The 115,343-nt window shown below is 58.1% G+C and carries 102 protein-coding genes and 2 tRNA genes (2 of these 104 cut by a window edge); 58 read left to right on the top strand and 46 right to left on the bottom strand.

Going from position 1 to position 115,343, the window contains the following annotated elements:
* Both livH and FHR87_RS03290 read right to left on the bottom strand, forming a co-directional pair.
* On the bottom strand, positions 1 to 747 hold the 5' portion of the coding sequence (livH, locus tag FHR87_RS03295) for a high-affinity branched-chain amino acid ABC transporter permease LivH (protein WP_183165296.1). It extends 177 nt beyond the left edge of the window; 747 of the gene's 924 nt are visible here — the first part of the coding sequence; it begins with the start codon at positions 745 to 747; its stop codon lies off the left edge, out of view.
* A gap of 86 nt (positions 748 to 833) precedes the next feature.
* Entirely contained in the window at positions 834 to 1,949 is a 1,116-nt protein-coding gene (locus FHR87_RS03290) for a branched-chain amino acid ABC transporter substrate-binding protein (protein ID WP_183165295.1), read from the bottom strand.
* Positions 1,950 to 2,191: 242 nt separating this feature from the next.
* Here FHR87_RS03290 and FHR87_RS03285 point away from each other — a divergent pair, with 242 nt between their 5' ends.
* From FHR87_RS03285 to FHR87_RS03275, 3 genes are all read left to right on the top strand, one after another.
* Entirely contained in the window at positions 2,192 to 2,518 is a 327-nt protein-coding gene (locus FHR87_RS03285; protein WP_183165294.1) for a DUF2288 domain-containing protein, read from the top strand.
* Positions 2,519 to 2,775: 257 nt separating this feature from the next.
* Positions 2,776 to 3,159, top strand: a complete 384-nt coding sequence (locus FHR87_RS03280; protein WP_183165293.1) for a DUF5064 family protein — start codon at positions 2,776 to 2,778, stop codon at positions 3,157 to 3,159.
* Positions 3,160 to 3,185: 26 nt separating this feature from the next.
* Positions 3,186 to 3,968 (top strand): hydroxypyruvate isomerase family protein, encoded by a 783-nt coding sequence (locus FHR87_RS03275; protein ID WP_183165292.1) that lies wholly within the window; start codon positions 3,186 to 3,188, stop codon positions 3,966 to 3,968.
* Between the two features lie 22 nt (positions 3,969 to 3,990).
* Here the strand turns inward: FHR87_RS03275 and FHR87_RS03270 are convergent, their stop codons facing one another.
* Both FHR87_RS03270 and rapA read right to left on the bottom strand, forming a co-directional pair.
* A complete protein-coding gene (locus FHR87_RS03270) occupies positions 3,991 to 4,839 on the bottom strand; it encodes a ribonuclease T2 family protein (protein WP_183165291.1) in 849 nt (282 codons plus the stop codon).
* Between the two features lie 70 nt (positions 4,840 to 4,909).
* On the bottom strand, positions 4,910 to 7,744 hold the full coding sequence (gene rapA, locus FHR87_RS03265) for an RNA polymerase-associated protein RapA (protein WP_183165290.1): 2,835 nt from the start codon (positions 7,742 to 7,744) through the stop codon (positions 4,910 to 4,912).
* Positions 7,745 to 7,885: 141 nt separating this feature from the next.
* Between rapA and FHR87_RS03260 the strand changes: the two genes are divergently transcribed.
* The 3 genes from FHR87_RS03260 to FHR87_RS03250 are packed head-to-tail and all read left to right on the top strand — an operon-like array spanning position 7,886 to position 8,980.
* Positions 7,886 to 8,167, top strand: a complete 282-nt coding sequence (locus FHR87_RS03260; RefSeq protein WP_183165289.1) for an aspartate-semialdehyde dehydrogenase — start codon at positions 7,886 to 7,888, stop codon at positions 8,165 to 8,167.
* A gap of 34 nt (positions 8,168 to 8,201) precedes the next feature.
* A complete protein-coding gene (locus FHR87_RS03255) occupies positions 8,202 to 8,813 on the top strand; it encodes an alpha-ketoglutarate-dependent dioxygenase AlkB family protein (RefSeq protein WP_183165288.1) in 612 nt (203 codons plus the stop codon).
* On the top strand, positions 8,810 to 8,980 hold the full coding sequence (locus FHR87_RS03250) for a hypothetical protein (protein ID WP_183165287.1): 171 nt from the start codon (positions 8,810 to 8,812) through the stop codon (positions 8,978 to 8,980). The genes FHR87_RS03255 and FHR87_RS03250 overlap by 4 nt, the downstream gene beginning before the upstream one ends.
* Positions 8,981 to 9,733: 753 nt before the next feature.
* Here the strand turns inward: FHR87_RS03250 and FHR87_RS03245 are convergent.
* The 4 genes from FHR87_RS03245 to FHR87_RS03230 all read right to left on the bottom strand — a co-directional run bounded on the left by FHR87_RS03245 (position 9,734) and on the right by FHR87_RS03230 (position 12,423).
* Positions 9,734 to 10,201 (bottom strand): hypothetical protein, encoded by a 468-nt coding sequence (locus FHR87_RS03245; RefSeq protein WP_183165286.1) that lies wholly within the window; start codon positions 10,199 to 10,201, stop codon positions 9,734 to 9,736.
* A gap of 502 nt (positions 10,202 to 10,703) precedes the next feature.
* Positions 10,704 to 11,174 carry a MaoC family dehydratase gene (locus FHR87_RS03240; protein ID WP_183165285.1) on the bottom strand — a complete coding sequence of 157 codons (471 nt, stop codon included), beginning with the start codon at positions 11,172 to 11,174 and terminating at the stop codon, positions 10,704 to 10,706.
* Positions 11,175 to 11,354: 180 nt separating this feature from the next.
* The gene (locus FHR87_RS03235) at positions 11,355 to 11,696 is read right to left on the bottom strand and encodes a zinc ribbon domain-containing protein YjdM (RefSeq protein WP_183165284.1); all 342 of its coding nucleotides are present in this window, start codon (positions 11,694 to 11,696) and stop codon (positions 11,355 to 11,357) included.
* 277 nt (positions 11,697 to 11,973) lie between these two features.
* The gene (locus FHR87_RS03230) at positions 11,974 to 12,423 is read right to left on the bottom strand and encodes a ferritin-like domain-containing protein (protein WP_183165283.1); all 450 of its coding nucleotides are present in this window, start codon (positions 12,421 to 12,423) and stop codon (positions 11,974 to 11,976) included.
* Between the two features lie 663 nt (positions 12,424 to 13,086).
* On the opposite strand from FHR87_RS03230, the gene FHR87_RS03225 reads away from it, so the two are divergent.
* On the top strand, positions 13,087 to 13,614 hold the full coding sequence (locus FHR87_RS03225; RefSeq protein ID WP_183165282.1) for a DUF4142 domain-containing protein: 528 nt from the start codon (positions 13,087 to 13,089) through the stop codon (positions 13,612 to 13,614).
* A gap of 174 nt (positions 13,615 to 13,788) precedes the next feature.
* Here FHR87_RS03225 and FHR87_RS03220 read toward each other — a convergent pair whose 3' ends face one another.
* Positions 13,789 to 14,643, bottom strand: a complete 855-nt coding sequence (locus FHR87_RS03220) for an aldo/keto reductase (protein ID WP_183165429.1) — start codon at positions 14,641 to 14,643, stop codon at positions 13,789 to 13,791.
* Between the two features lie 322 nt (positions 14,644 to 14,965).
* Here FHR87_RS03220 and FHR87_RS03215 point away from each other — a divergent pair, with 322 nt between their 5' ends.
* Positions 14,966 to 15,529 (top strand): type 1 glutamine amidotransferase domain-containing protein, encoded by a 564-nt coding sequence (locus FHR87_RS03215; RefSeq protein ID WP_183165281.1) that lies wholly within the window; start codon positions 14,966 to 14,968, stop codon positions 15,527 to 15,529.
* A 305-nt stretch (positions 15,530 to 15,834) separates the two neighbouring features.
* Here the strand turns inward: FHR87_RS03215 and FHR87_RS03210 are convergent.
* Positions 15,835 to 15,911, bottom strand: a tRNA-Pro gene (locus FHR87_RS03210).
* A gap of 183 nt (positions 15,912 to 16,094) precedes the next feature.
* Positions 16,095 to 16,586: an asparaginase domain-containing protein gene (locus FHR87_RS03205; protein WP_183165280.1), complete on the bottom strand. Its 492-nt coding sequence runs from the start codon at positions 16,584 to 16,586 to the stop codon at positions 16,095 to 16,097.
* 77 nt (positions 16,587 to 16,663) lie between these two features.
* Between FHR87_RS03205 and FHR87_RS03200 the strand changes: the two genes are divergently transcribed.
* The 11 genes from FHR87_RS03200 to FHR87_RS03150 all read left to right on the top strand — a co-directional run bounded on the left by FHR87_RS03200 (position 16,664) and on the right by FHR87_RS03150 (position 26,299).
* The gene (locus FHR87_RS03200; protein WP_183165279.1) at positions 16,664 to 16,993 is read left to right on the top strand and encodes a GIY-YIG nuclease family protein; all 330 of its coding nucleotides are present in this window, start codon (positions 16,664 to 16,666) and stop codon (positions 16,991 to 16,993) included.
* A gap of 6 nt (positions 16,994 to 16,999) precedes the next feature.
* The gene (locus FHR87_RS03195) at positions 17,000 to 18,145 is read left to right on the top strand and encodes a serine hydrolase domain-containing protein (protein ID WP_183165278.1); all 1,146 of its coding nucleotides are present in this window, start codon (positions 17,000 to 17,002) and stop codon (positions 18,143 to 18,145) included.
* Between the two features lie 137 nt (positions 18,146 to 18,282).
* Positions 18,283 to 19,008, top strand: a complete 726-nt coding sequence (locus FHR87_RS03190; RefSeq protein WP_183165277.1) for an OmpA family protein — start codon at positions 18,283 to 18,285, stop codon at positions 19,006 to 19,008.
* A 114-nt stretch (positions 19,009 to 19,122) separates the two neighbouring features.
* Positions 19,123 to 19,770, top strand: a complete 648-nt coding sequence (gene pdxH / locus FHR87_RS03185) for a pyridoxamine 5'-phosphate oxidase (RefSeq protein ID WP_183165276.1) — start codon at positions 19,123 to 19,125, stop codon at positions 19,768 to 19,770.
* 89 nt (positions 19,771 to 19,859) lie between these two features.
* Entirely contained in the window at positions 19,860 to 20,327 is a 468-nt protein-coding gene (locus FHR87_RS03180; RefSeq protein ID WP_183165275.1) for an outer membrane lipoprotein, read from the top strand.
* 260 nt (positions 20,328 to 20,587) lie between these two features.
* A complete protein-coding gene (locus FHR87_RS03175) occupies positions 20,588 to 23,374 on the top strand; it encodes a monovalent cation/H+ antiporter subunit A (RefSeq protein WP_183165274.1) in 2,787 nt (928 codons plus the stop codon).
* Positions 23,374 to 23,703, top strand: a complete 330-nt coding sequence (locus FHR87_RS03170; RefSeq protein WP_183165273.1) for a Na+/H+ antiporter subunit C — start codon at positions 23,374 to 23,376, stop codon at positions 23,701 to 23,703. Before FHR87_RS03175 ends, FHR87_RS03170 begins: the two co-directional genes overlap by 1 nt.
* On the top strand, positions 23,700 to 25,214 hold the full coding sequence (locus tag FHR87_RS03165) for a monovalent cation/H+ antiporter subunit D (RefSeq protein ID WP_183165272.1): 1,515 nt from the start codon (positions 23,700 to 23,702) through the stop codon (positions 25,212 to 25,214). The genes FHR87_RS03170 and FHR87_RS03165 overlap by 4 nt, the downstream gene beginning before the upstream one ends.
* Complete coding sequence (locus FHR87_RS03160) at positions 25,211 to 25,705, top strand: Na+/H+ antiporter subunit E (RefSeq protein WP_183165271.1); 495 nt, start codon at positions 25,211 to 25,213, stop codon at positions 25,703 to 25,705. The genes FHR87_RS03165 and FHR87_RS03160 overlap by 4 nt, the downstream gene beginning before the upstream one ends.
* The gene (locus tag FHR87_RS03155) at positions 25,690 to 25,959 is read left to right on the top strand and encodes a K+/H+ antiporter subunit F (RefSeq protein ID WP_183165270.1); all 270 of its coding nucleotides are present in this window, start codon (positions 25,690 to 25,692) and stop codon (positions 25,957 to 25,959) included. The genes FHR87_RS03160 and FHR87_RS03155 overlap by 16 nt, the downstream gene beginning before the upstream one ends.
* A gap of 10 nt (positions 25,960 to 25,969) precedes the next feature.
* On the top strand, positions 25,970 to 26,299 hold the full coding sequence (locus tag FHR87_RS03150) for a Na+/H+ antiporter subunit G (RefSeq protein WP_183165269.1): 330 nt from the start codon (positions 25,970 to 25,972) through the stop codon (positions 26,297 to 26,299).
* Positions 26,300 to 26,338: 39 nt separating this feature from the next.
* Here the strand turns inward: FHR87_RS03150 and FHR87_RS03145 are convergent, their stop codons facing one another.
* From FHR87_RS03145 to purM, 4 genes are read right to left on the bottom strand one after another with little or no spacing between them, the layout of a single operon-like run.
* Positions 26,339 to 26,998, bottom strand: a complete 660-nt coding sequence (locus FHR87_RS03145) for a hypothetical protein (RefSeq protein WP_183165268.1) — start codon at positions 26,996 to 26,998, stop codon at positions 26,339 to 26,341.
* A gap of 56 nt (positions 26,999 to 27,054) precedes the next feature.
* A complete protein-coding gene (locus FHR87_RS03140) occupies positions 27,055 to 27,765 on the bottom strand; it encodes a DUF3108 domain-containing protein (RefSeq protein ID WP_183165267.1) in 711 nt (236 codons plus the stop codon).
* Between the two features lie 9 nt (positions 27,766 to 27,774).
* Positions 27,775 to 28,437: a phosphoribosylglycinamide formyltransferase gene (gene purN, locus FHR87_RS03135; RefSeq protein WP_183165266.1), complete on the bottom strand. Its 663-nt coding sequence runs from the start codon at positions 28,435 to 28,437 to the stop codon at positions 27,775 to 27,777.
* 2 nt (positions 28,438 to 28,439) lie between these two features.
* On the bottom strand, positions 28,440 to 29,495 hold the full coding sequence (gene purM, locus FHR87_RS03130) for a phosphoribosylformylglycinamidine cyclo-ligase (RefSeq protein WP_183165265.1): 1,056 nt from the start codon (positions 29,493 to 29,495) through the stop codon (positions 28,440 to 28,442).
* A 226-nt stretch (positions 29,496 to 29,721) separates the two neighbouring features.
* Here purM and FHR87_RS03125 point away from each other — a divergent pair, with 226 nt between their 5' ends.
* Genes FHR87_RS03125 through hda form a run of 3 tightly spaced genes read left to right on the top strand, consistent with a single transcriptional unit; the run spans position 29,722 to position 32,645 of the window.
* Positions 29,722 to 30,789 (top strand): DUF2066 domain-containing protein, encoded by a 1,068-nt coding sequence (locus tag FHR87_RS03125; protein ID WP_183165264.1) that lies wholly within the window; start codon positions 29,722 to 29,724, stop codon positions 30,787 to 30,789.
* Between the two features lie 60 nt (positions 30,790 to 30,849).
* Positions 30,850 to 31,944, top strand: coding sequence for an AI-2E family transporter (locus FHR87_RS03120; protein WP_183165263.1), 1,095 nt, complete (start codon positions 30,850 to 30,852; stop codon positions 31,942 to 31,944).
* The gene (hda, locus tag FHR87_RS03115) at positions 31,941 to 32,645 is read left to right on the top strand and encodes a DnaA regulatory inactivator Hda (RefSeq protein WP_183165262.1); all 705 of its coding nucleotides are present in this window, start codon (positions 31,941 to 31,943) and stop codon (positions 32,643 to 32,645) included. The genes FHR87_RS03120 and hda overlap by 4 nt, the downstream gene beginning before the upstream one ends.
* Positions 32,646 to 32,664: 19 nt before the next feature.
* On the opposite strand, the gene arsC is transcribed toward hda, so the two are convergent.
* Positions 32,665 to 33,018, bottom strand: a complete 354-nt coding sequence (gene arsC / locus FHR87_RS03110; RefSeq protein ID WP_183165261.1) for an arsenate reductase (glutaredoxin) — start codon at positions 33,016 to 33,018, stop codon at positions 32,665 to 32,667.
* 223 nt (positions 33,019 to 33,241) lie between these two features.
* Here arsC and FHR87_RS03105 point away from each other — a divergent pair, with 223 nt between their 5' ends.
* The gene (locus FHR87_RS03105) at positions 33,242 to 34,462 is read left to right on the top strand and encodes a YihY family inner membrane protein (protein ID WP_183165260.1); all 1,221 of its coding nucleotides are present in this window, start codon (positions 33,242 to 33,244) and stop codon (positions 34,460 to 34,462) included.
* On the top strand, positions 34,459 to 34,914 hold the full coding sequence (locus tag FHR87_RS03100; protein WP_183165259.1) for a TlpA family protein disulfide reductase: 456 nt from the start codon (positions 34,459 to 34,461) through the stop codon (positions 34,912 to 34,914). The genes FHR87_RS03105 and FHR87_RS03100 overlap by 4 nt, the downstream gene beginning before the upstream one ends.
* Before the next feature lie 6 nt (positions 34,915 to 34,920).
* On the opposite strand, the gene FHR87_RS03095 is transcribed toward FHR87_RS03100, so the two are convergent.
* The 10 genes from FHR87_RS03095 to FHR87_RS03040 form a co-directional block, all read right to left on the bottom strand.
* A complete protein-coding gene (locus FHR87_RS03095; protein ID WP_183165258.1) occupies positions 34,921 to 35,493 on the bottom strand; it encodes a lytic transglycosylase domain-containing protein in 573 nt (190 codons plus the stop codon).
* Positions 35,494 to 35,499: 6 nt separating this feature from the next.
* Positions 35,500 to 36,447 (bottom strand): hypothetical protein, encoded by a 948-nt coding sequence (locus tag FHR87_RS03090; RefSeq protein WP_183165257.1) that lies wholly within the window; start codon positions 36,445 to 36,447, stop codon positions 35,500 to 35,502.
* A gap of 9 nt (positions 36,448 to 36,456) precedes the next feature.
* Entirely contained in the window at positions 36,457 to 38,172 is a 1,716-nt protein-coding gene (locus tag FHR87_RS03085; protein ID WP_183165256.1) for a proline--tRNA ligase, read from the bottom strand.
* Positions 38,173 to 38,342: 170 nt separating this feature from the next.
* Positions 38,343 to 40,730, bottom strand: coding sequence for a patatin-like phospholipase family protein (locus FHR87_RS03080; protein ID WP_183165255.1), 2,388 nt, complete (start codon positions 40,728 to 40,730; stop codon positions 38,343 to 38,345).
* A gap of 228 nt (positions 40,731 to 40,958) precedes the next feature.
* Positions 40,959 to 43,055, bottom strand: coding sequence for a site-2 protease family protein (locus tag FHR87_RS03075; protein ID WP_183165254.1), 2,097 nt, complete (start codon positions 43,053 to 43,055; stop codon positions 40,959 to 40,961).
* Entirely contained in the window at positions 43,052 to 44,398 is a 1,347-nt protein-coding gene (locus FHR87_RS03070) for an efflux RND transporter periplasmic adaptor subunit (RefSeq protein WP_183165253.1), read from the bottom strand. Before FHR87_RS03070 ends, FHR87_RS03075 begins: the two co-directional genes overlap by 4 nt.
* A gap of 120 nt (positions 44,399 to 44,518) precedes the next feature.
* On the bottom strand, positions 44,519 to 45,259 hold the full coding sequence (locus tag FHR87_RS03065) for an efflux RND transporter periplasmic adaptor subunit (RefSeq protein WP_246335767.1): 741 nt from the start codon (positions 45,257 to 45,259) through the stop codon (positions 44,519 to 44,521).
* 5 nt (positions 45,260 to 45,264) lie between these two features.
* On the bottom strand, positions 45,265 to 46,824 hold the full coding sequence (locus FHR87_RS03060; protein ID WP_183165251.1) for a TolC family protein: 1,560 nt from the start codon (positions 46,822 to 46,824) through the stop codon (positions 45,265 to 45,267).
* A 16-nt stretch (positions 46,825 to 46,840) separates the two neighbouring features.
* Entirely contained in the window at positions 46,841 to 53,521 is a 6,681-nt protein-coding gene (locus FHR87_RS19105; RefSeq protein ID WP_246335774.1) for a beta strand repeat-containing protein, read from the bottom strand.
* A gap of 1,912 nt (positions 53,522 to 55,433) precedes the next feature.
* Positions 55,434 to 57,077 carry a DUF4347 domain-containing protein gene (locus FHR87_RS03040; protein WP_183165250.1) on the bottom strand — a complete coding sequence of 548 codons (1,644 nt, stop codon included), beginning with the start codon at positions 57,075 to 57,077 and terminating at the stop codon, positions 55,434 to 55,436.
* 334 nt (positions 57,078 to 57,411) lie between these two features.
* Here FHR87_RS03040 and FHR87_RS03035 point away from each other — a divergent pair, with 334 nt between their 5' ends.
* From FHR87_RS03035 to nadA, 20 genes are all read left to right on the top strand, one after another.
* Positions 57,412 to 57,852 (top strand): HIT domain-containing protein, encoded by a 441-nt coding sequence (locus FHR87_RS03035; RefSeq protein WP_183165249.1) that lies wholly within the window; start codon positions 57,412 to 57,414, stop codon positions 57,850 to 57,852.
* Entirely contained in the window at positions 57,836 to 58,045 is a 210-nt protein-coding gene (locus FHR87_RS03030; RefSeq protein ID WP_183165248.1) for a SlyX family protein, read from the top strand. Before FHR87_RS03035 ends, FHR87_RS03030 begins: the two co-directional genes overlap by 17 nt.
* A gap of 175 nt (positions 58,046 to 58,220) precedes the next feature.
* Positions 58,221 to 58,487, top strand: a complete 267-nt coding sequence (locus FHR87_RS03025; RefSeq protein ID WP_183165247.1) for an FmdB family zinc ribbon protein — start codon at positions 58,221 to 58,223, stop codon at positions 58,485 to 58,487.
* Between the two features lie 43 nt (positions 58,488 to 58,530).
* Positions 58,531 to 60,306, top strand: coding sequence for an aspartate--tRNA ligase (aspS, locus tag FHR87_RS03020; RefSeq protein ID WP_183165246.1), 1,776 nt, complete (start codon positions 58,531 to 58,533; stop codon positions 60,304 to 60,306).
* 167 nt (positions 60,307 to 60,473) lie between these two features.
* On the top strand, positions 60,474 to 61,220 hold the full coding sequence (locus FHR87_RS03015; RefSeq protein ID WP_183165245.1) for a YebC/PmpR family DNA-binding transcriptional regulator: 747 nt from the start codon (positions 60,474 to 60,476) through the stop codon (positions 61,218 to 61,220).
* A gap of 88 nt (positions 61,221 to 61,308) precedes the next feature.
* Positions 61,309 to 61,833, top strand: coding sequence for a crossover junction endodeoxyribonuclease RuvC (gene ruvC, locus FHR87_RS03010; RefSeq protein WP_183165244.1), 525 nt, complete (start codon positions 61,309 to 61,311; stop codon positions 61,831 to 61,833).
* A 94-nt stretch (positions 61,834 to 61,927) separates the two neighbouring features.
* A complete protein-coding gene (gene ruvA / locus FHR87_RS03005) occupies positions 61,928 to 62,533 on the top strand; it encodes a Holliday junction branch migration protein RuvA (protein WP_183165243.1) in 606 nt (201 codons plus the stop codon).
* Positions 62,533 to 63,585, top strand: coding sequence for a Holliday junction branch migration DNA helicase RuvB (gene ruvB / locus FHR87_RS03000; protein ID WP_183165242.1), 1,053 nt, complete (start codon positions 62,533 to 62,535; stop codon positions 63,583 to 63,585). Before ruvA ends, ruvB begins: the two co-directional genes overlap by 1 nt.
* Positions 63,586 to 63,634: 49 nt before the next feature.
* Complete coding sequence (gene ybgC, locus FHR87_RS02995; protein ID WP_183165241.1) at positions 63,635 to 64,078, top strand: tol-pal system-associated acyl-CoA thioesterase; 444 nt, start codon at positions 63,635 to 63,637, stop codon at positions 64,076 to 64,078.
* 2 nt (positions 64,079 to 64,080) lie between these two features.
* A complete protein-coding gene (gene tolQ, locus FHR87_RS02990) occupies positions 64,081 to 64,773 on the top strand; it encodes a protein TolQ (protein ID WP_183165240.1) in 693 nt (230 codons plus the stop codon).
* 10 nt (positions 64,774 to 64,783) lie between these two features.
* Positions 64,784 to 65,236 carry a protein TolR gene (gene tolR, locus FHR87_RS02985; RefSeq protein WP_183165239.1) on the top strand — a complete coding sequence of 151 codons (453 nt, stop codon included), beginning with the start codon at positions 64,784 to 64,786 and terminating at the stop codon, positions 65,234 to 65,236.
* The gene (gene tolA / locus FHR87_RS02980) at positions 65,233 to 66,534 is read left to right on the top strand and encodes a cell envelope integrity protein TolA (protein WP_183165238.1); all 1,302 of its coding nucleotides are present in this window, start codon (positions 65,233 to 65,235) and stop codon (positions 66,532 to 66,534) included. Before tolR ends, tolA begins: the two co-directional genes overlap by 4 nt.
* The gene (gene tolB, locus FHR87_RS02975) at positions 66,531 to 67,832 is read left to right on the top strand and encodes a Tol-Pal system beta propeller repeat protein TolB (protein ID WP_183165237.1); all 1,302 of its coding nucleotides are present in this window, start codon (positions 66,531 to 66,533) and stop codon (positions 67,830 to 67,832) included. Before tolA ends, tolB begins: the two co-directional genes overlap by 4 nt.
* Positions 67,833 to 67,889: 57 nt before the next feature.
* A complete protein-coding gene (gene pal / locus FHR87_RS02970) occupies positions 67,890 to 68,432 on the top strand; it encodes a peptidoglycan-associated lipoprotein Pal (RefSeq protein WP_183165236.1) in 543 nt (180 codons plus the stop codon).
* A gap of 6 nt (positions 68,433 to 68,438) precedes the next feature.
* Positions 68,439 to 69,248, top strand: a complete 810-nt coding sequence (gene ybgF, locus FHR87_RS02965; protein WP_183165235.1) for a tol-pal system protein YbgF — start codon at positions 68,439 to 68,441, stop codon at positions 69,246 to 69,248.
* Positions 69,249 to 69,351: 103 nt separating this feature from the next.
* Positions 69,352 to 69,999: a 7-carboxy-7-deazaguanine synthase QueE gene (gene queE, locus FHR87_RS02960; protein ID WP_183165234.1), complete on the top strand. Its 648-nt coding sequence runs from the start codon at positions 69,352 to 69,354 to the stop codon at positions 69,997 to 69,999.
* A gap of 42 nt (positions 70,000 to 70,041) precedes the next feature.
* Entirely contained in the window at positions 70,042 to 70,716 is a 675-nt protein-coding gene (queC, locus tag FHR87_RS02955; protein ID WP_183165233.1) for a 7-cyano-7-deazaguanine synthase QueC, read from the top strand.
* 58 nt (positions 70,717 to 70,774) lie between these two features.
* Positions 70,775 to 70,850: transfer RNA gene (locus FHR87_RS02950), tRNA-Lys, on the top strand.
* 217 nt (positions 70,851 to 71,067) lie between these two features.
* A complete protein-coding gene (locus tag FHR87_RS02945) occupies positions 71,068 to 72,561 on the top strand; it encodes an acetyl-CoA hydrolase/transferase family protein (RefSeq protein WP_183165232.1) in 1,494 nt (497 codons plus the stop codon).
* 210 nt (positions 72,562 to 72,771) lie between these two features.
* On the top strand, positions 72,772 to 73,830 hold the full coding sequence (nadA, locus tag FHR87_RS02940; RefSeq protein ID WP_183165231.1) for a quinolinate synthase NadA: 1,059 nt from the start codon (positions 72,772 to 72,774) through the stop codon (positions 73,828 to 73,830).
* A gap of 149 nt (positions 73,831 to 73,979) precedes the next feature.
* Here nadA and FHR87_RS02935 read toward each other — a convergent pair whose 3' ends face one another.
* A complete protein-coding gene (locus tag FHR87_RS02935) occupies positions 73,980 to 74,843 on the bottom strand; it encodes a DUF6279 family lipoprotein (protein ID WP_183165230.1) in 864 nt (287 codons plus the stop codon).
* A 216-nt stretch (positions 74,844 to 75,059) separates the two neighbouring features.
* Between FHR87_RS02935 and putP the strand changes: the two genes are divergently transcribed.
* Positions 75,060 to 76,544: a sodium/proline symporter PutP gene (gene putP, locus FHR87_RS02930; protein ID WP_183165229.1), complete on the top strand. Its 1,485-nt coding sequence runs from the start codon at positions 75,060 to 75,062 to the stop codon at positions 76,542 to 76,544.
* Between the two features lies 1 nt (position 76,545).
* Here putP and FHR87_RS02925 read toward each other — a convergent pair whose 3' ends face one another.
* The 3 genes from FHR87_RS02925 to metR all read right to left on the bottom strand — a co-directional run bounded on the left by FHR87_RS02925 (position 76,546) and on the right by metR (position 81,509).
* Positions 76,546 to 78,813 (bottom strand): ATP-dependent DNA helicase, encoded by a 2,268-nt coding sequence (locus FHR87_RS02925; RefSeq protein WP_183165228.1) that lies wholly within the window; start codon positions 78,811 to 78,813, stop codon positions 76,546 to 76,548.
* Complete coding sequence (locus FHR87_RS02920; RefSeq protein WP_183165227.1) at positions 78,810 to 80,468, bottom strand: VRR-NUC domain-containing protein; 1,659 nt, start codon at positions 80,466 to 80,468, stop codon at positions 78,810 to 78,812. The genes FHR87_RS02925 and FHR87_RS02920 overlap by 4 nt, the downstream gene beginning before the upstream one ends.
* Positions 80,469 to 80,585: 117 nt before the next feature.
* On the bottom strand, positions 80,586 to 81,509 hold the full coding sequence (metR, locus tag FHR87_RS02915; RefSeq protein WP_183165226.1) for a transcriptional regulator MetR: 924 nt from the start codon (positions 81,507 to 81,509) through the stop codon (positions 80,586 to 80,588).
* A 206-nt stretch (positions 81,510 to 81,715) separates the two neighbouring features.
* Here metR and metE point away from each other — a divergent pair, with 206 nt between their 5' ends.
* A complete protein-coding gene (metE, locus tag FHR87_RS02910; RefSeq protein ID WP_183165225.1) occupies positions 81,716 to 84,010 on the top strand; it encodes a 5-methyltetrahydropteroyltriglutamate--homocysteine S-methyltransferase in 2,295 nt (764 codons plus the stop codon).
* Between the two features lie 53 nt (positions 84,011 to 84,063).
* Complete coding sequence (ybaK, locus tag FHR87_RS02905; RefSeq protein WP_183165427.1) at positions 84,064 to 84,534, top strand: Cys-tRNA(Pro) deacylase; 471 nt, start codon at positions 84,064 to 84,066, stop codon at positions 84,532 to 84,534.
* A 69-nt stretch (positions 84,535 to 84,603) separates the two neighbouring features.
* Here ybaK and mltF read toward each other — a convergent pair whose 3' ends face one another.
* Positions 84,604 to 86,073: a membrane-bound lytic murein transglycosylase MltF gene (gene mltF, locus FHR87_RS02900; RefSeq protein WP_183165224.1), complete on the bottom strand. Its 1,470-nt coding sequence runs from the start codon at positions 86,071 to 86,073 to the stop codon at positions 84,604 to 84,606.
* A gap of 412 nt (positions 86,074 to 86,485) precedes the next feature.
* Between mltF and FHR87_RS02895 the strand changes: the two genes are divergently transcribed.
* Together FHR87_RS02895 and FHR87_RS02890 are read left to right on the top strand one after the other, a co-directional pair.
* Positions 86,486 to 86,929, top strand: a complete 444-nt coding sequence (locus FHR87_RS02895) for a hypothetical protein (protein ID WP_183165223.1) — start codon at positions 86,486 to 86,488, stop codon at positions 86,927 to 86,929.
* A 244-nt stretch (positions 86,930 to 87,173) separates the two neighbouring features.
* A complete protein-coding gene (locus tag FHR87_RS02890; RefSeq protein WP_183165222.1) occupies positions 87,174 to 88,190 on the top strand; it encodes a transporter in 1,017 nt (338 codons plus the stop codon).
* Positions 88,191 to 88,393: 203 nt separating this feature from the next.
* On the opposite strand, the gene FHR87_RS02885 is transcribed toward FHR87_RS02890, so the two are convergent.
* The 4 genes from FHR87_RS02885 to FHR87_RS02870 form a co-directional block, all read right to left on the bottom strand.
* Positions 88,394 to 89,599, bottom strand: coding sequence for an MFS transporter (locus tag FHR87_RS02885; RefSeq protein ID WP_183165221.1), 1,206 nt, complete (start codon positions 89,597 to 89,599; stop codon positions 88,394 to 88,396).
* Positions 89,596 to 90,741 carry an alkene reductase gene (locus FHR87_RS02880; protein WP_183165220.1) on the bottom strand — a complete coding sequence of 382 codons (1,146 nt, stop codon included), beginning with the start codon at positions 90,739 to 90,741 and terminating at the stop codon, positions 89,596 to 89,598. Before FHR87_RS02880 ends, FHR87_RS02885 begins: the two co-directional genes overlap by 4 nt.
* Before the next feature lie 112 nt (positions 90,742 to 90,853).
* On the bottom strand, positions 90,854 to 91,747 hold the full coding sequence (locus tag FHR87_RS02875) for a LysR family transcriptional regulator (RefSeq protein WP_183165219.1): 894 nt from the start codon (positions 91,745 to 91,747) through the stop codon (positions 90,854 to 90,856).
* 51 nt (positions 91,748 to 91,798) lie between these two features.
* Positions 91,799 to 93,289: a carbohydrate porin gene (locus FHR87_RS02870; RefSeq protein WP_221189712.1), complete on the bottom strand. Its 1,491-nt coding sequence runs from the start codon at positions 93,287 to 93,289 to the stop codon at positions 91,799 to 91,801.
* A gap of 100 nt (positions 93,290 to 93,389) precedes the next feature.
* Between FHR87_RS02870 and FHR87_RS02865 the strand changes: the two genes are divergently transcribed.
* Both FHR87_RS02865 and FHR87_RS02860 read left to right on the top strand, forming a co-directional pair.
* The gene (locus FHR87_RS02865) at positions 93,390 to 93,548 is read left to right on the top strand and encodes a hypothetical protein (protein ID WP_183165217.1); all 159 of its coding nucleotides are present in this window, start codon (positions 93,390 to 93,392) and stop codon (positions 93,546 to 93,548) included.
* 455 nt (positions 93,549 to 94,003) lie between these two features.
* Positions 94,004 to 94,348, top strand: a complete 345-nt coding sequence (locus tag FHR87_RS02860) for a hypothetical protein (RefSeq protein WP_183165438.1) — start codon at positions 94,004 to 94,006, stop codon at positions 94,346 to 94,348.
* A gap of 73 nt (positions 94,349 to 94,421) precedes the next feature.
* On the opposite strand, the gene FHR87_RS02855 is transcribed toward FHR87_RS02860, so the two are convergent.
* Together FHR87_RS02855 and FHR87_RS02850 are read right to left on the bottom strand one after the other, a co-directional pair.
* Positions 94,422 to 95,633, bottom strand: coding sequence for a YbfB/YjiJ family MFS transporter (locus FHR87_RS02855; protein ID WP_183165216.1), 1,212 nt, complete (start codon positions 95,631 to 95,633; stop codon positions 94,422 to 94,424).
* 226 nt (positions 95,634 to 95,859) lie between these two features.
* Positions 95,860 to 96,285 carry an organic hydroperoxide resistance protein gene (locus FHR87_RS02850; protein ID WP_183165215.1) on the bottom strand — a complete coding sequence of 142 codons (426 nt, stop codon included), beginning with the start codon at positions 96,283 to 96,285 and terminating at the stop codon, positions 95,860 to 95,862.
* Between the two features lie 468 nt (positions 96,286 to 96,753).
* Between FHR87_RS02850 and ppk2 the strand changes: the two genes are divergently transcribed.
* A complete protein-coding gene (gene ppk2 / locus FHR87_RS02845) occupies positions 96,754 to 97,647 on the top strand; it encodes a polyphosphate kinase 2 (RefSeq protein ID WP_246335766.1) in 894 nt (297 codons plus the stop codon).
* Between the two features lie 98 nt (positions 97,648 to 97,745).
* Entirely contained in the window at positions 97,746 to 99,362 is a 1,617-nt protein-coding gene (locus FHR87_RS02840; protein ID WP_183165213.1) for an inorganic phosphate transporter, read from the top strand.
* A 60-nt stretch (positions 99,363 to 99,422) separates the two neighbouring features.
* On the opposite strand, the gene FHR87_RS02835 is transcribed toward FHR87_RS02840, so the two are convergent.
* From FHR87_RS02835 to oscA, 5 genes are all read right to left on the bottom strand, one after another.
* Positions 99,423 to 100,409, bottom strand: coding sequence for a sulfate/molybdate ABC transporter ATP-binding protein (locus FHR87_RS02835; RefSeq protein ID WP_183165212.1), 987 nt, complete (start codon positions 100,407 to 100,409; stop codon positions 99,423 to 99,425).
* 4 nt (positions 100,410 to 100,413) lie between these two features.
* Entirely contained in the window at positions 100,414 to 101,286 is an 873-nt protein-coding gene (gene cysW, locus FHR87_RS02830) for a sulfate ABC transporter permease subunit CysW (protein ID WP_183165211.1), read from the bottom strand.
* 10 nt (positions 101,287 to 101,296) lie between these two features.
* Positions 101,297 to 102,118 (bottom strand): sulfate ABC transporter permease subunit CysT, encoded by an 822-nt coding sequence (cysT, locus tag FHR87_RS02825; protein WP_183165210.1) that lies wholly within the window; start codon positions 102,116 to 102,118, stop codon positions 101,297 to 101,299.
* Positions 102,119 to 102,262: 144 nt separating this feature from the next.
* A complete protein-coding gene (locus FHR87_RS02820; RefSeq protein ID WP_183165209.1) occupies positions 102,263 to 103,273 on the bottom strand; it encodes a sulfate ABC transporter substrate-binding protein in 1,011 nt (336 codons plus the stop codon).
* Positions 103,274 to 103,429: 156 nt separating this feature from the next.
* A complete protein-coding gene (gene oscA / locus FHR87_RS02815; RefSeq protein WP_183165208.1) occupies positions 103,430 to 103,612 on the bottom strand; it encodes a sulfur starvation response protein OscA in 183 nt (60 codons plus the stop codon).
* Between the two features lie 220 nt (positions 103,613 to 103,832).
* On the opposite strand from oscA, the gene FHR87_RS02810 reads away from it, so the two are divergent.
* The 5 genes from FHR87_RS02810 (at position 103,833) to FHR87_RS02790 (ending at position 109,527) form a co-directional block, all read left to right on the top strand.
* Positions 103,833 to 104,414, top strand: a complete 582-nt coding sequence (locus FHR87_RS02810; protein ID WP_183165207.1) for an RBBP9/YdeN family alpha/beta hydrolase — start codon at positions 103,833 to 103,835, stop codon at positions 104,412 to 104,414.
* 34 nt (positions 104,415 to 104,448) lie between these two features.
* Positions 104,449 to 105,270, top strand: a complete 822-nt coding sequence (locus FHR87_RS02805; RefSeq protein ID WP_183165206.1) for a sigma 54-interacting transcriptional regulator — start codon at positions 104,449 to 104,451, stop codon at positions 105,268 to 105,270.
* A 44-nt stretch (positions 105,271 to 105,314) separates the two neighbouring features.
* On the top strand, positions 105,315 to 106,310 hold the full coding sequence (locus FHR87_RS02800) for a sulfate ABC transporter substrate-binding protein (RefSeq protein WP_183165205.1): 996 nt from the start codon (positions 105,315 to 105,317) through the stop codon (positions 106,308 to 106,310).
* Between the two features lie 296 nt (positions 106,311 to 106,606).
* A complete protein-coding gene (locus FHR87_RS02795; RefSeq protein ID WP_183165204.1) occupies positions 106,607 to 107,647 on the top strand; it encodes an ABC transporter substrate-binding protein in 1,041 nt (346 codons plus the stop codon).
* A gap of 506 nt (positions 107,648 to 108,153) precedes the next feature.
* Positions 108,154 to 109,527, top strand: coding sequence for an OprD family outer membrane porin (locus FHR87_RS02790; RefSeq protein WP_183165203.1), 1,374 nt, complete (start codon positions 108,154 to 108,156; stop codon positions 109,525 to 109,527).
* A gap of 204 nt (positions 109,528 to 109,731) precedes the next feature.
* On the opposite strand, the gene FHR87_RS02785 is transcribed toward FHR87_RS02790, so the two are convergent.
* The 4 genes from FHR87_RS02785 to FHR87_RS02770 all read right to left on the bottom strand — a co-directional run.
* A complete protein-coding gene (locus FHR87_RS02785; protein WP_183165202.1) occupies positions 109,732 to 110,925 on the bottom strand; it encodes an acyl-CoA dehydrogenase family protein in 1,194 nt (397 codons plus the stop codon).
* Complete coding sequence (locus FHR87_RS02780) at positions 110,915 to 111,892, bottom strand: aliphatic sulfonate ABC transporter substrate-binding protein (protein ID WP_183165201.1); 978 nt, start codon at positions 111,890 to 111,892, stop codon at positions 110,915 to 110,917. The genes FHR87_RS02785 and FHR87_RS02780 overlap by 11 nt, the downstream gene beginning before the upstream one ends.
* 401 nt (positions 111,893 to 112,293) lie before the next feature.
* Positions 112,294 to 114,759, bottom strand: coding sequence for a TonB-dependent siderophore receptor (locus FHR87_RS02775; protein WP_183165200.1), 2,466 nt, complete (start codon positions 114,757 to 114,759; stop codon positions 112,294 to 112,296).
* A gap of 57 nt (positions 114,760 to 114,816) precedes the next feature.
* On the bottom strand, positions 114,817 to 115,343 hold the 3' portion of the coding sequence (locus tag FHR87_RS02770) for a FecR domain-containing protein (protein ID WP_183165199.1). 466 nt of this gene lie beyond the right edge of the window; only the last 527 of its 993 coding nucleotides appear in the window; its start codon lies beyond the right edge, outside the window; the stop codon is at positions 114,817 to 114,819.

Here is a 115,343-nt window from a genome sequence, read left to right as displayed (position 1 = left end):
ACCGCCGAGCACTGCTGCGGTGAAGGCTTTGATTCCGGCGAGAAAACCGATATTGGGGGTGATTACGCCGTACTGCATGCCGATCAATACGGCTGCCACGGCAGCCAGAGCGGCGCCGATGACGAAGGTCAGGGAAATGATCGCGTTGGTATCGATGCCCAGCAGATTGGCCATCTTCAAATCTTCCGCGCAGGCACGACAGGCGCGGCCCAGGCGCGAACGGGAAATGAACAGGGTCAGGCCGAGCATGGCAAGGAAGGTCACGCTGAAGATCACTATCTGGATATAGGAGACGATGACGCCGTTCATGGCGCTGTCGCCGATCACAAATTCGCCAGGGATGGGATTGGGAATGGCCTTGCTTCCCGAACCTTGGGCCAGCATCACATAGTTCTGCAGGAAGATGGACATGCCGATCGCCGAGATCAACGGAATCAATCGGTTGCTGTTGCGCAACGGGCGGTAGGCAATGCGCTCGATGCTGTAGCCGTAGGCACTGGTAACCACGATGCTGGCGATCAGCGCACCGGCCATCAGGATTGGCAAGGCATCCAGCCCCAGCATCGAGAGCCCGACAATGGCGATAAAGGCCACGTAGGAGCCGACCATATACACATCGCCATGGGCAAAATTGATCATGCCGATAATGCCGTAGACCATCGTGTAACCGATGGCGATCAGGGCATAGGTGCTACCCACGGTCAGGCCATTGATCAGTTGTTGGAAGAAGTGGTAGATCTCGGACATCGAATCCTTCCTGAAGAAATGCCGACGAATCTAAAGCAAAGCCCACTGGTAAGTAGTGGGCTCGTTTCGGACAAGCTTGCTTCAGCTTATTTGATTTCGGTCTTGCTACCGTCCTGATGCCAGGTGTAGACCACGAATTTGAAGTCTTTCGGGTCGCCTTTCGCATCGAAGGCCAGTTTGCCGATCGGCGTATCGAAGCTGTTCTGGTGCAAGTATTCGGCTACTTCTTCGGGATCTTCGCCGACTTTGCCTATGGCTTGCGCCAAAGCCTGAACGGCAGCATAGGCAGTGAACACGAACGGGCCGCTTGGATCTCGATTGGCAGCCTTGAAGGCATCGGCCAGAGTCTTGTTCCTCGGGTCCTGGTCGTAGGGCGGCGGCAGGGTCACGTACAGCCCTTCCGAAGCGGCGCCGGCGATGGCCGACAGGGCCGTATTGCCGGTTCCTTCAGGCCCCATGAACTGTACGTTCAGGCCGCGTTCGCGGGATTGGCGCAGCAGCAGGCCCAGTTCCGGGTGATAGCCGCCGAAATACACGATGTCCGGGTTTTCCTTTTTCAACTGGGCGATCAGCGAGGAGAAATCCTTGTCGCCCGGATTGATGGCAGTGAACATCCCGACCTTGACACCACGTTTTTCCAGCGTTTGCTTGACGGCAGTGGCCAGTCCTTCGCCGTACTGTTGCTTGTCGTGAATGATGGCGACGTTTTTGGGCTTGACGTGGTCGGCGATAAAATTGGCGGCAGTCGGGCCTTGATCGCTGTCCAGGCCGATGGTACGGAAGACCAGCTTGTAGCCACGCTCGGTAATCGCTGGGTTGGTCGAGGAGGGCGTGATCATCAGGATACCCTCGTCATTGTAGACATCCGCGGCCGGTTGGGTGGCACTGGAACAGAAATGGCCGATCACGAACTTGATTTCGTTGTTGACGACCTTGTTGGCCACTGCCACAGCCTGCTTTGGATCGCAGGCGTCGTCGTAGACAATGCCTTCCAGTTGCTTGCCGTCAACCCCGCCGGCCTTGTTGATCTGCTCGACGGCCATCTTCGAGCCGTTGAACTGCATATCGCCATACTGGGTCAACGGCCCCGTGGCCGGGCCAGCGAAAGCGATCTTGATGGTGTCGGCAGCCAGACTGAAACTGGTGGCGCCACTCAGCGCCAAGGCGACGAACAGCCTGGACAGGTGCTTTTTGTTCTTCATGAATGCTCCGTTTTCTTATCGTTCAGAAAAAGGTTCGAACGTTGCGCTTCTTGTGCAGAGGCTGCCTCGAATCGTTCTGTCGACAGTTTAAAGCGCTATGGCCGGATTGCTACAACCGAAGCAGCGATTGGCTGAACCCGGCAGGAAATAACCTGTGTACAGGCCAGTTTCACCAGACTGATATGCCAAAATGCAAAATTACCCTTTGAAGATTCAATTTATTGTTTGAATAGGAGTTCTCCATGCCTGAGGCGCCAAGCGATCTCTACCTGAAGCTGCTGGGGGAAACGGCTCGCATCAGCTGGCACGAGCTGCAACCTTTTTTTGCGCGCGGTGCCTTGCTGCGAGTTGCCGCGGGGCTCGATCTGATCGAAGTGGCGGCGGCGTTTGCCGCTAACGATCAGGCGCGGGTCGCTGTCTGGCTGGAAAACGATGGATTAGCCAAATTGCCGCCCGATCAGGCACAGCAATGGCATGAGCAGGAGCCCCAGCTCTGGGCTGTAGTGGTTGCGCCCTGGGTGTTGGCGCAGGAGCATAACGTTGGCGAGTCGAGTAATAGTTACACTTAGATTGGTATATTTTTTACTCTGTCCTATGTTGATCAACCGCAGAAGCATGGGCTGGATTAAGCTGAGAATGCTTCGGGCTACACGCGAAAGCGGCGGTCATCAGGCGATGAGATGGCAGTTGAAAGCCGCTTGGATTGCTCGTTTATGTTTGTAAACCGCGCCTGTGCGACATTTTGACTTTTAGTGCTACCGGCCAGGCTGCTGTCTTATCTGGAGCGAGCACCTGGCGAATAGACTGTGCAAGGAAACTCATCATTATGTTCAAGCCTGGTCACCTGAATCGAATTCTATTCGGGTCGTCTGGTCAGCCAGAAGCCCGGATCGATTTGCGCTACAAGGTGCGTGACGATCCGAACGAGGGGCTGATGCTATGTTTTCATATGCGTGGCGACATGAAAGGAAAAAGCTTCGAGGAAGACTTCGAGCTGCACCGGGATACCGCGTTCAACTTCGCCAGTGTCGCCAGTTATATTGCTGCCCGACACGGCTTTCCGGTCAATCGCAGCCCGATCATGCGTGACCGAGCCGATTACGAGCAGATGTTCGACGATATTCGCTGCAAGCTGGGGTTGCGCTGTGGCGAACCGGTGAACTTCGATCATGTCGACAAGGATTTCTATCGGCCAAGCTCTTGGTTGTGATGCGTCGCTCAGGAGAATAATGCCCCATGAAAATATCCGCCAATCTGTCGCTGCTGTTCACCGAGCTCCCGTTGGCGGAACGCGTGCTGGCCGCGCGTCTGGCCGGTTTCGACGGTGTGGAAATCCAGTTTCCCTACGAGCTTGCGGCGATTCGACTGAAAGAAACGTTGGAGCGAGCGGATGCGCCGTTGGTGCTGATCAATGTGCCGGCTGGCGATCTGGGCAACGGTGGTCCGGGGCTTGCCGCCGTGCCGCAGCGGCAAGCCGAATTCGACGACGCCCTGCAGCAAGCCTTGACCTATGCGGCTATGGTGCGTCCGGCCTGTGTCAATGTATTGCCCGGGCGCCTGGCCGAGGGCGTCACACGGGACGAGGCGCTGGCCACGCTGGCCGACAATCTGCGTCGGACCGCCCAGGAGTTCGCCACCCTGAACATCCAGGTGCTCTGCGAAGCGGTCAATCCGCTGGATGTGCCTGGTTTTCTCATCAACACGCCGGAGCACCTGCTCAAGCTTCTAAAACAGGTTGATCATGAAAACTGTCTGGCGCAGCTCGATCTCTATCATATGGCGCGACAGGGCCTGCAGATTCCTGATTGCATCCGGCAGTTGCAGGGGCTGATCGGTCATGTTCAATTCGCCGACTGTCCGGGACGCGGCGCACCGGGTAGCGGCTCGGTGGACTTCAAGGCGGCGCTGGCGGCCTTGGCCGAGGTGCAGTATTCGGGCTGGCTGGGTGCGGAATACCGGCCGGACGAGAAAGGCACCGAGACCGGCCTGGGCTGGCTGGAGCGCTGGAGAGCACCATAAGGCCAAGGCTTTCAGGCTTGGCTCAAGGGGCTTCCAACCAGCCTGCAGCTCTTGCAGTTTCTGCACTGGAGAAGCATTTCTCGCCCTTGTCCCGGGAAATTCTCACGGCTGCATAGTTGGCATGGGCCGAGGTGAAGTAATACTTTTTCCCTGAGCTCGAAATATTTCCTTTCACCGGGCAGTCGTCGGCTTGGCCGATGTTCGCTGGTCGTGCATTGGCAGGGCAGGTCATGGAGGTGAAGGTATTGTCGTAGCAGAACTGCCATTCCTTGCTGTTGGTGGAATACTGCACCGAACCCTGCTTGAACTGAGGATTGTTATCCATGAACCACTGGATGCTGGCTGTGTCGCCGGGTAGTTCCCGATCCGGCAATTTCAGTGTGTTGTGCAGTTCCAGGGCCTTGTCGAAATAGGCCCTGGGCTCTTCCAGGGTTTCGTCATGCATGCAGGTACCGTGGTACTCGTATTCATGCTGCAGCAGCCAGACACTCGGAGTCATGCACAGGTAGTTCTCCAGCAGCTTGCGGTCGATTTTCTGTTGGTCGCCTTCGCAGGCGCGGGGATAATTACCAGAGGCTTTTATTCTCCCCTGTGGCCAGAATCCGTGGAGTACATAGCCGAACTGTTTGCCGCTACCGCATTGCAGATAGTCCTTCGATCCCGGTTTAGTCTGATCCTTGCCGAGCTTGGCGCAATAACGAGGCGTCCAGGTATACGACAGGACGTAGTACTCGGATTTCACGTCGTTTATCTGTTTTCGAGGGATCTGGTTGTCGTAATTGCCATAGGTATCCAACGGGCTGGCGCATTCGCCAGCGGCGAATACGTCGAGCACGATGGAGCAGAAGAAAAGAGGTAGAAGACGCTTCATCTTGTGTTTACCGGACAGCCGTCATGCCTGGCCTGATAGCCGTGGCGAATGACGGTTGAGCCACATCCATTCAACCCGCTACGAGAACCCGGATTGCCTCCAGGCGCAGTGCCGCTTTTTCCAGCATGGCCAGACCCTCGGTGCGTTGCTGGCGCAGGGCTTCGATTTCGCTGTCGCGAACGTTGGGGTTGACTGCTTGCAGGGCAGTCAGTCGAGCCAGCTCCTCATCCAGGTGCGCAGTCAGTCGCTGCTCTGCCTCGGCGACACGTTCGGTATGGCGCGGCGCGACCTTGGCTTCACCGCCGGCGATCAGCTTGGCCAGTACATCGCGCTGGGCCTGGACGAACTTGTTGGCATTACTGCGCGGTACGCTTTCCAGTTGGTCGTTGAGTTTCTCGAAAGCGACTTTTGCTGCCAAGTCGTTACCGTTGCCATCGAGCAGACAGCGGATTGCCATCGGCGGCAGGAAACGGTCGAGCTGCAAGGCGCGCGGTGCGACCACTTCGCTGACGAATAGCAATTCAAGCAGCATGGTGCCAGGCTTGAGGGCCTTGTTCTTGATGAGTGCGACGGCGGTGTTGCCCATGGAACCGGCCAGCACCAGGTCCATGCCGCCCTGGACCATGGGGTGTTCCCAGGTGAGAAACTGCATATCCTCGCGTGACAGGGCCTGGTTGCGATCGTAAGTGATGGTGACCGCCTCGTCGTCGCCAAGGGGAAAGCTGGCGTCCAGCATTTTTTCACTGGGGCGCAGTATCAGGGCGTTTTCCGAGTGATCTTCGCTGTCGATGCCGAAGGCGTCGAACAGTTTTTCCATGTAGATCGGCAGCAGGTAGCGATCATCCTGTTCGAGAATTGCCTCGACCAGTTTCCGACCCTTGTCGCCGCCGGCGGAGTTGAGCTCCAGCAGGCGATCACGCCCTTTGTGCAGGTCGGTTTCCAGATGCTCGCGCTCCGTCCGGGCCTCGTCGAGCAACGCCGTGAATGCCTGCTCGTCATGGCTTTCCAGCAACGTTTGCAGGCGTTGGCCGAAGCGCTGCTGCAAGGCGCTTCCAGCCGGGCAAGTAGCGAGAAACGCATTCAGTGCCTGGTGATACCACTGGAACAGATGCTGCTGCGGGCTGTTTTCCAGGTAAGGCACATGCAGTTGGATGCGGTGCTTCTGGCCGATTCGGTCGAGCCTGCCGATGCGTTGCTCAAGCAGATCCGGATTGGACGGCAGATCGAACAGTACCAAGTGATGGGCGAACTGGAAGTTGCGGCCCTCGCTGCCGATTTCCGAACAAATCAATACCTGGGCACCGAATTCTTCGTCGGCAAAATAGGCGGCGGCTCGGTCGCGTTCGACGATGCTCATGCCTTCGTGGAATACCGTGGCAGGAATACCGGAGCGCACGCGCAAGGCATCTTCCAGGTCCAGGGCGGTTTCGAAATGGGCGCAGATCACCAGGATCTTGAACTTGCGCAGGCTTTTCAGTGTGTCGATCAGCCATTCGACCCGTGGATCGAACTGCCACCAGCGGTTTTCCTCGCCGCTGTCAGGCTGGTTCTGAAGCAGGCTTTCGGGGTACAGCCCGGTGGCTTCAGCATACTGCTCGGGGCAGGGGAGTGGGTAGGGATGCAGGTCGCGCTCAGGGAAGCCCTTGACTGCCGCGCGCGTGTTACGGAACAGCAGACGCCCGGTGCCGTGGCGATCCAGCAGTTCGCGAATCAGCCGCGCATTGGCTTGCGTATCACCGGTCGCTACGGCGGCCAGCAGGGCTTCGCCTTCCTGCCCGAGGAATTCATGGATGGTCCGCTGTGCTTGCGGCGACAGCTTGCCTTCGTCGAGCAGTTCCTGCACCGCTTCGGCTACCGGCTGGTAGTTGGCGCTCTCGGCGCGGAAGGCGGCGAGGTCATGAAAACGATCCGGGTCGAGCAGGCGCAAACGGGCGAAATGGCTTTCCTGACCAAGCTGTTCTGGTGTGGCGGTGAGTAGCAGCACGCCGGGAATCACTTCCGCCAACTGTTCGACCAGGCTGTAGGCCGGGCTGGCACCTTCCGGACGCCAGACCAGATGGTGTGCTTCGTCCACCACCAGCAGATCCCAGCCAGCGGCAAAGGCAGCATCCTGGGCGCGCTCGTCTTCCTTCAGCCAATCCAGAGCGACCAGAGCCAACTGAGCTTCTTCGAACGGATTGCTACCGGGATCGCTCGCGGCAAAGCGCTCGGCATCGAACAGCGCAACCTGCAGGTTGAAGCGGCGGCGCATTTCCACCAGCCACTGGTGCTGGAGTGTTTCGGGAACCAGGATCAGAATGCGCCGGGCACGCCCGGAAAGCAGCTGGCGGTGGATGACCAGGCCGGCTTCGATAGTCTTGCCCAGGCCCACTTCGTCCGCCAACAGCACACGCGGTGCAATGCGATCGGCCACTTCACGGGCAATATGCAACTGATGCGCAATGGGTTGCACGCGCGCGCCCGACAAGCCCCAGAGTGGCGACTGCAATTCACGACTCTGGTGTTCGAGGGTGTGGTAACGCAGGCTGAACCAGTTGAGCGGGTCGATCTGCCCGGCGAACAGACGGTCGCTGGCCAGGCGGAACTGGATGAAATTCGATAGCTGGGTTTCCGGTAATGTACGCGCTTCATTCTGTGCGGTAAGGCCGTGGTAGATCAGCAGACCATCGATATCGTCGACTTCTCGAACCGTCAGTTTCCAGCCTTCGAAGTGGGTGATTTCGTCGCCCGGGACGAAACGCACACGAGTGAGCGGTGCACTGTGCACGGCATACTGGCGCGTTTCCCCTGTGGCAGGATAGAGCACAGTGAGCAATCGTCCGTCCTGGGTAATGATGGTTCCCAACCCCAGTTCCGCTTCGCTGTCGCTAATCCAGCGTTGCCCCGGTAGATATTGCTGCGCCATGCATGCCTCCCGACATGGAAAAGGCTGATATGGTAGCGGAATGCTGCTGGCTGGGCGACGCCACTTGCCGAATACTCGAGCAGGTAACAGCTTTTCATGGTCGATATACCCAATCGCACGCGGTTTCAATCGGGAGAAGCCATGCTGCCATCCATTCCATCCAGCCTGCTGCCCGTCACTGCCCAACAGGACAGCAGCAAGCCACGACCGGAAGTTTCCCCGATCACCCCCGTGGTGAAAAGTGCTGCCCAAAGCGCTGTGACGCAGGGTAGGCACCAATCGCAGGAAATGACCGACGATATGAACGAGCAACGGGGTCATCGGCACACTGAGCATATGGTGGAGAATCCAATAGCGGAAAGCGTCGATGCCGCCATGGAGGAAATACCGCGCCAAGGGACCCGGATCGATATAAAAATCTGAAACCTGATGTTTCTCTTGTTCCGGCGCACTTTCAATGCCTGATGTCTTTAGCGATGGACGAATTCGGTTGCCGAATGCCGAACTGGCCTATTTTCCAGACTGGCTGAGTACCGTTGAGGCCGATGGATTGCTGGCTGAAATCGTTGCCCAAACGCCTTGGGCGCAACCACGAATACGGTGTTTTGGTCGTGAACATGCCGTGCCGCGGTTGGTGGCCTGGTATGGCGATCCACAAGCGAGCTATTGCTATTCTGGGCTTGCGCACAGTCCCTTGCCCTGGATCGCACCGCTCGATGAACTGCGCAAGCGGCTGCAAGCCGAATTACAACGGAATTTCAATGGCGTGTTGCTCAACCTCTATCGCAACGGACAGGACGCCATGGGTTGGCACAGCGATGACGAGCCCGAGTTGGGCGCCGATCCATTGATCGCGTCCCTCAGTCTCGGGGCCGAACGGCGCTTCGATCTGCGGCGCACGAAGAGTAAAGGCATCCAGCATTCGTTGATCCTCAAACACGGTTCACTGCTGGTAATGAGCGGCTCTACCCAGCATTATTGGCAACACCAGATCGCCCGTACTCGCAAGATCAATACAGCACGACTGAACCTGACCTTCCGCCTGATCCATTCCGAGTCCAAGCAATGAGTAGCCAAGGCAAACTGATCGATTTGAATACCGAGCGTAGCAAGCGTATCCACGATGCGCATGACAAGCGTCTGAACGACATGCGCAATGCGTTCGAACAGGCACTACCGCTTGCCAGTGGTAAACCAAAAAAGAAGAAAGACAGGAACAAGCCGAAAAAGCGTTGATCCCCATCCTTCCTCTCTGCGTTGCCCAGATTCTTATATCCGCTCTGGATAGGAGCCGTTTGCCTGCACGGTGCTATCGAATACCTATAGATTGGCCTTGATAAAACCTGCCCCGGCAAGCATCTGGATATTGCAAGCCCATCGGTAAGCGCAGTGTTGTCGAGATAGCTGTCATTCCTCATATTTATAAATACTTGCTGGCTAATTTCATTTTCGTTGATCGAAGCCGATTTTCTTTGACTAGCTTGTTGAGTATGACCCTTGGCAAAAGACCGAACGCTCTCATTTCCGCCGCGTGTCGGTGACACTGGAGGTACGTTATGGTTATCAATGTGGCGTTTGCAGGAGCAACTGCAGCTTGCCTGGTGATTGCTCTGCTTGCGAGGTAATCGCTTGTCTTGGCTCAGAGACTGAATGCAGGGTTCCGGTCGGGCCGAGCTTTTATGGAAGGAAGGCAAAGGTGCATGCAGACCGATAGGTGTACCCGAAGCATGGGCGGTGACTCAGGTGGGCAACCATAGGCATCTATTCCATACGGATTTCGTTTAACAAGACGTAAAACAAAGGTATGGATAACTTTTATTCTATTTATATATCCGAATCTTTCGAATTATTCCCTGGATTCGATTTTGATGGGTTTTTTTGAATGCTTTATGGTGCGTTTGATCCTAATCAATTTTTTCAGGTCAGATTTCTATATCTTTGTATGCAGTAGCGGTAATCGAAAGACAGATAATTAAATCCTTTGGAGGATTAGACCATGGCCATCAATCTTACTTTTGCTGGGTTGATAATAGCCTGCTTGGTGATCTCTGTTCTTGAGCGATAATTCTTTTGTTGCGGATATATTTCTCTTATCGAGCATAAAACCTGAAAGCTGGCTCGGTTCGCTTCCGTAACAGATAAAGGGCACGCAAGGCAATTAGGCGACTTCGGTCGTCTTTTTTTTGCGCAAGCATAATGGTAAAGCATCGATTCCTGCCTGATATCGTTGTTGGCTGTGCTGGCTGCAGAGATCGGCAGAGGGTTGCTGGTAAGGAATAAGATCCTGTTCAAAGTCTGCTGCGCGTTGGCCATACCGCGTTGAAAATGGCCTGGATCGCCAGCCCGGTCCGCTTCCTCAGCCATTTTCGCCTTGTCTGGCCTTAGCTCGCGAGACTTTGAACAGGCTCTAAAAGCGGACTCTGGCTTTATTTGCGTTGCCGAGCCGGCTTCGATCACGCTGCCGGATTACTCGATCAGCGAAACCAGATATTCAGTGACATTTTGATGTTCACCAATAAAGCCTTTCGGAAATTAATTGAATAACGTTAAGCCAATTTTAATTCTTTTGATTCAGGTCAGTTTTTCTCCAGCCTTGGGGATGATGCTTGATGGTTTTTGATTCCAGTCAATTTTTCCAGGATGAATTTCTATATCGTTACATCCAACAGCTTAAGTGACTTGCTAACGCAAAGTTAATGAAACGGAGAAAGATTGTGACTATCAATATGCTATTTGCAAGTGTAACAACCGCATGTCTAATGGTTGCTTTTCTCGGTAGATAATTCGCTTATTCGTATTATTCGATAGTACGTAACTACGCAAAAGAGCACGCAAGGCAATTGGCGACTTCGGTCGCCTTTTTTTATGGTCGCCTATATAGGCAAGCGTAAGTATTCTCGTTCAAATATCGGTTGCCTGCAGTCAATGCAGTGAGAGAAATCGTCCGGGCACCTCAGTACTAACCAATCCGAACCGGCAGTAAATCAGGCAGATCGACTTCCTGCTTTTTGCGTGGTGCCAGAACTTCCGCCTCGCCATCGACTACTTGTTCCCCTTTCTGATTGAATACGCGTGTAGCGATACGGACACGAAATTTCGGAAGCTTTTCCAATATTTCCAGCTCGATAGTTAGCGTGTCGCCGATTTTCACTGGACGAGTAAACTCCAGTTTCTGGGCGAGATAGATAGAGCCAGGTCCAGGAAGCTCACAGGCTATGGCCGCGCTGATCAGGGTTCCAGTCAGCATGCCATGCGCGATACGCTCCTTGAATATCGTCCGGGCTGCGTACTCAGCATCGAGATGCACGGGGTTACGATCCCCAGACAAGGATGCAAACAGCAATATGTCGCGCTCTTCGATGATTCTATGAGTGCTGGCTTTTTGTCCTACTTCAAGAGCGTCGTAGGGAATGTTGCTGACGGTGCTCATGTGGCGATGACCTTTTGTCTACTATGTAGTACGGCGTATAACCTTATTGCCTATGAGCGTGGTTATCCTGACCGGTTGGGCTGCCCAATGCAGAACCGGCTAGAGGCTCACCGGCTGATAAAAGAAATTCGAGCAGAAGAAATTGCTTCGGTATAGGCGAAGCAATTGAGGCGCGGTCGCTCAGGCCTTCTTCACAAACTCCGACTTTAGTTTCATAGCGCCGATACCGTCTATCTTGCAATCGATGTCGTGGTCGCCCTTTACCAAGCGAATGTTCTTCACTTTGGTACCGACCTTGACCACCAGAGACGAGCCCTTGACCTTGAGATCTTTGATCACGCTGACAGTATCGCCGTCCTGCAGCACGTTACCCACGGCATCCTTGATCACCTTGGCATTGCTATCACCTTCTGCGGCGGCGTCGGCAGACCATTCATGGGCGCACTCGGGGCAGATCAGCAGGGTGCCGTCCTCGTAAGTGTATTCGGAATTGCATTTCGGGCAGGATGGCAGGTGGCTCACTACTGATCTCGCTTCAGTTAAATCAGAACTGGCAATTATATAGGTTCTTTACCGACTTTCTGGATGAACAGAAAAATATCCTCTGTAATTACTAGTAGTTGTAGTTACCTGCATGCGAAGCCTGATAATAATTCTCAACGCCATCGTAAAAACAGGCAAGCCGTGGGATGGGCCCATCCACACGGCTTGACTGGTAAGACAGTTGTTCATCACGTCAACAGACCCTGGCTGGCTCATTTAAAGCCAGCGGCTGTATTAGTAATGAAGTCGTACTGGATCAATAAGCACGTGCTGAATCGCGCATGGCTTTAACCTGATCGTGGCTGCGCTGCACGCACTGATATTGGCGTTCAACCAAGGAACGCACATCACTGGGTAGTTCTTGAGCCAATGCATCCTTATAGCTGCTTATCGCCACATCTTCGCCACGTTCGCATTCATTCAGGATTGCTTCATCATCTTTGCCGCTGATAGCAGATTTAAAATCGATCCAGCCACGATGTAGGGCTCCTGAAACACTTGGGCTGCGTTGCGGATCGCCACCTAGCGATATAACCGTTTGTTGAAGCTCTTGCGCCGCTTGGCGACACTCTTCAGCATGACGAATCAAATTGCTTTTGTATTCAGGGGTTTTCAGGTCTTCAGCACATTCTTGGAAGCCTTTTTCACCGTCCAGACTGGTTTCGATGAGGTCATTCAATACGGAAATAACAGATTTATTGTCCATGATAATACCCCTAACATCAGATGTGTTTGTCGAGCGATGTAACATTTTTCACGTTATTGTTAACGCTGAAAAATATTTATAACGCTTGTACAAACGACTTTTGATCGAGAGTGATGGTTCATTCCGTTGGTCTGTTAGAGTGAGCCATACAGTTGGTTCAATGACTTCACAAGGCTTTCTGCCATCCCTTTGTTGTTACTATTATTTTTTCGAGAAAAATCCGCTTGATTATTGAGTTATCGAAAAATAATGCGATAAAAAAGAGAATACTGCTTTTTTATGGCTGTCAGGATGCGGAAGCTAACTCTTGAAGCGTTTTTCTAGGAAAACTCAGGCAAGCGAAACGGAGTTAAGCAAAAGTAACTGATCGTCACTGTTTTTTTTCGTCATGAACTGATGCTTGAAGTTTATTTTCTACTAAAGAAGTCAAGGGATTATTTCGCTGCTCGACTAGCTCTTAATGAAGTGGCTATTTGTAAAAACATCATGGGTAATGTTTTATACGAGCTATTAGGTTTTTGGTTTATTTGATTGAACTGCTTGTGATGATTTCAGGTCTCATTAATCAACCAGCATTCGACTGCCGTGTCGGTTATATTGCTAATTGCCAATGGTGCTGTGTTGATTACAGCTTGTTTGTTATTTTTGAAAAAAGGAAATCGTATGAAAAATATAACCAAAATATTATTTTCTGGCTTCTTTGTTTTCCTATATGGTTTGACTTCTCACCTGGCTATAGCTGCGGTCGATACGGAGGATTTCGTTGATGAAGCTTCAGCCAAGGTAATAGCTGAAATCGAAACGGCAAAATTGGCTCTCCAAAAGAGCACGACTCCTGATATAAAGAGTTTTGCTCAAAAAGCAATCGATGATCACACTAAAAACAAGATAAAACTTTCTCAGCTTGCTCGGGAAAATAATTTGGAAGTATCGGATGATGCTACATTAATGGACAGAGCTAAGGCAATGATTCTAAAATGGCGCGATGGTGAAAACTTCGATAAAGCTTATGTGAATAACCAAATATCCATCCATGAGCAAAGCATAAAATTATACGATGAATATCTAAGAGATGGCGAAAATGCAGCTGTCAAGCAATATGTAAAATCTACGCTGCCAACATTGGAAATGCATCTTAAAGAAGCTCAGGAATTGGCTGTAAAATATAAATTCGATGATAAGGAACAATAATATAACTTTATCGAGAAAGCTTCTTGGCCAAAGCTTGGCAGTTTCTTTTGCGATGGCTTCGAATACTTGCCGCGCCGGCTTGGGCTAGCAGTAGAGCCTGACCGGCGATCTTTCGAACAGATCAGGCTGTTTCTAGAGTGTGCGTAAAAAGATCAAATCCAGGATTCCTCTTCGCTAACGCGTCTCTAATGGTACTGGGTGCGTAGGGGCGGGAAAATCAGCGTCAAGCGCCTCTATATCTTCATCATCCAGGTTTAGTGAGAGCGCAGAAGCATTCTCGCGGATATGTGCGGGGGTACCCGACTCAGGGATGGCGATGACCTGTCCGCCCCGGATAGCCCAAGCCAAGGCCACCGCTGCCGACGATGAGGCATGTTTCCTGGCGATCTGCGCAAGCAGTGGATGCTGCAATAAGTGGCTACCGCTACCACCCAACGGCGAATAGGCCATCACTGGCAAGCCGTGCTGACCACACCAGGGCTGAAGCGCAAATTCCGTTCCCCGGCTGCCCAGGTTATAAAACACCTGGTCCGTCGCACAGTGGTTGCCTGCCCCAATCTCGAATAACTCTTGCATATCATCCGTATCGAAATTGGAGACGCCCCAGGAGAGGATTTTTCCTGCTGACTTCAGCCTTTCAAAGGACTCCACCGCTTCGCCGAGCAGTGAGCCAAACCGCCAGTGCAACAGATACAGATCCAGATGATCGGTTGCCAGACGCGAGAGGCTCTCATTACAGGCGCGCTCTATCATCAGTCGATTGGCATGCCAGGGATACGCCTTGGAAACCAGAAATACCTGATCCCGGCGACCTTCAATGGCACGACCTATCAACTTTTCCGACTGACCGTCGCCATACATTTCTGCCGTATCGATCAGAGAAAGCCCCAGGTCAAGACCAAGTTGCAGAGCAGTTATTTCCTCCTTATCGGCATGGCGTCCCTGGCCCAGATGCCAGCTACCCATTCCGATTGGAGGAACTTTGCGCCCATCGGGAAAGATCACCTGCTTCGTCGGTCTTTCTGCCATTGCATGGTCAGCGGATAGCACGCCGGTGGGTGGGCTAACCGCAAATCCTCGTTGCATGGGAGCCGCAAGCCCAAGGCCTGCAAGCATCTGCATAAAATGACGACGATGAATGGACATAAGCTTTATAGACTCCAACTCCGAATAGATAAGGCATGCCAGACGCCTGCACTTTGGCAGGTTAGGGTAGCGGCTCCAAACCTAGCGGCTTCGCTGATGCAGGAACAACTGGAGTGAACTTTCAGCCGCTCGCAAACCTCCCACTTTCAAACAGACCGGCATGAAATTGGGTGATCTCTTTCTTAAGCTGCAACGAGGCTGAACCATGAGCAACCGACTGCAAGGCAAGAAGATTTTAATCATTACCTCGAACACTGGTATCGAGCGCGATGAGCTACTCAAGCCCCTGGAGGCTTTGAGCGATTTGGGGGCCACATTGACTCATGCATCGAGCGACGGAGGACTGGTCCAGACCTTTGTTCAGGATACCGAGAAAGACATAACGGTAAAGTCCGACCTTAAATTGTCGGATCTGGTTGCCTCGAATTTCGATGCATTGGTTATCCCCGGTGGGACAGTCAATGCCGACACATTGCGCCAAGATAAACAGGCTCAGCACATCGTTAAGGAATTTGTGGAATCGGGAAAAATTGTCGCGGCCATCTGCCACGGGCCTTGGCTACTGATCGATGCCGGTGTGATTCCAGGCAAGACGCTGACTTCCTACTCCAGTGTACGCACTGACCTCATCAACGCCAAAGCCGCCAACTGGGTTGACGCTGAAGTAAAGCAATGCCCAGCCAACGGCTGGAATCTCATTACTTCACGCAATCCCAACGACTTACCAGCTTTCAATGAAGCGATTGCGCAAGCGCTTGAGGCGGCATAAGACAACCAAAGGAGGAGCTGTGGATAGCGCTTCTACCTCATGGTCTATTGTGGGACGTCGGCGAATATCGGGCGACATTGCTCCAACCAACCCAGCCGATTTGCCATCGGGTTTCTGGTAGCGGAGCTTCCTGTTCTTCTACCTGGTAGAGGTGATTTGGAAATACAGGCGTTGTCGTCATGTTCGTAGTATGCCGCCGCTTCAGGCTCAAGCTTGGCAAGTGAACCACTAGAAACAACAAAGCCCGCATAGGGCGGGCTTTCAAGGCTTTCTGGTACAACTTGGTACTACCAGAAACAAGGCAATGGTCGGAGCGACTGGATTCGAACCAGCGACCTTCTCGTCCCGAACGAGACGCGCTACCAAGCTGCGCTACGCTCCGAAGGCTGGCGCGCATTCTACAGAAAATGTCATGCGCTACAAGACCTTGTGGATGCGTTCTGCATTCTTCCAGAGTAATTGACTGAATTTTATGAGTTTATTTCATTGGTCGAGCAATTTTGTTCGGTCCGATTCGAAATGAGTCTTTATCGGGTGTTGGCCGGTAACTTGTCGGGACAGGGTGTCAATCGGTTGAATCTTCTTCGAACCGTCCTTCGGCACGATTTTTTCTAACATTTGCGGCCTCGAATATCCTGCCGTTGATGGCGATATAGATGCCCTCTGGGAGAATTTGGAGAGCTCCGATGGCCAGGCCAAGATTGAACGGTGCATCACTCAGGCGCATCCGGGCTGGTTGCATGGCACCGGTGAAGACGATGACCTTGCCGGGGATATTCTTCAGGGCGGCAGCGGTGGCGGTCATGGTATCTGTGCCGTGGGTGATGAGGATATGTCGGGCCGGGCTGGCGGCGACACGCTCGTGAATCAGCTCGCGGTCGGCATCGGTCAGTTCCAGGCTGTCTTTTCTGACTAGGCTGTCCACGGTGTAATCGAACGTTACCCGTGCTTCATCCAGGATGGTCGAAGCCATCGGGTCGCCGATCCGGAAATCGGAAAGGGCATCGTAATAAATCTTGTCGAAGGTACCGCCAGTGGTGAATATCTGGATATTCATGCAAGCTCCCGCCGCGTTTTCATGGCTGGCAGTAGTGTAGCGCACCTGCCTATGCGCCCATTCGTCAGGAGCGACTTATGACGCAATCCCGGAGCAAACCCTGGTTTGTCTATCTGGTACGGGCTGCCAATGGCTCTCTTTATTGCGGCATCAGCGACGATGCCGAGCGGCGTTTCGCCGAGCACTGTCGGGGCAGGGGCGCACGGTTTTTCCGCTCAAGCCCAGCGCAGGCCCTGGTCTATCTGGAAGCGTGTGCCGATAAAGGCGCTGCGTTGCGCCGCGAATATGCGATCAAACGATTGGCCAAGGTCGCCAAGGAGGCCTTGGTTGCCGGTTATTTTTCGTCCGGCGATTCACTTGTGCGACCAACACTGGAACAATGCAGACCCAGTTCCGGGCAGGAGTAGGAGCTCATGCAGATCCAGGGTTATTTCGATCTTCGTTTTGAATCCGTCAAGGATGTTTTTGCAGCCTCGTTCAACGGTAACGGGCAGCGCGGCGGAGCTATCTGCGTGAAGGTCGGTGGAGAAACGGTCATCGATCTCTGGGCCGGTACAGCCGACAACGCCGGTGAGCGTGCCTGGGATAGTGACACCCTGGTCAACCTGTTTTCCTGCACCAAGACTTTCACGGGGGTAGCCGCTCTGCAACTGGTTGCCGAAGGCAAGCTCGAACTAGACGCACCGGTGGCGCGTATCTGGCCCGAATTCGGTGTCAATGGTAAGGAGCGGATCACGCTTCGCCAGTTGCTTTGCCATCGTGCTGGCGTGCCTGCGTTGCGCGAGGTGCTGCCTGCCGCAGCGCTGTTCGACTGGACCGCCATGACCACTGCGCTGGCCAGTGAGCACCCTTGGTGGACGCCGGGCGAAGGGCAGGGTTACGCGCCTTTGGCTTATGGCTGGTTGCTGGGCGAGCTTATCCGGCGGATAGATGGCAAGGAGCCGGGCAAGGCTATCATGGCGCGTGTCGCAGAGCCGTTTGGGCTGGACTTTCATCTGGGGCTGAGCGATGCGGATATTTCGCGAGTGGCTTATCTGGTACGGGGCCGCAACGATTTTGGCGATGCTGGTGCGCAGCGCCTGATGAAAACCATACAGAGCGATCCGACCTCGTTGAGCGGGCGTGCATTCAACAACCCCCCTGGCTTGATGAACAGTGGCAACAAGCCCGAGTGGCTACGGTTTACCCAGCCTGCAGCCAATGGTCACGCCAATGCGCGGGCCGTGGCGGGTTTCTACGATGCTCTGTTGCACGAACGCCTGCTGGATCGTGCGTTGTTGGCCGAGATGACTCGCGAACACAGCCTGGGTGAGGACCGTACCCTGTTGGCGCATACTCGCTTTGGGCTTGGTTGCTGGCTCGATCAGCCACAAGCCAATGCCACCTTTGGCCTGGGGCCGCAGAGTTTCGGCCATCCTGGAGCGGGAGGTTGCCTGGGGTTCGCTGATCCGGAACGAGACGTGGCTTTCGGGTACGTCACCAACACGCTCGGCCCTTATGTATTGATGGATCCGCGTGCGCAAGAGTTGGCCCGAGCGGTTGGGTGTTGCCTGGCCTGAAGTATTCGTCGTCTGTAACAAAATTAGTTTGATAAATAATAGCTTGTATCCAGAATAGAATCTTGAGTTTCACCCTGGTTGCAGGGGCTTGCGTGACTGGCAGCCCATACTGAAAAATTGTTGACGGACCTTTGACGATGAAGTTGTTCAAGAGCACCACACTGATGCTGTGCATGGCTGTTTCCGGCTGCAGCTTCATTGACAAGCTTGGGATCGGTGACAAGACGGGCAGCAATAATTCTGCTGGTACTGGCAAATCTATTGGTGCTGTCGAAACACCGAAAGTGGATGCCGCTTGGTTCAGCGATTATGAAACAAACCTGCAGACCGCCCTCACAGGTAGTTCGTTCGAAATAACACGTTACGAAAACGCATTGATAGTCACGGCTCCGGTAGACAGTACGTTTAACCCTGACCGTCCCGGCATGCTTCTGCCGGTTTCGCTGAGCCCGATAACCAAGGTCGCCAAGCTGCTTGAAAAAGATCGGACGACCGCTGTCATGGTGCTTGGCCATGCCGATAGCCTCGGTTCCGCCGAGCTCAATCACACTCTGACGACGAACCGGGCCAGCGCCGTTGGAGCGATCTTCAGCCTGAGCGGTCTCAAAAGTGATCGTCTGCTGATCAAGGGCATGGGGTCGCTGATGCCGCGTTCGGCGAACGACAGTAAGGAAGGGCGGGCGCTGAATCGTCGAGTCGAAATGGTTTTGAGCCCGAAGAATGTCTTCAAGGTACTGGTAACGCAGTATCGGAGTCCTGCACAGCCGATCAAGGTTATCTCGCCTGTTTCGCCTGCAGTCGCTAAAACAACCCGGGTAGCCTTAGGTGAGTCCAAAAAAACGCCGCGCCAGAAAAAGAAATGATCCTGAAGCTGATCGGGATGCTGCTCACCTGCACTGATCGTTGATTCATATCGGCCAGAATGCTGGCTGTGTGGATAAGCTTTCTGCAGCACTCATGAATACAGGAGCCATGCCATGAATCAGCCGCTTGCCGATATGCGTCGCGACTACGCGCGCGATGGCCTCAGCGAAGCGAACGCATCCGACGATCCTTTCATGCTCTTTGACAAATGGTTTGTCGATGCGATGAAGACCGAGCACGCTCCGGTCGAGCCGAATGCAATGACTCTGGCGACGGTAGATGCCGAAGGGCGGCCGCATTGCCGGGTATTGCTGCTCAAGGCACTGGATTCGCGTGGCTTCACATTCTTTACCAATTACGAAAGCGACAAGGGGCGGCAGCTCGAAGCCTGCCCCTATGCAGCCATGACGTTCTTCTGGCCGGCGCTGGAGCGGCAGGTACGCATCGAAGGGGTGGTCGGGCGTGTGACCCCCGAGGAATCCGAGGCCTATTACCAGGTGCGTCCGCTGGGTAGTCGTTTGGGGGCCTGGGCTTCTCCACAGAGTCGCACGCTACGCGATCGGGCAGAGCTTGAGCAGTTGCTGGCTCGTACCGAACTCAATTTCGCCGGTGAGCCGCCGCATTGTCCGCCACATTGGGGCGGTTATCGCCTGATCCCGGACCGGATCGAATTCTGGCAAGGGCGCCCCAACCGTTTGCATGACCGGCTCAACTATCGGCGTCTTGCCGCTCAGTGGGTACGCGAACGATTGGCTCCCTGAGCGATACCGGCTATTACCAGCAATGCTTTCGGTTTCAAGATTTGTAGTCCAGAGCAACTTCTACTGTCAGTTGATTCAAGGAATCATTTATGCGCCAGTCGCTATCCACAGTCTTCTTGATGACCACAATATTGATCGTTGGTGGGTGCGCTTCCGATCTGGATGAAGACACCTACAGCAGAAGTGAGGCACGAGCAGTACAAACCATTCGCACCGGCACCATCGAATCTCTGCGCCCGGTGAATATCGAGGGCACGAAAACGCCCATCGGCAGCGGTGCCGGTGCCATTGCCGGAGGGGTGGCCGGTAGTTCCGTGGGTGGCGGGCGCGGCAGTGCAGTGGCCGCTATTGCCGGGGCGCTGATTGGTGGTGTAGCCGGTGCGGCGGCGGAAGAAGGGATTACCCGGGCGAAAGGGGTCGAGATCACCGTGCGCGAGGATGATGGCAATACCCGGGCCTATGTTCAGGAACTGGGTCCCCAGCATGTCTTCAGGGTTGGGCAACGGGTCCAGATTCATACGCTCAGGGGTACCAGCAGGGTAGTGGCGGTTCCCTGAGTGCGGTTTTTCTGTAAATGCTGCCTGCGCTGATTTGGTGAAACCTGGAATCGAACTCTTCTGGTTCATTGGAATCGATTCGACCGGGTGTGCTTTCTCCAGCATTATGTTTTATTGCTTTGTTCAGAAATGAATTCCCGTCGATAGCGCTCTTTTGATCGATATGGATAATCGGTCAATGATTGTTGTTGCATCTCTTTCCGGTCAGATTAGCGAATCGAGCCCTGTCATCTTACCGGAGCCGATCAAGGAGCTTTACCATGGCGCTTGCGCTGATCATTGTCTTGCCTTTTCTTGGCATCTGCTTCTCTCAGCTCATGCGTTCGACGCGTTCCTATTGCGCTCTGGGAACCGCGCTTACGCCCATTATGGCTTTGGGCTTGCTGTTGGCCGAGCGGAAAACCGTGTTTTCCGGCCAGGTCCGGATTGTCAACTGGCCCTGGTTATCCGATCTGGGGCTTGATCTGAGCCTGCGTCTCGATGGTCTGAGCTTTCTGTTTGCACTGCTGATTCTGGGGATAGGCCTGCTGGTCATTCTCTATGCCCGCTATTACCTGTCGGAAAGTGATCCGCCAGGGCGTTTCTTTGGTTATTTCCTGGCTTTCATGAGCTCCATGCTGGGCGTGGTGCTGTCGGAAAACCTCTTGCTGATGCTGATGTTCTGGGAATTGACGAGCCTGTCGTCATTTTTGCTCATCGGTTTCTGGAATCATCGCCGGGATGCCCGTCGAGGTGCGCGCATGGCGCTCGCTGTCACCGGTGGCGGGGGGCTGGCGTTGTTGGCCGGCATTCTGCTGATCGGACATATCGTCGGCAGCTTTGAGCTGACCCAGGTGTTGGCAGCCGGCGATACCATTCGTGCCCACGCCTTGTATCCGCTGGCGCTGATCCTGGTTCTGCTGGGAGTGTTCACCAAATCGGCACAGTTTCCTTTCCATTTCTGGTTGCCCCGCGCAATGGCAGCACCAACTCCGGTTTCTGCTTTCCTGCACTCGGCTACCATGGTCAAGGCCGGGGTATTTTTGCTGGCGCGTCTGTATCCGGCGCTTTCCGGTACGGACTGGTGGTTCTTCCTGGTCGGCTTGACCGGTATGGCGACACTGCTGCTCGGTGCCGTCATGGCGCTGCTCCAGCATGATCTCAAGGGTGTATTGGCCTATTCGACCATCAGTCATCTGGGACTGATCACGCTGCTGTTCGGCCTCGACTCGGATTTCAGTCAGGTAGCGGCGATCTTCCATATCATTAACCATGCGACGTTCAAGGCTTCGTTGTTCATGGCGGCTGGAATCATCGATCACGAGACCGGGACACGAGATATCCGCCAGCTTCATGGCATGTGGCGCTACATGCCGCATTCTGCCGCGCTGGCCATCGTGGCTTCGCTGTCGATGGCTGGTGTGCCGTTGCTTAATGGCTTTCTCAGCAAGGAAATGTTTTTTGCCGAGACCCTGGGGCAGCATCTGTTCGGCAGTTTCGGCGGGATAATTCCAGTCTTGGCAACGCTGGCTGGCGCATTTTCAGTGGCCTACTCGCTACGCTTCATTCATGACGTGTTTTTCAATGGCAAGCCCGTCGATCTGCCGATCTATCCACCGCACGAACCACCGCGCTACATGCGAATTCCCGTCGAGGTGCTGGTGCTGATCTGTCTATTGGTAGGGATTGTGCCGGGCCTGACGGTGGCTCCGCTACTCAATGCCGCAGGGGCGGCAAGCCTGAACGGGCCGATTCCGCCTTATAGCCTGTCCATCTGGCATGGTTTCAATACGCCGTTGCTGATGAGCTTTATCGCGCTGACTGGCGGCGGGTTGATCTATTTCCTGCGTAATTCGCTGTTTCGCTGGCACGAAAGCTTGCCGCAGCTCAATTCTCTCGAAATCTTCGAGCATGTGCAGCGAGCATTGGCTGCCCTGGCCAGAAAAGCCAACAAGCTGCTGGATAACGGTTCGTTGCAGCGTTACCTGGTCTTGGTCCTGCTCAGTGCGTTGACGCTGGTTGCAGTCGCCTTGTTGCCGCTCGATTCACTCACCGGCTCTGTGGCGCTGACACAATTGGACGGCATTACGATTCTGGGATTCGTCATCATGGCCCTGGCTTCGATGGCGACGGTGGTCTTCCAGCGGCATCGGCTAGTGGCACTGATGCCATTGAGTGCCGTGGGGTTGATGGTCTCGCTGGCTTTTCTGCGTTATTCGGCACCGGATCTTGCGCTGACTCAATTGTCGGTAGAAGTGGTGACCATCATTCTGTTGATCCTGTCGATCTTCTTCCTGCCGATCCGTACACCAATCGAATCCACCAGATTCCGTCGCGGTCGCGATCTGCTGGTCGCGCTGGCATGTGGGGTCATGATGTCGTTGCTGGCCTATGCCGTAATGACGCGCCCCTATGACAGTATCGCGACGTTCTTCCTGGAAAATAGTGTGTCCGGCGGTGGTGGCACCAATGTGGTCAACGTGATCCTGGTGGATTTCCGCGGGTTCGATACCCTGGGCGAGATTTGTGTGTTGGCCATCGCTGGGGTCGGCATCTATGGCTTGCTGCATGCGCTGCGCTTGCCCTTTCCAAAGCGAGACTACGGTGGCCGGACCTGGTCCATCGACAGCCATCCGATGATCCTCGACGATCTGGCCAGGCAGATGTTGCCGATGGCGTTATTGATTTCGGTATTCATCTTCATGCGCGGACACAATTTGCCGGGCGGCGGTTTCATTGCCGGGTTGATTACGTCGATCGCCTTGATTCTGCAATACATTTCGCATGGCGTGATCTGGACCCAGGAGCGCCAGCCGCTTAGTTACCATGGGATGGCCGGCTGGGGAATCTGCATTGCCGGGCTTACCGGGCTGAGCAGCCTGGCGTTCGGACATACCTACCTGACATCCGCGTTCAGGCATTTCCATTTACCACTGATCGGCGAATTCGAGTTGGCTACGGCCATGTTGTTCGATCTGGGTGTTTATCTGGCAGTCGTCGGTGCGACCATGCTGATTCTTTCCAATATGGGGCACGTCGGCCAGGACGAGTGCAAGGAGGTGGCCTGATGGAGGCTGTGTTTGCGATTACCCTGGGCATCATGGCCGCCAGTGGTGTTTATCTGCTGCTCAGAGCGCGCATCTTTCCAGTTGTCATGGGGCTTACCCTGCTTTCCTACGCAGTCAATCTGTTCATTTTCGCCATGGGGCGGCTTGGAACCGGAGTCCCCGCGGTGATTGGCAAGAGCACCGAATATGGCGACCCGTTACCGCAGGCGCTGGTATTGACGGCAATCGTCATCGGTTTTGCCATGACCGCTTTCGTGCTCGTACTGGCCTTGCGTGGCCTCGGCGAGCTGCGTACCGATCATGTGGATGGCCAGGAGCGGCGTAAATGAAGCACGCTCTGATCCTGCCCATTTTGCTACCGCTGTTCACCGGCGGCTTGCTGTTGGTTCTCCATCAACTGAGTCTGACGGTCAAGCGAGCGATATCCATGCTCGCTTGCTGGGCGTTGCTGCCCATCGCGATCTGGCTTGTGCTGTTGGCCGGTGACGGTGAACTGCGTACCTATGCCTTGGGCGGTTGGCAAGCACCCTTCGGCATTGTGCTGGTCCTGGACCGGCTGGCCGCGCTGATGTTACTGGTGAATGCCTTTCTGGCTGCCTTCGCTTTGCTGTATGCCTGCCGCGGCGATGACGAGCAGGGGCCGAATTTCCATACCTTGTTTCAGTTCCAGCTGCTCGGTATCAACGGCGCCTTCCTGACTGGCGATCTCTTCAATCTGTTCGTCTTCTTCGAGATTCTGTTGATTGCCTCCTATGCGCTATTACTGCATGGCAATAGCGCGCGGCAGGTCAGTGCCGGCATGCATTACGTCGTGTTGAACCTGTTGGGTTCCTCGTTCTTTCTAATCGGTATCAGCATGCTTTATGGCCTGACCGGTACCTTGAACATGGCCGACCTGGCTGTGCGCGTAGGCAATGCCGATGCCGGTCGGGCGCCGTTGATCGCGGCAGCGGGCTTTCTGCTGCTGGTGGTGTTTGGTCTCAAGGCGGCCATGGTTCCCCTGCATCTGTGGCTGCCGAAAGCCTATGCAACTGCTCCTGCATCGGTGGCGGCGTTATTCGCCATCATGACCAAGGTCGGAATCTACGCCATCCTGCGGGTTTTCACGCTGATTTTCGGTAGTACTGCCGGCGCAGTGGCGAATTTGCTGGATGGCTGGTTGTGGCCGCTGGCCCTGGTCACGCTGGCAATAGGCATCCTGGGAGTGCTGGCGGCCCGGGAGTTGCGGCAGATGCTGGCGCAGCTGGTGATCGTTTCGGTCGGTACGCTGTTGGCTGGCATTGCCCTGGGGTCGGTCCAGGGATTGAGCGCGGCGCTGTACTATCTGATTCATAGCACGATGGTGGCGGGAGGCCTGTTCCTGCTGGCGGACCTGATCGTCCGGCAGCGTGGCAACGAGGGTGGACGGCTGGTCCTTGCTGCAGCCCTGCGGCAGCCGTTGCTGCTGGGCTCGCTGTTTTTCTTCGGGGCGATTTCAGTCATCGGGTTGCCGCCGTTTTCGGGCTTTCTCGGCAAATTGATGCTGCTACGGGCTGTTGAGCCAGGCTACTCGGCGCTGGCGCTCTGGTCGATAGTGCTGATTGGCGGGCTGGGGATGGTCGTGGCCATGAGCCGGGCCGGCAGTCTGCTGTTCTGGCGCGCCGCCTATGATCCGAAGGATGAATCGATCCACGCGCCCAAAAGCGATGGCTTGCGTCTGCTGGCCTGTATCGCTCTGCTGTCGTGCAGCCTGCTGCTGGTAATTCTCGCCAAGCCGTTACAAACCTATATTCAAGCCACGGCTGCGCAATTGCTGGATCTGGCTCCCTATCGGCAAATCGTTGGAGGAGGTAACGCATGAAGATATTACCGCACCCGCTCCTGACGATATTTCTGACGCTGCTGTGGCTGTTGCTGAATAACACCGTTGCGTTCGGCCAACTCTTGCTGGGGCTGTTCCTGGGCTGGGTAATCCCCTTGTTGGCCGGGCGCTTCCTGCTCAAGGTGCCGCCTGTCTGCAAGCCGTTCAAGCTCTGTCTGTTCCTGCTGCTGATTCTATATGACATCGTCGTAGCCAATCTGCACGTTGCCAGGCTGGTACTCGGCTCGCCAAGGAAATTGCGTCCGGCGTTTGTCGAGGTACCCATGGATATCGAGGATGAATTCATCCTGACCATTCTCACCAGCATCGCTTCACTGACGCCGGGAACGGTATCGGCCGGCCTCAGCACGGACCACCGAACACTGCTGCTGCACGTCCTGGATACAGATAAGCCGCAAGACGTAGCCGAAGAGTTGAAGACGCGCTACGAAGCCCCGTTGCTGGAGATTTTCCGATGCTCGAGTACGTAGTTCCGCTGTGCATGACTTTGCTTGGTACAGCGATGCTGCTGAATACGCTGCGCCTGCTCAAAGGGCCGGATATGCCGGATCGAGTGCTGGCACTGGATACCTTGTATATCAATGGCCTGGCCATGATCGTGTTGTTTGGTATCTGGCTGGCTTCGGATCTGTTCTTCGAGGCGGCCTTGCTGATCGCGGTAATGGGTTTCGTCAGTACGGTGGCCGTCAGCAAGCATCTACTGCATGGCGATATTATCGATTGAGGAGTTCTGTATGCCTTTCTGGATTGAACTGATCGTCAGTCTGTTGCTGATTCTCGGCAGCGTATTTGCCCTGATCGGTGCGCTCGGGCTTTATCGACTACCCGATTTCTTCACGCGCCTGCATGGGCCGACCAAGGCCACTACGCTGGGGGTGGGGAGTATCGTGATCGCTTCGATGGTTTTTTTCAGTTGGCGAAACGGGACGCCAAGCCTGCATGAGCTGCTGATTACCATCTTTCTATTTTTTACCGCGCCGGTCAGTGCGCATATGATGGCCAAGGCCGCTATGCAGCAAAAGCTGCCGCTGAATGACAAGACTCAGGGCAAACCATGGGAATGAGCCCGAGCGAAAGCCTTGCCGAGGATAGATACAAGCCGCTTACTCGCGGCCGCCCCCCAGGTAAGCGCAGCCACGCAGGGTGCGCCCATTCATCTGCAACGTGGCGGCCAGTGGGGTTAGGATGGTATTGCCCTGGCAGCGCTGAGGTGCGATCCATAGCTCCAGGCGCTGTCCGTTCGCCTCGCTGCTGAAGTTGGTCTGGCCTTCCGGCAGTTGCTCTTCCAGATACGGCAGCGCTTGCGGTGGCTGGCCGCTGCGTTGCAGCAACATGCCTTGGCTGGTGATGGTCAACGTCAGATCCGGCTCGATCCGGGCACGCATGAGTGAGCCCTTGAGTTCGGGATCCTTGCAACCGGGGTTCTGGTCTTCCAGGCGGTACAGCCGGGTCGGCGTCAGCAGCCCGGTGGCCTTCGGTTCGGTGGTTGGCGCCATTCTGCCGCGCAGGTCGACGAACAAGCTGTTCGTACCTTGGCTCGCCATCAAGGTGCGGGCGTCCCGATCGAGCCCGAGTCCGTCCAGAACCAGAAAACGCCGACCTTCCGAGCAGGGTTCAAGCCATAGCCGGTCCTGTTCCAGAAGAAGCTCACCTTGCCAGCGGTCACCGGTTTTCAGTGGGTGGGGGTTTCCCTCTTGCGAGGTGGACTGACAGCTGGCCAGAAGAGGGACGAGCATGGCGTACAGGACGTGTCTGAAGGACATTGCTTACTCGGCCTGGCAGGAAAGAAAGACGCCGCTTGGAACGGCGCCGAAAAGGATCAGTTGCCCTTGACGGCTTTGCCGTCGACGGTGCCTTGTTCAAGGATGATGTGGTATTGCTTGCCGTCCTTTTCTACCTGATAAAGGCTAACCAGCAGGTAATTCCAGTTCTTGGCCAGCCACAGGATGGTCTGGCGCTTGGTCTGGGTGGGGTCGCGTACCCGTTCGACCTTGATCGCGTCGATCTGGCCGACCTTGGTCTCGACTTTTTCCTCGCCCAGCACGCGGAAATCGTAGGTATCGATTTCATCCACATCGATTACCTGATAGCTCATGCTTTGCTTGCCGGAAGCCACATCCTTTTGCAGGGCTACCTGATAGGTGGATTTGTCCAGCAGGCCGCGGTTGAGTGGCAGGGAAACCGGATCACCATTGTCGCTGCCGGTAACTTGCTTGGCGTTCCAGTTGAAGATGTGATTGACCGTCTTGCTCTTCGCCAGCCCGCCGCGCTTGAAGGCATAGCTTTGGGGCAGCAGGTCGTTGCCTTCGGTGCGAAAAACACTGCTTTCGGTCAAATTGACGATCATCATCGAGGCGCTGAAATCAAGCTGCCAGCTTCCATCCGGACGATGTTCCAGCTTTCTCTCGGCACTGCCGCTGACCGGAACCTGCTTCCAGTCGGCTGTGTAAGTGACAGAGAAAGGCTTCATTTCGAAGGCATGTAGTGGTAGGGACAGCATCGCGAGGGCAAACAGCAAAGCACGTCGCATCAGGTTCTCCTAGTTTCGTAATACCTGGTTTCGTAATACATGGCCATTGGTTGGCAAGGGTGCGCCATCCAGCATCGCCCCTCGAGTCCCCAGGCGCAAGCGTCCCTCGGCAAACCAGCGCACGGCCAGGGGGTAGATCCGGTGCTCTTCGGCATGGACACGCCGGACCAGGTTGTCGATATCCTCGCCAGCTTGCACCGGGATGACGGCCTGTACCGCGACCGGCCCACCGTCCAGCTCCGCCGTGACGAAGTGTACGCTGCAGCCGTGCTCCGCTTCCCCGGCCGTGAGCACCCGGCGATGCGTGTCGAGGCCCTTGTAGGCGGGCAGCAACGAGGGGTGGATATTCAGCAGGCGTCCTGCGTAATGCTCGACGAACGCCTGGGTGAGGATGCGCATGAAACCGGCCAGGACCACCAGTTGCGGTGCCTGGCTGTCGATGATCTCGATCAGGGCCTGATCGAAGGCTTCACGGTTGGCGAAGGCCTTATGGTCGATGATCCGAGTCTCGATGCCGGCTGCCTGGGCGCGCTGCAAGCCGTAGGCATCGGCACGGTTGGAGATGACGGCACGGATACGCACCGGCCCGCCGGGCTCTTGGCTGTCGATCAGGGCCTGGAGGTTGCTGCCATTGCCCGATATCAGTACGACTACATTGCAGGTCGGGTTCATCGTCAGGCTTTCAGGTTGTGCAGCAGGACCGCTGTCTTAGCGTCGGCAGCGGCCTCGATGTGGCCGATGATCCAGGGTGTTTCACCGGAGGCACGCAGGTTGGCCAGGACGGTCTCGGCCTGATCCGGTGCCACGCAGACGACCATGCCGACGCCACAGTTGAGCACGCGGTGCATTTCTTGCTCTTCGACGTTGCCTTTTTCCTGCAGCCAGTCGAAGACGGCCGGGCGAGCCCAACTGGCTACGTCGATGACAGCTTGGGTATTCTTCGGCAGCACCCGCGGGATGTTTTCCAGCAAACCGCCACCGGTGATGTGCGCCATCGCCTTGACCGCCCCGGTTTCCTCGATCAGTTTGAGCAACGGCTTGACGTAGATGCGCGTCGGTGCCATCAGCAGATCGGCCAGCGGCTGGCCGTCGAGCTCGGTGCCGGATACGCTGGCACCGCTTACTTCGATGATCTTGCGGATCAGCGAATAACCGTTGGAGTGCGGGCCGGAAGAGGGCAAGGCGATAAGCCTATCGCCTGCCTGTACGGTCGAGCCGTCGATGATTTCGCTCTTTTCCACCACGCCGACGCAGAAGCCGGCCAGGTCGTAATCCTCGCCCGCATACATACCCGGCATCTCGGCCGTCTCGCCACCGACCAGCGAACAGCCGGCCTGTGCACAACCTTCGCCGATGCCGGTGACCACGCGGGTAGCCACGTCCACGTTGAGCTTGCCGGTGGCATAGTAGTCGAGAAAGAACAACGGTTCGGCGCCGCAGACCACCAGATCGTTCACGCACATGGCCACCAGGTCGATGCCGATGCTGTCGTGCTTGCCGAGATCCATCGCCAGGCGCAGCTTGGTGCCCACGCCATCGGTACCGGAGACCAACACCGGTTGGCGGTAGCCGGCCGGAATCTCGCAAAGGGCGCCGAAGCCGCCCAGTCCGCCCAGCACTTCCGGCCGCGCGGTGCGTCTGGCGACGCCCTTGATGCGCTCGACCAGCGCTTCTCCGGCATCGATATCGACACCTGCGTCCTTGTAGCTGAGGGAAGGTTGCTTGCTCATAGAAATGCGGGCCTGTGACGGGAGTGCTGGATCGACCGGGATGCAATCGCTGTTCTGCATGCCCATGCTGGGCAACGGTAGTCGGTCGCGGAACCAGTGATTTTATCAGGCTTGCCGGAGAGCGGCCATCCCGCTGCCCACGTAGAGGGTTTCGTCTGCGCGGCATGGTTGCCGTGTTACAGGGCGGTGTTTAAGGTATAGCGCTTCCGCCGACCGAGAGTCCGTCATGCGTTCGATTGTTCCTTATCTGGTTTTATGCTCCGCGTTGATGCCGCTGGTGCCGGCTGTGGCCAAACCCATGGAAGGGCTGTATCGCGTACGCGAGCCTTTTTCCGCTCAGGAGCCGAATGCGCATGACGAAGGCTTGCGGCGTGCCTTCGATACTCTGGTGCTACGCCTGACCGGCAACCCTGATGCTGCCACCTCTCCGGCGCTGGCCAGCCTGCGCAGCAATCCCCAGCAGTTGATTACCCAGTATGGTGTGGAGAACGACATCCTGATGGTGGAATTCGATCCGGCCACCGTACAGCGCAGCCTGCGCCAGGCCGGGATGGGTACCTGGGGCGCGGAGCGGCCGTCATTGCTGACCTGGTGGCTGAGCGAGTCGTCGCAGGGTACCCAACTGGCGGGCGATGACCAGGAAAGCGGTAATCTGCTGCGTACTGCTGCACAATATCGCGGGCTCCCTTTGCTGCTGCCATTGGCCGATCTCGACGAGCAGTTGGCAGTGACTCCCGAGGTCGTACAGACTGGCAATGTCGGAGTCTTGCGCGAAGCTTCTTCCCGCTACGATGCCAATGCACTGCTGGCGGTGGCTGCCCGCGAAGCGGAAACTGGAGGCTGGCAGGCGACCTGGCAGCTCTGGCTGGCCAACAAGGAAGGCAAGGGGGAAGTCAGCGCCGCCAATCCCCAGGCGTTGGCCGACGCGGTAATGGTGGCAGTAAACGGTTATCTGGCCCCCCAGTTCGTCGCTCGACCGGAAGCTACGCAAGCGTTGCGCCTGGAGGTGCGGGGCGCGAATATTTCCCGTTTTGCCGAGCTGGATCGCCTGCTCGAACCCATGAATGGGGAGTTGATAGTGGTTGAGGGGGACCGGTTGGTTTATCGCCTGCAAGCCAATCCCGAACAACTGCGCACCCAGCTCGCCATGGCTCGTCTGCAGGAGGTTCCGGCTCCGCCTCCGCCACCACCGGCCCAGCAAGCTCCGACAGTCAACGCCAGTGGACAGCCAGTTGCTGCACCGTTGCCACCACCTTCGGAAGGTACTGGTACTCTGTTGCACTATCGCTGGTAGCAACCCGGCGCCATCCGGTTTCGGCAAGCCAGGCACGTATGTTGGAGGGAATCGCTGAACATGTCTGTTTCGAGCCGTTGGTTGTGGCTGGTCGGGCTGATCCTGGCCGGCTGGCTGGTGCATACGCTGATGCCAATTCTCTCGCCGTTCCTGATCGGCATGCTATTGGCCTATCTCGGCGATCCGCTGGTCGACCGGCTGGAAACCTGGCGTTTTTCGCGCACCTGGGCGGTGGTGACAGTATTCACGCTGCTGTCGCTGATCTGCCTGATGATGCTGTTGGTACTGGTGCCGATGCTGGGCAAGCAACTGGTACGCCTGTATCAGTTGATGCCAGTGTTGCTGGACTGGCTGCAATCGACCGCCTTTCCCTGGATTCAGAATCGCTTCGGGCTGGAAGAGGGCTTTTGGCACCTGGACCAGTTGAAGAACACGCTCTCGGGCCAGTTGGGCAGTACCACCGATCTGCTGGGCATACTGCTCAGCCAGGTGACTGCCTCGGGCCTCGCCTTGCTGGTCTGGCTGGGCAACCTGACGCTGATCCCTGTTGTCGGGTTCTACCTGATGCGCGACTGGGATCTGATGGTCGCGCGCTTGCGCAATCTCCTGCCACGCAAGCGTGAAGCCCATGTGGTCAAGCTGGTGGGTGAATGCCATGAAGTGCTTGGCGCTTTTTTGCGTGGGCAATTGATGGTGATGCTGGCTCTGGCGCTGATCTACGCGGGGGGGCTGATGCTGGTCGGCCTGGAACTGGGGCTGTTGATCGGCGTGTTGGCGGGCCTGGCCAGCATCGTTCCCTATATGGGGTTTGTGGTCGGAATTGGCAGCGCGATCATGGCGGCGCTGTTCCAGTTCGGTCTGCAACCCTATCCGCTGATCGGGGTGGTGGCGGTTTTCACCGTCGGCCAGATGCTGGAGGGCATGCTGCTGACGCCAATGCTGGTTGGTGACCGGATCGGCTTGCATCCGGTTGCGGTAATCTTTGCCGTGCTGGCTGGCGGACAACTGTTCGGCTTTACCGGCATTCTGCTGGCCTTGCCGGTAGCCGCCGTGATCATGGTGCTGCTGCGCCACGTACACGAACTCTATAAACTCTCCGGACTTTATGCAGAGCCGGCCGCCAGCATGGCCGACGAGCCGCCAGGTCAGCCATGAAACCCATCCAGCTTCCCCTGGGCATACGTCTGCGCGACGATGCCACCTTCGGTAATTTCTATCCTGGAGCCAATGCCGGAGCGCTTGGCTATGTGGAGCGTCTTTGTTCGCCGCAGGCCGGCTGGACCGACGAGCTGATCTATCTCTGGGGCAAGGTCGGGGCCGGGCGCAGCCACTTGCTGCAGGCAGCCTGCCTGCGCATGGGCGAGCGCCGCGAACTGGCCGTCTATCTGCCGCTGGAGGAGGTGGCGCAATACGGGCCGGTGTTACTGGAAAACCTCGAACAATGCGAGCTGGTATGCCTGGATGACCTGGAAGCCGTCGCAGGGGACGCCGCCTGGGAAGAGGCTTTGTTCCATCTGTTCAATCGCTTGCGCGATGCCGGACGGCGCCTGCTATTGTCTGCGGCAATGTCTCCACGCGAGCTCCCCATCAATTTGCCGGACTTGCGTTCGCGCCTGAGCCTGTCCCTGGTTTTCCAACTGCGCATGCTGTCCGACGAGGACAAGCTGAGAGCCTTGCAACTGCGCGCTTCGCGGCGTGGCCTGAGCCTGCCCGATGATGTCGGGCGCTTCATTCTCGGGCGCGGCGTGCGTAGCATGAACGCGCTTTTCGAGCTACTGGAAAAGCTCGATCATGCCTCGTTGCAGGCACAGCGCAAGCTAACCATCCCGTTCATCAAGGAGACGCTGGGCTGGTAGCGTTGCGCCCCTTTTCCTGTCAGTCGAGAATGTCCAGGATCTTTTCCGGTGGCCGCCCGATCACGGCCTTGTCACCGGCGATCAGGATCGGCCGCTCGATCAGCCGAGGATGCTCGACCATGGCCTGGATCAGCTGTGCATCGCCAAGGGCCGGGTCCGCCAGGCCGAGTTCACGGTATTCGTCCTCGCCGGTACGCAGCAGGGCCCGTGGCGGTATACCCAGCTTGGCGAGAATATCCTTGAGTTCCTCCGCGCTTGGTGGCGTTTCCAGATAGCGCACCAGGGTAAAAGCCAGCCCGCGGGCTTCGAGCAATCCCAGCGCACCACGGGATTTGGAGCAGCGCGGATTGTGATACAGCTTCAGTTCGTTCATACGCCAGGCCTTCGTCGGGAAGAAGATGGCTTATTCTAGTGGCCGATACGATCGATTGGTCTACTCAAGTTTGGCTGACCGGGGTTTTGGGATCAGGCGTTGCGACAGGGTTATGGCTATAAGCGATAACGCAATATTGGAGCTGCGGATGTCAGAACTTGACTGATCGAATCGCCCAGACAAGCCACTTGAGTCGATAAATAACCTCCGAATAGGAGAGGGAATGCAGTTTTCCATTGATAGAAGCGCATCGTTCGGGCGTTTTCTGATTCGCCGCTTTCTCGAAAACCGTGGACTGAATTGTGCGGCGGAACTGACCTATACCACGCTGTTCGCCGTGGTACCGATGATGACCGTGACCTTCGCGATGCTATCGGTGGTTCCTGCCTTCCAGGGGGTCGGGGAACAGATCCAGGAGTACATCTTCCACAATTTCATCCCTTCGACCGGGGAGGCGATCCAGGGTTACCTGACCACCTTCAGCACCCAGGCGCGCCAATTGACCTGGGTCGGCGTCGGCTTCCTCATGCTGACCTCGGTGATGATGCTGCTGACCATCGAAAACACCTTCAACACCATCTGGCACATCGACCAGCCACGGCGCGGCGTGTCCCGCCTGCTGCTGTACTGGGCGGTGCTGACCATGGGGCCGCTGGTGCTGGGCGCGGGATTTGCCAGCACGACCTATATCGCGTCGCTGTCGCTTATTTCCGGACCGCATGCCTTGCTGGGCGTCGGAATGTTCTTCCAGTTCGTGCCGCTGCTGCTGAACATGGTGGCTTTCACGCTTATCTACATCACCGTACCCAATACCCGCGTACCCCTGAAGCATGCACTGATCGGTGGGGTGGCCGCTGCTATGTTGCTGGAGGTAGCCAGGCGCGGCTTCAGCTTGTACGTGGTGCTGTTCCCCAGCTATGAACTGATTTACGGCGCCTTTGCCGCCGTGCCGCTGTTTCTGCTGTGGATCTATCTGTCGTGGCTCATCGTCCTGCTCTGCGCCGAACTGGTTTGCGGGCTGTCTTCCTCGCTCGAATGGCGTCAGCGGCGGGTACCGCGCCTGCTGGTGATGCTGACGGTTCTGCGTATCTTCCACCAGCGCCAGCAACTGGGCCATGCCGTGCGCTTGCATCATGCGCACAAGGCTGGCTGGCCGATTCCGCATGACGAATGGAGCCAGATCATGGGCTTTTTCGAACGGGAAAATCTGGTCACGCGCACCAATCTGACAAGCTGGGTCCTGTGTCGGGACCTGGGTCACTACAGTCTCGATCAATTGCTCAAGCGCAATCCCTGGCCGTTGATCAGTCTCGATCAACTGCCACAACATTTTGACGAGCCGTGGTATCCCGACTTCCGTGCCGCATTGGAGCAATGGCAGCAAGAGCGCTCCAGGCTGTTCGGTGGAAGTCTCGCCCATTGGCTGGACGGGAAAACCTCATGAAATCACCTTGCGCGACATTATTGCTGGTTCTGGGATTGCTCGGAGGCTGTTCCGAAGACTGGGGTAGCGACCAGCATGGTCGGCCAATAGCAGCCCGCCAACTGGAAGGACGCTGGCTGCTGATCAATTACTGGGCCGAATGGTGCGGCCCGTGTCGCACGGAAATTCCTCAATTGAACGAGTTGGCCAGATCCCACCCGGATATCGTGGTACTAGGGGTAAATTTCGACGGATTGCAGGGCGAGGCACTGGTCAAGGCAGCGCAAGCACTCGGTATCGAATTCCGAGTGCTCGCCGATGATCCGGCCGAACGGCTCGGCTTGCCGCGCAGCGCAGGGCTGCCTGCGACTTACTTGGTCGATGCCGACGGGCGAATGCGCGAACGACTGATGGGTGAGCAGACGGCAGCCGGCCTCGGCGCACGGCTGGCACAACTGAAGACCGGGAAATAAAGCAGCTCAGGGATGCACGAACCAGATGTCCTGCCAGAAGCCGATGACCCTGGCCGGATATTGCGGCTGCCCGAGGGTGCCGTTATAGCGACCCAGGGCGCGGTCGAGGTCGCTGTTTTCCTTTTTCAGGTAGTAACTGAGAATGGTGCAGCCGTAGCGCAGATTGGTAGCGTTATCGGTGAGATTGTCTTGCGAGCGACCCAGTTCGGCCTTCCAGAACGGCATGACCTGCATCATGCCTTGCGCGCCCACGCGGGAAATCGCAAAGCGGTCGAAGCGGCTTTCCGTATGGATCAGCGCCAGTACCAGTTCCGGTGTGAGATCGGCTCGGCGCGCCTCCTGGTGGACCAGGCGCAGTAAAGTCAGGCGCTCTTGCGGATCGGCCAGATAGCGCTTGAGCCGGGTGGACATATCCAGCAACCAGACTTCGGCATCGAAGCGGTCGACAAAACTGTCGGCTTGCGCAACGGTGCGCTGCATCAGCTCGCGCAGCTCCGGTTCCGGGGCCTGGCGCAACTCAGCCAGGACCGGCAAGGGGAGCAGCAGGCAAACCAGCAGGCAGCAACTGGATAGGCGCATGACCGTTCAGTCTTCGGCTGGCAGGTCGAGCGCTATCCTGCCGGTCCGGCGCTGCAGGAGCTTACGGAATTCTTGCTGCAGTTCAGGATCGCTATGGGTCAGCTCGATCAGACTCTGCTGGAGTTCGCCAGCCTCGTTGTCGAGGCCAAGCTCGCCCAGGCGTTTGATCCGGTGCACCCAGTGCGGCACATCGTCGCTTTCCAGATCGTCGTAGATCAGCGCATGCGCTTCGCGCAGCTTGCCGCGCAGTGTGCGGCTGATTCCAAGCGTGGCCTCGGCACGAGTCTTGTCCTGGGGATCTTCCACGTAGAGCCACAGCCGATCCACTGTGGCGAATTCATCTTCAGCGAAAGGATCGTCGAGCAGGTTCAATTCAAGGATGCCGTGACGGTTGGTGTCGAGTTCGTGGCTTTGCGTGCCGACGACCACCGTCACCGGGTTATCGCTCCAGGGCAGGTCGCTGTATTCCAGGCGGGAATCCCGTCGCACCTCCTCGAGCTTGGCAAGGTTCTGCTGTGAGCGGCCATTGGATTCGACGTTCATGAACGGATTGAGTCCATCAATCCCGTAGCGAACCCAGTCCCGTGTGGCGTTTTCCGGTATGTGGCCCAGGGTCGCCACATCGAGCACATTGGCACCGAGGCCGGCGGCCAGCGCCACTGCGCCGAAGGGGATCTCATAGATCTCCCGCCACGGCTGGTAGGGCGTGTAGCGGTCGTAGCGGCGAGTCACTTCGATATCGGTGACTTCGAAGGTCCTCTGCTCATTGATCCGAATGCGCCGTTGCGGCAGCTCGAGTACCGGCGGTTCGCCAATCTCCATGGTCAGGCTATGGGTCAGCGGCTTGCGCTCGACGCGGGTTTCCTGCTCGCTGCGTTGTGGCATGTGGTTGGCGCAGCCGCCCAGCAGCAACGCCCAGAAGAGCGTGCCACTGATGATGAGACGGTTGGGCATGACCGGCAGTCACCGGCCGATACGCGAATGAAGGAAGCCAGGCAGCTCGGCGACAGCGACCGTTTCGGGCTGTTCGGCCTGGCGCTGCTTGTACTCGAACGTACCATCGGCCAGCCCACGTTCGCTGATCACGAGGCGGTGCGGGATGCCGACCAGTTCCATGTCGGCGAACTTGACGCCGGGGCTGGTCTTCTTGTCGCGGTCGTCCAGCAGAACCTCGTAACCGGCAGCAGTCAGTTCGGCATAGAGCCGGTCGGTTGCCGCGCGCACGGCTTCGTTTTCGTACTTCATCGGCACCAGAGCGATCTGGAAGGGTGCCAGCGCTCCTGGCCAGAGGATGCCGCGCTGATCGTAGTTCTGCTCGATGGCGGCGGCGACCACACGGGACACGCCGATGCCATAGCAGCCCATGGTCAGGATCACCGGCTTGCCGCTCTCGCCCAGTACCTTGCAGCCCATGGCTTCGCTGTATTTGGTGCCGAGTTGGAAGATATGGCCGACCTCGATGCCGCGCTTGATCACCAGCGTCCCCTGGCCATCCGGGCTCGGGTCGCCTTCCACCACGTTGCGCAGGTCGGCGACTTCCGGCAGCGGCAGGTCGCGCTCCCAATTGAGGCCGAAGTAGTGCTTGCCATCAACGTTGGCACCGGCTGCGAAGTCGCCCAGCAGCGCCACCGAGCGGTCGACGATGGCCGGGATCGGCAAGTTCAGCGGGCCGAGGGAACCGGGGCCGGCACCGATGGCCGCACGAATCTCCGCCTCCGAGGCGAATACCAGCGGACTGGCCACCTGCGCCAGATTCGCCGCCTTGATCTCGTTGAGCTCATGATCGCCACGCACCAGCAGGGCGACCAGCGTGCCTGGCTCGGTGCCATGCGCCACCAGCGTCTTGACGGTGCGCTCGATAGGCAGGTTGAACTGTTCGACCAACTCGGCGATGGTCCTGGCCTCGGGCGTATCCACCAGACGCAGTTCCTCGCTGGCAGCGGCGCGTTCGCTTTCCCGCGGAATCGCTTCGGCTTTCTCGATATTGGCGGCGTAGTCGGAGCTGTCGCTGAAGGCGATGTCATCCTCGCCGGAATCGGCCAGTACATGGAATTCGTGGGAGCCGGTACCGCCGATGGAGCCGGTGTCGGCTTGCACGGGGCGGAAGTCCAGGCCCAGGCGGGTGAAGATGGCGCAGTAGGCCTGGTGCATGCGCTCATAGGTCTGCTGCAGTGAGGCCTGATCCAGATGGAAGGAATAGGCGTCCTTCATAAGGAATTCGCGCCCGCGCATCAGCCCGAAGCGCGGACGGATCTCGTCACGAAACTTGGTCTGGATCTGGTAGAAGTTGATCGGTAACTGCTTGTAGCTGTTCAACTCGTTGCGCGCCAGGTCGGTGATGACTTCTTCGTGGGTCGGGCCGACGCAGAATTCGCGGTCGTGGCGGTCGCGGATGCGCAAGAGCTCGGGGCCGTATTGCTCCCAGCGTCCGGATTCCTGCCACAATTCGGCGGGCTGGATGGCCGGCATCAGCACTTCCAGCGCGCCGGCCTTGTTCATCTCCTCGCGGACCACCGCCTCGGCCTTTTTCAGTACCCGCAGGCCCATGGGTAGCCAGGTATAAAGCCCGGAGGCCAGCTTGCGGATCATCCCGGCGCGCAGCATCAATTGATGGCTGATTACCACGGCATCCGAGGGCGTTTCTTTGAGGGTCGAGAGCAGGAACTGGCTGGTGCGCATGGGCTGGTGGGTCCGCTTTGGCTGGAACTGCGCATTGTAAGACGCGGGTCTGGCCGCGTACAGGTGCGCTGCGGCTTAGAATCGGCCTGCACAGGGTCCTTGTTTCGAGTTTCGTGAAGGCTCGGAATAGCCGTCCGGCTGGCCTCGCACCGGGCCTTGAATGGATCATGTCAGGCCGTGCCGGGCCACTGGCAGTGGTGATGGCAATTAGCTATCAATTGGCGGGTGATCCGTAGCCCGATCAGCCGGCCAAGCTGATGATAACTTTCCCACTGGGCTTCGTCGAAGAACTGATCGCCGATGCTCTGTTGTGGAAAACCGCTGTCCTTTTCCCGTTCGCCATAGGCGCGCAGATCCAGTGGCATATCGGCGAGCAGACGGGGTTTCGCCACCAGCAAGGTGCCGACCGATCTATCATGGTAGGTGATCCTCCCCGACAGCAGGCACGGTTGACCGGGGGTGGCCTTCGCGAAGTCGCCGAACGCGCCGCAGGCGGCATCGGTCGGGGCGGCGCTGAAGTCGATGGTGGCGTCATAGTCGATACGTGCCTTGCGTACCAGGTTTTCCAGGTCTTCGAAGCGATAGTCCGGATCCGCCCCGGCGTCGACCAGGACGATGACCTTGAGCTTGCGCTTGAGCAGTGCGTAGACGCCGGTATTGTCGAAATGGCCGCCGTCGGACAAATACCAGACTGGCGCGCGCAGGCCGGGAAAACGGGCAAGCAGCTCGAATGCGACGGTTGCCACACGGGGAAAGGTCTTGGAAGCAATATCGAGAAACGCCTTGCCCAGTGTCTCGGGAATGGGGTTTCTGGTCCGCTGCAAGCCATCTGTAATGTGTCCTGGAACCTTGAACCAGTAACCCAGCCGAAATCCTGTTAGAAACAGTAGTACGGCGGCTCCAGGGCTGGTTCGAGAACCCATGCCACTACTGGCGGCGGCACCGGAAATGGCTACCCAGCGTGACAGGGTATCGGTGTTTCCCGGCCATGGGATCGGGCTTCTGGTTCCGGTTTCAAGACCGAGTGCGCTCACCGTCATTGCGATTCCCTTGCGATCGGCATTGTAATTTCCGGTCCGGTCGTCGACGGTCTGGTTGATACAACAACTGATCAGGTGGATGGGGCCTCCATGTTTATGGGGCTGGTAGCCCGACAGCGGCGTGTCATCCCCTCCATCCGGACGGAGGAGCGGATGCACCTGTTCGGTGATCCCGCGCGTTCTTTCTTGCAGAGGGGTTTCAGGAAAACGAGGGGATTGCTCCTTTGAGGCCGGTGCATAGTTCCCAACGGAGATATACGCACGTTCGATGCGCGCACGGTAGTAATTATGCAGCGAGCTGAAGTTGACTACTTCGAAGTTAGTACGACGCACCCAAAAGCATAAAAGTACAAAAACCAACAAAAATATCCATCTTAATGCCGGAGCCGTGGCGTTCAGCCAAGCCAAATCCAGCCTGCCAAGTAGCTGTGATGAGGTGCTGACAGGTTGTATGAAATCCAAGGTCAGCATCGTTAGCAGAAGCAGCAATACCGCTAGCACCAGCAGACCGCAGACATTGACGAAGTTGCGTGTTCCCAGCTTAAGGGCAACGCTGCGGGTTTGTTCGAAAGTCCGCTGAAGACGCGGTAGCTGCAGACGCAAGACGGTAAGTAGTCCCACCAGGGAGGTGATGTTGGTGACAGCGGCGGTGAGCCCAAGGGAAGAGTCTTCCTGTTGGCCGTGTTTCAACAGGTATTCCGAGGCCTGATACAGGCAGGCCAGGCCTGCCAGAATCAGCAGCCACCAAAGAGATGTTGCCAGATTTTCGGTGCGCTTATGTCGGTAGATTGAGGACGTTCGCTTCTTTGCCGACTCGGCAGTGGAGTCGTTGAGGCCAAAGAACCAATAGCGTGCGATGGCAATGGCTCCATAGGCGATGGGTATCAGGCAAGCCCACCACCAGAAATAATTTGCTATCTCGGGATATCTGTCTCCAAGAAATGTTTTAAGCGCCACAGCAGGTGCCACAGCCACTGCCGCGACCAGCAGCAGGAGCACGGACACCTCGAACAGCGAGGCGATGCAGCCTCGCAGTGCCGAGGCGAAGGCCATGCCCAGGTCCTGGCGCCCGGCTGCCTTGAGGTAGCGGCCATTGCTGCGCAGCCACCAGAGCAGGGTGGTGCCCTTCTTGGCCAGGCCTTCTTCGACCTGTTTGGCGTCCTGCCCTGCCTGGTAAAGACGACCCAGGGCGGCACCGATATAGCCGCCCCCGGAGACCGTGGACAGATAATCGAAACGATGCAGCAGCTTATTCTCCGCCAGGCCGCGCAGCACACCGAAGCACAGGGTGGCGCTGCGAATGCCGCCCCCGGAAAGGGCCAAGCCCCATTTTTCGAGCTCTGGGGGCAAAGTGTCTTGGGGATAAGCTTTTCGAAGATGCTCCCACCGTTTTTTTAGCGCATCGTCTTCTTTATCGGACGACTCGACCGGCGCTGCCAAGGCGGCGCCCGGCTTGTCATCTTCTTTCGGGCTGGAGCCATCTGTGGCGGGTTGTTCGGCAGGGGTGAACTGAGACATGCTGGATCCTCCCATGGATACCGGGCAGCCCTCCTGGCTGCCGGGGTGACCGGGTTCTTACCCATACGGGATATCGCTGTGGAACCGCGCCAGGCCCGCTGGGCTCCGAGGTCGTGGCCATCGATCACCCCGTGATGGATGAGCATAGTCGAGCGCTTCACCAACGCAAGACGAGGTCTTCCTCGGAGCGTCGCATGGCTGTGGCGACGCCCTCTGCGACCGGGTCGTTCAGAACCCACTCTCGCGCACCAGCACCGCCGCCACCTGGGTGAAGGCCTTGAGCAACAAGCTCTGGCGCTCGCCGTCGATGACGACTCGGCCGCGTACCTGGCGAAGGTTGTCGGGCGGGGCTTGTAGCTCCAGCCGGACGCGGTAGAGGGCAGGCGTCGCCACTGCGCTGTCCCGATTGGTTTCATGGGTGGGGATGCTGCCGCCATGGCGGGTATCGAGCATGGCATGCGGCAACCGGCCGGCGCGCACCGAGTCCACCTCGACCACCCGGGCCGACAGGCCGATCCAGGCACCGTCGGGACGGAAGCTGGCCGTCGCTCCCGGTGCGACGCGGTGCACGTCGCGCTGCTCGACATAAGCCTCCACCATCCAGTGCGAAGGGTCGATCACCACGCCGATGGGCGTTTGCGGCCCTACCCAACTGCCGGCGCGCAGCAGTGGGTCGATGTCCAGCCAGGTGCCGGCGAATTCGGCCGTCACTTGCAGGCGCGCCGTCTCGGCGGCCACCGCGCGCACCGAAGCGATCTGCTCGCGCAGCCGCTCGGCGGTGGCCTGGCTGCGCTCGTGGCCATCCTGTTCGGCGATCAGCCCACCCAGTTGCCGGTCGAGCGACTGGGCGGCGACTTCCGAGCGCAGCGATTGGGCGCGCAGGTCGGGGGCCTCGAACTGCGCCAGGGATTGGCTGGCGTGGATCTGGCCCGGCGCGCTGATCTCCATCACCCGTGCCGCGAAGGGGGCGAAGACGAACTGTTGCCGGTCCGAATGCGCCATGGCCGGGGCGTCGATCGCCGAGCGCCAGGGCAGCGCCAGCAACAGCAGCGCCACCAGGCCGCACAGATAGAGGCCGCGCCGCCGCGCCGGGCGCGTTTCGCTCCAGCGCCGCTGCCATACGGAGACCTCCGACCAGATCGGCCAGAGCAGGAACCAGAGAACCTCGACGGCGAACAGCACGATACCCAGCACCTTGAAAAAGAACAGATAGACAGCCACCGCAATCGCCAGGAACACCAGCAGGCGATACAGCCAGGTGGCGAAGGCGAAGCCGACCAGGGCCCGGCGGACCCGTGGCGTCACCGGCTCCGGATCGGGCTCGCGCCAGCCCAGCAGGGTGCGCCGCAGCCAGGCGCGGGCCATGGCGCCGGAGCGTTCGTGGAGATTGGGGAAGTCCAGCAGGTCAGAGAGAATGAAATAGCCATCGAAGCGCATGAACGGGCTGATGTTCAGCGCCAGTGACAGTACCCAGCCGGTGGTGGCCAGATACAGCATGGCCTGGCGAGCCGGGCCGTCGTCGAGCAGTGCCCAGGCGAAGGCGGCGACGCCGGCCAGGGTCAGTTCGGTGGCCAGCCCGGCGACCGAGATCGCCAGCCGCTGGCGGGAGGAACGCAGCCGCCAGGACTCGCTGGTATCGGTATAGAGCATCGGCCAGAGCACCACGAAGGCCACCCCCATGTGCGCCACCCGCACGCCCAGGTGGGTCGCCACCAGGGCGTGGCCGAGTTCGTGCAGGGTCTTGGACACCGCCAGCGCCGCCAGGAAGCCCAGAATGCCCGCCGGGGTCAGGATATCCACCACACCGGCCTTGAACACATCCCATTGGCGCGCCACCAGCGCCAGGCCAAGCACCACGATGGCCAGCAGCAGGCCGAGGCCGAGCGGCGAAAACAGCGGGCGCATCCAGGGCAGCAGGGCGGCCAACCAGCGTTCCGGGCGCACCAGCGGCACGCGCACGAACAGGTAGTGGTGCAGCCACCAGCGCCAGTGCCGCCAGCCCGGCTGACTGGCCTGGGCGACCAGTTGGCGCAGCCGCTCGCCCTCGGCGCGCAACAGGTTGTGCCGGGCCAGGAAGGTGGCGAACGCCTCGACCTGTTCGGGCAACACATACAGGGCGGTATTCGCCGAAATATCCTCGGCGATGCGGCGCGGGTCGCCTGGCCAGCGCAGCAGGCATTCGAATTCCAGCCAGCCGATGCGGTAGAAACGGTTGGTCACCGGGTCCTGGATGGACCACACTGGTGCGCCGTCCCGGTCCGGGGCGGCTTCGTGCAGGCGCAGATCCTCGCGCAGTGGCGACGGCGCAGGCGCGGTACCGATCACAGGCCGCTCCACTCACGCAGCGCCGCCACCGGCCGGCGGAACAGGTAATAGCCCAGGGTGACCCAGCCGCCGTAGAGCTTGGCCGTGCCGCGCAGGCCGATACGCGCTCGTTCCTGCGCGTTGCCGAAGGCTCCGCGCAGTCGGTAGCTGGCGACGTTGTCCGGCGACAGCGTCGCCTGGTAGCTGGTCTCGGTGAGCCGCGCGCTCAGCGGCGACAAGGGCTGCACGGTGAGGAACAGGCGCAGCTCGGCACCCGGCTCCAGGGTGATCGCATCCGCCACTGGCAGATGCACCAGCACGCCCGGTTTGCCGGGATCGGCCAGTTGCATGATCCGCTCGCCGGTCACCACCGGCCGGCCGAGCCAGTCGTCGGGGTCGCCGAACACCGCCACCCCATCGCGGCTGGCGGTCACGTCGATGCGCGCCAGTTGCGTCTGCACCGCTGACAGCTCGGCTCGCTTCTCCTGCGCCCGGCCATTGAGCAGGGCCAGTTCGGCCTTGCTCTGCAGGTTGTCGAAGGCCTTCTGGGTGGCGGCCTGCAACTCGGCGTCGGCCACCGCGACCGACTTCTGCGCCACCTCGAGCCGGTTGCGCAGGGTGATGTCGTCCAGGGAAAACAGCAAATTGCCCTTGGCTACCATCTCGTTGGGGCGCACATGGATGCTCTTGACCACTCCGTCGAGCGGCGCCGCCACCACTTCCGCGTCCATTGCCATCACCTCGGCTGGCGCCAGCACCGTCTGGCGTACCGGCAGCAGCAGGGCCAGCGGCAGCAAGAGCAACGCAAGGCGCTTGCGGCCGTGCGTCAGCCAGCGTGGCCGCCAGCTTGCGCGCGGCTTGCCGGCGAGCATCTCCCAGCAGTAGCTCCAGGTTTCTCCCAGTCGCGCCAGCAGCCAGCCTTGTGCCGGAGTCGGTGGCGCCTCCAGCAGAAAACAGGCCCAGCCCAGTTCGCTGCCGTCGCGGCGGCGCAGGGGCAGGGCATACAGTCCGCGCGGCCACCATTCCTCCCAGCCCTCGGTCACGCCGGACGGTGGCGACTGCGGCGCCAGACCCGGCTCGAACCAGCCCGGCTGCGCCTGCGCGCACTCGTGCAGCCACGGCCAGGCGCGGCGCAGCCAGACCAGATAGGGGCTGTCCTCTTCCGGGCGCACCAGGCCGGATATCGCCAGCAGCCCCTTGCCGGAAGCAAACACCAGTGCCTGGCGAAAACCAAGTGCGGCGAAGCTGTCGTTGGCGATGGAAAACACCAGCTCGGTCAGGGTGCTGGCTGCGCGAGCCTTAGCTTCCAGGGTCAGTAGCTGGTCGAGTGGGGCCAGTCCGGAGGGCGTGCCAGAGGATGTCATCAGTTATTTTTCGCTTGTCAGGGATGGGTGAGGGCAGGCAGATCGACCAGAAAAGCCAGAAGCCGACGTATCGTCATCGGTAGGCAAGCGGAGCCTTGCCTACCTTGCGAGTGCGCATCCTCAAGGCGTCTGCGGAAAGCGCGCGATGCCGGTCATGCCGGCCAGCAGGTCCTCGGGTTTGCCGTCGATCCGGCCCTCCAGCTCGACCGTGCGTGCCACGGCGTCGACCCGGGCGTTGATCGCCGTTACCTGGGCGGCGTAGGTCTTGCCGTTGTCATCGATGCTCACCTCGAACGGCGAGCCGACCTTCAGTTGGCGCAGTAGCGTCGAAGGCACGTTCAGCCGTACCTTCAGCGAACTGTCGCTGACCAGCTCCAGCAGCGGGTTGCCCAGGTTGACGCCCTGATGCGGCTTGACGTGGACCTTTACCAGCCGCCCGGAAAACGGCGCCTTCACCACGCAATGGGCCAACTGGGCGCGTGACAGCGAGATCGCCGCCAGCGCCCGCTCGGCGGCGGCGGCGGCCTGGGAAACCTCCAGTTCTCCCGCTGCATTCAGCTCCTGCATGCGTGCCTTGGTTTCGCGGGTTTCCTTCGCCGCCTTGTATTCGGCCTGGGCCATCCGCAACTTGGCCTGTTCCTCGCCGCAATTGAACACAGCCAGCGTCTCGCCCTTGGTCACCTGCTGGCCCAGGCTGGCGTTCAGCGTACTGATCTGGCCGACCAGTTGTGCTCCCAGGGTGGTCTCCAGTTCCGGGCTGATCAGCACGCGGATGGCGTTCGGATCGACCGTGGATTCCTGAGCGAAGGCCGGTAGCGCGAGCGCCAGTGCCAACAAGGGCCAGCGTTTTATCGGGGACATGGACTTCATTGCTCCTGGGGCGTATTCGTTGACGCCTTGGCGACGAATATCGAGGACTGCCAGCCCTGCATGGTTTGCTGCATGGCGCTAGCGAGCGCCTTCACATTGTGGCTTTCGATGGTGTCGGGCATCACATCCAGGCCCACCGAGTTGTACACCCGGCCCCAAGCGGCCTGGGCGTTGGAGTAGGCGACATAGCGCTGGTATTCGGTCAGCACGGCGCGCGCCTCGGAGCGGATCACCTCCAGCTCGGAATCGAAACGACTCTTCGCCGCCGCCTTGGAGTAGTCCAGCAGGCGCTGGTCGACGCGCAGGCTTTCCTCGGCAAAATCCAGCTCCGAGAGTGACAGTGCATAACGCTGCACGCCAACCCGCACCTGGGTCAGCACCGCCATCGACAGTGCCATGCGGCGCATATCATCCGTCTCGTTCTGGTACTGATGGGCTCTCTTCAACGAGGGGTATTGGGCCAGCTTGAGGATATTCCAGGATACGCGCAGCCCGGTATCGATCCACTGGGAGTGGTAGTTGTACTTGTTGGAGTCGTGGTTGAATTGGCTGTCAATGCTGATGTTGGGCCACAGCAGGATCTTGGCCGCCTTGATATCGTTCTCGGTGACCCGTTTGCGATACCACTCCTCCATGATCTCCGGACGGCGCTCCATCGCCATGTGTTCCAGTTTGTCGATATCGGTAGGCACCGTCGGCAGGTTCTGTTCGATCTCCGTAGCCAGGGTGTAGTGGGCGCCCGGTGGCACCGACATCAAGGCCGAAAGCTCCGCCCGGGCCAGCTCCAGATCCTGGCGGCGCAGGGTCAACAGGTTCACGGCATCCAGCAGCGCACGCTGGTAGGCCAGTACCTCGGCCTGTGGCATCAGGCCCTCTTTTTCCACCTGTCGGGCACGTTCCAGCGCCCGCTCGACCCGCCCGATCAGGGTATCTACCTGGCCGATCAGTTTCTGCGCGCCCAGCGCCCGCCAATAACTGTTACGGACATCCTGCAACACGTTCTGGGCCACCTTGCGCCGGCGTTCCTCGGCCATCAGCACTTGGTCGGCCTTCTGCTGCGCGCGATAATAGGAAACGCCGAAGTCGAGCGCATTCCAGGAGAATCCCAGGCTGGCCACGGTGTGTTCCCGCTCCTGCGACGTGGAGGGGCGCAGGGATTCGACGTTGTCCCTGATGCCGACCGAGCTTCCGCCAGGGCTGTTGGTGCGACCCATATAGCCGGCGCCCGCCACCAGACGCGGCAGCATTTCGTAGTTGGCGACATCGTTCAGGCTCTGGGACAGTGCGTCCTCCATCAGCTTGAGGCGATAGTCGAGGTTGTATTTCAGCGCGCGTGCCGCTGCCTCGTGGAAGGAGATCGGCGCGGTGATCGGCTCCTGGTCGGCGTACATGACCTGGCGGTCCTGCTCGACGCGGGAACGGATTTCCTCGTCAGTGAAGGACTTGGGCGCCAGCGAACCGCAGGAAGCGAGGGCTACGGACAACGACAGCACGGTCAGGGCACGGACACGGCTTGCGCCGTGTCGTTCATGGCAAAAGGGGGTTTCGGTTTTCATGGAAGGTATCGACACGTTAGACAAATCCGTTTGAGCCGCCAACCGAAGCCGGCAGTTTTGCGCCACGACCGGTGGCCGAGCGTAATTGTTGAGTGAAGGATGGGGCCGAAGGTCGGGTTTGCGCCTTGGGCAGCAGCTCGTTTCCGTCGGTGGCCGCGCTTTCCCGCAACAATGGCGTAGAGCCGGTGTCCCGGTGTTCGTGGTCAGGTTTTTCCACGCTCTTCGCCGCCTTTTCATGCGTGGGCGGAATCAGTTCAGCGGGGCTGGGAGCCGACAGCTCGGGCGTGGCGATCAGCCGATCACTACCCAGGGAAACCCGGGTCAGGCGGCCCTCGACAATCTGTTGCAGGAAATTCGCCAGGGACTGCGATTCACGTACTTGATGCTGGACGAACAGCGCCGGATCGAAGCCCAACTCCTGATTGGCCGAGGAGCGCTCAAGGCGCAGGGTATCGGCCCGCTCGGGACGGCTGAACAGCAGCGGGTCAGTCAGGCCACGCTGCAACTGGGATAGCTCGACAGCATTGTTTACATAGGTGATCGGATACATCGGGATCGGCAGGCGTATCACTCGGTCGAAGCGGCCGCCATCGAAGAACACGCTCGGGTCATGATTCTCTCGCTCCTGCAGCAAATTGGTCGGCCATAGCTCAAGGGGGGGTAGCGGTTGCGCACCGGTGGCGGGCGAGAAGACATACGGCGACACTGGATCGACTAGCACGATGGTGACCGTGGCCTGGGAAACACTCCCCACTGCGTCCGTCAGGGTATAGGTGAAGCTGTCCCGACCCTCGAAGCGAGCGTTCGGCATATAGGTGAAGGTGCCGTCCGCATTGACCACCACACTGCCATGGAGCGGACCGATCTCCAGAGCCCAGGTGTTGTCGCCGTTGCCCGACGGCGTATCGTTGCCGGCTAGGCTGCTGCTGATCGGTGTGTCCGCGCCGGTGGTGACGTGATCGTTCACCGCCAGTGGAATGCTGCTGGGTGGGGTCGGGGTCGTTACGACTTCGATGTTGACCACGGCGGTGGCAGTACCGCCATTGCCATCGTCAATGGTGTAAGTGATCTCCACCGGGCCGGTGTAGTCGGGGGCCGGGGTGAAGTCCAGGGTGCCGTCGGGGTTGATGGTGACCGTGCCCTGTCCTGGGGGCACGCTGGCGCCGGTGACGGTGAGCGGGTCGCCATCTGGGTCGGAGTCGTTGCCCAGCACGTCGAGGTTGGTCAGTGGGGTGTCTGCGGGGGCAGTGAAGACGCCATCGTTCACAGCCACCGGCGGGGTGTTCACGGGCTCCGGCTCAGTGACGGGCGGGTTCACCGTGATGGTCACGGTGGCGGTGCTGCTGTCGCCATCGGCGTCGGTCAGGGTATAGGTGAAGCTGTCCTCGCCGACGAAGCCTTCGTCCGGGGTGTAGGTAAAGGTGCCGTCCTCGTTGACTGCTACCGTGCCGTTGGTTGGGCTGTCGGTCAGGGTCCAGGTGTTGCCACCATCGGTGGATGGGGTGTCGTTGCCGGCCAGGTTGCCGGAGACTGGGGTGCCGCCGGGCGTGGTCACGGTGTCGTCCACAGCCAGCGGCACGTCGGTGGGGGATACGGTGATGGTGACGGTGGCGGTGCTAGTGTCGCCGTCGGCATCGGTGATCGTATAGGTGAAGCTGTCCTCGCCGACGAAGCCTTCGTTAGGGGTGTAGGTGAAGGTGCCGTCCTCGTTGACCACTACCGTGCCGTTGGTTGGGCTGTCGGTCAGGGTCCAGGTGTTGCCGCCATCGGTGGATGGGGTGTCGTTGCCGGCCAGGCTACCGCTGACCGGCGTGCCGCCGGGCGTGGTCACGGTGTCGTCCACAGCCAGCGGCACGTCGGTGGGGGATACGGTGATGGTGACGGTGGCGGTGCTGGTGTCGCCGTCGGCATCGGTGATCGTATAGGTGAAGCTGTCCTCGCCGCTGAAGCCTTCGTCCGGGGTGTAGGCATACGTGCCGTCCGGGTTGACCACCACGCTGCCGTTGGCCGGATCGGTAGTCTTGGTCCAGAGGTTGCCGCCGTCGCCGGAGGGTGTGTCGTTGCCGGCCAGGGTGCCGCCGACCGGGGTGTTCTTGCCGGTGGTGACGCTATCGTCCACCGCCACGGGCAGGTCGTTCACCGGCGTCACAGTCAGGTTCACCGTGGCGGTGCTGGTATCGCCATCGCCGTCGGTGAGGGTGTAGGTGAAGCTATCCGGGCCGTTGTAGTCGGGGGCGGGCGTGTAGGTGAAGGTGCCGTCCGGGTTGACCACCACGCTGCCGTGCTGCGGGTCGGTGGCCTTGGCCCAGAGGTTGCCGCCGTCTGCCGAGGGTGTGTCGTTGCCGGCCAGGGTGCTGGTCAGCACGGTATCCTCGTTCAGCGTGAAGCTGTCGTTCAGCGCTAGCGGCAGGTGGTCGCCGTGGATGGTGATGGTCACCGTGGCGGTGCTGGTGTCGCCGTCGCCGTCGGTGATGGTATAGGTGAAGGTCTCGGTCAGTGTCTGGCCGTGGCCCAGGGCCTGAACTGCGGTATTGTTGTTGTCGAGTGTATAAGTATAGCTGCCGTTGGCGTTCAGGGTGATGGCGCCGTAGGTGCCATTGTACGGCGTGCCCAGCGTGCCCCCCGCGATGGCCGTCACCGGGCTACCCACGGTTGCCGCGCCGTCGGCGCCGATGCGGTCGTTGGTGAACGCATTGCCCGTTACCGTGGCGGAGCCCTTGGTGATGCTGCTGGCATCGGGGTTGGCTGCGGGCACGTCGTCGATGATCTGGATGACCAGGGTGCCGTCGGCGGTGTTGGCGCTGGTACTGTTGTCGGTCACTCGCAGGGAGATGCTGTCGGTGCTTTCGGTCTCCGCGGGAGTGGCGTTGGTGATGGCATCCTTGAGGGTGTAGGTGTAGTGCACCTGGGTGGAGGTCGGGACGCTGGAGTCTCCGGCCAGCACGGTGATGCCGGTGATGCGCAGGATGCCCTCGCCGGTGTCGATCGGGTCCGAGGGGTTGGTGGTGCTGAGGGCCTGCAGTTCGGCCACGGTGAAGTCTTCGCCCTCCACGGTGATCGTGGCGATGCCTTCCGGCGCGCTGACGATGATGCTGCCGGCGGCGGTCTCGCTGGTGTCGGCGGCCGAGGTCAGGCCGGCCTCGTACACGGTGTTGTGGCCGATGGCCGCGCCGCCGTTGTGGTCCACCGGGTCGATCGCCAGGTTGCCACCGTCGGTGACGCCGTGGATGGTGATGGTCAACTGCGCCTGGTCGGTGCCGCCGTCCGGATCCGTCAGGCGGTAGGTGAACACCTCCTCCAGGGTCTCCCCGGTCAGCAGCGCATTGACATCGGGATTGTCGTTGTCGAGTTCGTAGGAATAGCTGCCGTCAGCACCGATGGTCAGGGTGCCGTAGGTGCCAACGACCTGGGTACCGGTACCACTGTTGGTCCCCGCGGTGATGCTGGTGAAGGCTCCGCCGGCGATTTCCGTACCGGTACGGATGCCGGAGAGGTTCAGTTCGTCGATGGTGTTGTCGACATCGCTGTCGGCCACGGTGTCGGGTACGGTGACGGTCGTGCTGACACCGGTGATGACATTGCCCGTAGCCGGGACGAGGGAGTCCTCGACCACCTCATTGGTGTCATCGATGGCCAGGGGCGGGTCGTTCTGCGCGGTGATGTTCACCTGGATGATGGCATCGCCCGTCAATGCCCCGCCGCTGCCTTGCTTGCTGTTGTCGTTGGCATCGTTGAAACGGTAGCGCAACGTGACATCGGCAGGCGGCGTGTCGGAACTGTTGGCGTAGGTGATGGCACTGGCCACCGCATTGACAATGCTGGCATCGGCGGCGGCATTGAAGGTAATGACAAGCTGCCCGCCGCTATTGGTCACGGTGCCTATCACCGTGGTGCCGTTGCGCAGGTTGCCGCCGCTGACATTGATGCCGGTATCGCCGGAGCCCGTGAAGCCCAGCACATCCTCTGCGTTGGCGGTAAAGCCAGTGGTGCCGTTGCTACGGGCAATCGTCAGCGTGGTGTTCTCGTAGGTATCCAGGCCGTTGGCGATCTCGACATCAGCCACCGTCACGGTCCCCAGGGCCACCGGCGTGCCCAGCACGTCACGGTCGGTCAGCGTATCCACGCCTTCGACGAAGGTTCGCGGCGTGGTATCGGCAAAGGTCACCGTGGGCGCATCGTTCTCTTGCAGGTAGCCGATGTTGCGACCCGTGGTTGCCATAGTACCCAGCGTCACGGTGATGCTGCCCAGCGTGCCGCCATCGGCATCCCAGCGCGGGGCCAGGGTATCGGTGTCGTCGGGCGTACCGGTGATGGTGGCGTCGAGCGTGGCCGGCGCCGTCACGCGATAGTCGCCCACGGGCAGGGCGCCGAAGATGTAGTCGCCATTGCTCTCGGTCTGGGTGGTGGCGACCACCACGTCGTCGCTGGTACCCCAGAGGCCGTCGGCACCCGCTGTGGTCAGGGTCACGGTGACGCCTGCCAGCGCCTGCTCTCCGGCATCCTTTGCGCCATTCTGGTCGCGCGTGTCGTCCCAGATGTTGCCGCTGATGGTGCTGTAGCCGGCGTTGTCCTGGCGACGGTAATCGTTGAGCAATGCGGTGGCCGAATCCCAGATGCGTTCGCCCCCTGTCGTGCCGTCGGTACCGACGGACGAGCCGGCGAAGCCCGTCTGTGAAATGGTCCCAGCGCCATCGGGCAGGCTGCTCCAGACTAGCGTGGCATCGGTCGGCGTGCCGACCGTATCGGTGGGCACGGTGACGTCGTATTCGAAGGTCACGGTTTCGCCGGGGTTGATCGCGTTACCGTTGAAGTTGACCGTCACGCCGGTGCCGTCGTCGAACGTGAACGTGTAGCCCGCCGCCTCGGCGGCGGCCTGTGTCGTGTAGGTCGTGCCGTCGGCGGTGAGGCTCTTGAAGGTGTAGCCGCTGCCGTTGGTCAGGCTGTCGGTCAGCACGGCATCGTAGGCCGGGGCTGCCGGGCTGGTGGCCGTGCCGGTGGCGGCGATGAAGGTGGTGCGCACGGTGAGCGTGTCGGTGGCAGCCTGATTCGGCGCGCCGGCACCATCCGCGCTGGCGAAGACCTGCTTGTCGATGCTGGGGATGTTCGGCTCGGCGACGATGTCCACCGTGGTGTTGCTGTCGGTACCCAGTTGCGTTCCGCCAATGCCGTTCTGCTTGACGATGAAGTTCGACTCGAGCTCCGTCCCTCCATTGTTGCCGGCACTGTTGGTGACCAGGGCGTTGAACTCGATGACGATGTACTCGGCTTCGGGGTCGTTATCCAGGTTGGCGATGTTGCCCAGGTCGAAATAGGCGGGATTGCCGCCGGCGGCAGCGACGATAGTGATCGCCTGGGTGGGCGCCGAGCCAATGGGGCGGCTACCGAAATTGCTGGAGTTCAGGCCCGACTCGATGTCGTCGAATACGCCGGTGCTGGTATCCGCCACAGGAGCGGTGACGATGTTGGACGTGAGCCCGCCATCGGAGACCAGTGCGACCGTGGCCGCGCCGAGGTAGGTATACCCGGATGCCAGGTTGGGCTGGATCACCAGGCCGCTGATATTGCCCTCAGGCACCTGCACCACGGCGCGGAAGCGCACGATCTCGCCCACCGCCACCGGCTGGTTGTCGGCCGTCGTATCGTCGCCAGGGACTGTGGTGTCGGCCAGGCCGCCCACGCGCGAGAGCACGTAGTTGGCGGCGACGCTGACCAGGGCGCCGTCCTGCTTGCGGTAGTCGTTCAGTATGCCCGTCTGGTTCCAGGTGCCGTCATCGCCGTGGCGCTCGTTGGCGATGCGGTCTCCGGTGGCGTTGCTGGCGCTGTCCAGGCTGCTCCAGTGCACGATCGCATTGCTGTCGAAGCTGGCGACTGCGGCCACCTCGGGCCGGGTGACGGCGGAAACCTCGATCACCAGGGTCTCGCCCTTGAGCAGGTCCAGATTCACGCCATCCTTGGTCTGCAGCTTGTTGCCGACCCATTCGAAATAGTCGGCGGCCACGATGGGGCTGCCGTTCTTGGTGACAACCAGCGACTCGGTGTCGACGTCCAGCACGCTGGCGAAGGTGTCCTCGAAACGCAGGTCGAAGGCGTCGTAGTCGTTGGCCGTGTTGCCGTTGCCGATGGTGATCCGGTACTTGATCGGGTCGTTGTCGTCGACCGCGGGCTCGGAGGAATCGAAGTTGTTATCGCCGTTGGTATCGACCGCCTTGACGATGGTCAGCTGCGGCTCGCGGATGGTGATGCGGGCCGAGGCGCCGGTCTGCGCGACGGTGACATCGGCGCCGTTGTCGCCGGCATCGTCGTAGATCAACTGGGTGCCGGTGTCGCGGTTCCCCCCAGCCTGGTTGAAGATTATGTTGTCGGCGATCAGCCTGACGCGGATGACGAAGTTGTTGTCGCTGGCATTGTTGCCGTCGTCGGCGATGAGCAGGTTGTCGGTGAGGGTGAAGCGCGGATCCACGCTGGAGTTGCCCAGCGTACCGCTGACTCCGGTCACGCCGGTCACCTCGACCGTACCGTCGAAGTTGGCCTCCAGCGCATCGCTCTGCCCGGCACCGGTCCCCTTGATGGTGATGAACTCGTAGCCGAGGTCGCCGTTGTACGTGGTGTCCAGCTTCAGTCCATTGGGCACCAACCCGTCCACGCGCAGGTCGTGGGTGGTGCCCTCGGGCAGGGTGACGACGATGTCGTAGATCATGGATTCGCCGATCACCAGGTTGTTGCCGGTGGTGTGGGTGGCGGAGGAGTCGTCGTCGCTGATCGCGCCGTCCTTGAACACGATCTTCACCGTGGGCGCGGCCACGGTGGCGGTAGCGGTGTCGGAGATGACGAGATTCACGTCATCCGAAAGGTCCGGCGTTCCCTTGTCATCCACGGGCAGGAAGTTTTCCCCTTCATTGACGCCGGCATAGCTGTCCACCGCCACGGTGGAGGTGCTTGCCAGGCCGGCGGCGATGTTGGTGAGCGCCACGGCGTCGTAGGTGATGACGATGATGTTGCTGCCGTCGGTGACCGGCGTGCCGCCGTTGCGGCCCTGGGCGATGGTGGCCGTGCTGTCGCTGTCGAGAAGGGTGACGATGCCGCCATTGATGGAATAGTCAGTGTTCAGCGTCAACAACGTGCCGTCGCCGCGATAGAGCTTGAGGTTGGCATCGGCCACGCTGGCCGCATCGGTACCGGCGGCGGTGACGAACTTGAAGCCGTCCGGCGCGACGATCGGCAGGGTGCTCACGTCGAACGCGCCGGAACCGCCGGTGTTGGCGATGGCGGTGGCGAAACGCACGCGGTCGCCAGCGTCGATGTCGGTGATGTTGCCGTCGATGCCGGTGATGGACGTCAGTGGGCTGCCAGCCGAGAACGGAACATCATTGCTGGTGCCCGGCACGCCCCAGGTGCCGGTGGTGCCGCTGATCGCGCCATTGCCGGTCTTGGAGACGATGCCGTGAATGATCGTCAGGTTCGGCTCGTTGAGCTGGATCTGGTCGATGGCCTGGTGGGTGATGGCGTTGTGCGGGGTGTCGTTCTCGGTGGCCTGGACCTGGGCCGTGAGGTACAGCGCATCGGCGAAGGGGTCGTCGGCCACGATGGCCGAGAACAGGATGACCACCTTGGTTTCGGCATTGACGTCGTCCTCGCGGCTGCCGAGGTTGAACTTCAAGCCGTTGGTGGTGGGATCGACGTCCAGGCTGGGAGTGTCCGGCCAGTCAGCGGTGCCATGGTTGGTGACGTCCGTACCGACGAGCTTCCATGCCCCTGCGGCCGGAGAAGTGTTGGCGGTGCTCGCGTCGTACGTCCAGGTGCCGGGGGTGACGATGTTGTCGTCCCAGTCCCAGACCTTGAACACCGGCAGCGGCAGGTAGGCGTCAAGCTTGAGGTTCTCGAAGTCGCCGGTGGCCAAGTCGTATTCCAGCCGATAGGTGACCGTGTCGCCGGGCTTGATGCCCTGCCCCGGCGTGTAGTTCACGCCGTTGATCTGGTGGACTACCAGCCGCACGCCGCCGCTGACGACGGGCACCGAGGTGCCGGTGTCGTCGGTGACGGCGCCGCCCTCCGCACCCCCGGTCTGGACGACCTCGCCGGAGATGGTGGCCTGGCTGGTCAGCACGTCGCCGTGGTTGAGCTGGGGGTCGCCGGGGGTGACCGGCGAAGTGAACTCGTTCTGTACGGTGGTCTGGTAGGTGATGACGCCGTAGGTGCCGCCCAGGTCGTTGTCGTCGAACTTGCCGCCTTCCAGGATGCCCGCGAAACCGCTGGGCAGCGCCGCCGAGATGTCGAACACCCGCCGGGTGTCGTCGCCAGCCACGGTGGAATCCGTGGGCGTGATAGCGACATCGGTCAGGATGGCGACACCCTGGTGGTAGATCATCAGCTTGGGCGTGCCGGTGACGACCTGCCCGTCGGATACGGTGTCAGTGATGACGATATCCTTGAAGCTGAAGTAGTCGGAGATTTGGAAGTCGAGCGTGTAGTTCAGCGTGTCGCCGGGGCGCGTGGTGGTCTTGTTCACGCTCTTTTGGACGGCGATCGACTGGATTGCGTGCTGGACCTCGATGTCCGCTGGGTCGAAGCTGACGACCTGGTCGTCATCGCGCGGGTCCTTCGGGTCCCAGTTACCGCTGCTGCTGACCTGGAACTGCGCGGTGCTCTCCGCGCCACTGACGGGGCTGAGCACGGCGCTGCCGCCCGCGCGGTCTTCCGGAATCCAGTATTCGACCGTGACGGTGTGGGTGCCTTCGCCCAGGGTGGAAAAGCGCTGGGTGAGCGTGGCGCCCGCGGCGGGCGCCGTGGTGCTGGGCGCGGCGCCCTGGGTCACGCCGCCGGTGACGCTCTTGAACACCACGTTGTCGGGCAGCGCGACCACCACGTCGTAGTCGGTCAGCGTCTGCCCCGGTGCCCCGGTGCCCCGGTGCCACGGTGATGGTGGTGGTGAAGCTGCGCGGGAAGTTGGGGCCGGTGGCGGTTTCGCCTTCGGGTCCGTTATAGACGTAGGTCTGCTCGACGACGACGGGAGTGACGCTGGCGTTGATTGCGGCGCCGATGGCGCTAGGGTCGTCGCTGGCTAGCGCGGTGTCGCCGTAGCGGAAGCCGGCCCGCGCCTTCAGGGCGAGGGCCGTGCCCACGTCGGCCAGGTCGGAGATGTGGGCGGTGACGGACAGGCTGGCCGCCGGCTGGCCCGTGGTGTAGCTGCCGAAGGGCAGTTCGATGACCACCACCTGGTCGTACTGCTGGCCGGTGAGCTTGGCCGCGCTGCCGTCGGCCAGCCGGGCGTAGGGGTGGTCCTGGGTGTTGCTGCCGTCCAGAGTGATGACCTGGTAGTTGACCGCCTGCTCCAGGTAGGTGATGGCGCCCGACGATGCAATCGTGATGCCGTCGCGCTGCGCGGGGTCGGCCGTGTTGCCGTCGGCGCCGCGGGGCAGGTACAGGTCGATGTAGGGGCCGTAGCCGGCGGCGCTGCCGGTGTTGCGGAACTCCAGGTTGAAGGTGAAGTCGGTGCCGAGCAGATGGTCGTTACCGCTGGGCAGGTTGGCGAATGCGACGGTGGGCGCGGCATCCGCCAGCAATTCCCCATATCCCGCCAGCGCCGCCGCGCTGAAGGGCATGCCAGCCTCGATGCTGGCGGTACGGGCTTCCAGTTCCCAATCTCCACCTTTGTCCGCCGCTCCCGTGGCATCAGTGGAGGCGGCGATGTCGGTGCCGGTGAGGACGGCCAGTTGGGTGATTAATGCCTCGCCGGCGTCCCCGGCGCCGATGTCGCAGCCGTAGAGGAGGATGTCGGCATCGGCGCTCAGGTGATCGGCCCAGCCCTGGAGCTGGGCGGTGTGGCTGGCGAGGGTGCTGTCGTTCACTTGGTCGCTGCCCAGGCTGAAGGCGCCGGGGGTGCCGTGGCTGAGGATGTGCACGGCTTCGACGTCGTTCTGCTCGGCGAGGGCTGCGCCGATGGCTTCCAGGCCGGATTCGTCATTGTCGATGACGCGAACCATGACGTTGGCGGGCAGGTCGGCGAGCAGGCTTTGGTGATCGGCAACCCGGGCGTCGATGACCAGCAGGACGGTGGCAACCTGGGCGCTGGCGGGCGTGCTGCTTTGGTCGATGGCCGGTTGGGTGTCCTGTTGGGCTGGCTGCTCGGCGTGGTGGTCGTCCATTTGTTTTGCCTGGTCTGCCGCAGCATCGGCCGCCGCGCCGTCGAAGAGCAGGCGGGGTTCGAGGGCGAAGGTGTTGGAGCGGGAATGAAAAGGCGAACGATATCGGGCCATGGCGGGCATCTATCCAGGTAACGAGACGGAGGCTGAGGGCGGAGCGCTGGGTGGAGCTGAGTGATCGGAAGCGCGGAATAGCTATCTATATATCCAGGTAAATTTTTTGAACTTTTCTGCTTAAAAACGGTATCGGAATTTTTGCTTTGGCCGCGTGATATGTTTCACGCTTCCCGGAATTTTGATGGCTAATTGCTATGTTTTGTTGAGCGAGGTCTATATTTGGGCGAAATAGAGCCCGCTGCCATAGACGATATCTGGAGCGAGTGTTTGCCTCTACCGGACGCTACACTAGAGCGATGAATTCCAATCTGGATTGAACGGGAGTAATGCGATGTTCGTGCTGGATGGGCAGCTTGCGCGGGAGACGATAGCCATCGGGGACTTCCCGTTGTGCCGTCTGTTGTTGATGAACGATGCCAACTATCCCTGGTTTGTGCTGGTGCCACGCCGGGAGGATGTCAGCGAGCCGTTTCAGTTGAGCGTCGAAGATCAGCGAATCTTCTGGCAGGAAACGACGCAACTGGCCGAAAAGCTCAAGGATGTCTTTGCGGCTGACAAGATGAACGTGGCGGCGCTGGGCAATGTGGTCAGTCAGCTGCATATGCATGTGATCGTTCGCCAGCATGGCGATGCCGCCTGGCCGGCTCCGGTGTGGGGCAAGCAGCCGGCCATTCCGTATCTGGCCGAGCAAGTCGCTGCCATTCGGGAAAAGCTCGCCTTGGTGCTTGCCGAGGATTTTTGTTTTGGAGAGGGCGATGCAGCAGGAGCATGAGGCTCGTCTCGTCGAGCTGGAGACGCGCCTGGCTTTCCAGGATGACACTATTCAGCTGTTGAGTGATCTGTTGATCGAGCAACGCAATCTGCTCGACCGCTTGCAGGCGCGGTTGGATCGGCTCGCCGCCAGCCAGGAAGAGCTGCTGGGGCGACTGGATCTCGATGATGATGCACCTCCGCCGCATTATTGAGCAGCAGGCGCGAGCATGACGACGTGCCGAGTGTTGCCGGTTGGCCTGATAAGCGATTCGTCAGCCGGAGTCAGGTGAAGCCTGCTGTGCGCGGGCTTGATTAACCATATATAATTTCTGGCTTTGCTGCGGGTGAAATGCCTGTGGCCGGGTCCGTTTTCGGTGGAGTAAGCCGATGCCTATTTATGAGTATCAGTGCGCCAGTTGTGGTCATCAGTTGGAGGCCATTCAGAAATTCAGCGATGCCCCTTTGGTTGATTGTCCAAGCTGCAAGTCTGCGCAATTGAAGAAGATGCTTTCCGTTCCCGGCTTCCGTCTCAAGGGCGGTGGCTGGTACGAGACCGATTTCAAGACGGGCACCAAAAAGAACCTTGCCAGTGGCGATAATGCGCCGGCCTGCGCCAGCGGCGGCTGCGGCGGTGCTTGCGCAGCCGACAAGTAAGCCGCTTCACCAGAACCCCAGAATCGAGAGAAGAACCACCACTATGATGCGCAGCCACTATTGCGGCCAACTCAATGAAAGCCTGGACGGGCAGGAAATCACCCTTTGCGGCTGGGTTCACCGTCGCCGCGATCACGGCGGGGTGATATTCCTCGATATCCGTGACCGGGAAGGGCTGGCCCAGGTGGTGTTCGATCCGGATCGCGCCGATACCTTCGCCAAGGCTGACCGCGTACGCAGCGAATATGTGGTCAAGGTCACGGGCAAGGTGCGACTGCGTCCGGCCGGCGCGGTGAACCCGAATATGGCGTCCGGCGCCATCGAGGTGCTCGGCTACGAGCTCGAGGTGTTGAACCAGGCGGAAACCCCGCCGTTCCCGCTGGACGAATATTCGGATGTCGGTGAGGAAACTCGCCTGCGTTATCGCTTCATCGACCTGCGCCGGCCGGAAATGGCTGCCAAGCTGAAGCTGCGCTCGAGCATTACCAGCAGCATTCGCCGCTATCTCGACGATAACGGCTTCCTGGATGTGGAAACCCCGATCCTGACCCGCGCTACTCCTGAAGGCGCGCGCGACTATCTGGTGCCGAGCCGTACCCATGCCGGCAGTTTCTTTGCGCTGCCGCAATCGCCGCAATTATTCAAGCAGTTGCTGATGGTGGCGGGTTTCGACCGCTACTATCAGATTGCCAAGTGCTTCCGCGACGAGGATCTGCGCGCCGACCGCCAGCCGGAATTTACCCAGATCGACATCGAGACCAGCTTCCTCGATGAGCACGACATCATGGGCATCACCGAGAACATGATCCGCAAGTTGTTCAAGGAAGTGCTCGATCTGGAATTCGGCGAATTCCCGCATATGTCGTTCGAAGAAGCCATGCGGCGCTATGGTTCGGACAAGCCCGACCTGCGCATTCCGCTGGAGCTGGTGGATGTGGCCGATCAGCTCAAGGCGGTCGAATTCAAGGTGTTCAGCGGTCCGGCCAATGATGCGAAAGGCCGTGTCACTGCCTTGCGCGTACCCGGTGCGGCGAGCATGCCGCGCAGCCAGATCGACGAGTACACCAAGTTTGTCGGTAACTACGGCGCCAAGGGGCTGGCCTACATCAAGGTCAACGAGCGGGCCAAGGGCGTGGAAGGGTTGCAGTCGCCCATCGTCAAGTTCATTCCCGAAGCCAACCTGAATACGATTCTTGACCGGGTCGGCGCAGTCGATGGCGATATCGTGTTCTTCGGTGCGGACAAGGCGAAGATCGTCGCCGATGCACTGGGTGCCTTGCGTATCCGTCTTGGTCATGATCTCAAGCTGCTGACGTGCGAGTGGGCACCGTTGTGGGTGGTGGATTTCCCGATGTTCGAGGAAAACGACGATGGTAGTCTTTCCGCGCTGCACCATCCGTTCACTTCGCCCAAGTGCTTGCCGCAGGAGCTGGAAGCCAATCCGGCTTCGGCCTTGTCGCGGGCCTACGATATGGTGCTCAACGGTACCGAGCTGGGTGGCGGCTCCATCCGTATCCACGACAAAGGCATGCAGGAGGCGGTTTTCCGTGTGCTGGGGATTTCCGAGCAAGAGCAGCAGGAGAAATTCGGCTTCCTGCTGGATGCGTTGAAATATGGTGCACCGCCGCATGGTGGCCTGGCTTTCGGCCTGGATCGACTGGTGATGCTGATGACCGGCGCCCAGTCCATTCGTGAAGTCATCGCCTTCCCGAAAACCCAGAGTGCCGCCTGCGTCATGACCCAGGCACCGGGCGCTGTGGATGCCAAGGCGCTGCGTGAGCTGCACATTCGTCTGCGCGAGCAGCCCAAGGCCGAGTGATAACCTGCTGCGTCTGGCCATGCCGGGCTGGAAAACGGTTCGAAAGGCTCATTTGCCCATGGCAAATTGTACTTTCTCCGCTTTCCGCCTTGCCTGACCTAGGCTCGCGACGGTTTTCTCCTTCGACTTTAATTGCTGAACCTGATTTGAAAGAAACGGAGTGAGTTATGGCTGGTCATTCCAAGTGGGCCAACATCAAGCATCGCAAGGAGCGTCAGGACGCCAAGCGCGGCAAGATCTTCACCAAGCTGATTCGCGAGCTGACTGTGGCCGCCAGGCACGGCGGCGGCAATCCGGCGGACAATCCGCGCCTGCGTCTGGCGGTGGACAAGGCGCTGACGGCCAATATGACCCGCGACACCATCGACCGGGCCATCGCCCGGGGCGCCGGTTCCAACGATGCGGATAATATGGAGGAGCTGACCTATGAAGGTTACGCACCCAGCGGCGTGGCGATCATCGTCGAGGCCATGACCGACAACCGCAATCGCACGGCAGCCGATGTGCGCCACGCTTTCAGCAAATGCGGCGGGAACCTGGGCACTGATGGTTCGGTGGCGTATTTGTTCGAGCGCAAGGGACAAATCAGTTTCGCACCGGGTGTCGATGAGGATGCCTTGATGGACGCGGCACTGGAAGCTGGAGCGGACGATGTCGTCACCAACGACGATGGCTCAATCGACGTGTTTACCAGTTTCACCGACTTCATCGCGGTCAATGAGGCGTTGAATGCTGCCGGTTTCAAGGGTGAAGAGGCGGAAATCGCCATGATTCCTTCAACTACTGCGACGCTGGATCTGGAAACCGCGCAGAAGGTGCTCAAGCTCATCGATATGCTGGAGGATCTGGACGACGTCCAGAACGTCTACTCCAACGCGGATATTCCGGACGATGTCATGGAGCAATTGGGCTGAACGCTTATCGGCTTTCAGCCTCTGGCCCCGGACGATTCGTTGAAAGCAGGAAGCCAGAGTCTGGGCGAACCGGCTGCGGAAGCTGTCCATGACGCTGATTCTTGGTATCGATCCCGGTTCCCGGGTGACTGGTTACGGTGTCATCCGGGACACGGGGCGTGGCTGTGAGTATGTTGCTTCCGGCTGCATCCGTACCGGCAGTGGCGAACTGCAGGCGCGTCTGCAGGCAGTCTATCGCGGCGTTTGTGAAGTGATCAGGCTACATGGGCCGGTTACGATGGGCATCGAGCAGGTGTTCATGGCGCGCAATCCCGATTCCGCCCTGAAGCTCGGCCAGGCACGGGGTGCAGCGATCGTGGCGGCGGCGGAACAGGATCTGGCGATTGCCGAATACACGGCCACCCAGGTCAAGAAGGCCATTGTCGGTAGCGGTAGTGCTGACAAGCAGCAGGTCCGGCTGATGGTCATGCACCTGCTCAATCTGATCCAGAAACCACAGCTCGATGCTTCCGATGCACTGGCTATCGCGTTATGCCATGCGCATCACCGGCAAAGTTTGATACCACATGGCTTGCTTGGCGCACGGCGTCGCAGTGGGCGTCTGCGTCTTTGATTAGTGATGACCGTGGCCATGTTTTCGGGCAAGGCCCTGGGCCTTTATCCGCAACCGGCATGACGATGCTGTACGACAGGGAGAAAGCGGGACTGTGATCGGACGTTTACGTGGCACCCTGGCGGAAAAGCAGCCGCCTCATCTGGTCCTTGACGTCGGTGGTATCGGCTACGAGGTGGAAGTTCCCATGACCACGCTGTATCGATTGCCTGGTTTGGGCGAGACTCTGACTTTGCATACGCATCTGGTGGTGCGTGAAGATGCCCATCTGCTTTATGGCTTTGCCGAAAAGCGTGAGCGCGAGCTGTTTCGCGAGCTGATCCGGCTCAATGGCGTCGGTCCGAAACTGGCACTGGCGTTGATGTCCGGCCTGGAGGTGGATGAGCTGGTGCGCTGCGTACAGGCGCAGGATACAGCGATGCTGGTCAAGATTCCCGGGGTCGGCAAAAAGACTGCCGAGCGCCTGCTGGTCGAACTCAAGGATCGTTTCAAAGCCTGGGAAAGCATGCCATCCATCGCGCCGCTGGTAGTCGAAGCCGGGCCGGGTGTGGCAGTCTCGACTGCCGAAAGCGATGCGGTAAGCGCACTGGTGGCCCTCGGCTTCAAGCCACAGGAGGCCAGCCGTGCAGTAGGCGCAATCCAGGAGTCTGATTTGAGTAGTGAAGAGCTGATTCGCCGTGCCTTGAAAGGAATGGTCTAGTGATCGAAGCTGATCGATTGGTCACGGCTTCCGGGCAGGACCGGGAAGAGCAACTGGACCGCGCCATTCGCCCGTTGTCTTTGGCCGATTACATCGGTCAGCCGACGGTGCGCGAGCAGATGGACCTGTTCATTCGTGCCGCCAGAGGACGTGGCGAAGCTTTGGATCATACGTTGATCTTTGGCCCGCCGGGGTTGGGTAAAACGACTCTGGCCAACATCGTAGCCCAGGAAATGGGGGTGTCGATCAAGAGCACTTCCGGCCCGGTGCTGGAGCGTCCGGGTGATCTCGCTGCCTTGCTGACCAATCTGGAGGCAGGTGATGTGCTGTTCATCGACGAGATTCATCGGCTGTCGCCAGTAGTGGAAGAAGTGTTGTATCCGGCAATGGAGGATTTCCAGCTGGATATCATGATTGGCGAAGGGCCGGCAGCCCGCTCGATCAAGCTGGATCTGCCGCCGTTCACGCTGGTCGGTGCCACCACCCGCGCCGGGATGCTGACCAACCCGCTGCGTGACCGCTTCGGGATCGTCCAGCGCCTGGAGTTCTACAATAACGCGGATCTCTCGACCATCGTCGCTCGTTCGGCTTCGATCCTCGGCTTGCCCATGGAGTCGGAGGGTGCCTTCGAGATTGCCCGACGTGCCCGTGGTACACCACGGATCGCCAACCGCTTGCTGCGGCGGGTCCGGGATTTCGCCGAGGTGAAAGGCAACGGTGAGATCACGTGCAAAATTGCGGATCTTGCGCTGAATATGCTGGATGTCGATGAGCGCGGCTTCGATCACCAGGACCGTCGTCTGTTGTTGACGCTGATCGAGAAATTCGATGGCGGCCCGGTAGGGCTGGATAACCTGGCGGCAGCCATCGGAGAAGAGCGCCATACCATCGAGGATGTCTTGGAACCCTATCTGATCCAGCAGGGCTATATCATGCGCACGCCAAGAGGCCGCATGGTAACCCGGCATGCCTATCTCCATTTCGGCTTGAATCTGCCAGGGCGACTGAGCGATTCACCCACTGCCGACCCCTCTGGCCCGGAGCCGGATTGAAAATATTCCTCCTGCCCTGATTGGCAATCTCACAGTCGAGCTCTAGAGTATGCCCGCGCCGAATGAAGCCCAGCCGTTTTTCTACCGCTGCCGTGTCTATTACGAAGATACTGATGCAGGTGGCATCGTTTACTACGTCAACTATCTCAAGTTCATGGAAAGAGCTCGCACCGAACGATTGCGCAGTCTGGGCTTTGCCCAGTCGCAACTGGCTATCGATGATTCGTTGTTCGTCGTGCGCACCAGTGAGGCGCGCTATCATGCGCCCGCCAGGCTGGATGACGAGTTGCTGGTAAGTGCTGCAGTCAGCGAGATGAAACGCGCCAGCCTGACTTTCTACCAGGAAGTACGGCATGCCACAGACGGCAAGCTGCTCTGCGAAGGCCACTTCCAGATCGCATGCGTGGGCACCCAGAGTTTGAAACCCCGAGCCATCCCCGACGCGCTGAGAGACGCCTTGGTTGGTTCGGGTTTATCCACAGCAGGAGAGTAAGTGTGGAAGCCAACGTCGATCACATGTCCATGTGGAGTTTGATCAGCAACGCCAGCCTTGTCGTACAGTTGGTGATGCTCATTCTGGTTGCCGCTTCGGTGACCTCGTGGGTTCTGATTTTCCAGCACGGCAATATGCTGCGTGCCGCCAAGCGTTCGCTGGATGCATTCGAGGAGCGTTTCTGGTCCGGTATCGATTTATCCAAGCTGTATCGCCAGATTGGTACTACGCCTGATCCCGATTCGGGGCTGGAACAGATTTTTCGCGCCGGTTTCAAGGAGTTTTCGCGCCTGCGCCAACAACCGGGTGTGAATCCCGATGCGATCATGGATGGCGTCAATCGTGCTATGCGTGTCGCCATTGCGCGTGAAGAGGAAAAACTCGAGCACGGCTTGCCGTTCCTTGCCACGGTCGGCTCGACCAGCCCTTATGTCGGTCTCTTCGGCACTGTATGGGGAATCATGAATTCCTTCCGAGGCCTGGGTCAGGTCCAGCAGGCAACCCTGGCAACGGTCGCACCCGGTATCGCCGAGGCGCTGATCGCCACCGCCATCGGCCTGTTCGCTGCCATTCCGGCAGTCGTCGCCTACAACCGTTTTGCCGCTCGCGGCGAGATGCTGATCGGCCGCTATTACACCTTCGCCGATGAATTCCAGGCGATTCTGCATCGCAAGGTCCACAGCTCGGACGATTGAGGTTTAACTCATGGCCAGAATCCGCAACAGACGTAAACCCGTCGCCGAGATGAACGTGGTGCCCTACATCGATGTGATGATGGTGCTGCTGGTCATCTTCATGGTGGCGGCACCCATGCTCAATCAGGGCGTCAAGGTTGATCTGCCGAAAGTCAGCAGCGAAGCTTTGCCGCAGGATAACAACGCTCAGGTTCTGACCATCTCGATCAAGGCTGACAAGACCTACTACTGGAACATGGGGAGCGAGGTGGATACCGATACGGCCCAGGATACGGCGCTGACGCTCAATGAAATGGTCAGCGAGGTGACGGCGATCATGAACCAGAACCGTAGTTTGGGTAAGCAGGTTCAGGTCTTCGTGCGAGGCGACAAGGCTGTGGACTATGGTGCGGTCATGGCGGTCATGGGCGGTTTGCAGCAAGCCAGTGTCGGTAATGTCGGGCTGATTACCGAGGCGCCATGATGCAGCAGCGTGAGCATTCCTCTGCGGAAAGCTATTTCTGGCCGACCCTGCTGGCGCTCGCCCTGCATGTCGTTATCTTCGGCATGCTCTTTGTCAGCTTCTCCAAGGCTCCCGAATTGCCACCGGCGAAACCGGTTGTGCAGGCCACGCTTTATCAACTGAAATCGCAAAGCCCGGCCACCACCCAGACCAACCAGAAAATCGCTGGAGAAGCAAAAAAGACCGCTGCTCGCCAGTATGAAATCGAGCAGATGGAGCAGAAAAAAATCGAGCAGCAGCGCCAGGCTGCGGCAGCCAGGGCGGCGGAACAAAAGAAAGCCGAGGATGCTCGAAAAGCGGATCAGGCGCAGAAGGCTGCCGAGGCCCAGAAGCAGGCTGAGGTTCGCAAGGCCGCTGCCGATGAGGCGCAAAAAGCTGCCGATGCACAAAAAGCTGCTGCCACCCAGAAGGCCGCCGAGGCTCAAAAACAGGCTGAAGCCCAGAAACAGAAAGAGGCGGCGGCAGCCAAGGCGAAGGCAGAAGCCGATGCCCAGAAAAAAGTAGTAGAACAGGCTGAAATAGCGAAGAAGCGTGCTGTACAGGAGGCAGCCAAGAAAGAAGCAGCAGAAGAGGCTGCGCAGAAAAAAGCCGCCGAGGAAACGGCGAAGAAGAAAGCGGCTGACGAAGCGGCCAGGAAAAAAGCAGAGGCAGAAGAGGCAGCCAAGGAAGCTGCCAAAAAGAAAGCGACTGACGAGGCCGCTAGGAAGAAAGCTGCCGCAGAGGAGGCTGCGAAGAAGAAGGAGGCTACAGAAGCTGCCAATAAAAAAGCCGCTGAAGACGCTGCGAAAAAGAAAGCTGCCGACGAGGCCGCCAAGAAGAAGGCTGCTGGTGAAGAGGCCAGGAAGAAAGCAGCGGCAGATGCTGCACGCAAGGCGCAGGAGGACAAAAAGGCCCAGGCTTTGGCCGAATTGCTGGGTAGCGATGTACAGCGCCAGCAGGCGTCCGCCGATAACCGGGGCGACCAGGTAACGGGAAGCTACGACGATCTGATCCGGCGCTATGTCTCCGAAGCCTGGAGCCGTCCGCCCTCGGCGCGCAACGGCATGAGCGTGACAGTACAGATCAGCATGCTGCCGGATGGCACCATTACCAATGCCAATGTGATGAAATCCAGCGGTGACAAGATGTTCGACAATTCTGCGGTCAGTGCAGTGCGCAACGTGGGCCGTATCACTGAAATGCAGGGATTGAAGGCAAATGAATTCAATCCCTACCGTTCGTTCAAGATGACATTCACGCCTGAGGATCTGGATTTGTGATCAACATGCTTCGAGGGTTGCTTGTGGTTCTTTGCTGTGTCGCCGGTATTGCCGTGGCCCAGGAGAAGAATATTCTGATTACCAGCGGTTCCAATCGCGCCATCCCCATTGCTGTGGTTCCATTCGGTTGGCAGGGGGGGACTCCGTTGCCCGAGGAAATTGCCACGATCATTGGCAATGATCTGCGCAACTCCGGATTGTATGAGCCGCTACCGGCGCAGAATATGATCGGTCGTCCGTCCCAGGCAGCCGATGTTGTCTACCGTGACTGGCAGGCCCTGGGTGCGCAATACGTGCTGGTCGGCAACATCGCACCCGCCGGTGGTCGCTTGCAGGTGCAGTTCGCGTTGCTCAATGTGGCGACCCAGCAGCAGGTCACCAGTGGTAGCGTGGGAGGCAGCCCGGATCAGTTGCGGGACATGGCGCACCATATTTCTGACCAGGCGTTCGAGAAACTCACCGGTATCCGTGGCGCTTTCTCCACCAAGTTGCTGTATGTGATTGCCGAACGCCTGGGAGGCAATAACACACGCTATACCTTGCAGCGTTCCGATTACGATGGCGCCCGCTCTGTGACGCTGTTGCAATCGCGCGAGCCTATCCTGTCACCCAGCTACGCGCCCGATGGTCGCCGCATAGCCTACGTATCGTTCGAGCAGAAACGGCCACGTATCTTCATCCAGCATATCGATACCGGTCGCCGCGAGCAGGTTACCAATTTCGAAGGATTGAATGGCGCACCGGCCTGGTCTCCCGATGGTAGTCGCCTGGCTTTCGTGCTATCGCGTGACGGTAACCCAGAGATCTACGTGATGGACCTGGCCAGCAAGCAGATTCGCCGTGTGACCAATAGCATGTCGATCGATACCGAACCCTTCTGGGGCAAGGATGGGCAGACGATCTACTTCACTTCGGATCGTGCTGGCAAGCCGCAGATCTACAAGATGAATATTGGTAGCGGGACTGCGGAACGGGTTACTTTTACCGGTAATTACAATGCCAATCCAAAGCTTTCCGCCGATGAAAAGACCCTGGTGATGATCCATCGCCAGGAGGGCTATGCTGTCTTCAGAGTTGCAGCGCAGGACCTGCAGCGCGGTAACTTGCGCATTCTTTCCGAGACCAGCCTCGACGAGTCTCCCACTGTTGCGCCTAATGGCATTATGCTAATCTACGCCACCCGTCAGCAGGGGCGGGGAGTCCTGATGCTCGTGTCCACCAATGGGCGCGTGAGGGTTCCTCTTCCGACTGTCCAAGGCGAGATCCGTGAGCCTTCCTGGTCCCCTTTCCCGAACTGAAACGGCTATAAGAAAGCACTTAACGCAATGAACACACAGTATCTTTGGGGTTAAATCATGGAAACGCTGAAATTTGGTAAGGTCGCTCTGTTGGCTCTTGCCCTGGCCGTGGCAGCCGGCTGTTCTTCGAAAGGCGGCGATGCTTCCGGGGAAGGTGCAACGGATGGCAGCAACCTGGGTGTCGATCCGAATGCCGGTTACGGCTCCGGCTCCGGTTCGGGTGCAGGCGGTAGTGGCGGTCTCGATAGCAGCCTGGGTGGTGAAGAAGCCGCCCTGCGAGCCATTACCTCGTTCTACTTTGAATACGACAGTTCCGATCTCAAGCCCGAAGCCATGCGTGCATTGGATGTGCATGCCCGCGATCTGAGAGCCAATGGCGCTCGTGTCGTGCTGGAAGGCCATACCGACGAGCGCGGTACGCGTGAGTACAACATGGCTCTTGGCGAGCGTCGTGCCAAGGCCGTCCAGCGCTATCTGGTGCTGCAAGGCGTATCGCCTGCTCAACTGGAACTGGTGTCCTACGGTGAAGAGCGTCCGGCTGCCTTCGGTAACGATGAGCAAGCCTGGGCCCAGAATCGTCGTGTCGAACTACACAAGTAATTGATCATGCAAAAGCGCCGTCTTGCTCCAGCTCTTGTGGCAGCGATCTCTTGTCTGGCAAACGCACAGGCACCGATTATGGACAGCAGCCGACCCCAGCAAAGTGGGGGAACTGGCTATTCATCCGGATCGACGCAAGGAACAAGCGGCGCTTATGCAGGTAGTGCCAATACTCCATCTTCTGCGCAAGGCATGCTATTCATGCAGTTGCAGCAGATGCAGGATGAAATCACGCAACTGCGTGGCATGCTCGAAGAACAGCAGAATCAAATCCAGCAACTCAAGCGCGAGGGGTTGGAGCGTTATCAAGAGCTTGATCGACGTCTGAGTACACCTATGCCCAGCTCGGGTCAGGCGCCGTCAGGCGCGATTGATGCCAATGGAGCCTCTCAGGCTCCCATCAGTCATCAGCCGCAGCAGGCAGCTGGCGCTCTGGCTAGTGATCCAGCGAAAGAAAAAATCTATTATGAGGCGGCTTTCGACCTGATCAAGGCGAAGGATTTCGACAAGGCCAGCCAGGCATTCGGTGCTTTTCTCAACAAGTATCCCAACAGCCAATATGCTGGGAACGCACAATACTGGCTGGGCGAAGTGAACCTGGCCAAAGGTGATCTGCAAGGGGCAGGGCAGGCTTTTGCCAAAGTCAGTCAGGTTTACCCGAACCATCCCAAGGTGCCTGATTCCCTTTATAAACTGGCAGATATCGAGCAGCGGCTCGGTAATGCCGAAAAGGCCAAGGGTATTCTTCGTCAGGTCGTCGCCCAATATCCCAATACCTCTGCTGCTCAGTTGGCGCAGAGACAGCTAGGGCACTGAGTCCTCATTGACTGACCCTGTATTTCGGGTTTTCGGTTAGAATTCCCGCCTTTCCCGCAACGGAGGCGGATGGCCTGTCCCGCTGTCACGCCCGTGGCTAACCATGCAAGAAACCCTGCGTATTACCGAAGTTTTTTATTCTTTGCAGGGGGAAACACGAACCATCGGCCTGCCGACGGTATTCGTGCGCCTCACCGGCTGTCCCCTGCGTTGCCAATATTGCGATACGACCTATGCCTTCGGCGGCGGTCAGGTCAGATCTATCGACAATATTCTAACGTGCGTGGCTGGCTATCGGCCGCGTTATGTGTGTGTGACCGGAGGCGAGCCATTGGCCCAGCCGAACTGTCTGCCCTTGCTTACACGCCTGTGCGATGCCGGGTATGAAGTTTCTCTGGAAACCAGCGGAGCCCTGGATATATCCAGGGTTGATTCGCGAGTGAGCCGGGTCGTCGATCTGAAGACGCCCGGTTCTGCCGAAGCGTCGCGCAACCGCTACGAGAACCTCGATCACCTTACTGACAACGATCAGGTCAAGTTCGTCATTTGTTCGCGTGAAGACTATGACTGGGCTGTCCTGAAGATGAGCGAATTTCATCTCAGTGATCGAGTCGGCGAAATTCTGTTTTCCCCCAGCCATGGGCAGGTCGATTCGCGTCAGCTGGCCGACTGGATCGTGGCAGACAATCTGCCGGTACGTTTTCAATTGCAATTGCATAAGTTGCTGTGGCGAGACGAACCCGGGCGGTGACGACAAGCCCATCGATATCTGTTGAGGCTTCGGAGACTTTCAATGAAGGGTAAAAAAGCGATTGTCCTGCTATCCGGAGGACTTGATTCCGCAACTGTGTTGGCGATGGCGCAGGCTGATGATTATGCCTGCCATACCTTGAGCTTCGATTATGGGCAACGACACCGAGTGGAGTTGCAGGCTGCCGAGCGAATCGCCCGGCAAATGGGCGTGATCGAGCACAAGGTGATTGGTCTGGCCCTGGATGGCATTGGTGGCTCTGCCCTTACCGATACTGGAATTTCCGTTCCCGAAGAGCCTACCGAAGGTATTCCGGTGACCTATGTGCCCGCGCGGAATACGGTGTTTCTTGCACTTGCCCTGGGCTGGGCAGAAGTAGTGGGTGCACAGGATATTTTTATCGGCGTGAATGCCGTGGATTATTCTGGTTACCCGGATTGTCGTCCTGAGTTCATCGCTGCCTTCGAGCAACTGGCGAACCTGGCGACCAAGGCTGGTGTGGAAGGAAATGAATTCAAGGTGCAGGCTCCCCTGCAGAGCATGAGCAAAGCGCAGATCATTCGGGCAGGATCAGTACTCGGCGTCGACTATGGGCTGACAGTTTCCTGTTACCAGGCCGACAATAAGGGTAGGGCATGCGGCAAATGCGACAGCTGTCGCTTGCGGGCCGCCGGTTTCGTTGAGGCGGGACTGGTCGATCCAACCCGATATTCGTGATTTTTTTGTCTTAAAGGTTGATTTGCTCAATCAAATCAGTATCATGCGTCCCCGTTCAGGGTCGTTAGCTCAGTTGGTAGAGCAGTTGGCTTTTAACCAATTGGTCGTAGGTTCGAATCCTACACGACCCACCAGTATTATCATCGAAGCCGGAAGACATCAGTGTCTTCCGGCTTTTTCGTTTGGGCTTTTATTGATGTTTTGGCGCTAGATGTTGCCATTTGTCGTTATCTGTTGCTATCAGATACGAAAGCCCCAATACGACCTATGTCTGAGCAACGAAGTAACCACTAGCATCTAGTCTGTAGTTAGACTGTAGTCCTTCCTACAACAGTAGCCTCGAGGCCCTCTATGAGTTCTGATCGCATTCGGCTTGCTTCCCTGCAGAGTAAAGTGGTGAGCGCCGCAGAAGCTGCATCCCTGATCAAAGATGGTATGACTGTCGGCATGAGTGGTTTTACGCGTGCGGGGGAGGCGAAAGCCGTGCCGCTGGCGTTGGTCGAGCAAGCCAAGACCAATCCGCTGAAGATCACTTTGGTTACCGGTGCGAGCCTCGGCAACGATATCGACAAGAAGCTTACTGAAGTCGGTGCCCTGGCTCGTCGCATGCCGTTCCAGGTTGATAATACTTTGCGCAAGGCGATCAACGAAGGCAAGGTGATGTTCACCGATCAGCACCTCTCGGAAACCGTCGAGCAGATGCGCAACTATCAGATTCCCAGGCCTGACATCGCAGTGATCGAGGCTGTCGCTATCACCGAAAAAGGGCATATCGTGCCGACGACTTCGGTGGGCAACTCGGCCAGCTTCGTGCAATTCGCCAAGCAGGTCATTGTTGAAATCAATACCACGCTCAGCCCTGATCTGGAGGGGTTGCACGATATCTATATTCCGGAAGAGCGCCCGAATCGCACGCCGGTCAAGTTGGTACGTCCTGAAGACCGTATCGGTACCACCGCCATCGAGGTCGATCCCTCGAAGATCGTCGCCATTGTTTTCAGCGATCTGTCGGATTCGCCTTCCAATGTGCAGCCGCCGGATGACGAAACCCAGGCGATCGCCGACCACCTGATCGACTTCCTGAAGAAGGAAGTGACGGACGGTCGTCTGCCCAACAGCCTGCGCCCTTTGCAGGTCGGTATCGGTACTATTGCTAATGCCGTGACCAGTGGCTTGATCAAATCGCCTTTCACCGATTTGGTCCAGTATTCGGAAGTCTTGCAGGACTCCACCTTCGAATTGCTCGATGCGGGCAAGCTGAAATTCGCTTCAGCCAGTTCCATCACCGTGTCGGCTGCTTGTGGTGAGCGGGTTTTCGGCAACATCAATGAATACAAGGACCGTCTGGTGTTGCGTCCGCAGGAGATCTCCAACCTTCCGGAGATCGTCCGGCGCCTCGGCACCATCAGTATCAATACTGCGCTGGAGTTCGATATCTACGGTAACGTGAACTCGACTCATGTAAACGGCAGCAAGATGATGAACGGCATCGGTGGTTCCGGCGACTTCGCCCGTAACGCACACATCGCCGTCTTCGTGACCAAATCCACCGCCAAGAATGATGCTATCTCCAGCGTGGTGCCCATGGTCAGTCACGTCGACCATACCGGTCATGATGCGGATGTTCTGGTAACCGAGCAGGGCCTGGCCGACCTGCGTGGCCTGGCGCCACGGGAGCGTGCCCGTGCAATCATCGATAATTGTGTACATCCCGCCTATCGCGACGCACTGAATGCCTATTTCGAGGCAGCCAGTGCCAAGGGGGGACAGACCCCGCACATACTGAAGGAAGCCCTGAGCTGGCATATCAATCTGGAAGAGCACGGTACCATGCTGCCCAGGTGATGCCTGAAGTTTGCTGGCGCTGATTGCCGGTAAGCGTTCTCGAACAAGGGGGATCGGAGATATAGGCCGATCCCCCTTGTGTTTTTCAGTTCTTTGCGTTTTTGGAGCCATCCTGGCTGTACTGTCCATTGGTAGCTTCCGGGCAGCCTGCTGTTTTCGGTCAGTGTTATAATTTGTTCTCGTGCAATATCGCATGCAGGCTCGCGAAAGATGACGCAGATACCCGAACGCATACTGGTCCAGGCACACTTGGATGCCCGACAGTCGCATAGCTTGACCCCTGAGCAGCAAGCTCATCTGCAAGAGGAGGTTGCGGCTGAGTTGAAGCGGCAGAATGCCGTTCTGGTGGCGCATTACTATACGGACCCGATTATCCAGGCTCTTGCCGAAAGCACCGGCGGTTGTGTTGCCGATTCGCTGGAAATGGCCCGTTTCGGCAGTAATCATCCGGCACAGACCCTGGTGGTGGCCGGAGTGCGTTTCATGGGTGAGACGGCCAAGATCCTGAGTCCTGAAAAACGCATCCTGATGCCGACGCTCGAAGCGACTTGTTCTCTCGATCTGGGGTGCCCCGTCGAAGACTTTTCAAGTTTCTGCGACGCGCATCCGGAGCGCACCGTCGTCGTCTATGCCAATACTTCCGCCGCGGTCAAGGCGCGTGCGGATTGGGTGGTGACTTCCAGTTGTGCGCTGGAGATCGTCGAGAGTCTGATGGATAACGGCGAGAAGCTTATCTGGGCGCCGGACAAGCATCTTGGCCGCTATGTCCAGAAAGAGACCGGCGCCGATATGCTGCTATGGGAGGGTGCCTGTATCGTCCATGAAGAATTCAAGTCGAAACAGCTGGCGGACATGAAGTCTGTCTATCCGGATGCGGCAATCCTGGTACATCCTGAGTCGCCGGAATCGGTGATCGAGCTGGCCGATGCGGTGGGTTCGACCAGCCAGTTGATCAAGGCTGCGCAGACTCTGCCGAATTCGACCTTCATCGTGGCTACCGATCGAGGCATTTTCTACAAGATGCAGCAACTCTGTCCGGACAAGCAGTTCATCGAGGCACCGACAGCTGGTAATGGCGCTTCCTGCAGAAGCTGTGCCCATTGCCCCTGGATGGCGATGAATACGCTGGAGCGAGTTTTGGAGTGCCTGCGCAAGGGTAGCAACGAAGTCTCCGTCGATCCGGCACTTATCCCGCGAGCCATCAAGCCGCTCGAGCGTATGCTGAAGTTCACCAGCGAAGCTCGCCTGGCCGTTACTGGCAATGCCTGATCGGTGAGGGAGTTTCACTTTACTTCGGCCCATGGCTGGCAGTTGTGAAAGCCGCTAGAAGGTCGCAGGCTGGACGAAAAACTATCCGTGCAATCTTCCCTGAGCTCAGGCTCCTGAGCTTGTTTTGTCTGGTGTCGCGTCAACCGATCTTAACGGGTTTCTTGCAAGCACTTCAGGTTGGCCAGATCCTGGCGAATACTGTCGAGCCTGGCCGCCAGATGCTGGTGTTGGCCTGCGTCGCTCAGGGTATGGAGATCGAACGCCAGATCGATTCCTGCCTGCTCGTTACGCTCATGAATTACCCGATAGGCCGGGCTCCAGGAGGAGTCTGGCGTTTGCAGTAGCCGAGCGATCTGTTGCGGGAACTCTGGGCTCCGGCGCTTGCTCAGCGTAGCGAGCAGCGTCTTGTCCCATTGCGCCCGGCTGGCTACCCAGCGGCTATTCTGGTCGCCCAGAGTGCGTGACCATTGCAGGATGCGTTGCCGCTGCGCCTTGTTGAGGTCGCCGAGCCAATCTTCCAGACGATCTTCCATACGCTCGGCTCGTTTGGCGATCTGTTTGTTCAACGGTGGTTCGACGAACTCTTCGATTCGTTCTTGCTGCTTATCGTGCAACGCCTTACCCAGTTCCTCGACCTGTTTGTCGCTCAGGCTTTGCAGTAGCGTAACCATAGAGGGCGTGATTTCCTCCGCGATGCTGGTGGCGGCTGCCTTGGCCTCGTCGTAGCGTCGTTGCAGTGAGGCGTGGGTGACCGGTTCTGTCTGCAGTTTTTTCAACGAGTCCAGATACAGTGGCAACTGGGTTGTACAGTGCCAAGCCAGATGCTTTTGCAAGCGCGCCTTGAATTCACGCTTCTGGCTATCGGTCATGTCCACATAATCCAGGGCCGACCAGTAAATGAGGGTATCGAGGTTGCGATAAATCAGGGTGATCCGGCTGCATGAGGCAAGCAGGAGCATGGTGAGCAGCAGGTAGACGCCTGCTTTGCCGGTGAATGCTTTTCTGTTGCGCATGCAGGTTTCTCTATGGCATGGAGTGCTGATTTAGAGTTTCGTTACAGCAAAAGAACTCGCCTTTCCGGACGGATTGGGGGGATATATCGCTTGTGATTTGACGACTCTTTGGGGAGCTTCAGCAGGGTCGTTACACTTCGTCCTTTCTCCTTCGAGTACGGATCAGTTTCGTCTTGCGGCTCACCGGGGCGCAATTGAATCCGAACGGAAATGGCCATGACCCTGAACAATCCAATTTTTATTACCTTCAGCCTCTATATCCTGGGAATGATTCTGATCGGCTTCTGGGCCTGGCGTGCCACACGGGATTTTTCCGACTACATTCTTGGCGGGCGCAGTCTCGGCAGTCTGGTTACCGCCTTGTCGGCAGGCGCCTCGGATATGAGTGGCTGGTTGCTGATGGGCTTGCCAGGCGCGATCTTCGTGGCGGGGCTGGCGGAAAGTTGGATCGCTATCGGCCTGATCATCGGCGCCTGGGTCAATTGGTTGGTCGTGGCCGGGCGCCTGCGCGTGCATACCGAACACAATCACAATGCATTGACTCTGCCAGACTATTTTGCACATCGCTTTGAAGATCGCAGTCGCCTGCTGCGCATTTTTTCCGCCTTGGTGATTCTGGTGTTCTTCACCATTTATTGCGCATCCGGCGTAGTGGCAGGTGCGCGGCTGTTCGAGTCCACCTTCGATATGCCGTATGGCATTGCACTGTGGGTGGGTGCAGCGGCGACGATTTTCTACGTATTCATTGGCGGTTTTCTGGCCGTGAGCTGGACCGATACGGTACAGGCCAGTCTGATGATCCTGGCGCTGCTGCTTACACCCGTGTTCGTCGTTCTTGCGCTGGGCGATCCTGGCGCTGCCCTGCATATCATCGAGGCACAGGATGCCTCGCGGCTGGATATGTTCAAGAATCTTTCCTTTGTGGGGATCGTTTCTCTGCTGGGCTGGGGCCTGGGTTACTTTGGTCAGCCGCATATCCTGGTGCGCTTCATGGCTGCCGATTCACTGAAAAGCATCCCGAACGCTCGCCGCATCGGTATGACCTGGATGATTCTCTGCCTCGGCGGTGCCGTGGCGACGGGCTTCTTTGGCATCGCCTATTTTGCTGAACATCCCGAGCTGGCCGGTCCGGTCAGTCAGAACGGCGAGCGGGTTTTTCTGGAGCTGACTCGGATTCTCTTCAACCCCTGGATCGCCGGGCTGATCCTCTCCGGCGTGCTGGCGGCGGTGATGAGTACGCTTAGCGCGCAATTGCTGGTCAGCTCCAGCGCACTGACCCAGGATTTCTACAAGGTTTTCCTGCGCCCGCATGCTGCGCAGCGAGAACTGGTCTGGGTCGGTCGTACCATGGTTCTGCTGATCGCACTGATTGCCATCGGGATTGCCGCCAACCCCGACAGTCGTGTGCTCGGTCTGGTTTCCTATGCGTGGGCCGGTTTTGGCGCTGCTTTCGGTCCCGTGGTGTTGATCTCGCTTGTGTGGCAGCGCATGACCCGCAACGGCGCGTTGGCTGGCATGCTGGTCGGTGCCGTAACGGTCGTGGTCTGGAAGTCATTCATCGGGTTGGGACTATACGAGATCATTCCGGGGTTTGCGCTGGCCAGTCTGGCAATTCTGGGGGTGAGTCTATTGGATAAAGCACCGCCGGCTGCGGTCCAGCAGTGTTTCGAGGCTGCGAATCGGGAATTTCGAGCAGGCTGATTCAACCAGGCTTGTCATGCTTATCGATCCTCCACCACGCCGGTAACAACTGCCGGATTCGCGCTTGAGCAAACCGATCATCGATCAAATGAATCACCCCTCGATCCTGCTGGGTACGAATCACTCGACCGGCCGCCTGGATGACTTTCTGCAAGCCCGGATAGAGGTAGGTGTAGTCATAGCCGGCGCTGAAGATTTTTTGCATGCGCTGGCGCATTTCCTCGTTCACCGGGTTGATCTGAGGTAGTCCGAGGGTAGCGATGAAGGCACCGATCAGACGCTCGCCCGGCAGGTCGATGCCTTCGGCGAAAGCGCCGCCGAGTACAGCGAAGCCGATACCCTGGCCACCGGCGACGAAGCGCGCGAGAAAGTCCGTGCGGTCGTTTTCCTGCATGGCGCGGGTTTGGGTCCAGTACGCAATCTCTGGAGAACGCTCGGTGAATACCGCCAGCACCTGCTGCAGATACTCGAAGCTGCTGAAGAAGGCCAGGTAATTGCCGGGGCGCTCGTGGTACTGGGCGGCCATCAATTGTGCGATGGGTTGCAGCGAGGCGGCGCGATCCGGGTAGCGGGTGGAAATCCGCCGGGCGATATGCACCGCGAGCTGATCGGCCTGGAATGGCGAATCCACTTCCAGGTGAATGGTGTTTGGCGGCAGGCCCAGGGTATCGCGGTAGAAATTCCAGGGTTTCAAGGTAGCGGAAAACAGCACGCAGGAACGCGCCGAGGTGAAACGTGGGGCGAGAAAGGGCGCGGGAAGCACATTGCGCAAGCAGAGCAGCGAGCGTGGTGTACGGCCGGATTTGTGTTCCGATAGCAGCGTCCGGTCGAACAAGGAATGCGGGCCGAATGATTCGGCCATGCGGCCGAACTGCAGGGCGTCGAAGTAGCGGCCCTGCAAATCGGCGCCCAGCCCGAGCGGATGCTCGTTGAGGTATTGGTTGATCGCCGCAATGGCCTGTTGCAGGGCGAGGAGCAGCGTGTCCGGCAATTCGGCGTCTACCTGGTAGAGCGTCTTCTGTTCACGATTCAACGCATTCCACTGGCGCTGGATGCGCGCCAGTGATTGCTTCAGTGGCTCCGGCGCTGTGTGGCGTATTTCGGCAAAGTGGCGCTGATCCAGCCCGGCGCTGTACATGCCGCGGGCACGTTCCAGCAGGTTGTGCGCTTCGTCCACCAGCACGCCGATGCGCCATTGGTTGGCTTGCGTCAAACCATGGAGCAGGCCGTTCTGGTCGAAATAGTAGTTGTAGTCACCGACTGTCACATCGGCCCAGCGCGCCATTTCCTGGCTCAGGTAGTAGGGGCAGATGCGGTGGGCGAGGGCGATATCGCGCAGTGCCATTTGGTTGAGCAGATTGTGTCGCGCGGCTTGTTCCCGGGCCCCCGGTAGGTGGTCGTAGAAGCCCAGGGCCAGTGGACAGGAGTCACCATGGCAGGCCTTGTCCGGGTATTCGCAGGCTTTGTCCCGCGCTACCAGTTCCAGCACTCGCAAAGCCGGGCAATCGAGCAGGTACAGCGTATCCAGCGCCAGTTGTCGGCCGGAAGTCTTGGCGGCGAGGAAGAACAGTTTGTCCAGGCGTTGGCCGGGCATGGCTTTCAACTGCGGAAACAGCGTCGCCAGGGTCTTGCCGATTCCGGTAGGTGCTTGTACCAGCAGATGCGTACCGGTACAGGCCGCTTTGTACACGGCTTCGGCCAGTTGGTGCTGGCCCTGGCGGAATTCGCCATAAGGAAAGCGCAGCGTGGCCAGGGCCTGGTCGCGTTCGGTGCGATGCTGCAGTTCCTGTTCGGCCCAGGCGAGAAAGGCTTGGCAGCAGGTTTCGAAAAATCGCCGTAAATCCTCGGCGGTGTGGGTCTCGACAAGCAGCGTCTCGCGTTGCGCAACAATGTCGAAATACACCAGTGCCAGTTCGATCTCGGCCAACTTGCGTGTCTGGCATAGTAGCCAGCCATAGAGCTTCGCCTGGGCCCAGTGCAGATGACGGTGATTGGTCGGCTGGCGGGTCAGGTCGCCGCGATGAGTCTTGATCTCCTCCAGTCGGTTGCGCGTGGGATCGTAGCCATCGGCACGGCCACATACCTGCAGATCCAGGTACTGGCCTGTGAGCGGGATTTCCTTTTCGTAGCCGTCGCCGCGTCGAGAGGCGATCAAGACATGCCCGGCGATACCTTCCTGGGCAGTGGGCGAGGGCGTGAAGCGCAGATCCAGATCACCCTGTTTGGCGGTGAATTCGCAGAGTGCGCGGACCGCGATCCGGTAGTTCAAGCGGGTTCGCCTGCCCAGCGCACCTGACAGACCGCAACTGGCAGGCCATGGCGACTGGCATGCTCGAACCAGCGACGTTGGTTGTCCTGCAGGCGGTCGCCGGGGCCTTTCACTTCGATCATGCGGTAGCGGCGTTCGGCTGGCCAGAACTGGATCAGGTCCGGCAGGCCGCAGCGGTTGTTCGGCACGTCGTGCAGCAGGCGTTCGAAACAGATCTTCAGGTGTGTAGTTGGCAGGCAGGCCAGGGCCAGCTCCAATAAAGCTTCATCCATCAATCCCCAGTAGACGAAAGGCGAAAGCAAGCCATGCTTGTCGCGCCAGGTTCGACGAATACGCTCGGCATGGCTGCCATCATCCAGAGCTCGCAGACAGTTGGCGAACAATTCGGCGCGGCGACTGAAGAAATCCGGGCGCCGCAGGTCCGCCGGCCCGGCATGAAACGGATGGAAGAAGGCGCCGGGTAGCGGGGCGAAGATCGCCTCCCAGCAGAGCAGGCCGAACAGCGAGTTGAGCAAGCCGTTTTCCACATAGTGTACCGGTGCGTCCGGTTGGCTCAGGTGTTCGAGCGCGGCCCATTCCACACGGGTGCCAGCAGCAGGCCGGGACAACATCAGTTCGATGGTTTCCAGTGGCGTGCCTGTTCGGCGGGCTGGAGGTGGTAGGCCGAGAGTTCGCTGCAGGCGCGGCAGAATGCGTTGCAGTTGTTGCGCCTCGGTTTCGTTTTCCGGTTCGGCATCGGCCTGCCGGGCCAGGTCCAGCGCAGCCTGTAGCTGACCGCTGCGTTCCAGCACCCGAATGGCGCGAATTCGCGCGCCAGGGTAGCGGTGGCTGACATGGATGCACAGCGCCTGGTCGAGTTCGCCATCACGTTCGAGTTGTTGGCCGATGCGCAGCAGCAGTTTGCCGCGCCGGCCTTCCAGCCAGGCGCTGGAGTAGGCTTGCCGGGGAATGTCATTCAGCAAGGCGGCAAGTGATTCGCCGGCCTCGAAGCGTTCGCGGCAGGCATGCAGGTGCAGGTAATCATCCACGTCCCGGCGGCTCTGGAAAGCCCGTGAGGTCGGCGAGAAGGCCACCTGTTCGTAGCGATAGATGCCGAGGTCGGCGAGGACGAATTCGCTCCAGTCCTGGCGCAGATTACCGAAGAACAGCAGTCGCAGGCGCTGGCACAGTGCGTCGATACGCAGCTCGTAGATCGTTTCGCCATGCGCCGGACACCACTCGGCAAACGGGCGCGATGCATCCTGCAAATGTTGCAGGGCTGCCAGCAGTTCGGTTTTTTTCGTCGCGGCTTTGCGTAAGGGTGATGGGATTTCGTCCAGCGCTCGAATGAGTTCGCTCTTGGTCAGCAGCTTGAACAGTTGCTGCAGGTCGAGCTGTGGTGCAACGCCGATCCAGCCTTCTGCCAGCAGCGGGCTGGCTGCTGCTTGCGGGCAACCGATTTCCGTGTAGCTCAGGCGGCTGGCACGAAATAGCGTGCCTTTGCGCATCACCATGCGTACCAGCAAGGCCTGGGCGTTCTGCGGCAGTTGTGGAAAGCGATCGAGCAGGGTGCGCTCGGCATCTTCCAGCAAGTCCCCGTGGTGCTCGCCGATCCAGGCCAGCACCTGGCGGAAGTTGTCGAGATAGTAGAAGGGATTATCCAGGGTCTGGCGCATCAAACATTCGTATCGCGAAAGAGCGGGTTCGTTCCGGCTGGTGATTTATACAGTTAGGCTGGCGCTTGGCAATGTTCGTTCGATCAATGGCGAAAGATGACTTGCCGAAAGGGCGGTTCAGCTCCTGATGGCGGCACTGACGCCCTCCAGTGTGGCGAACGAGGTGTCCTTGGCGGTCAGCAGGAAGTCGCGCATGAAAGGCGCATCGAGCATGTCCTCGCGAATGGCGGCATACAGCGTGGCGAACAGGCCTTTTTCGCCCAGTCGCTTGGCCGTGACGTAGCCTCGGGCGCTGTATTCATGCAGCGCCCAGTTGGGCAGGCAGCATACGCCACGTCCGGATGCCACCAGTTGCATCATCATCACTGTCAGTTCAGACGTGCGCACCTGGGCCGGCTCCACGTCGGCTGGCTCCAGAAAACGCGTGAAGATATCCAGTCGATCCCGTTCCACGGGATAGGTAATCAGGGTTTCGTTGAGCAGATCCTCGGGCTTGACAGCGGTACGGGACGCCAAGGGATGCTGGTTGGCCATGGCCAGCAACGCTTCGTAGGTGAACAGCGGCACGTAGGCAATACCCGGCAGTTCGATCGGATCGGCCGTCACCACCAGATCCAGGTCGCCGCGCGCCAGGGCCGGCAATGGCGCAAAGGAAAACCCCGACGCCAGGTCCAGTTCCACCTCGGGCCAGGCATCGCGGAACTGATCGATGGTCGGCATGAGCCATTGGAAGCAACTGTGGCACTCGATGGACATATGCAGGCGCCCGGCGGTGCCACCGGCGAATCGCGCCATGTCGCGCTCTGCGCTGCGCAACTGCGGCAGCAGGGTATCGGCCAGTTGCAGCAGGCGCAGCCCGGCGCTGGTGAAGCGTACCGGTTTGGTCTTGCGCACGAACAGTTGCAGGCCGAGACGCTCCTCCAGTTCCTTGAACTGATGAGACAGCGCCGACTGGGTTAGATGGAGTCGTTCTGCGGCTTCGACGAGGCTGCCGGTTTCCCGTAGAGCATGAAGCGTCTTCAGGTGACGAATTTCCAGCATGCATGGCTCCGGGATAGCTGATCTGGACGCTAGTTTGTTGCAGGGGGTGAAGGCTGTCGAGAGAGGCAGTTGTCATAGACTGCAGAATGGGGTCAATGATTGAGTATGAGGGTTTTTGATAATCAAATAGAAATACTTGAGTTTGTTTCATTGAACGGTTGTGCGGAGAATCTCCAACCTTGTCGAATACTGACTGGAGAAAAACCATGGCTATTGCCCATTCGCTGGGTTTCCCGCGTATCGGCCGCGACCGCGAGCTGAAAAAAGCCCTTGAGGCCTATTGGAAAGGTGAGCTGGATGAATCCGGCTTGCGCCAGGTTGGCCGTGATCTGCGGGCCACCCATTGGCAATTGCAGAAAGAGGCCGGCCTGGACTGGCTGCCCGTCGGCGATTTCGCCTGGTATGACCAGATGCTGACTCATTCGCTGATGTTCGGCGTGATTCCTTCGCGCTTTCGTCCCGCCACTGGTGAACCGACTCTGGATACGCTGTTCGCCATGGCGCGTGGGGTGAGTGGGCAATGTTGTGGCGGGCAGGGCGGTCCGGCCAGCGAGCTGACCAAGTGGTTCGATACCAACTATCACTACCTGGTCCCGGAGTTTTCCGCCGACCAGCAATTCAGTCTGTCCTGGACGCAGCTGTTCGAGGAAGTCGATGAAGCACTGGCGCTCGGGCACAAGGTCAAACCGGTACTGATTGGCCCCTTGACCTATCTCTGGCTGGGCAAGGTCAAGGGTAGCGACTTCGATCGACTGGAACTGCTCGACCGCTTGTTGCCGGTCTACGGCGAAATCCTCGACCGCCTGGCTGCACAAGGTATCGAGTGGGTGCAGATCGACGAGCCCATCCTGGCACTGGACCTGCCACAAGCCTGGAAGAACGCTTTCGAGCGGGCCTATAACCTACTGCAACGCTCGCCTTTGCAGAAGATGGTCGCTACCTATTTCGGTGGACTGGAAGACAACCTCGGCCTGGCCGCTAGCCTGCCGGTGGATGGATTGCATGTCGATCTGGTGCGTGCGCCGGAGCAATATCCGCTGATTCTCGACCGGCTGCCGGCCTATAAAGTGCTGTCATTGGGAGTGGTCAATGGCCGCAATGTCTGGCGTTGTGATCTGGACAAGGCGCTGCAAACACTGCGGCATGCTGCAGCGCGTTTGGGTGAGCGGCTCTGGATCGCACCCTCCTGCTCGCTGCTGCATTGCCCCGTGGATCTGGGACGAGAAGACCAGCTCGATGCCGAACTGAAAAGCTGGCTGGCTTTCGCAGTACAGAAATGCAGGGAAGTGGCCCTGCTGGCACAGGCAGTCAATGCGCCGGAATCCGCCGAGGTGCAGGCTGCGTTGAGTGAAAGCGGCAAGGTACAGAACAGCCGCAAGCAATCGCCCCGTATTCACAAGGCGCAGGTGCAGGAGCGTCTGGCCGCGATCCGGTCTCGCCATGCCCAGCGGGCGGCGGTGTTTGCCGAGCGCATCACCCGGCAGCATGAGCGTTTGAAGCTGCCACTGTTTCCGACCACCACTATCGGTTCCTTCCCGCAGACGCCTGCCATCCGTCAGGCGCGTCAGGCCTTTCGGCAGGGTAAGCTGTCCGGTGCCGACTACCAGGAGGCGATGCAGGCGGAAATTCGTCACGCAGTGGCCGTTCAGGAAAAACTCGGGCTGGATGTGCTCGTCCACGGTGAGGCCGAACGTAACGACATGGTCGAATACTTCGCCGAGCAGCTCGATGGCTATCTGTTCACCCGTTTCGGTTGGGTGCAGAGCTATGGCTCGCGCTGCGTCAAGCCGGCGGTAATTTATGGCGATCTGAGCCGCCCCAGGCCGATGACGGTGGACTGGATCGGTTACGCCCAGCAGCAGACGAACAAACCGATGAAGGGCATGCTTACCGGGCCGGTGACCATGCTGATGTGGTCCTTCCCGCGTGAGGATATCGCTCCCGAAGCTCAGGCACGCCAACTGGCCCTGGCGATTCGTGACGAGGTACAGGATCTGGAAACGGCCGGTATCGGTATCATCCAGATCGACGAAGCGGCGTTTCGAGAAGGGTTACCGCTGCGCAAGCTGAACCAGAAAGCCTATCTGGAGTGGGCAGTGGAAGCCTTCCGCCTGTGCAGCTCGGGAGTACGCGACGAGACGCAGATCCATACCCATATGTGCTACAGCGAGTTCAACGAAATCATCGATGCCATCGCGGCGATGGATGCCGATGTGATCACCATCGAGACATCGCGCTCGCAGATGGAGTTGCTGGAAGCCTTCCGTGCCTTCGCTTATCCCAATGAAGTGGGGCCGGGCGTATATGACATCCACTCGCCGCGCGTACCTGAGGTTGGGGAAATACTGGCACTGCTGAAAAAGGCTGCCGAGCATATTCCTGCCGAGCGGTTGTGGGTGAACCCCGATTGCGGACTGAAGACCCGTGGCTGGCCGGAAACCGAGGCTGCACTGGCGAACATGGTGGCAGCGGCGCGCACACTGCGTGAGCAGCAGGCCTGAACGCGCGAGGTATTTTCGGCTAAGGTAAGGCTTTTTTGCGACTCATGCCGATCATGACCCCAGCTATCGATCTCTTGAAGAAGGCCCGTGCCGAATACCGGGTGCACAGCTACGAGCACGACCCGAAATCTGCTTCCTATGGTCTGGAGGCGGCGGAAAAACTTGGTCTGGAGCCGGCACGGGTCTTCAAGACGCTGTTGGCGCGAACCGAGAAAGGCGAGCTGCTGGTAGCGGTGGTGCCGGTAGCGGGTACGCTCGATCTGAAAGCGCTGGCCCAGGCCGCCAGGGCGAAAAAGGTAGACATGGCCGACCCGCAGGAGGCCCAGCGTGCTACTGGCTATCTGGTCGGCGGCATCAGTCCGTTGGGCCAGAAGAAGCGCCTGCGCAGCTTCATCGACGAATCGGCCCGGGAGTTGCCGAGCATCTTCGTCAGTGCTGGTCGGCGCGGGCTGGAAGTGGAGCTCAAGGCCCAGGTGCTGGCTGGTCATACGGGTGCCGCGTTTGCGCCCATTGCCCGCAGTTGATGGGCGTTGCGAGGTCTGCAGCCAGACGCTTCGGCGCGTAACGCTTTTCCCTTGTCTTGCAGCTTGTAACTAGAGCGGCGGCAGGTTCTCCAGCACATCCCTGACCTTGGTCTTGTTGAGGCCGGGAATATGCAGGTCGCTCTGGGCCAACTGACGGCCTTCCAGCTGTGGTTGGGTCATCCAGGTCAGGATGTCGTAGTAGCGGCGGATATTGGCAACGTAATGCACCGGCTCGCCGCCGCGGGCATAACCGTAACGGGTCTTGCTGTACCATTTTTTCTGTGCCAGGCGTGGCAGCATCTGCTTCACATCCAGCCACTTGGTAGAGTCCAGGCCGGCTGCCCTGGCCAGCTCGCGTGCGTCTTCAAGATGGGCGATGCCGACATTGTAGGCTGCCAGGGCAAACCAGGTACGGTCTGGCTCGAGGATGTTTTTCGGCAAGCCGGTATGGACTTCCAGAAAATACTTGCCACCACCCTTGATGCTCTGCACTGGATCGAGCCGATCGCGTATCCCCATCGCTTCGGCGGTGCGCTGAGTCAGCATCATCAGGCCACGCACGCCAGTCTTGGAGGTAGCCGTGGGCTGCCACAGGGATTCCTGGTAGCCGATGGCCGCGAGCAGCCGCCAATCGATGCCGTGCTGCCGGCCGATTTCGCGAAAATGTTTCTCGTAGCGTGGCAGACGCTGACGCAGATGCTGAGCGAAATCGTAGGCTCCCACATAGCCGAGCGTCTCGACATGGCCGTAATAACGCTCGCTCAGGCGCTTGATGGTGCCGTCTGTAATGGCCTTGGCGAGAAAATCGTTGGCAGCCTCCAGCAGACTACGATCTTCACCATACACCGCTGCCCAGGAAAGATTGTTCTGCTCGCCGAGTTCGAATGCCGAGCGGACGTTGGGGAAATAGAACTGATTCATGGCCAGTTCGTTGGATTCCACCAGCGTCAGGTCGATCTGGCCCTCGTCCACCATTCGCAGCAGGTCGGCACTTTCGACCTCGTTGGATTCCTCGTACTTGAGTTCCGGCAGCTCGACTTTGAGCCTGGCGAGCGCTTCGGCCTGGGTACTGCCCTTCAAGATCAGGATGCGCTTGCCGATAAGGTCTTTAGGCGTGCTCGGGCGTCGCTGGCTGCGGTGGTAGATGACCTGAGTCGTGGATTCGAGATAGGGACGGGTGAAATGTACCCGGCCTTCGCGGCTTGTGGTGGCGATCAGGCCGGCCGCGCCCAGTAACGGGCCACCGGGGCGGCCGAGGCGGCCGAATAGATCATCCAGGTTGTCGGCTGTCTCGATCTGCAGGCGAACGCCCAGGCCTTCGGCGAAACGTTTGACCAGCTCATATTCGAAGCCGGTTTCGCCATTGCGATCCTGGAAGTAGGTGGTCGGTGTGTTGCGAGTGATCACGCGCAGCACACCTTCCTCCCGAATGCGTTGGAGCTGAGTGGGTTTTTCCACGCAGCTGCCGAGCAACAGAAGAATTCCAAGTACCGCTAGCCACTTGGCGCAGGGTTTGCTGAAGGAAGTTGAGACAGACATGGGCGCGCATTATACGCAAAGGCATGGCGCCACCCTATCGAGTCGATAAAAGGGATTTCTATTGTCTGGTTATATAGTAATCGTTGAATAGTTCCGTTGTGTTTTGTGATGCGTGTCTCAAAATATGATTTTTATATAGCGATTTTGCATATTTGTTCATGCAAATAGAGTCGTTAACTGAACAAATCGTTATATTTCTGAATACCGGTTTTGTCGTTGGCGACCGGATTTGTCCAAGACGGAAAGACTGCTGCAGGGAGGCAATATCCAGCGCTGTTCGATGGTCGGTTCTGCTTCTTCGTATCGTGATGGTTGGAGGCGATGCGTCAATATTTTGTGGTTTCGATGGACTGGCATAGTCCAATGAAACAGGCAAAAGCGTCAGTAAAATGAATAGGGGAAAGGAATACCCATGAATTTGTTCATTGAGCTTTATCGTAGTCAGGATATTGTTCCGTCTGGCCTCAAACGAGGTAGTGCGGATGCATTATCGTCGTATATCCTTTCCGGTCCTCAGCAACGTGTTCGAACCGGCAGCCAGGGTTTCAGTCGGATAACCATTGGCTATAACTGGCTTCCTGTGCCATACAGGGGAATTCGTGCCAGACGGCTTGAAGGTTTTCGTCATGGTTATCGCAAGACCGACGGAAGAGTCGTCACCGGGCAGGCTCCTTATCTTGTGCAAGCCAGCCGCTGCCAAATAGTACTACCCAATCTGATCCTTCCTTCCGCCAAGCCTGTTGCATCCAACCAGGCGCTGCCCATTGAGCAGCGAAAGCAGGATGAAAACGATCCCTTGACCTCGCTGGTCGACTGGATTTGCGACCACCTTGCTTCCAGCCTGGATGAGGATTGAAGCTTCTTTCCTCTGGCAATCCGGTATTTGATTAGCCAGTTACAGCATCCAGGGCTTCGATACTGCGTTGCCATTTAGTGTCGCGACACCGGTCCTTGCCGGCTCTCATTGGCGCTTTCTCAAGCGCTTTCGGATTCGCGATTGCGATTGCCGATGTAACGCAATTGTCATTCTGGCCTGCTAGAAATACCGGTCCCGCAGCTTTGCTGCGGCGCGGCGATTCATTTAGTCCCGGCGAGTGAGCATGAACCACTGTATTGTCCCTACGCATCAGGATTCCGATCTGTTCGGTCTACTCTACGGGTTCTGTTTTCGCGCCGGGGAACGCGGTCGGCAAATCGATTCGGCAATGGTGATCGATTGTCTGCGTTCTCCCGATCCTGAGGGGTTTCTCTGGCTGCATCTGAATCTGGCACACGCCGCCTGTGAGCGCTGGATGAAGACGTGCCTGGAGTTGCCGGAGGATTTCTTCGAGACCCTGCATGAAGGTTCCCGCTCCACTCGCATCGAGCACATCGATTCGGCCTTGCTGGCAGTGGTCAACGATGTGGTGTTCAGCTTCGGCCAGGTTTCTTCGGATATCGCTACGCTCTGGGTCTGCGCCCAGGAGCGCCTGATCGTCACTGTGCGAGCCCAGCCGCTGCGTTCAGTGGATAAGTTGCGCTCTTCGGTGAAAAACGGCGAATGCTTTCGTTCGCCACTGGAACTGTTGGTGCACCTGCTACGTGACCAGGGCGACGTCCTCACCCAGATCGTCCGCGAGACCAGCATCGGTGTCGATCGCATTGAAGATCAACTGCTTTCGCCACGCCTTTCCGACAATCGTGCCGAGCTTGGCGCCATGCGTCGTGTATTGGTACGCCTGCAGCGTCTGCTGGCGTTGGAGCCGGGATCGCTGTTGCGCCTGCTCAATCGACCACCGCAATGGTTGCAAGAGGAGGACGTGCAGGAACTGCGTGAGTCTACCGAGGAGTTCTCCTTGGTAATCAATGACCTCACCTCCCTCAGCGAGCGGATCAAGCTGCTCCAGGAAGAAATCGCCGCCAAGCTCAACGAACAGACCAATCGGACTCTGTCCACGCTCACGATGGTCACGGTGTTGGCGTTGCCGATCAATATCACGGCCGGTTTTTTTGGCATGAATGTCGGGGGTATCCCGCTGGCAGAGAATGCCCATGGATTCTGGCTGCTGGTGGCGCTGGTTGCCTCTTTTACTCTTCTGGCCGGGCATCTGGCCTTTCGCAAGCGCAGTGACGATTGAGCGATGGTTGTCATTGGGATCTGTCGCAATAAGGCTGACATCGGCTTGCTGAACAGCAAGTACGGCAAAGATCGAGACTGGGCAAGCGATGAGCGCTGTTGCTTTTCCACAATCGATCCAAGCGAGTCGGCATCACGAATGTCTTCGTAGCGCGTTATGAAGCCGACGGCTTGATTAGATAAAGGTTTCTTTGGGATCTAATATTAGACGGCACGCGAAGTACGGTGCTTGCTGCAAAAGATCAACAAGGCAAGCATTGGAAGTGCACTACCGATAGCGACTATCCCCACCCACCCAGTATGCTCGTAGAGCATGCTTGCAACCGAAGAGCCTATTGCGCCACCAACAAAGATGCTGGTCATATACAGAGCATTGAGACGCCCTCGGCTAACCGGATCCAGCGCATAAACGGCGCGTTGGCCAAGCACCATATTCATCTGCACGGCGAAATCAAGGATGATGCCGGTAATCCCCAAGGCAATGACTCCGCGAGGCATGGAAAACACTCCCGGCAGAAAACTGACGCTGCCTAGTATCATCGCCAACCCAGACATTGACCGTGTATATCCAGCGTCCGCGAGCCGTCCGGCAATCGGGGCCGCGACGGCTCCAATCGCCCCGACTAAAGCAAAGACTGCAATCTGCGACTGAGATAGTCCATATTCGTGCGCCAGCGCAAGGGGTGCCGCTGTCCAGAACAGGCTGAATGCGGCGAACATCAGCCCTTGATAAAGAGCGCGTTCGCGCAGCACAGGTTCACGCCGAAACAGTTCTCCTAGCGAGATGAGCAACTGGGAGTAAGTGGCCTGGTGAGCTGGCTGGCGGCTGGGAAGCAGCGTGGTGACCACCAGCGCGATAAGCAACATGACGACTGCCGCACCCAGAAACACTACTCGCCAGTGAAAGTGATCGGCAATCACGCTGGAGACTGGCCGCGCGAGCAGAATGCCAAGCAGTAATCCACCCATGATTCCGCCAACTACTCGGCCACGGGTTTCTTCCGACGCAAGATGCGCCGCCAGGGGGATCAGCATTTGAACAGAAACGGAACTGAAGCCGATCAGTAGCGAAGCGACCAACAGGATGCTTGGTCTATCGCTCAATCCAGCTCCCAAGAGACTGAGACATGTGATCCCAATGGTGATCAACACCAGCTTGCGATTCTCCAGGAGATCGGCAAGTGGCACCAAGAAAAATAGCCCAAGTGCGTAGCCAACCTGGGTCAACGAAACGATCAGGCTAGCGGTACCGGCAGAAAGACCAATATCGGGTGCAATCAACTCAATGATCGGTTGGGCATAATAGATGTTTGCCACGATGACCCCACAGCAAAAGGCAAACAGAAAGACGAGTCCCTTGCTGAAAGCTGCGGCGTCACGGGGCGCTGCAATTGTCGACTGGCGATTCATTGGGCTGCCTCCTTTTCCTGCATCCGATCGTCAGTCCAGGCTGGATAATCGATGTAACCATGAGCACCGCCACCGAAAAAGGTACTGGTTTCTGGAGTATTTAATGGAAGGTGGAAACGATAGCGGTGCGGCAAGTCCGGGTTGGCAATGAACGGACGACCAAAGGCAATAATGTCCGCTCTGCCGCTTTTCAAAGCGCTTTGCGCGCTATCCTGATTGTAGCCCCCTGCAAGCATCAGTACTCCCCGGTATTCCCTGCGCAGTTGCCAGATGATGGCGTTCCAGCGAGGATCGACATTGTCGTCAAGTACCGTTCCGACCATGGCTGGTTCTACCAGATGCAGGTAGGCCAGATTCCAGTTGTTCAATTCATGCGCGATGTAACCGAAAGTCTCTTCTGGCGTATCGTCTCCCATGCCCATGAAGCGTCCCATCGGCGTGAGGCGGACAGCTACGCGATCAGCCCCGATTTCCGAGGTGACAGCCTCGACGACTTCGAGCAGCAAACGGGCACGGTTGGCAATGTTGCCACCGTATCGGTCGTTACGCTGGTTACTGTTGCTATTGATGAACTGATCAAGCAAATAGCCATTTCCCGCATGGATCTCTACTCCATCCATTCCGGCTGACAGCGCATTACGGGCTGCACGGCGGTAGTCCTCGACAATCGTGGCGATCCCCGAAAGCTCCAGTTCTTGAGGCGTTGGCACATCATCCCAGACGCCATTGCCATTCGCGTCCAGGATGAAGGTTTTGCCAGGTACCGGGAGTGCACTGGGTGCAACTGGCAAACTACCATGGGGCTGGAAAACCGGATGTGAAACACGCCCGACGTGCCAAAGCTGCAAAAACATGTGACCACCTTCAGCATGAACCGCAGCGCTGACGGCCTTCCATCCCTCGATCTGTTGCTGGCTGTGAATACCGGGTGTCCAGGCATAACCTTGTCCCTGTTGGGATATCTGTGTGGCCTCGCTGATGATCAACGCGGCACTGGCGCGCTGCCGGTAGTACTCGACGTTCATTGCAGTCGGCACATTGCCAGGTTGTGCAGCCCGTGATCGAGTGAGCGGTGCCATGGCGATACGATGCTTCAGCATGAATGAGCCAAGCTTGATAGGGTCGAAGAGCTGATGGGTCATGGTGAGTTCTCTGCAGTACGTTTCAATGCCTGCAGGTTAGTGCTCGACCCGTACGTTACAGAATCCGTCAGGAACGCAACGCGGTTTTGCGCCCAACGCAATGATGCGTTGCTCAAAGAATCTGCGTGACAAAATCCATGAAGGCATTAACCCGCTTCGAGCCACGTTGATTGGGTAAATACAATGCTGAAATGGCTGAGCTGGCGTTATTCGGATTTACCGCAAACATCGCGAATAACTTCGTCAGCCGTCCTGCCGCTATATCCTCCTCGACGATCCAATCGGGTAGTAGCGCAACTCCTAGGCCAGCGAGTGCTACCTCGCGCAGGACTTCGACATTGTTACTCTTGACGCGGCCGTGTATCGGGACACGAACTTCTTCGCTCGTCCCTTGAAACGTCCAGAATTGCTGCACATTGCCATAATTGAAACGCAAACAATTATGGTGGAGCAGGTCCATGGGCTGCTCTGGTACCCCGTGTTCTTCCAGATAGACGGGGCTGGCCAGTACGAATCGTTGAAACCACCCAAGTGTACGGCTCACCACCCCATCCATTGGCGCAGCGGAGCCGAGGCGAATGGATAGATCGACCCGTTCGCCCAGCAGATCGACGATATCGTCGGTCAGCGTCATATCCAGTTCGAGCTTCGGATATTGCCGCAGCAAGCTCCCAATATGCGGGCATAGGCAGCGCTGAGCGAAGGCTGTCGGCACCGAAACACGCAGGGGGCCTGAAGGCTCTTCACCACGGTCGCGAACCGAAGCATCGGCTTCTTCCATTTGTTCAAGAATTCGCCGTGCATTGAGGTAGTAGGCAGCTCCGGCCTCCGACACAGTGACTTGCCGGGTGGAGCGATTGAGCAGGGCTGTACCCAGTTCGCATTCGAGAGCATCGACCATTCGAGTGACTGATGAAGTCGCTACGCCTAACTGTCTCGCTGCCGCAGAGAAACCATTGGTATCCACCGTGGTAACGAACATTTTCAAGGCGAGTAATTTATCCATGAGATCCTTCCTCAAGCAGCGAAATTTTCCGCTTCTGCTTGGCATAGGCTCCTAGAAGGTTAGCGTTGAATGGAGGCCGAAAAGGCTTTCGTCGCGCATTCTGCGTCCGGTTTCGTTGTTCAAGACACCACCGCCTGGGTTTTCAATATGTTGCCAATCCAGCTGAAGATCGAGCGAGTGCGTGATCTGCGCCTTGTAGGTGATTTCCACGCGATATTCGTTACCACGCACCGGGTAATGGCCATCACTATAGCGCCGCATGTCGCGGTCGGCTTTCCGAGCTTGATTGCTGGTATGCGCCATGCCCCAGCCGATTCCGAACACGTCATCGTTACGCCCAGCGAAAGGCGCGTTCAAGGTCAGGCCGGTATCGATGGCAAAATCAACCACATTACGGTCACTCCGGTTGCTGGTCACGCGACCGAACATTCCTATCGAGCATGGTGAGCCAGGTGCTGCCTGCCAGAGCATCTGGTCGGCAATGCCGTAAAAAATCCAGTTACCTTGATGCTGCCGGGGATTTTCTGAGCTATCGGGGGCGGCCAGCGAGCGTCCTGCTTTGTCATAGCGCTGATCGTAGAACGTGGCAGTGTCATACATCCCACCGACGCGCAAGATCCCTGGTAGTCCATTACTGGCACTCTCCATGCCAGCCCAGGCAGGTTTCCAATCGGTGGTGTATTGCAATTCGGAGATAAGTAGCGCTCCCGTATTCAGATTGAAATTGCTGCCATGAGGATGAACGCTTTGGTTGGACGGGTCATGCTCGTTGTAAAAACCATGCCCCGTCGGATTGTCGTTTGCCGCCGCGAACATCAGCGTCATACGCTCCGAGGATCGATAGCGAAAACGAATTCCAAGAGAGGCCAGTGGCCATGACGGCCCGCCCGAATAGAGATTGGCGGACGGCGCTACCGGCCAGCCGAAGTTCGCGTTGAGAAAGAGGCTGGCATAGTCACTGATCAGAAACTCATTATCCAGATCCTGTTGACCCAGCTTGATATCCAGCGCGCCATTCAGAAAGCTCTGCTGGTACCACAGCTCGAACAGCCGATTGGAGGTATAGGCTTCATGACCGCTGACGGGGTTGTAGTCGGCCAGTCGGTCAGCCGTGGGTGAGCGGCCACGGATATTCAGCCAGCTGAGCTTGAAGAGACCACCTTCGAGATCAAACAGCTTGCTCAAATCTGCGCCGATTTCGACCGTTCCTACCCCGTTATAGCTGGTCGTCCGGCGAGTGCCGCCGCGATAGTTGCCCCAGATCTCGTCCTCGCTCTGGATATCTAACGTAATGCCATACTGATAAAGCCATGTACGGAAGCCTCCCATGTCGCCCAACAAGCGATCCGAGGTGTCCAGCCGATCCTCTGCAGCTTCTGCCGTTTTCGAGTCCTTTGTCTGCCTTGATGTTTCATCAACTGTGTTGGCAAGCACAGTTGCCATCGGTAACCACAACAATCCTAGGCACAAGCTATACGCCACAGCACGACGACTACCGGAGAGTACGCGCAGCCAATGGTGCATACTGAAAAATTGAATCAACGCTCGCAACTCCTGCTGCTCAATACCAGCGCCTATTCAATACCCAGATTCAGGAAGGCTTTTCCGGGGGTACGATCCTTACGATCTTTGAGGAAGCGTGATGAAAACCAACAACCCCATGGCTTTCCAGGATCATGCATGTAGCATGAAAGGCTTGCTCGAAAATACCGCTGAGAATCAGCGGGCGAATTATGAAACATTGATGATGACAGTATTAAGCTATCTGATTCCCTGTCATAAGCAGGACGCTAACAATTAATCCTTATAAATCATCATTAATCTTTCTGTACCGTCATTAGTGAAGCTTCAGCATTGTTCTGCCGAATATCACTCACGTCTGGAATCTCCAAAAAAAAGGAATCTTCATGCTTGAAGATTCCTCAATGTCGTGATCGCTGGCTCTGCAGTCTTACAGAGCTTGGCGACGAAATAATACTCTGATTGTATTGCTTTTTCGTTAAGGCTACGGCTTGTAGTAATCATTTTGAGCCAGGCTTGCTGACTTACCAGGGGATGATCGACTACAGCCCGTTGTAACAGCCCATCGAAATAGAGCAGCTATAAATATGCTTTCCAACATAAGCTCATACGCAACTGGCGATCTAGCAGCCGAAGAAACCTGCGGAGCAGGAAAGTAATTTCAGACATATTTCTTTTACATTTTTTGGCTACAGTCGCAGGGCTCCTCCAGAGTAAAAAAGAGCTTTAGTCAATATGAAAAGAATCATTACTTTTTCTCTGCTCCTGGCAGGAAATCATTATGTGAACGCCTCTGAAGTGCATCCTGAAAGCGATGCCAAGGCTGGGGAAGGATTTGGTGGGCTTTCAGGAATGATGGTAGGTGCTGCTGCAGGTGGTCCTGTTGGCGCAGTGGCAGGTGCCATGGCTGGTATATTCACTGGTGGCAGCGTTCAAGATGGAGCCAACATCTATCAGCGTGAAGATGGGACTTGGTCTTGGATAAATGACCAGGGAACGGCTGGTGTATCGAGAAAAAAGCTTACAGATGAACACTCTGACAAAAATACAGATCACGGAAGCAGTTACTCCCTCCATTGATGCTGTTTGGTTCGATTTTGTCTCCCGGCTTGGCTTCCGATAAGCGCCTCGTTCACGTTTGGCCAATGCAGTACTAGCCACCAAAAGACCTTGAACGATTTAACTTGCTGGCTACCGGCTCTAAAAATAGTGCTGCCAGCAATACGGCGGTTGCAATCGTGAATAGAGCTTGGTAGCTGCCATGGGTGGCACTGAAAATCATCGAATAACCGACAGCAGCGACAGCCTGAAAGGTGGCAAACGAAATGGTTGCTCGACTCCATGCTAGTCGCTGATGAAAGTGAGTAGTTCTTAGTTGATGTACGCGGGCAAGTGCGAGTGGAACGATACCGGCCGGGAACGAGCCTATGACTATAGCGAGTCCCCCAAGCATCACTGAATTGTTTGTCCCGCAGAGCAAGGCGACTGCCGCGGCTTGTATAAGCAGGGCGGTTCGAACCCCTTTTTGTGGCCCTAGCTTGTCGGCGGCCATTCCATATACAACCGGACCCAGCATCGCGCCAACGCCATACATGCTCCAGATTATTGCCGCTGCATGGTGGCTGAATCCAAGGCCCCGCTCGACGTAATCCACCAGAAAAACCATGGCGGGTACAAGCCCTGCTGCCATCAACGCGTATTGCGCAAAAAGCAACTTCAGTCCGGAACTCTGTACCTCTGTATTGCTGCCGTCCGCGAGAGTGGTGGGGGAGGAATCTGTATGTCCTGTAGGCCAGGCTTTCCAGCTCGCGAGAGTTAGCACCAAAGCGATCGCTCCCAACCCCAGCCAGGTATTCTGCAGTCCCTGGGAAAGAAGTGCCGGGACGACGGTACCCGACCCTGCTATCCCGACGCCAATGCCGAGAAAAATGGCTCCACTGGCAGCACCTCTCTTGGCAGGAGCGATATGAGGAAGTATTGCCGAAGCGACGAGGACCATAACGGCTCCGCCTGCAATTCCCGACAGTAGCCGCCAACTGAAGAACCAGGTAATGGATAGCGGATACGCGCATGCGAAAAATGAAAGGGTAACGAGGCCGAGCATTAGCTTCAGGGCGCGTGTATTGGAGATTCGATAGGCGATGGGATTGCCTATTAGCGCTCCAATCAAATAGCCCGCGAGATTAGCCGCACTCAGATACACAACTTCATATTGCGTAAACCAGCCACTCTGAATGAGCGAAGGGATGAGAGGGGTATAGGCAAATCTTGCCAATCCGATACTGATAAGGCTTGCACACAGACCAGCAAATATATATGGCCAGACCGATTCCTGTGACGAGGAAGAGCGCTGTTCAATACTCATGATTTCTTCCTAATGACGTGAGCGTTTTTGGCGCGCGAAGCCGAAGTTGGTCGCACGCGCAGGAGTAGCTGTAAGGCCGTCATTGATTAAAGCCCTGATTTTCCGATAGCACTTCAGCGATGTGGGAAGGCTTCGTTCTTACAAACGATTCATGAGAGCCAGATGGGGTACAGGGCATAACGCTGAGCGCCAATCGAGGTCACTCAGCTCAAAGCCAGCATTGTTATCAAACAATGCTGAGTGTGACTTCGATATTGCTGCGCGTAGCATTGGAGTAGGGACAGACGATATGTGCCTTTTGCACCAGGTCTTGCGCTACGGTACGTTCCAGACCGGGCAGCGAAATCCGAAGCTCGACCTCGATGCCGAATCCTGTAGAGATGGCGCCAATCCCCACACTGCCATTGATCGTCGTGTCCGCGGGTAGTGACACCTTGTCCCGGGCAGCCACGAATTTGAGCGCACCGAGAAAGCAGGCAGAGTAACCTGCCGCGAACAGTTGTTCAGGGTTGGTGCCTTCACCGCCTGTCCCACCGAGTTCTCGTGGCGTGGTCAGTCTGACATCAAGTTGCCGATCGGATGATACCGCATGGCCATCGCGGCCTCCGGTAGCTTGGGCGTGGGCGACGTACAGAATCTTTTCGATGGACATGTTGTAACTCTCCATAGTGGTCAAGAAGTTAGCTCTACTGATGGGTTTGTAAGTACACGATTAGAGCGGGCGAGGTAGCTCATTCGGGGGTAGATCAGTACCTGTGGTATCCGAAGCGGTGGCCTTGGCCAAACCGCTGCTGATGAACAGCGCATGGAGCACAGATTAGTGTCTCTCCTGGATTTAATTAATAGGGTTATTTACGCAATACTGTCTACTTGAGTGAGACAGTTGATTATGGATATTTCGGTTGAGTACTGTCAGGCCAGCTATGGGATTGAACAGTGAATACCGTCAGCGCAAAGGGTTGAACAATGGGGCGGAAAACTCGCACCAGCCGATCCGGGGATGCGAGAAAGGGATGTGTTGCGCCAGATCCTGTCATTGTTCTGTCACGAGCTATTTCTAAACTCTGGCCGGTGACCCACTTGCTTGCGAGAAGTTCCTATGGAGCGAAACGAGATATTGATGCGAATTCATCGTGAGTTGCTCGATCACAGCGACGAAGAGCTGGAGCTGGAACTACTGGAGGATGTGCACAATTTCGATGAGCTGTTTAATGACGATGTGGCCGGTCTCAACGAGGAAAAACTGGCGCGGCGGCGTTATTTCAGCGAACTGTTTCGCCTTCAGGGTGAATTGGTCAAGCTGCAGAGCTGGGTAGTGAAAACCGGACACAAGGTCGTGATCCTCTTCGAGGGGCGCGATGCAGCAGGCAAGGGCGGAGTGATCAAGCGTATCGTCCAGCGCCTCAATCCACGGGTCTGCCGAGTTGCCGCGCTGCCGGCGCCGAACGATCGTGAGCGTACCCAGTGGTATTTCCAGCGCTATGTTTCGCATCTGCCAGCGGCAGGCGAGATTGTCCTGTTCGATCGTAGCTGGTACAACCGCGCCGGCGTCGAGCGGGTCATGGAATTTTGCAGTGATGAGCAGTACGAAGAATTCTTCCGTTCGGCTCCAGAGTTCGAACGAATGCTGGTGCGTTCAGGTATTCAGGTGATCAAATATTGGTTCTCCATCTCCGACGAAGAGCAGCATCTGCGCTTCCTCAGCCGTATCCACGATCCGCTCAAGCAATGGAAGCTCAGCCCCATGGACCTGGAGTCACGGCGGCGCTGGGAGGCTTACACCAAGGCCAAGGAAATCATGCTCGAGCGTACCCACATCAGCGAAGCCCCCTGGTGGGTGGTGCAGGCGGATGACAAGAAGCGGGCGCGGCTCAACTGCATCCAGCATCTGCTCAAGCAGATTCCCTACGATGAAGTGGGGTCGCCCTCTATCGAACTGCCGCCCAGGCAGCGTAACGAGGACTACGTGCGTAACCCGACACCACCAGAGCTCATCGTGCCGCAGATCTACTGAAATATACCTGTGCCAAGGACTGGCCGGCCTGCAGATTGTGCTGTGCGAGTCAGGCGGCAAGCAGGTTTTCTTGATTCCCAATCTGGAGTTTTCGATTCATGACTACACCCACCCTGGATGCCGCCGCTGCGTCGGCTGCCCTCGATACCAGGCCCAAGCTGGAACACAGAACCAGCCCGCTTACCAAGATCCTATTCTTCGGCGTGCTCGCCATCGGTCTGCTGTTCACCGTCTACAGTCTGGTGAACGATATGAGTGGCACCGGCACGGTGGTAACTACCTGGGCTCCGTTCCTGCTGCTCGGCGTGGCTCTGCTGATCGCGCTGGGCTTCGAATTTGTCAATGGTTTTCATGACACGGCCAATGCTGTCGCCACGGTGATCTACACTCACTCGCTACCGCCCGATGTCGCCGTGGTCTGGTCCGGCTGCTTCAATTTTCTTGGCGTGCTGCTATCCAGTGGTGCCGTGGCTTTCGGCGTCATCACCCTGTTACCTGTGGAGTTGATCCTGCAAGTCGGTTCCTCGGCCGGCTTCGCCATGGTCTTCGCTTTGCTGATCGCCGCTATCGTATGGAATCTGGGTACGTGGTGGTTGGGCCTGCCGGCTTCTTCCTCGCATACTCTGATCGGCTCGATCATCGGCGTTGGCATTGCCAACGCTTTGATGAATGGTCGCGATGGCACCAGCGGAGTGGAGTGGGCACAGGTTATTAAAGTGGGCTATTCACTGTTGCTTTCACCAGTGATCGGTTTTGTCTGCGCGGCCTTGCTGCTGTTGGCATTACGCATGCTGGTCAAGAACCGTTCGCTGTATAAGGCTCCCGAAGGCAAGGCGCCGCCGCCCTGGTGGATCCGTGGCCTGCTGATTCTTACCTGTACTGGCGTGTCTTTCGCCCATGGCTCCAACGATGGCCAGAAGGGCATGGGGCTGATCATGCTGATCCTGGTGGGTACTCTGCCGATGGCCTATGCACTGAACCGGGCGATGCCGCAAGAGCAGACCGTACAGTTCGCTGCAGTTGCCGAGGTTACCCAGCAGGCATTGCTCAAGAGCACGACACAACCGGCACCGGCGGATTCGCGCCAGGTTTTGAGTGAATTCATGCGTAGCAAGGAAGCTACACCGGAACTGATTCCCGCGCTGGCACAGTTGACTGGCGCCATCGGTAACGAGGTGAAGAACTACGGTACCTTGGCGCAAGTACCGGCCGCCGCCGTAGCCAACGTGCGTAACGACATGTATCTGACATCAGAAGCCATCCGCCTGATAGAGAAAAACAAGCTGGCCAGTTTCGATGCCGATACCCAGGCCAAGCTGCAAGCCTTCAAGGGCAAGATCGACGAAGCTACCCGTTTCATTCCGTTCTGGGTGAAGGTCGCCATAGCCATTGCGCTTGGCTTGGGCACCATGGTTGGCTGGAAGCGCATTGTGGTGACTGTTGGCGAGAAGATCGGTAAATCACACCTGACGTATGCCCAGGGCGCTTCGGCTGAGACGGTGGCGATGCTGACTATCGGCGCAGCCGACATGTATGGCCTGCCAGTCTCGACCACGCATGTACTGTCCTCCGGTGTGGCTGGAACCATGATGGCCAATGGTTCGGGTCTACAGATGAGTACGGTCCGCAATCTGTTGATGGCGTGGGTACTGACCTTACCGGCAGCGATTCTCCTGTCCGGCTCGCTGTATTGGCTGTTCGTTCAGTTGTCCTGATTCGGCAGTACCCAAAAAAGCCGCAGGCGGGATAGTCCCGCCTGCGGCTTTTTCTTTGTTTTACTGATGTGCCGTTGTCACGGCCTTCGGCTTGAAGTAGAGGATCTGGCCACGGGTAAGCCCGTTCAGGCTGGCGTGATCCTTGATGACTTCGGCTTCAATCGGTTCGTCCTGGCTGTTCACCTTCAGGGTGATCCGGGTAATAGCGCCCAGAGGACGAATATCGCGTACTTCCGCCGCCTGGTAGTCGGCTTCCGCCTGCCGTGTCAGCGCTACTTCGTGCGGACGGAACAGGATATGGTTCTCCGGGTCCAGGTACAGGCGGTTGGAGTCGCCCAGGAAGTGGTAGACAAAGTCGCTGGCCGGGTTTTCGTAGACTTCGGCGGGTGCCCCGATCTGCTCGATCACTCCCTTGTTCATCACCACGATGCGGTCGGCTACTTCCATCGCCTCTTCCTGGTCGTGGGTGACGAACACCGACGTCAGGTGTACTTCCTCGTGCAGACGCGCCAGCCAGCGCCGCAACTCCTTGCGTACCTTGGCGTCCAGTGCACCGAAGGGTTCGTCGAGCAACAGCACCTTGGGTTCCACCGCTAGCGCGCGAGCCAGGGCGATACGCTGGCGCTGGCCGCCGGAAAGCTGCTCCGGATAGCGGTCGGCCAGCCAGTCGAGCTGTACCAGATTGAGCAAGTCGTGGACTTTTTCCGCGATTATCTTTTCGCTCGGACGTTCATTCTTGGGTTTCATGCGCAGGCCGAAGGCAACGTTGTTGAACACCGTCATATGGCGAAATAACGCATAGTGCTGGAAAACGAAACCGACGTTACGCTCGCGTACTTCGCGATTGGAAACGTCTTCGCCATGGAAGGCAATGCGGCCAGTGTCCGGTGTTTCCAGGCCGGCGATGATCCGCAGCAAGGTGGTCTTGCCGCAGCCGGATGGACCAAGCAGGGCAACCAGTTCACCACTCTGGATATTCAGGTCGATATTGTTGAGAGCCTGGAAGGCACCAAAGTGTTTGTTGACTTTACTGATCTGGATGGACATGCGGTTATTCCTCGGCGGCGCTGGCTTTCAAACGGTTGATACGGCTCTCGCTCCACTGCTTGAGTAGCAGGATGAATATCGCCAACGCCAGGAGCAGGCTGGCGACACTGAAGGCGGCGACGTGGTTGTATTCGTTGTAGAGAATTTCGACGTGCAGGGGCAGGGTGTTGGTCATGCCCCGGATATGTCCGGATACCACCGATACCGCCCCGAACTCGCCCATGGCGCGGGCGGTGCAGAGCACCACGCCATAAATCAGGCCCCATTTGATATTAGGCAGGGTGACATGCCAGAACATCTGCCAGCCGTTGGCGCCGAGCAAGCGGGCTGCCTCTTCTTCCTGGGTGCCTTGTTCCTGCATCAGCGGAATCAGCTCGCGGGCGACGAAGGGTACGGTGACAAAGATCGTGGCCAGGACGATACCCGGCACAGCGAAGACGATCTGGATATCATGGTCCTGCAGCCAGGGGCCAAACCAGCCCTGGGCACCGAACATCAGCACGTAGATCAGACCGGCGATTACCGGTGAGACCGAGAACGGCAGGTCGATCAGCGTCACCAGCAGGCTCTTGCCCTTGAAGTCGTATTTGCTGACGCACCAGGCGGCCGCCACGCCGAATACCACGTTGAGCGGTACCGAGATACCTACGGCGATCAGCGTCAGCTTGAGTGCGGAGAGCGCGTCGGGTTCCAGGATGGACGTGAAGAAGGTGCCTAGACCCTGCTTCAATGCTTCGTTCACTACGACATAGAGCGGCAGCAGCAGGAACAGGGTGAAGATCAGCCAGGCAGCGGCGATCAGAAAGCGCCGACCCCAGACATTGCCACGTTGGGCGACACGAGCGGCGGAAGGGTTCGCCAGGGTTGTGGAAGTCATGGCGGATTCCTCAGGAAGTCGTCGAGATACGGCGCTGCAGCAGGTTGATAAAGAGCAGCAGGATGAACGATACCACCAGCATCAATACTCCAATGGCGGTCGCGCCGGCATAGTCGTACTGATCCAGCTTGACCATGATCAGCAGCGGCAGGATCTCGGTCTTCATTGGCATGTTGCCGGCAATGAAAATAACCGATCCGTACTCGCCGATACCGCGTGCGAAGGCCAGCGAAAAGCCGGTCAGCCAGGCTGGCAGCAATGCTGGCAACAACACGTAGCGGATTACCTGCAAGGGTTTTGCGCCGAGGCAAGTGGCGGCTTCCTCCACTTCACGCGGGATATCCGCCAATACTGGCTGCAATGTGCGCACTACAAAGGGCAGCGTCACGAATGTCAGTGCCAGGCTGATGCCCAACGGGGTATAGGCAACCTTGAAACCGAGGCTGTCAGCAAACTGGCCGATCAGGCCGGTTGGTGTGTAAAGCGCTGTCAGAGCAATGCCGGCCACTGCTGTGGGCAGGGCGAAAGGCAGGTCGATCATGGCCTCGATGATCTTGCGTCCGGGAAACTTGTAGCGCACCAGCACCCAGGCCAGCAGTGTGCCGATCACTCCATTGATCAGGGCTGCGATCAGTGCCGTAACGAAGCTGAGCTTGAGCGCCGCGAGCACCCGGGGCGCACTGATAATGGCGATGAACTCGTCCCAGCTGAGCTGGGTGGTTTTGATGAACATGGCTGCCAGTGGAATCAGTACCAGCAGGCTAAGGTAAAACAGGGTATAGCCCAGGGTCAGCCCGAAGCCGGGTATGACTGGGGAGATGCGTCGCGACATTGTTTGTCCTCCTTTATAAATGCGGAAACGCTCAATGCCATGGGGAAGGCGATAAGCTGAGCGCAACGCTGTCGCACAGGTCCAGGCCTCGAACGACAAACAGCCGGTCGATCCGGCTGTTTGTCATCTCCTGTTGTCGTGCTTTTAGTGCGCTTGGTAGATCTGGTCGAATATGCCACCGTCGCTAAAAAACTTGGGCTGGGCCGTTTTCCAACCACCAAAGTCACCATCGATAGTGGTTAGCTTCAAGGCGGGGAATTGCTTGGCGAATTCGGCAGCCACCGTCTGGTTGCGTGGGCGATAGAAATTCTTGGCGGCGATGCGCTGGCCTTCCTCGCTATAAAGATATTTCAGATAAGCCTCGGCGACTTCCCGGGTACCCTTGCGCTCGACGTTCTTGTCGACTACGGCAACTGGCGGTTCGGCGAGGATGGATAACGAGGGCGCAATGATCTGCAAATTGTCGCCACCTTCTTCCTTGAGGGCCAGGAAGGCTTCGTTTTCCCAGGCCAGCAGTACGTCACCGATCTTGTTGTTGACGAAGGTGATAGTTGAGCCACGCGCTCCGGTGTCCAGTACCGGAACCTGCTTGTAGAGCTTCCCGACGAACTCCTTGGCTTGTTCCTCGCTGCCGTATTTCTGTTGGGCATAGGCCCAGGCAGCCAGGAAATTCCAGCGAGCGCCTCCAGAAGTTTTGGGATTTGGGGTGATTACTTCCACGCCAGGCTTGACCAGATCGTCCCAGTCCTTGATGCCTTTTGGGTTGCCCTTGCGCACCAGGAATACAATGGTCGACGTATAGGGGGTGCTGGCATCCGGCAGGCGTTTCTGCCAATCCTCCGGGATCAGCTTGCCCACCCGGTATAGCTCATCGATATCACCAGCCAAGGCCAGAGTCACCACATCGGCGCGCAAGCCGTCGATCACCGAGCGAGCCTGCTTGCCCGAACCGCCATGGGACTGTTTGACCGTCACTGATTCGTGCCCCTGGGCTTGCCAGTAGCGATTGAAAGCCGCGTTGTATTCCACATAGAGCTCGCGTGTCGGGTCGTAGGACACGTTCAGCAGTTCGGTCGCTGCGGCTGCGGAACCGATAATGGAAGCACTGGTCAACGCAGCAGTAAGGGTGGCTAGGGCAAAACGACGGAAAGACATAGGTGAAGCTCCTTGGAAACGGTCGTATGGCGTGACTTTCTTGTCTGGCTTATCTGGCTTATCTGGCTTATCTGGCCGATCTGCAGGTTACGGTGGACGGCGGTTTTCAATGCACATTCATCCAGCGCGGCCCGCGTTGGGCGAGTAGGGCGCGACTCAGGAATGCTTGGTGTTGGATGATTGAAAGCGGAATTTTTCCTTACGTTCGATCTGGACCACCTGCCCGTTATGCACGGTGATCTCGACTGAACCAAAACGCAGGTCGCGCAAGGCGCTCTGGATTTCGCGCAGAATCGTGGATTCTTCTTGGTTATCCACGCTGCGAAGCGATGTTGTCATGAGCTTGCTCCCGGTTTTCTTGTGGATACATTCGTATGGATGAGAGGGAGAATAAAAGGATTTTAATATATTAAAAAATATTATTTAAGAATTCATTTATTCGAAAAAGAAATAAATAGTTGTTTGTGGAATAATTAAATAAATTTTTATTCCTTAGAGTGCTATGTGTTTTGGCTTATTCTTGCAGCACTCGATTTCGTTGCCTTTGATGGAGGCCATCATGTGGAGCCAAGCCATTCGCTATCTGATCCTGCCCGGTTGGCAAGGCTCGCCAGCCGAGCATTGGCAAAGCCACTGGCAGAACTGTCTGCCTAATGCGAGCCGTGTGGAACAAACGGACTGGGAGTATCCAGAACGCCAGGCCTGGGTCAATGAGCTTGAGCATTGTATCGCTGCCAGTGATGTTCCGCCGGTGCTCATTGCCCATAGTCTTGGTTGTATAACCGTCGCCCACTGGGCCGCGCAGGCCGCACCGGCAACCTTGAACAAGGTTCGTGGTGCCCTGCTGGTAGCTCCAGCGGACGTCGAGCGCATGGAATGTCCGCCCTCGTTGCGCAGCTTTGCGCCGATTCCCAGGCAGACTTTGCCGTTCGCCAGTCTGCTGATCGGCTCGGATAGCGATCCGGCCGCCACGCCATTGCGGGCGCTCGAACTGGCGCGCTGTTGGGGAGCCGAGGCTGGAATACTTGCCGGCGCGGGACATATCAACGTGAAGTCAGGCCATCATCGCTGGGAACAGGGTTTTGCCCACCTGTTTCGCCTGCAGAGCCTGATCGAACAGCGAGCCCGACGACGTGCCTGACCTGCAGAAATGTTGTGGCAAGGAGATTCATTCGATGCCTTTTACCCACAAAGGCACACCGGCGTTGTTGGCTTTTGCAGACAGTGAACGCAGTCCGCTGAGCATTCGCGCGCGCGCGCTGGTATTCGTTGACCCGCGTTCCTGCCAGGTACGCGAACGGCTCGATGAGCTTGCAGCGGGGCCTCTGCCGGTATTGATCCAGGGCGAATCGGGAACCGGCAAGGAGCTGCTGGCCCGGCAGATCCACCAGGGCAGCGTACGTTCGGGGCTTTTCGTCGCAGTAAGCTGCAGCGCCATCAGCCAGGCCTATGGCGAGGCTGAGTTGTTCGGCTATGTCGCCGGCGCGCACAGCAGCCTGTCCAGTAGCCGGGCCGGCTGGTTCGGTTCGGCGCATGGCGGCACGCTCTATCTGGAGGAAGTCGCCGACCTGTCGCTCGCCCTGCAGGCAAGGTTGCTGACGGCACTGGAAACCGGACAGGTCATGCGTGTTGGCGGACAGCGGCCACTGCCGGTGGATGTGCGGTTGGTTGCCGCGACCAGTTTCGACTTGAGCCTGGCGGTCAAGGCTGGCAAGTTCAACCGTCGCTTGTTCGATTATCTCGATCGCGGTCATCTGTCCTTGCCACCGCTGCGCGAACGCCCGGCCGATATCATGCCGCTGGCCCAGTACTTTCTCGAACTCTACTGCACCCGTCTGGAGTTGCCACTACCGCAAATCGGTGCGGCGACCAGGGCGGTGCTGGAAAGCCATAATTGGCCGGGCAATACCCGAGAGTTGGAAAATTGCATTCATTTCGCTTTACTGGTTTGCGAAAACGACGAAATCCTGCCGAACCATTTGTATCTGCCACGATAATTCCAAGCCAGATAGATTCTGCGCTTTAACTCCAAGGATGATCCATGAAACGACTGTTCTCTGCCACCTTGCTGGCTGCCAGCCTTGCCTTCGGTGCCAGCAGCCACGCCGCCACGCTGTTGAATGTTTCCTACGATGTGATGCGCGATTTCTATCGTGAATACAACGCAGCCTTCCTCAAGCACTGGCAGGCCGAGGGAGGCACACCGCTCAATATCCAGATGTCTCACGGTGGATCGAGCAAACAGGCGCGGGCAGTGATCGACGGTCTGCAAGCCGATGTCATCACCATGAACATGGCCACCGATATCGACGCACTGTATACGCTTGGCAATTTGATTCCGGCCGACTGGGCCACGCGTCTGCCGAATGACAGCGCACCCTTCACCTCGGCTACGGTATTCATCGTGCGCAAGGGTAATCCCAAGCAGCTCAAGGATTGGCCGGACCTGCTCAAGGAAGGTGTGCAAGTGATAGTGCCGAACCCGAAGACTTCCGGTAATGGTCGCTATACTTATCTATCCGCCTGGGGTTACGTACAGAAGAGCGGCGGCGATGAAAAAGCCGCCCGCGATTTCGTCAGCAAGCTATTCCATCAGGCACCGGTACTTGATACCGGTGGCCGCGCCGCCACCACGACCTTCATCCAGAACCAGATCGGCGACGTACTGGTAACGTTTGAAAACGAGGCCGAGATGATCGCCCGCGAATTTGGTCGTGGCGGCTTCGAAGTGGTCTATCCAAGCGTATCGGCCGAAGCCGAGCCACCGGTCACGGTTGTCGATAAAGTGGTGGACAAGAAAGGCACCCGTAAGGAAGCTGAGGCTTACCTGAATTACTTGTGGTCCGAGGAAGGCCAGCGCATCGCTGCGCAGAACTACCTGCGTCCGCGCAACGAGAAAATCCTTGCCGAGTTTGGTGACCGTTTCCCAAAAGTGGATTTCCTGCCAGTGGTAAAGACTTTTGGTGAATGGTCGGAAATCCAGAAGACTCACTTCAACGACGGCGGCGTGTTCGATCAGATCTACTTGCAGCAATAATTTGCGCATCCCCTGTGAAAGCCCTCTGCGGAGGGCTTTTTTGCGAGAGCGGAACGCTATCAGCTGTGCTTGTTTTCCTTTACCTGGGTTCTTCTTTCCAGGATGTTTGATGAGCCATAACCTTAGTTTTAAAGGTTATTTAGTCTGAGTTGTTTATTCCTATAAATTGCACAAGCCCTATGACGAACGGTCAATCGATGAATTGTGCATAAGCTTCGATTCATCTTCTTCGCGTCAGCTCGTCATTCCAGGCATCACCGGTTTTCTCTTGGCAAAACAATTCAGTGGAGCATGACATGTCTCTAAGCAAGCGCTTGTTTCCTTTTTTCCTGCCGAGACGCCTGGCGGCCATTGGGCTGAGTCTGACATTGGTCAGTGCCGGTCTGGCCGTGCCGGAAACGGCACATGCCGAGGGGCGTATTCGTATCGCCGAGCAGTTCGGCATCGTCTATCTGCTGCTCAATGTGGTACGCGATCAACAACTGATCGAGAAATATGGCAAGGCACAGGGACTCGATATCGAAGTCGACTGGACCCAGTTGTCTGGCGGATCGGCTGTCAATGACGCGCTGTTATCCGGTTCGATCGATATTGCCGGTGCCGGGACTGGCCCATTGTTCACCATCTGGGATCGGACCTACGGCCGGCAAAACGTTAAAGGTGTCGCCTCGTTGGGTAATTTTCCCTACTACCTGGTGAGTAACAACCCCAAGGTCAAGACCATCGCCGATTTCACTGAAAAGGACCGGATCGCCGTGCCGGCCGTAAGCGTTTCCATTCAGTCGCGCTTTTTGCAGTACGCGGCGGCCAAGCAGTGGGGGGACAAGGAATACGCGCGTCTGGACAAGTACACCATTGCCGTGCCGCATCCTGATGCCACGGCTGCGTTGGTCGCCGGCGGCACGGAGCTGACCGCGCATTTTTCCAACCCGCCGTTCCAGAATCAGGCGTTGGAAAATCCCAACGTACATGTCGTGCTGAATTCCTACGATCTGTTCGGTCCGAATTCGCCGACCGTGCTGTTTTCTACTGAAAAATTCCGCGATGAAAACCCCAAGACCTTCCAGGCTTTCATCGATGCGCTGAACGAGGCCGCACAATTCGCCCAGTCGAACAAGGCTGCCGCAGCGGATACCTATATTCGAGTGACCGGGGCGAAAATTGATCGAGCCAAACTGCTGAAGATCCTGGAGAACGATCAAATCGAATTCACTACCGTGCCGAAGAACACTTATCCGCTGGCAGACTTCCTGTATCGGGTTGGCGCAATCAAACACAAACCAGCTTCCTGGCAGGATTACTTTTTCGAACAGGCAAAAGCTGTTCCGGGAAGTTGAGTATAGTTGTGATTGAGTTCTTATTTTTTCGAAACTGGCCAGTAATCTGGCCAGTTTAACTGGTAACATTTAATTACAAATTGCGATAAGGTTATTAATTGTTGCAATTTGGTGAATAATAAATTTCTATTTTGTTTGTTTATCTTCAATATACTTGTTTTTATAATAAAAATGCTGGTATGTGTATTAAATATAATAAAGTTATTTATGGGTGTATGGTTTCTAGCGCTTTGCAATAACCTTTCGAATCATACCTGCAAAACTATATATGCCATGTAGGGCAGTCATAAGAAATTGCCTTGAGTGACTATATATCAATAGCTGTTATCCATGTATATGAACTTTTCATGTGGCTATAAGGCTTTTGTCTTTTCTGCTCTGTAATCAATCATGGATATCAGAAATATCGTAAAACTATCCAGACAATTAGGAGGAAGTGAGAATAAGTAATGGAAGAAATGTCAGTTGCCATGCTGCCTCTTCCATGAAAATTCTTGCACATCGGGATGAATCGAGCACTTTCCAGTATAGGCTTATTGCTTGGCACTGTAGGCGTAAGCGGATTCTTTGCCGGAGAGGCAAGCGCAGAGTTTTTGAAAGATAGCAAAGCTACTCTTACTTTACGCAATGTCTACCATAACCAGGATAGTCGTACCACGGATACTCCCAGGATCGAGCAATGGGGGCAGGGATTCCTTCTCGACTTTAAATCCGGCTATACCGAAGGCGTCGTAGGATTGGGTCTGGATGTACTGGGTACCTATGCTGTCCGCCTGGATGATGGTGGCCGTGTGGGAAAGACTGATGCCGACCGTGCTCCGAGCACCAGTGGCATGTTCCCTCTGGAAAGCAATGGTAAGTCGAGGCATGATTTTGGCCGTATTGGCGTAACCGGTAAAATGCGCTTTTCGAAAACCGAATTGCATGTAGGTACCCTACAACCCAGGCTACCCGTGGTGACCTATAACGACGCCCGTATATTGCCGCAAACCTATGAAGGGTACCAGGTCACTTCTCGGGAAATACAAGACCTGACCTTCATTGCCGGTAAGATTGAACATTCCACGGAGCGAAATTCCAGTAACAGTGACAGCCTCTCCATACAGGGATCAAGTAACCGCAAGACCGGACAGTTCAGTAACCAGTTCCTGTATGGCGGCTTTAATTACAATATCAACAAGAGTCTGGCTCTGAGCTATTACTTCGGTAAGTTGCAGGATTTCTATGAACAGCACTTTGTTGGCTTGATCCATAACTGGGCGTTACCGATTGGTTCGTTGAAAACGGACCTTCGTTATTACAACAGTAATTCCACCGGTGCCAACTCTTCCAGGTCAGGTCGAGCCGAGGGTTATCGAGCCCAGGGTTGGTGGTCCAGTAGTGATCGTGATCGTTATGAAGTTGATAATAGAATATGGAGTGCACTATTCACATATAGCCTGGCAGGACACTCCATCAAGGCTGGTTATCAGAAAGTTACTGGGCATAGTGATTTCCCAAGTCTTGCACCGGATGCCGGTACAGGCCGTTCGCTCTACCTGATTACCAACTCCAACGTTCAGGCAGCAAAATTCGCCAGTGCTGGCGAACGAACCTGGGTGGCCGGATATGCCTATGATTTCGCCAGTATCGGTATTCCAGGGCTGTTGTTCGGTACTACCTATTACAGTGGCTCCGGTATCGATGACACTGTCCATGGCCGAAGAGGCAATAGCGAAGAGTGGGTACGTGATATCAATTTGAGCTACAAGGTACAAGATGGCCCCTTGAAAGGTCTGGGCCTTGATTGGAAAAACGGCTCCTGGCGTGGTAACGATTCGGGCACTGTCGATCGTGATGAGAGCCGTGTCATGCTGAGCTATAACATCAGTCTGCTCTGATCGATCGCGATTCAAGATTTGTCCGTTTTACTTGTTAAGCCTGCCTGGTATTCAACCGGCAGGCTGGTTTTTTATCGAACTGTGCTGCCGGCTATTCTATCAGGGAAGAAGCCTGTGCCTGTCGGGCTAGGTATGCCAGAAAAGCGGGGATGGCGGTCGGCCGGTTTTACCTGGCTGGGTTAGCCGCACCGACTTCTGCGACGTTTATGAATAAGGAGTCACTGTCGGCGCAATGCCGTTGACGACCCAGTTGCCGAGATCGCGTACCTTGTAGTCCAGTGGGTCGTGCAGGCTGTGGACGCGCACGTTGCGCCAGAAACGGTCGAAACCATAGCGTGACGCAGTGGCACGGGCGCCCATGGCTTCGAAGATCTGTGACGTGATTTCCAATGCCGCGCGAGCCGAGCTGACCCGGGCCTCGACGGCCAGCAGCGCTGCTTCGCCGCGCTCCTCTGCGCTCGTTTGAGGTCTTTCCCAGACTTGTTGCAAAAAGCCAGCGGCATGCTCGGCCAGTTGCAGGGCACCTCGATAGAGCAGCCAGAGCTCACCATAGCGCTTGTGCAGGAAGGGGTCTTCGCCAGCGCTGGCCACGCCCGCCGCTGGCCAGGCGTGACCCTGTTCGCGGACATAGCGCCGGGACGCATCCAGTGCACCCTGGGCATTGCCCAGGTAAAGCTGGGTCAGGATCAGTTGCGACAGGCATACCCGTAAGGTACTGCGCGGACTACCGGCACCAGCGCTGAGCAGCTCATCGCGTTCGATTACCACCTTGTTGAAATGGACCGTGCCGCTGTCGGTCTGGCGCTGGCCGAAACCATCCCAGTCATCGTTGATCGTCAGGCCTGCACGTTGGGTCGGCAGCAGCAGGAACAGCCGGTCCTGGCCATAGGGTGCGGAGACTATCAGGGCATCGGCACCAAGCGCCCCGGAGCAGAACGACTTGCTGCCATCCAACTCGTAGCCCGTGCCGCGCTCGGTCATGGTCAGGCGGTTGTCACGACCATTGGCAGCATTGCCCCAGAACCAGCGTTCGCGCACGGTGCGGGTCAGCCAGTCACGCTGTTGCTGCTCGCTGCCATTGAGCAGGATGGTCGCCACCTGCAAATGCTGGAAGGCGAACAGATGAGCGAGAGAGCTATCCACTGCGGCCAGGTAGCGGATGATGCGATAGATCGCCGGCCAAGATAGTTCCTGGCCGTCATAGCGTTGCGGAATGGCCAGGGTCAGCAGGCCACTGTCGCGGATCAATTCGCGTTGAGCCTGGGCGCTGCCACCTTGCCTGTCGCGTTCCACGGCGGTCGCCGCCAGTGCCTGCGCCAGTTGTTCGACCGGTTGGGCCAGATGACCGAAGTCGTACGGAAACAGGCGCGGTTCGAGCAACGGTATTTCAGCGGGCATCGGTATTCTCCGGCTTCCAGATGGAAACGTCGCGGGCATCGATTTTTCGCGGTAGCAGGCCGGCGGCGTAGAAGGCATCGGCGATTCGTTGCTGTTCTTCCAGGCTTTCCCGCTGCACGGCACGGACTGCATAACTGCGCCGCGCATTGGCTTGTTCAACGATGGCCGGGTCCAGATTGCCCCACAATGGACCAAGGATCTTCGCGCCCTCTTTTGGATGCGCCCGCAACCATTGGCCCGTCTTGACCAGTTCGTCGAAGACAGCCTGCAAGACTTTAGGGTTGTTCTGGGCGAACTGAGTACCGGTCAGATAATAGCGCTGGTAGGAAGCCAGTCCCTGGCCATCGACCAGGGTACGGGTCGCGAGCTGGCGCTGGGCGCCGCTCAGGAAAGGCTCCCAGGTGACCCAGGCATCCACCTTGTGGTTTTCGAACGCGGCGCGGCCATCGGCCGGGGTCAGATAGGCCGGCTGAATATCGCTGAATTTCAGTCCAGCCTTGGCCAGGGCCGCAATCAACAGGTAATGGCTACCGGCCGCCTTGGTCACCGCAACCGTTTTGCCTTTGAGATCGGCCAGAGTGTGCAATGGCGAATCCTGCTGCACGATGATCGCCTGTGCCGCGGGTGAGGGGGCTTCCTGGGCGAAATAGGTCAGCTTCGCACCTGCCGCCTGGGCGAAAACCGGTACGGTATCAGCGACATCGGCGGATAGATCGATATTGCCGAGGTTCAGTGCTTCCAACAGCGGTTGCCCACTGGTGAATTCATGCCAACTGATGGCGATACCCTGGGGCCGCAGGGCCTTTTCGAGTGAATCCTGGGCTTTCAGCAGGCTGATCAGCGTGGACGATTTCTGGTAGCCGATGCGCAACTGGGTCTCGGCCTGGAGGGGCAGGGTGACCAGCAGCCCGAAGGCCAGGCCAGTGCAAATCAGGGTACGGCGAGTGAGTAAGGAGGAACGCGACATGGCAGCTCTCTTTAATGACGTTCCGGTCACTACAACGGCAGTCCCGGAACGGCAGAACTTCAAAATGAGGGGAAGAACAGGCGTCCGGTAGTCCGGTTGCTTGAAAGCTGAACGATCTAAAAATGAAACAGAAATACTTTTTTGGAATCAGGTTAAAACTTGTCAGGGTGGAATCGGTTAGCCGTATTCGGCGCTACCGCATTGCCTGAGCTGCCGTTGCCTTCATGTTGGATTTCTCACTGCCTGAGCCGTGTTTGGTCACTGCCAGTACCGTAAAGGGAGTTTTGTTCGCGGCAATGACCTCGACTTGTGTCAGTGCAAGGTGAGCGCGGTTCAGGGACGCGCGCTTCACCAAGGGGCGCAGATATGTTTCGTTCCCCGCATCTGCTGTGCTGGTACGCCTAATGGTATTGCCATCTCAACGTCAGCATCGTGTTGCGCGGTTCTCCATAGAGGTTGTTGCCACCGCGATGCCGGTTAGAGACCGGGATGTAGTATTTCTTGTCGCTCAGGTTGTTGCCAACCAGGGTGAGTGTGAGGTTGTCACCGATGCGGTAGGCCGCGTTGGCGTTGTACAGGGTGTAGCCCCCTTGATAGACGTCATATGTCGAATCGGTGCTGCTTTGCGTCGTCAGTCCTGCACCCAGGCTCCAGCGTTCCAGCTTGCCGCTGAAGCGGTAGTCGGTACTGATCCGAAACAGGTGCTTGGGGAACCATTTGGCATAGGTATCGCCGGCTTTGATGGAGTTCGATTCGTCCTTGCGGTATTCGCTGCGGGTGAAGCTATAGCCGGCAAATACTTGCCAGTTGCTGGTCAGCGCCCCGGAGGCTTCCAGTTCCAGGCCCCGGCTGCGAACCTTGCCGGAGGCTACATAGCAATTGTTGTCGCAGTTTGGATCACCGTTGCTCATCGCGCGATTTTCCTGGATGAGATGGAAAACGGCGGCGGATACGTTCAGGGTCTTGTCAAAGAATTCGCCTTTGATGCCGGTTTCATAATTCTCGCCTGTCAAGGGTTTCAGTACCGAGCCTGACTCGCCGACGACGTTTTGCGGCTTGAAGATGTCCGTATAGCTGGCATACCAGGAAAGATTCTGCGAAAAGTCCCAGACCAGCCCGCCATAAGAGGTCGCCTTGCCGTTTTCGCGGTAGGCGGCCACTGTTTCCCTGTCGGTTGTGAGGTTCTTGAAGTTCGAACGGAAATAGAACTGGCTGAAACGGCCGCCGAGAATCAGCTTGAGGGTGTCTGTCAGGCCGACGCGCAAGGTCAGATAGGCACCGCGCTGGTAATTGTCGTAGCGGTAGCGGTTGGTGTAGGGAATATCCGGCTTGGACAGGCTGGAGGGCTTCCAGTCGAAGACGTTGACAGTGGATGAATTGATGACTCTTCCGAACAGGTTGTCGTAGCGTTCCTTGAGGTAATCGACGCCGGTCGACAGGTTGTGCTGGCGGTCCAGCAGCGAGAAGGCGCCGTTGAGGTCGATATTGAGGCCGTATTGATAGCCCTCGTTGTCGCGGGCGAGAAAATTGTTCAGGCGGCCGGTGCCACTGCTGCCGACGCCATTGGTGCCATTGCCGAAGATGCCGATGAATTCGCCATTGGAGGACGAACGGGTGTAGTTGAGGTTGCTTGATAACTTCCAGTCACTGTTGAAGTAGTGCGTCAATTCTGCAAAGCCGTTGATCTTCTCGTAGGTCATGTTGTTCCAACTGGCACCCAGGTAGGTCGACCGCGACAGGCCGAGGCTTGAGTAGTCGGTGGACATCGGTACCCCGTAGAGATCGGGCACGCTGTGGGTTTTCTGCCAGTTGACGCCGCCGGAGAGGGTCGTATCCGGTGTGAGGTCGTAGGCCAGGTTGCCGAACAGCACATAACGCTCGCGCTGGATGTAGTCGATGAAAGATTGCTTGTTCTGATAGACCGAGACGAACCGGCCGCGCAGAGAGCCATCATCGTTCAATGGCCCGGATACATCGAGTTCACTGCGATGATTGTCCCAGGAGCCGGTGCCAAGGTTGGCAGAGGCCTGGAACTCCCGGGTCGGCGCCTTGCGCACCAGGTTCACCGTACCGCCCGGTTCGCCGCTGCCCTGGGTCAGGCCCGAGGCGCCCCGCAGTACTTCCACGCGGTCGTAGACCGCCAGATCCGCCGACTCGCTGGAGGCCTCGGCCGAGCCCATTCCTGACACGCTGCCCTGGAAAGAGGAGCTGACGCCGTTCTCCTGAACCTTGTCCATGGAAAATCCACGCGAATAAAAACGTGGCTGGTCGGAGGTCTCGTAGAACACATTGACGCCCGTGACCTGTTCCATGGCATCTTCGAGAGTGGTCATGTTCTGGTCGTCCATGCGTTTGCGCGTGACGACGCTGACAGACTGTGGCGTCTCGCGAATGGACAAGGGGAGGCGGGTCGCAGCGCTCATGCTGCCGGTGGTATAGGAACCGCTGTGTTCCGTGATGCTGCCCAGCTCATTGCCTTGCACCAGGATGTCATCCAGGGCCATGGATTCGCTCTTCTGCAGGCGGAAATCCGGAGCGCTGCCGACGGCTTCCAGATCGCTGCCGGCCAGCAAGGCGGCGAAGCCGGCCTGGATATCGTAGGTGCCATGCAGGCCGGGGCTCGTGAGCCCCTGGGCGAGCTTGGGATCGTAGGACAGCAAAATCCCGGCCTGGGCCGCGAAGCTCGACAGAGCCTGACTCAGAGGGCCTGGCGCAATGTTGTACTGCCGGACGCTGTGGACGCTTGAAGTCGGTTCGGCATGGACGATGACTGGCGAGGCGAGGGCCAGGCTCAGGCAGATAGGGCTAAGAAGATGGCGCTTCGGGCGTGCTTTGCGGCAGGCAGGGTGATCGGCAGCGGTAGCCACGGATGTTCTCCGGAAAAGGTGTTGGTACCTCCTATGCCAATCGAGAATGCAAAAGTGTCAGGGCTCGGCACGATCTTTTTTCGTCGCCGGTGAATGCAGCGCCTCGACTCGTACCCAATAGCCTGTGAGGCGGCGTAGGCGTATCGGCAGGGTTTTTTCCAGTTGCGCCAGCACGCGGTCGCTTTCATCCAGGGGAAAGACGCCGGAAACCCGTAGCGCGGCGGCGGCATCGTCATAACCGAGGATGCCCGGCCGCTGTCGAGCCAGCCGTTCGATGAATGGACCGAGCGGCATATCGTCGGCAATCAGCAGGCCGCGCTCCCAGGCGGTGGCATCGGCGGAAGCCGGGTAGGCGTGGGCTATCCCGGATGGACCCAGGCGCAGCCCCTGGCCCGGCTGCAGGTAGTGAGCCGGTCCGTGCCACGGTCGTATTTCGAGGCGGCCTTCGAAGAGCATGACGTCCAGCGTGTCATTCTGCTCGCTGACCATGAAGCGTGTACCCAGCGCCAGAATCTGTCCGGCGGATGTTTCCACGATGAAGGGGCGGGAGACGTAACCGGCAGCATGACCGGTATCGACAAGGA

The sequence above is a fragment of the Azomonas macrocytogenes genome, from assembly GCF_014191985.1.
GTDB lineage: Bacteria > Pseudomonadota > Gammaproteobacteria > Pseudomonadales > Pseudomonadaceae > Azomonas > Azomonas macrocytogenes.
This window is presented reverse-complemented; position numbering and strand designations above follow the sequence as displayed.

Coding starts and splice junctions, on each gene's coding strand:
- FHR87_RS03290 (WP_183165295.1), bottom strand. CDS start 1,949: ATGAAGAACAAAAAGCACCTGTCCAGGCTGTTCGTCGCCTTGGCGCTG.
- FHR87_RS03285 (WP_183165294.1), top strand. CDS start 2,192: ATGCCTGAGGCGCCAAGCGATCTCTACCTGAAGCTGCTGGGGGAAACG.
- FHR87_RS03280 (WP_183165293.1), top strand. CDS start 2,776: ATGTTCAAGCCTGGTCACCTGAATCGAATTCTATTCGGGTCGTCTGGT.
- FHR87_RS03275 (WP_183165292.1), top strand. CDS start 3,186: ATGAAAATATCCGCCAATCTGTCGCTGCTGTTCACCGAGCTCCCGTTG.
- FHR87_RS03270 (WP_183165291.1), bottom strand. CDS start 4,839: ATGAAGCGTCTTCTACCTCTTTTCTTCTGCTCCATCGTGCTCGACGTA.
- rapA (WP_183165290.1), bottom strand. CDS start 7,744: ATGGCGCAGCAATATCTACCGGGGCAACGCTGGATTAGCGACAGCGAA.
- FHR87_RS03260 (WP_183165289.1), top strand. CDS start 7,886: ATGCTGCCATCCATTCCATCCAGCCTGCTGCCCGTCACTGCCCAACAG.
- FHR87_RS03255 (WP_183165288.1), top strand. CDS start 8,202: ATGCCTGATGTCTTTAGCGATGGACGAATTCGGTTGCCGAATGCCGAA.
- FHR87_RS03250 (WP_183165287.1), top strand. CDS start 8,810: ATGAGTAGCCAAGGCAAACTGATCGATTTGAATACCGAGCGTAGCAAG.
- FHR87_RS03240 (WP_183165285.1), bottom strand. CDS start 11,174: ATGAGCACCGTCAGCAACATTCCCTACGACGCTCTTGAAGTAGGACAA.
- FHR87_RS03230 (WP_183165283.1), bottom strand. CDS start 12,423: ATGGACAATAAATCTGTTATTTCCGTATTGAATGACCTCATCGAAACC.
- FHR87_RS03225 (WP_183165282.1), top strand. CDS start 13,087: ATGAAAAATATAACCAAAATATTATTTTCTGGCTTCTTTGTTTTCCTA.
- FHR87_RS03220 (WP_183165429.1), bottom strand. CDS start 14,643: ATGGCAGAAAGACCGACGAAGCAGGTGATCTTTCCCGATGGGCGCAAA.
- FHR87_RS03215 (WP_183165281.1), top strand. CDS start 14,966: ATGAGCAACCGACTGCAAGGCAAGAAGATTTTAATCATTACCTCGAAC.
- FHR87_RS03205 (WP_183165280.1), bottom strand. CDS start 16,586: ATGAATATCCAGATATTCACCACTGGCGGTACCTTCGACAAGATTTAT.
- FHR87_RS03200 (WP_183165279.1), top strand. CDS start 16,664: ATGACGCAATCCCGGAGCAAACCCTGGTTTGTCTATCTGGTACGGGCT.
- FHR87_RS03195 (WP_183165278.1), top strand. CDS start 17,000: ATGCAGATCCAGGGTTATTTCGATCTTCGTTTTGAATCCGTCAAGGAT.
- FHR87_RS03190 (WP_183165277.1), top strand. CDS start 18,283: ATGAAGTTGTTCAAGAGCACCACACTGATGCTGTGCATGGCTGTTTCC.
- pdxH (WP_183165276.1), top strand. CDS start 19,123: ATGAATCAGCCGCTTGCCGATATGCGTCGCGACTACGCGCGCGATGGC.
- FHR87_RS03180 (WP_183165275.1), top strand. CDS start 19,860: ATGCGCCAGTCGCTATCCACAGTCTTCTTGATGACCACAATATTGATC.
- FHR87_RS03175 (WP_183165274.1), top strand. CDS start 20,588: ATGGCGCTTGCGCTGATCATTGTCTTGCCTTTTCTTGGCATCTGCTTC.
- FHR87_RS03170 (WP_183165273.1), top strand. CDS start 23,374: ATGGAGGCTGTGTTTGCGATTACCCTGGGCATCATGGCCGCCAGTGGT.
- FHR87_RS03165 (WP_183165272.1), top strand. CDS start 23,700: ATGAAGCACGCTCTGATCCTGCCCATTTTGCTACCGCTGTTCACCGGC.
- FHR87_RS03160 (WP_183165271.1), top strand. CDS start 25,211: ATGAAGATATTACCGCACCCGCTCCTGACGATATTTCTGACGCTGCTG.
- FHR87_RS03155 (WP_183165270.1), top strand. CDS start 25,690: ATGCTCGAGTACGTAGTTCCGCTGTGCATGACTTTGCTTGGTACAGCG.
- FHR87_RS03150 (WP_183165269.1), top strand. CDS start 25,970: ATGCCTTTCTGGATTGAACTGATCGTCAGTCTGTTGCTGATTCTCGGC.
- FHR87_RS03145 (WP_183165268.1), bottom strand. CDS start 26,998: ATGTCCTTCAGACACGTCCTGTACGCCATGCTCGTCCCTCTTCTGGCC.
- FHR87_RS03140 (WP_183165267.1), bottom strand. CDS start 27,765: ATGCGACGTGCTTTGCTGTTTGCCCTCGCGATGCTGTCCCTACCACTA.
- purN (WP_183165266.1), bottom strand. CDS start 28,437: ATGAACCCGACCTGCAATGTAGTCGTACTGATATCGGGCAATGGCAGC.
- purM (WP_183165265.1), bottom strand. CDS start 29,495: ATGAGCAAGCAACCTTCCCTCAGCTACAAGGACGCAGGTGTCGATATC.
- FHR87_RS03125 (WP_183165264.1), top strand. CDS start 29,722: ATGCGTTCGATTGTTCCTTATCTGGTTTTATGCTCCGCGTTGATGCCG.
- FHR87_RS03120 (WP_183165263.1), top strand. CDS start 30,850: ATGTCTGTTTCGAGCCGTTGGTTGTGGCTGGTCGGGCTGATCCTGGCC.
- hda (WP_183165262.1), top strand. CDS start 31,941: ATGAAACCCATCCAGCTTCCCCTGGGCATACGTCTGCGCGACGATGCC.
- arsC (WP_183165261.1), bottom strand. CDS start 33,018: ATGAACGAACTGAAGCTGTATCACAATCCGCGCTGCTCCAAATCCCGT.
- FHR87_RS03105 (WP_183165260.1), top strand. CDS start 33,242: ATGCAGTTTTCCATTGATAGAAGCGCATCGTTCGGGCGTTTTCTGATT.
- FHR87_RS03100 (WP_183165259.1), top strand. CDS start 34,459: ATGAAATCACCTTGCGCGACATTATTGCTGGTTCTGGGATTGCTCGGA.
- FHR87_RS03095 (WP_183165258.1), bottom strand. CDS start 35,493: ATGCGCCTATCCAGTTGCTGCCTGCTGGTTTGCCTGCTGCTCCCCTTG.
- FHR87_RS03090 (WP_183165257.1), bottom strand. CDS start 36,447: ATGCCCAACCGTCTCATCATCAGTGGCACGCTCTTCTGGGCGTTGCTG.
- FHR87_RS03085 (WP_183165256.1), bottom strand. CDS start 38,172: ATGCGCACCAGCCAGTTCCTGCTCTCGACCCTCAAAGAAACGCCCTCG.
- FHR87_RS03080 (WP_183165255.1), bottom strand. CDS start 40,730: ATGTCTCAGTTCACCCCTGCCGAACAACCCGCCACAGATGGCTCCAGC.
- FHR87_RS03070 (WP_183165253.1), bottom strand. CDS start 44,398: ATGACATCCTCTGGCACGCCCTCCGGACTGGCCCCACTCGACCAGCTA.
- FHR87_RS03065 (WP_246335767.1), bottom strand. CDS start 45,259: ATGTCCCCGATAAAACGCTGGCCCTTGTTGGCACTGGCGCTCGCGCTA.
- FHR87_RS03060 (WP_183165251.1), bottom strand. CDS start 46,824: ATGAAAACCGAAACCCCCTTTTGCCATGAACGACACGGCGCAAGCCGT.
- FHR87_RS19105 (WP_246335774.1), bottom strand. CDS start 53,521: ATGATCTACGACATCGTCGTCACCCTGCCCGAGGGCACCACCCACGAC.
- FHR87_RS03040 (WP_183165250.1), bottom strand. CDS start 57,077: ATGGCCCGATATCGTTCGCCTTTTCATTCCCGCTCCAACACCTTCGCC.
- FHR87_RS03035 (WP_183165249.1), top strand. CDS start 57,412: ATGTTCGTGCTGGATGGGCAGCTTGCGCGGGAGACGATAGCCATCGGG.
- FHR87_RS03030 (WP_183165248.1), top strand. CDS start 57,836: ATGCAGCAGGAGCATGAGGCTCGTCTCGTCGAGCTGGAGACGCGCCTG.
- FHR87_RS03025 (WP_183165247.1), top strand. CDS start 58,221: ATGCCTATTTATGAGTATCAGTGCGCCAGTTGTGGTCATCAGTTGGAG.
- aspS (WP_183165246.1), top strand. CDS start 58,531: ATGATGCGCAGCCACTATTGCGGCCAACTCAATGAAAGCCTGGACGGG.
- FHR87_RS03015 (WP_183165245.1), top strand. CDS start 60,474: ATGGCTGGTCATTCCAAGTGGGCCAACATCAAGCATCGCAAGGAGCGT.
- ruvC (WP_183165244.1), top strand. CDS start 61,309: ATGACGCTGATTCTTGGTATCGATCCCGGTTCCCGGGTGACTGGTTAC.
- ybgC (WP_183165241.1), top strand. CDS start 63,635: ATGCCCGCGCCGAATGAAGCCCAGCCGTTTTTCTACCGCTGCCGTGTC.
- tolR (WP_183165239.1), top strand. CDS start 64,784: ATGGCCAGAATCCGCAACAGACGTAAACCCGTCGCCGAGATGAACGTG.
- tolA (WP_183165238.1), top strand. CDS start 65,233: ATGATGCAGCAGCGTGAGCATTCCTCTGCGGAAAGCTATTTCTGGCCG.
- pal (WP_183165236.1), top strand. CDS start 67,890: ATGGAAACGCTGAAATTTGGTAAGGTCGCTCTGTTGGCTCTTGCCCTG.
- ybgF (WP_183165235.1), top strand. CDS start 68,439: ATGCAAAAGCGCCGTCTTGCTCCAGCTCTTGTGGCAGCGATCTCTTGT.
- queE (WP_183165234.1), top strand. CDS start 69,352: ATGCAAGAAACCCTGCGTATTACCGAAGTTTTTTATTCTTTGCAGGGG.
- queC (WP_183165233.1), top strand. CDS start 70,042: ATGAAGGGTAAAAAAGCGATTGTCCTGCTATCCGGAGGACTTGATTCC.
- FHR87_RS02945 (WP_183165232.1), top strand. CDS start 71,068: ATGAGTTCTGATCGCATTCGGCTTGCTTCCCTGCAGAGTAAAGTGGTG.
- nadA (WP_183165231.1), top strand. CDS start 72,772: ATGACGCAGATACCCGAACGCATACTGGTCCAGGCACACTTGGATGCC.
- FHR87_RS02935 (WP_183165230.1), bottom strand. CDS start 74,843: ATGCGCAACAGAAAAGCATTCACCGGCAAAGCAGGCGTCTACCTGCTG.
- putP (WP_183165229.1), top strand. CDS start 75,060: ATGACCCTGAACAATCCAATTTTTATTACCTTCAGCCTCTATATCCTG.
- FHR87_RS02920 (WP_183165227.1), bottom strand. CDS start 80,468: ATGCGCCAGACCCTGGATAATCCCTTCTACTATCTCGACAACTTCCGC.
- metR (WP_183165226.1), bottom strand. CDS start 81,509: ATGCTGGAAATTCGTCACCTGAAGACGCTTCATGCTCTACGGGAAACC.
- metE (WP_183165225.1), top strand. CDS start 81,716: ATGGCTATTGCCCATTCGCTGGGTTTCCCGCGTATCGGCCGCGACCGC.
- ybaK (WP_183165427.1), top strand. CDS start 84,064: ATGACCCCAGCTATCGATCTCTTGAAGAAGGCCCGTGCCGAATACCGG.
- mltF (WP_183165224.1), bottom strand. CDS start 86,073: ATGTCTGTCTCAACTTCCTTCAGCAAACCCTGCGCCAAGTGGCTAGCG.
- FHR87_RS02895 (WP_183165223.1), top strand. CDS start 86,486: ATGAATTTGTTCATTGAGCTTTATCGTAGTCAGGATATTGTTCCGTCT.
- FHR87_RS02890 (WP_183165222.1), top strand. CDS start 87,174: ATGAACCACTGTATTGTCCCTACGCATCAGGATTCCGATCTGTTCGGT.
- FHR87_RS02885 (WP_183165221.1), bottom strand. CDS start 89,599: ATGAATCGCCAGTCGACAATTGCAGCGCCCCGTGACGCCGCAGCTTTC.
- FHR87_RS02880 (WP_183165220.1), bottom strand. CDS start 90,741: ATGACCCATCAGCTCTTCGACCCTATCAAGCTTGGCTCATTCATGCTG.
- FHR87_RS02875 (WP_183165219.1), bottom strand. CDS start 91,747: ATGGATAAATTACTCGCCTTGAAAATGTTCGTTACCACGGTGGATACC.
- FHR87_RS02865 (WP_183165217.1), top strand. CDS start 93,390: ATGAAAACCAACAACCCCATGGCTTTCCAGGATCATGCATGTAGCATG.
- FHR87_RS02860 (WP_183165438.1), top strand. CDS start 94,004: ATGAAAAGAATCATTACTTTTTCTCTGCTCCTGGCAGGAAATCATTAT.
- FHR87_RS02855 (WP_183165216.1), bottom strand. CDS start 95,633: ATGAGTATTGAACAGCGCTCTTCCTCGTCACAGGAATCGGTCTGGCCA.
- FHR87_RS02850 (WP_183165215.1), bottom strand. CDS start 96,285: ATGTCCATCGAAAAGATTCTGTACGTCGCCCACGCCCAAGCTACCGGA.
- ppk2 (WP_246335766.1), top strand. CDS start 96,754: ATGCGAATTCATCGTGAGTTGCTCGATCACAGCGACGAAGAGCTGGAG.
- FHR87_RS02840 (WP_183165213.1), top strand. CDS start 97,746: ATGACTACACCCACCCTGGATGCCGCCGCTGCGTCGGCTGCCCTCGAT.
- FHR87_RS02835 (WP_183165212.1), bottom strand. CDS start 100,409: ATGTCCATCCAGATCAGTAAAGTCAACAAACACTTTGGTGCCTTCCAG.
- cysW (WP_183165211.1), bottom strand. CDS start 101,286: ATGACTTCCACAACCCTGGCGAACCCTTCCGCCGCTCGTGTCGCCCAA.
- cysT (WP_183165210.1), bottom strand. CDS start 102,118: ATGTCGCGACGCATCTCCCCAGTCATACCCGGCTTCGGGCTGACCCTG.
- FHR87_RS02820 (WP_183165209.1), bottom strand. CDS start 103,273: ATGTCTTTCCGTCGTTTTGCCCTAGCCACCCTTACTGCTGCGTTGACC.
- oscA (WP_183165208.1), bottom strand. CDS start 103,612: ATGACAACATCGCTTCGCAGCGTGGATAACCAAGAAGAATCCACGATT.
- FHR87_RS02810 (WP_183165207.1), top strand. CDS start 103,833: ATGTGGAGCCAAGCCATTCGCTATCTGATCCTGCCCGGTTGGCAAGGC.
- FHR87_RS02805 (WP_183165206.1), top strand. CDS start 104,449: ATGCCTTTTACCCACAAAGGCACACCGGCGTTGTTGGCTTTTGCAGAC.
- FHR87_RS02800 (WP_183165205.1), top strand. CDS start 105,315: ATGAAACGACTGTTCTCTGCCACCTTGCTGGCTGCCAGCCTTGCCTTC.
- FHR87_RS02795 (WP_183165204.1), top strand. CDS start 106,607: ATGTCTCTAAGCAAGCGCTTGTTTCCTTTTTTCCTGCCGAGACGCCTG.
- FHR87_RS02790 (WP_183165203.1), top strand. CDS start 108,154: ATGAATCGAGCACTTTCCAGTATAGGCTTATTGCTTGGCACTGTAGGC.
- FHR87_RS02785 (WP_183165202.1), bottom strand. CDS start 110,925: ATGCCCGCTGAAATACCGTTGCTCGAACCGCGCCTGTTTCCGTACGAC.
- FHR87_RS02780 (WP_183165201.1), bottom strand. CDS start 111,892: ATGTCGCGTTCCTCCTTACTCACTCGCCGTACCCTGATTTGCACTGGC.